At 70.2% G+C, this 115343-nt stretch carries 89 protein-coding genes and 4 pseudogenes (1 of these 93 running past the window's edge); 56 read left to right on the top strand and 37 right to left on the bottom strand.

Annotated features, from left to right (window positions below; genetic code table 11):
- Positions 1 to 923, top strand: the 3' portion of a protein-coding gene (locus AC067Z_RS13180) for an aldo/keto reductase (protein ID WP_478789575.1). It extends 127 nt beyond the left edge of the window; 923 of the gene's 1050 nt are visible here — the last part of the coding sequence; its start codon lies off the left edge, out of view; it ends in the stop codon at positions 921 to 923.
- 119 nt (positions 924 to 1042) lie between these two features.
- Positions 1043 to 1900: a class II glutamine amidotransferase gene (locus AC067Z_RS13175; protein WP_478789574.1), complete on the top strand. Its 858-nt coding sequence runs from the start codon at positions 1043 to 1045 to the stop codon at positions 1898 to 1900.
- A 16-nt stretch (positions 1901 to 1916) separates the two neighbouring features.
- On the opposite strand, the gene AC067Z_RS13170 is transcribed toward AC067Z_RS13175, so the two are convergent.
- Both AC067Z_RS13170 and AC067Z_RS13165 read right to left on the bottom strand, forming a co-directional pair.
- Positions 1917 to 2996, bottom strand: coding sequence for a glutamate--cysteine ligase 2 (locus AC067Z_RS13170; RefSeq protein WP_478789573.1), 1080 nt, complete (start codon positions 2994 to 2996; stop codon positions 1917 to 1919).
- Positions 2997 to 3143: 147 nt separating this feature from the next.
- Positions 3144 to 3572, bottom strand: coding sequence for a Fur family transcriptional regulator (locus AC067Z_RS13165; RefSeq protein WP_478789572.1), 429 nt, complete (start codon positions 3570 to 3572; stop codon positions 3144 to 3146).
- 659 nt (positions 3573 to 4231) lie between these two features.
- Between AC067Z_RS13165 and katG the strand changes: the two genes are divergently transcribed.
- Positions 4232 to 6421 (top strand): catalase/peroxidase HPI, encoded by a 2190-nt coding sequence (gene katG, locus AC067Z_RS13160; protein ID WP_478789571.1) that lies wholly within the window; start codon positions 4232 to 4234, stop codon positions 6419 to 6421.
- A 798-nt stretch (positions 6422 to 7219) separates the two neighbouring features.
- The gene (locus tag AC067Z_RS13155) at positions 7220 to 7900 is read left to right on the top strand and encodes a DUF4230 domain-containing protein (RefSeq protein ID WP_478789570.1); all 681 of its coding nucleotides are present in this window, start codon (positions 7220 to 7222) and stop codon (positions 7898 to 7900) included.
- Positions 7901 to 7927: 27 nt separating this feature from the next.
- Here the strand turns inward: AC067Z_RS13155 and AC067Z_RS13150 are convergent, their stop codons facing one another.
- Complete coding sequence (locus tag AC067Z_RS13150; protein ID WP_478789569.1) at positions 7928 to 9043, bottom strand: AI-2E family transporter; 1116 nt, start codon at positions 9041 to 9043, stop codon at positions 7928 to 7930.
- Positions 9044 to 9527: 484 nt separating this feature from the next.
- Between AC067Z_RS13150 and AC067Z_RS13145 the strand changes: the two genes are divergently transcribed.
- Entirely contained in the window at positions 9528 to 10958 is a 1431-nt protein-coding gene (locus tag AC067Z_RS13145) for a phytoene desaturase family protein (RefSeq protein WP_478789568.1), read from the top strand.
- 179 nt (positions 10959 to 11137) lie between these two features.
- On the opposite strand, the gene AC067Z_RS13140 is transcribed toward AC067Z_RS13145, so the two are convergent.
- Complete coding sequence (locus AC067Z_RS13140) at positions 11138 to 11596, bottom strand: SRPBCC family protein (protein ID WP_478789567.1); 459 nt, start codon at positions 11594 to 11596, stop codon at positions 11138 to 11140.
- Between the two features lie 353 nt (positions 11597 to 11949).
- Between AC067Z_RS13140 and AC067Z_RS13135 the strand changes: the two genes are divergently transcribed.
- Complete coding sequence (locus tag AC067Z_RS13135) at positions 11950 to 12951, top strand: glutathione S-transferase family protein (protein ID WP_478789695.1); 1002 nt, start codon at positions 11950 to 11952, stop codon at positions 12949 to 12951.
- Between the two features lie 471 nt (positions 12952 to 13422).
- The gene (locus tag AC067Z_RS13130) at positions 13423 to 14838 is read left to right on the top strand and encodes a DEAD/DEAH box helicase (protein WP_478789566.1); all 1416 of its coding nucleotides are present in this window, start codon (positions 13423 to 13425) and stop codon (positions 14836 to 14838) included.
- Positions 14839 to 14951: 113 nt separating this feature from the next.
- On the opposite strand, the gene AC067Z_RS13125 is transcribed toward AC067Z_RS13130, so the two are convergent.
- On the bottom strand, positions 14952 to 15398 hold the full coding sequence (locus AC067Z_RS13125) for an SRPBCC family protein (RefSeq protein ID WP_478789565.1): 447 nt from the start codon (positions 15396 to 15398) through the stop codon (positions 14952 to 14954).
- A 755-nt stretch (positions 15399 to 16153) separates the two neighbouring features.
- Between AC067Z_RS13125 and AC067Z_RS13120 the strand changes: the two genes are divergently transcribed.
- The 6 genes from AC067Z_RS13120 (at position 16154) to AC067Z_RS13095 (ending at position 24288) form a co-directional block, all read left to right on the top strand.
- Positions 16154 to 17674 carry a gluconokinase, GntK/IdnK-type gene (locus AC067Z_RS13120; RefSeq protein WP_478789564.1) on the top strand — a complete coding sequence of 507 codons (1521 nt, stop codon included), beginning with the start codon at positions 16154 to 16156 and terminating at the stop codon, positions 17672 to 17674.
- Positions 17671 to 18606, top strand: a complete 936-nt coding sequence (locus AC067Z_RS13115) for a cyclase family protein (protein ID WP_478789563.1) — start codon at positions 17671 to 17673, stop codon at positions 18604 to 18606. The genes AC067Z_RS13120 and AC067Z_RS13115 overlap by 4 nt, the downstream gene beginning before the upstream one ends.
- Before the next feature lie 437 nt (positions 18607 to 19043).
- Positions 19044 to 19883, top strand: a complete 840-nt coding sequence (locus AC067Z_RS13110) for an SDR family oxidoreductase (protein ID WP_478789562.1) — start codon at positions 19044 to 19046, stop codon at positions 19881 to 19883.
- A gap of 35 nt (positions 19884 to 19918) precedes the next feature.
- A complete protein-coding gene (locus AC067Z_RS13105) occupies positions 19919 to 21400 on the top strand; it encodes a cytochrome ubiquinol oxidase subunit I (RefSeq protein WP_478789561.1) in 1482 nt (493 codons plus the stop codon).
- Positions 21397 to 22452, top strand: a complete 1056-nt coding sequence (locus AC067Z_RS13100; protein WP_478789560.1) for a cytochrome d ubiquinol oxidase subunit II — start codon at positions 21397 to 21399, stop codon at positions 22450 to 22452. Before AC067Z_RS13105 ends, AC067Z_RS13100 begins: the two co-directional genes overlap by 4 nt.
- A gap of 66 nt (positions 22453 to 22518) precedes the next feature.
- Positions 22519 to 24288, top strand: a complete 1770-nt coding sequence (locus AC067Z_RS13095; RefSeq protein WP_478789559.1) for a cation:proton antiporter — start codon at positions 22519 to 22521, stop codon at positions 24286 to 24288.
- A gap of 23 nt (positions 24289 to 24311) precedes the next feature.
- On the opposite strand, the pseudogene AC067Z_RS13090 reads toward AC067Z_RS13095, so the two are convergent.
- Positions 24312 to 26161, bottom strand: a pseudogene (locus AC067Z_RS13090) (glycoside hydrolase family 15 protein).
- A 369-nt stretch (positions 26162 to 26530) separates the two neighbouring features.
- Between AC067Z_RS13090 and AC067Z_RS13085 the strand changes: the two are divergent.
- On the top strand, positions 26531 to 27754 hold the full coding sequence (locus AC067Z_RS13085) for a DUF2254 domain-containing protein (RefSeq protein WP_478789558.1): 1224 nt from the start codon (positions 26531 to 26533) through the stop codon (positions 27752 to 27754).
- A gap of 173 nt (positions 27755 to 27927) precedes the next feature.
- Here the strand turns inward: AC067Z_RS13085 and AC067Z_RS13080 are convergent, their stop codons facing one another.
- Complete coding sequence (locus AC067Z_RS13080) at positions 27928 to 29331, bottom strand: chloride channel protein (RefSeq protein ID WP_478789557.1); 1404 nt, start codon at positions 29329 to 29331, stop codon at positions 27928 to 27930.
- 782 nt (positions 29332 to 30113) lie between these two features.
- On the opposite strand from AC067Z_RS13080, the gene AC067Z_RS13075 reads away from it, so the two are divergent.
- Complete coding sequence (locus AC067Z_RS13075; protein ID WP_478789556.1) at positions 30114 to 31460, top strand: hypothetical protein; 1347 nt, start codon at positions 30114 to 30116, stop codon at positions 31458 to 31460.
- Between the two features lie 47 nt (positions 31461 to 31507).
- On the opposite strand, the gene AC067Z_RS13070 is transcribed toward AC067Z_RS13075, so the two are convergent.
- From AC067Z_RS13070 to AC067Z_RS13055, 4 genes are all read right to left on the bottom strand, one after another.
- A complete protein-coding gene (locus AC067Z_RS13070; protein ID WP_478789555.1) occupies positions 31508 to 32938 on the bottom strand; it encodes a DUF2252 domain-containing protein in 1431 nt (476 codons plus the stop codon).
- A 167-nt stretch (positions 32939 to 33105) separates the two neighbouring features.
- Positions 33106 to 33432: a carboxymuconolactone decarboxylase family protein gene (locus AC067Z_RS13065; RefSeq protein ID WP_478789554.1), complete on the bottom strand. Its 327-nt coding sequence runs from the start codon at positions 33430 to 33432 to the stop codon at positions 33106 to 33108.
- Positions 33433 to 34229: 797 nt separating this feature from the next.
- A complete protein-coding gene (locus AC067Z_RS13060; RefSeq protein WP_478789553.1) occupies positions 34230 to 34775 on the bottom strand; it encodes an MOSC domain-containing protein in 546 nt (181 codons plus the stop codon).
- Between the two features lie 120 nt (positions 34776 to 34895).
- A complete protein-coding gene (locus AC067Z_RS13055; protein ID WP_478789552.1) occupies positions 34896 to 35234 on the bottom strand; it encodes a hypothetical protein in 339 nt (112 codons plus the stop codon).
- 223 nt (positions 35235 to 35457) lie between these two features.
- Between AC067Z_RS13055 and AC067Z_RS13050 the strand changes: the two genes are divergently transcribed.
- Both AC067Z_RS13050 and AC067Z_RS13045 read left to right on the top strand, forming a co-directional pair.
- Positions 35458 to 36681, top strand: a complete 1224-nt coding sequence (locus tag AC067Z_RS13050; protein WP_478789551.1) for an MFS transporter — start codon at positions 35458 to 35460, stop codon at positions 36679 to 36681.
- Positions 36682 to 36802: 121 nt separating this feature from the next.
- A complete protein-coding gene (locus AC067Z_RS13045) occupies positions 36803 to 38038 on the top strand; it encodes a PP2C family protein-serine/threonine phosphatase (protein ID WP_478789550.1) in 1236 nt (411 codons plus the stop codon).
- 104 nt (positions 38039 to 38142) lie between these two features.
- Here the strand turns inward: AC067Z_RS13045 and AC067Z_RS13040 are convergent.
- Positions 38143 to 38508 (bottom strand): annotated as a pseudogene (locus tag AC067Z_RS13040) (barstar family protein); the annotation flags it as partial.
- Positions 38509 to 38622: 114 nt separating this feature from the next.
- Positions 38623 to 39042: a VOC family protein gene (locus AC067Z_RS13035; protein ID WP_478789549.1), complete on the bottom strand. Its 420-nt coding sequence runs from the start codon at positions 39040 to 39042 to the stop codon at positions 38623 to 38625.
- A gap of 315 nt (positions 39043 to 39357) precedes the next feature.
- On the opposite strand from AC067Z_RS13035, the pseudogene AC067Z_RS13030 reads away from it, so the two are divergent.
- Positions 39358 to 39924: pseudogene (locus AC067Z_RS13030) on the top strand (IS607 family transposase).
- Positions 39917 to 41536, top strand: a complete 1620-nt coding sequence (locus AC067Z_RS13025) for an IS200/IS605 family accessory protein TnpB-related protein (RefSeq protein WP_478789548.1) — start codon at positions 39917 to 39919, stop codon at positions 41534 to 41536. The pseudogene AC067Z_RS13030 and the gene AC067Z_RS13025 overlap by 8 nt, the downstream one beginning before the upstream one ends.
- Here the strand turns inward: AC067Z_RS13025 and AC067Z_RS13020 are convergent.
- From AC067Z_RS13020 to AC067Z_RS13005, 4 genes are all read right to left on the bottom strand, one after another.
- Positions 41533 to 42291: a DMT family transporter gene (locus AC067Z_RS13020; RefSeq protein WP_478789547.1), complete on the bottom strand. Its 759-nt coding sequence runs from the start codon at positions 42289 to 42291 to the stop codon at positions 41533 to 41535. The genes AC067Z_RS13025 and AC067Z_RS13020 overlap by 4 nt on opposite strands.
- A 215-nt stretch (positions 42292 to 42506) precedes the next feature.
- Entirely contained in the window at positions 42507 to 44597 is a 2091-nt protein-coding gene (gene fusA / locus AC067Z_RS13015) for an elongation factor G (protein ID WP_478789546.1), read from the bottom strand.
- A 581-nt stretch (positions 44598 to 45178) separates the two neighbouring features.
- A complete protein-coding gene (locus AC067Z_RS13010; RefSeq protein ID WP_478789545.1) occupies positions 45179 to 45997 on the bottom strand; it encodes an SGNH/GDSL hydrolase family protein in 819 nt (272 codons plus the stop codon).
- Positions 45984 to 46553: a PadR family transcriptional regulator gene (locus AC067Z_RS13005; protein ID WP_478789544.1), complete on the bottom strand. Its 570-nt coding sequence runs from the start codon at positions 46551 to 46553 to the stop codon at positions 45984 to 45986. The genes AC067Z_RS13010 and AC067Z_RS13005 overlap by 14 nt, the downstream gene beginning before the upstream one ends.
- Before the next feature lie 83 nt (positions 46554 to 46636).
- Between AC067Z_RS13005 and AC067Z_RS13000 the strand changes: the two genes are divergently transcribed.
- Positions 46637 to 47098 carry a nuclear transport factor 2 family protein gene (locus AC067Z_RS13000; RefSeq protein ID WP_478789543.1) on the top strand — a complete coding sequence of 154 codons (462 nt, stop codon included), beginning with the start codon at positions 46637 to 46639 and terminating at the stop codon, positions 47096 to 47098.
- A gap of 117 nt (positions 47099 to 47215) precedes the next feature.
- Here the strand turns inward: AC067Z_RS13000 and AC067Z_RS12995 are convergent, their stop codons facing one another.
- Entirely contained in the window at positions 47216 to 48718 is a 1503-nt protein-coding gene (locus tag AC067Z_RS12995; RefSeq protein WP_478789542.1) for a M20/M25/M40 family metallo-hydrolase, read from the bottom strand.
- 246 nt (positions 48719 to 48964) lie between these two features.
- Here AC067Z_RS12995 and AC067Z_RS12990 point away from each other — a divergent pair, with 246 nt between their 5' ends.
- Both AC067Z_RS12990 and AC067Z_RS12985 read left to right on the top strand, forming a co-directional pair.
- Positions 48965 to 49348, top strand: coding sequence for a VOC family protein (locus AC067Z_RS12990; protein WP_478789541.1), 384 nt, complete (start codon positions 48965 to 48967; stop codon positions 49346 to 49348).
- A 145-nt stretch (positions 49349 to 49493) separates the two neighbouring features.
- Positions 49494 to 50333, top strand: coding sequence for an alpha/beta fold hydrolase (locus tag AC067Z_RS12985; RefSeq protein WP_478789540.1), 840 nt, complete (start codon positions 49494 to 49496; stop codon positions 50331 to 50333).
- 47 nt (positions 50334 to 50380) lie between these two features.
- On the opposite strand, the gene AC067Z_RS12980 is transcribed toward AC067Z_RS12985, so the two are convergent.
- The 3 genes from AC067Z_RS12980 to AC067Z_RS12970 all read right to left on the bottom strand — a co-directional run bounded on the left by AC067Z_RS12980 (position 50381) and on the right by AC067Z_RS12970 (position 55786).
- Positions 50381 to 52450 carry a SpoIIE family protein phosphatase gene (locus tag AC067Z_RS12980; RefSeq protein WP_478789539.1) on the bottom strand — a complete coding sequence of 690 codons (2070 nt, stop codon included), beginning with the start codon at positions 52448 to 52450 and terminating at the stop codon, positions 50381 to 50383.
- 177 nt (positions 52451 to 52627) lie between these two features.
- Positions 52628 to 54280, bottom strand: coding sequence for an amidohydrolase (locus AC067Z_RS12975; RefSeq protein ID WP_478789538.1), 1653 nt, complete (start codon positions 54278 to 54280; stop codon positions 52628 to 52630).
- A 90-nt stretch (positions 54281 to 54370) separates the two neighbouring features.
- Entirely contained in the window at positions 54371 to 55786 is a 1416-nt protein-coding gene (locus AC067Z_RS12970; protein ID WP_478789537.1) for a purine-cytosine permease family protein, read from the bottom strand.
- A 183-nt stretch (positions 55787 to 55969) separates the two neighbouring features.
- On the opposite strand from AC067Z_RS12970, the gene AC067Z_RS12965 reads away from it, so the two are divergent.
- Positions 55970 to 56575 (top strand): TetR/AcrR family transcriptional regulator, encoded by a 606-nt coding sequence (locus tag AC067Z_RS12965; protein ID WP_478789536.1) that lies wholly within the window; start codon positions 55970 to 55972, stop codon positions 56573 to 56575.
- Between the two features lie 25 nt (positions 56576 to 56600).
- Here AC067Z_RS12965 and AC067Z_RS12960 read toward each other — a convergent pair whose 3' ends face one another.
- The 4 genes from AC067Z_RS12960 to AC067Z_RS12945 form a co-directional block, all read right to left on the bottom strand.
- Positions 56601 to 58160 (bottom strand): M81 family metallopeptidase, encoded by a 1560-nt coding sequence (locus AC067Z_RS12960; RefSeq protein WP_478789535.1) that lies wholly within the window; start codon positions 58158 to 58160, stop codon positions 56601 to 56603.
- A gap of 53 nt (positions 58161 to 58213) precedes the next feature.
- On the bottom strand, positions 58214 to 58846 hold the full coding sequence (locus AC067Z_RS12955) for an NADPH-dependent F420 reductase (RefSeq protein WP_478789534.1): 633 nt from the start codon (positions 58844 to 58846) through the stop codon (positions 58214 to 58216).
- A gap of 230 nt (positions 58847 to 59076) precedes the next feature.
- Positions 59077 to 59514 (bottom strand): glutaredoxin domain-containing protein, encoded by a 438-nt coding sequence (locus tag AC067Z_RS12950; RefSeq protein ID WP_478789533.1) that lies wholly within the window; start codon positions 59512 to 59514, stop codon positions 59077 to 59079.
- 307 nt (positions 59515 to 59821) lie between these two features.
- The gene (locus AC067Z_RS12945) at positions 59822 to 60685 is read right to left on the bottom strand and encodes an aldo/keto reductase (RefSeq protein ID WP_478789532.1); all 864 of its coding nucleotides are present in this window, start codon (positions 60683 to 60685) and stop codon (positions 59822 to 59824) included.
- A 215-nt stretch (positions 60686 to 60900) separates the two neighbouring features.
- On the opposite strand from AC067Z_RS12945, the gene AC067Z_RS12940 reads away from it, so the two are divergent.
- Positions 60901 to 61074, top strand: a complete 174-nt coding sequence (locus AC067Z_RS12940) for a hypothetical protein (protein WP_478789531.1) — start codon at positions 60901 to 60903, stop codon at positions 61072 to 61074.
- 387 nt (positions 61075 to 61461) lie between these two features.
- The gene (locus AC067Z_RS12935) at positions 61462 to 62367 is read left to right on the top strand and encodes a carbohydrate kinase family protein (RefSeq protein WP_478789530.1); all 906 of its coding nucleotides are present in this window, start codon (positions 61462 to 61464) and stop codon (positions 62365 to 62367) included.
- A 93-nt stretch (positions 62368 to 62460) separates the two neighbouring features.
- Here the strand turns inward: AC067Z_RS12935 and AC067Z_RS12930 are convergent, their stop codons facing one another.
- The gene (locus tag AC067Z_RS12930; protein ID WP_478789529.1) at positions 62461 to 63207 is read right to left on the bottom strand and encodes a TetR/AcrR family transcriptional regulator; all 747 of its coding nucleotides are present in this window, start codon (positions 63205 to 63207) and stop codon (positions 62461 to 62463) included.
- A gap of 123 nt (positions 63208 to 63330) precedes the next feature.
- On the opposite strand from AC067Z_RS12930, the gene AC067Z_RS12925 reads away from it, so the two are divergent.
- Positions 63331 to 64560, top strand: a complete 1230-nt coding sequence (locus AC067Z_RS12925; protein WP_478789528.1) for a saccharopine dehydrogenase family protein — start codon at positions 63331 to 63333, stop codon at positions 64558 to 64560.
- Between the two features lie 95 nt (positions 64561 to 64655).
- On the opposite strand, the gene AC067Z_RS12920 is transcribed toward AC067Z_RS12925, so the two are convergent.
- A complete protein-coding gene (locus AC067Z_RS12920) occupies positions 64656 to 67919 on the bottom strand; it encodes a LamG-like jellyroll fold domain-containing protein (RefSeq protein WP_478789527.1) in 3264 nt (1087 codons plus the stop codon).
- Positions 67920 to 68455: 536 nt separating this feature from the next.
- Between AC067Z_RS12920 and AC067Z_RS12915 the strand changes: the two genes are divergently transcribed.
- From AC067Z_RS12915 to AC067Z_RS12885, 7 genes are all read left to right on the top strand, one after another.
- Positions 68456 to 69541, top strand: a complete 1086-nt coding sequence (locus AC067Z_RS12915; RefSeq protein WP_478789526.1) for an ABC transporter substrate-binding protein — start codon at positions 68456 to 68458, stop codon at positions 69539 to 69541.
- Positions 69542 to 69624: 83 nt separating this feature from the next.
- Entirely contained in the window at positions 69625 to 71265 is a 1641-nt protein-coding gene (locus tag AC067Z_RS12910; protein ID WP_478789525.1) for a sugar ABC transporter ATP-binding protein, read from the top strand.
- Positions 71262 to 72236 (top strand): ABC transporter permease, encoded by a 975-nt coding sequence (locus tag AC067Z_RS12905; RefSeq protein WP_478789524.1) that lies wholly within the window; start codon positions 71262 to 71264, stop codon positions 72234 to 72236. Before AC067Z_RS12910 ends, AC067Z_RS12905 begins: the two co-directional genes overlap by 4 nt.
- On the top strand, positions 72233 to 73288 hold the full coding sequence (locus AC067Z_RS12900; RefSeq protein ID WP_478789523.1) for an ABC transporter permease: 1056 nt from the start codon (positions 72233 to 72235) through the stop codon (positions 73286 to 73288). The genes AC067Z_RS12905 and AC067Z_RS12900 overlap by 4 nt, the downstream gene beginning before the upstream one ends.
- Positions 73289 to 73412: 124 nt before the next feature.
- Positions 73413 to 74483 (top strand): LacI family DNA-binding transcriptional regulator, encoded by a 1071-nt coding sequence (locus AC067Z_RS12895; RefSeq protein WP_478789522.1) that lies wholly within the window; start codon positions 73413 to 73415, stop codon positions 74481 to 74483.
- 41 nt (positions 74484 to 74524) lie between these two features.
- The gene (locus AC067Z_RS12890; protein ID WP_478789521.1) at positions 74525 to 75595 is read left to right on the top strand and encodes an aldose epimerase family protein; all 1071 of its coding nucleotides are present in this window, start codon (positions 74525 to 74527) and stop codon (positions 75593 to 75595) included.
- A 302-nt stretch (positions 75596 to 75897) separates the two neighbouring features.
- On the top strand, positions 75898 to 78537 hold the full coding sequence (locus AC067Z_RS12885) for a PA14 domain-containing protein (protein ID WP_478789520.1): 2640 nt from the start codon (positions 75898 to 75900) through the stop codon (positions 78535 to 78537).
- A 187-nt stretch (positions 78538 to 78724) separates the two neighbouring features.
- Here the strand turns inward: AC067Z_RS12885 and AC067Z_RS12880 are convergent, their stop codons facing one another.
- A complete protein-coding gene (locus AC067Z_RS12880; RefSeq protein WP_478789519.1) occupies positions 78725 to 78979 on the bottom strand; it encodes a DUF7848 domain-containing protein in 255 nt (84 codons plus the stop codon).
- A 324-nt stretch (positions 78980 to 79303) separates the two neighbouring features.
- Positions 79304 to 80485, bottom strand: a pseudogene (locus AC067Z_RS12875) (helix-turn-helix domain-containing protein).
- 117 nt (positions 80486 to 80602) lie between these two features.
- Between AC067Z_RS12875 and AC067Z_RS12870 the strand changes: the two are divergent.
- Complete coding sequence (locus AC067Z_RS12870) at positions 80603 to 81157, top strand: HFCD family protein (RefSeq protein WP_478789518.1); 555 nt, start codon at positions 80603 to 80605, stop codon at positions 81155 to 81157.
- A gap of 227 nt (positions 81158 to 81384) precedes the next feature.
- Here AC067Z_RS12870 and AC067Z_RS12865 read toward each other — a convergent pair whose 3' ends face one another.
- The 5 genes from AC067Z_RS12865 to AC067Z_RS12845 all read right to left on the bottom strand — a co-directional run bounded on the left by AC067Z_RS12865 (position 81385) and on the right by AC067Z_RS12845 (position 86495).
- Positions 81385 to 81924, bottom strand: coding sequence for a MarR family winged helix-turn-helix transcriptional regulator (locus AC067Z_RS12865; RefSeq protein WP_478789517.1), 540 nt, complete (start codon positions 81922 to 81924; stop codon positions 81385 to 81387).
- A gap of 112 nt (positions 81925 to 82036) precedes the next feature.
- On the bottom strand, positions 82037 to 82648 hold the full coding sequence (locus tag AC067Z_RS12860) for an SRPBCC family protein (protein WP_478789516.1): 612 nt from the start codon (positions 82646 to 82648) through the stop codon (positions 82037 to 82039).
- 36 nt (positions 82649 to 82684) lie between these two features.
- Positions 82685 to 85075, bottom strand: a complete 2391-nt coding sequence (locus tag AC067Z_RS12855; RefSeq protein WP_478789515.1) for a xanthine dehydrogenase family protein molybdopterin-binding subunit — start codon at positions 85073 to 85075, stop codon at positions 82685 to 82687.
- 5 nt (positions 85076 to 85080) lie between these two features.
- On the bottom strand, positions 85081 to 85626 hold the full coding sequence (locus AC067Z_RS12850) for a (2Fe-2S)-binding protein (protein ID WP_478789514.1): 546 nt from the start codon (positions 85624 to 85626) through the stop codon (positions 85081 to 85083).
- Complete coding sequence (locus tag AC067Z_RS12845; protein ID WP_478789513.1) at positions 85623 to 86495, bottom strand: FAD binding domain-containing protein; 873 nt, start codon at positions 86493 to 86495, stop codon at positions 85623 to 85625. The genes AC067Z_RS12850 and AC067Z_RS12845 overlap by 4 nt, the downstream gene beginning before the upstream one ends.
- 142 nt (positions 86496 to 86637) lie before the next feature.
- Between AC067Z_RS12845 and AC067Z_RS12840 the strand changes: the two genes are divergently transcribed.
- Both AC067Z_RS12840 and AC067Z_RS12835 read left to right on the top strand, forming a co-directional pair.
- Positions 86638 to 87732 carry an XdhC family protein gene (locus tag AC067Z_RS12840; protein ID WP_478789512.1) on the top strand — a complete coding sequence of 365 codons (1095 nt, stop codon included), beginning with the start codon at positions 86638 to 86640 and terminating at the stop codon, positions 87730 to 87732.
- A gap of 48 nt (positions 87733 to 87780) precedes the next feature.
- Complete coding sequence (locus tag AC067Z_RS12835) at positions 87781 to 88971, top strand: TetR/AcrR family transcriptional regulator (protein WP_478789511.1); 1191 nt, start codon at positions 87781 to 87783, stop codon at positions 88969 to 88971.
- Between the two features lie 45 nt (positions 88972 to 89016).
- On the opposite strand, the gene AC067Z_RS12830 is transcribed toward AC067Z_RS12835, so the two are convergent.
- The gene (locus AC067Z_RS12830) at positions 89017 to 90384 is read right to left on the bottom strand and encodes an MFS transporter (RefSeq protein ID WP_478789510.1); all 1368 of its coding nucleotides are present in this window, start codon (positions 90382 to 90384) and stop codon (positions 89017 to 89019) included.
- Between the two features lie 304 nt (positions 90385 to 90688).
- On the opposite strand from AC067Z_RS12830, the gene AC067Z_RS12825 reads away from it, so the two are divergent.
- The 12 genes from AC067Z_RS12825 (at position 90689) to AC067Z_RS12770 (ending at position 101601) form a co-directional block, all read left to right on the top strand.
- On the top strand, positions 90689 to 92173 hold the full coding sequence (locus tag AC067Z_RS12825) for an aldehyde dehydrogenase (RefSeq protein ID WP_478789509.1): 1485 nt from the start codon (positions 90689 to 90691) through the stop codon (positions 92171 to 92173).
- A 30-nt stretch (positions 92174 to 92203) separates the two neighbouring features.
- Positions 92204 to 93154: a VOC family protein gene (locus AC067Z_RS12820; RefSeq protein ID WP_478789508.1), complete on the top strand. Its 951-nt coding sequence runs from the start codon at positions 92204 to 92206 to the stop codon at positions 93152 to 93154.
- Complete coding sequence (locus AC067Z_RS12815; RefSeq protein WP_478789507.1) at positions 93151 to 93948, top strand: aspartate dehydrogenase domain-containing protein; 798 nt, start codon at positions 93151 to 93153, stop codon at positions 93946 to 93948. The genes AC067Z_RS12820 and AC067Z_RS12815 overlap by 4 nt, the downstream gene beginning before the upstream one ends.
- Positions 93945 to 94748, top strand: coding sequence for an alpha/beta fold hydrolase (locus AC067Z_RS12810; protein ID WP_478789506.1), 804 nt, complete (start codon positions 93945 to 93947; stop codon positions 94746 to 94748). Before AC067Z_RS12815 ends, AC067Z_RS12810 begins: the two co-directional genes overlap by 4 nt.
- 12 nt (positions 94749 to 94760) lie before the next feature.
- Positions 94761 to 95282 carry a cupin domain-containing protein gene (locus AC067Z_RS12805; RefSeq protein WP_356635127.1) on the top strand — a complete coding sequence of 174 codons (522 nt, stop codon included), beginning with the start codon at positions 94761 to 94763 and terminating at the stop codon, positions 95280 to 95282.
- Positions 95275 to 96015 carry an SDR family oxidoreductase gene (locus tag AC067Z_RS12800; protein WP_478789505.1) on the top strand — a complete coding sequence of 247 codons (741 nt, stop codon included), beginning with the start codon at positions 95275 to 95277 and terminating at the stop codon, positions 96013 to 96015. The genes AC067Z_RS12805 and AC067Z_RS12800 overlap by 8 nt, the downstream gene beginning before the upstream one ends.
- A gap of 19 nt (positions 96016 to 96034) precedes the next feature.
- The gene (locus AC067Z_RS12795; RefSeq protein WP_478789504.1) at positions 96035 to 96823 is read left to right on the top strand and encodes an SDR family oxidoreductase; all 789 of its coding nucleotides are present in this window, start codon (positions 96035 to 96037) and stop codon (positions 96821 to 96823) included.
- A 9-nt stretch (positions 96824 to 96832) separates the two neighbouring features.
- Positions 96833 to 98458 carry a thiamine pyrophosphate-binding protein gene (locus tag AC067Z_RS12790; protein ID WP_478789503.1) on the top strand — a complete coding sequence of 542 codons (1626 nt, stop codon included), beginning with the start codon at positions 96833 to 96835 and terminating at the stop codon, positions 98456 to 98458.
- 45 nt (positions 98459 to 98503) lie between these two features.
- Entirely contained in the window at positions 98504 to 99439 is a 936-nt protein-coding gene (locus AC067Z_RS12785) for a PDR/VanB family oxidoreductase (RefSeq protein ID WP_478789502.1), read from the top strand.
- 28 nt (positions 99440 to 99467) lie between these two features.
- Positions 99468 to 99704, top strand: a complete 237-nt coding sequence (locus tag AC067Z_RS12780) for a recombinase-like helix-turn-helix domain-containing protein (protein WP_478789501.1) — start codon at positions 99468 to 99470, stop codon at positions 99702 to 99704.
- Between the two features lie 2 nt (positions 99705 to 99706).
- Entirely contained in the window at positions 99707 to 100723 is a 1017-nt protein-coding gene (locus AC067Z_RS12775; protein WP_478789500.1) for a Rieske 2Fe-2S domain-containing protein, read from the top strand.
- 215 nt (positions 100724 to 100938) lie between these two features.
- On the top strand, positions 100939 to 101601 hold the full coding sequence (locus AC067Z_RS12770; RefSeq protein ID WP_478789499.1) for an NADPH-dependent F420 reductase: 663 nt from the start codon (positions 100939 to 100941) through the stop codon (positions 101599 to 101601).
- Between the two features lie 48 nt (positions 101602 to 101649).
- Here the strand turns inward: AC067Z_RS12770 and AC067Z_RS12765 are convergent, their stop codons facing one another.
- Positions 101650 to 102732 carry a LacI family DNA-binding transcriptional regulator gene (locus tag AC067Z_RS12765; protein ID WP_478789498.1) on the bottom strand — a complete coding sequence of 361 codons (1083 nt, stop codon included), beginning with the start codon at positions 102730 to 102732 and terminating at the stop codon, positions 101650 to 101652.
- A gap of 418 nt (positions 102733 to 103150) precedes the next feature.
- On the opposite strand from AC067Z_RS12765, the gene AC067Z_RS12760 reads away from it, so the two are divergent.
- From AC067Z_RS12760 to AC067Z_RS12740, 5 genes are all read left to right on the top strand, one after another.
- On the top strand, positions 103151 to 104461 hold the full coding sequence (locus AC067Z_RS12760) for an ABC transporter substrate-binding protein (RefSeq protein WP_478789497.1): 1311 nt from the start codon (positions 103151 to 103153) through the stop codon (positions 104459 to 104461).
- Between the two features lie 11 nt (positions 104462 to 104472).
- Positions 104473 to 105555, top strand: coding sequence for a carbohydrate ABC transporter permease (locus AC067Z_RS12755; RefSeq protein ID WP_478789496.1), 1083 nt, complete (start codon positions 104473 to 104475; stop codon positions 105553 to 105555).
- Complete coding sequence (locus tag AC067Z_RS12750) at positions 105552 to 106391, top strand: carbohydrate ABC transporter permease (RefSeq protein WP_478789495.1); 840 nt, start codon at positions 105552 to 105554, stop codon at positions 106389 to 106391. Before AC067Z_RS12755 ends, AC067Z_RS12750 begins: the two co-directional genes overlap by 4 nt.
- 52 nt (positions 106392 to 106443) lie before the next feature.
- Positions 106444 to 108078 (top strand): glycoside hydrolase family 13 protein, encoded by a 1635-nt coding sequence (locus tag AC067Z_RS12745; RefSeq protein WP_478789494.1) that lies wholly within the window; start codon positions 106444 to 106446, stop codon positions 108076 to 108078.
- A 271-nt stretch (positions 108079 to 108349) separates the two neighbouring features.
- On the top strand, positions 108350 to 110407 hold the full coding sequence (locus tag AC067Z_RS12740; protein ID WP_478789493.1) for a phosphocholine-specific phospholipase C: 2058 nt from the start codon (positions 108350 to 108352) through the stop codon (positions 110405 to 110407).
- 37 nt (positions 110408 to 110444) lie between these two features.
- Here the strand turns inward: AC067Z_RS12740 and AC067Z_RS12735 are convergent, their stop codons facing one another.
- The gene (locus tag AC067Z_RS12735) at positions 110445 to 111914 is read right to left on the bottom strand and encodes a DUF6351 family protein (RefSeq protein WP_478789492.1); all 1470 of its coding nucleotides are present in this window, start codon (positions 111912 to 111914) and stop codon (positions 110445 to 110447) included.
- A gap of 284 nt (positions 111915 to 112198) precedes the next feature.
- On the opposite strand from AC067Z_RS12735, the gene AC067Z_RS12730 reads away from it, so the two are divergent.
- From AC067Z_RS12730 to AC067Z_RS12720, 3 genes are all read left to right on the top strand, one after another.
- A complete protein-coding gene (locus AC067Z_RS12730) occupies positions 112199 to 113509 on the top strand; it encodes an MFS transporter (protein ID WP_478789694.1) in 1311 nt (436 codons plus the stop codon).
- Between the two features lie 299 nt (positions 113510 to 113808).
- Positions 113809 to 114645: an SCO2400 family protein gene (locus tag AC067Z_RS12725; protein ID WP_478789491.1), complete on the top strand. Its 837-nt coding sequence runs from the start codon at positions 113809 to 113811 to the stop codon at positions 114643 to 114645.
- Positions 114646 to 114764: 119 nt separating this feature from the next.
- Positions 114765 to 115103, top strand: a complete 339-nt coding sequence (locus tag AC067Z_RS12720) for a hypothetical protein (RefSeq protein WP_478789490.1) — start codon at positions 114765 to 114767, stop codon at positions 115101 to 115103.
- The last annotated feature ends 240 nt before the right edge of the window (positions 115104 to 115343 follow it).

Genomic DNA, 115343 nt, shown 5'->3' with positions numbered 1-115343 from the left:
ATCAGGGCATCAACTTCGTCGACACCGCCGACATGTACTCCGCGGGCGAGAGCGAGGAGATCGTCGGCAAGGCGCTCAAGGGGCGTCGTGACGACGTCGTGCTCGCCAGCAAGTTCCACTTCCAGATGGGAGAGGGCCGCAACCGGAGCGGCAACTCGCGGCGCTGGATCATCAAGGCGGTGGAAGAGAGCCTGCGGCGTCTGCAGACCGACTGGATCGACCTCTACCAAGTGCACCGCCCCGACGAGACCACCGACATCGAGGAAACGCTGTCCGCGCTGAGCGACCTCGTGCACCAAGGAAAGATCCGCACGTTCGGCTGCTCCTCCTTCCCCGCCGAGGCGATCGTCGAGGCACACCATGCCGCGGAGCGCCGGGGTCTCCTGCGCTTCAGGAGCGAGCAGCCGCCCTACTCGCTGCTGGCCCGCGGAATCGAGGCCTCCGTGCTGCCGGTCTGTCGCCGCTACGACATGGGCGTACTGACCTGGAGCCCGCTCGCCGCGGGGTTCCTCTCCGGCAGGTACCGCAACGAGCGGCCCGCCGACCTGACCACCGGCAGGGCCGCACTGCAGCCGGCCCGCTTCGATCCCGCACTGCCCGGCAATGCCGCGAAGTACCGCGCGGTGGAGGAGTTCGGTGAGCTCGCCTCGGAGGTGGGCTGTTCCCTCCCCGAACTTGCGGTCGCCTTCGCGGCCACACACCCCGCCGTCACCTCGGTGATCATCGGCCCGCGCACGAGCGAACAGCTGGAAGGCCTGCTCAAGGGGGCCTCACTGACACTGGACGACGCGGTTCTGGACCGCATCGACGAGATCGTGCCGCCCGGTACCGATGTCTACCGGGCGGACAGCGCCTGGTCACCGCCGTCCTTGAGCGACCCCGCGCGCCGTCGGCGCCCGCTCGGCGACCGGGCCGCGACCTGACGACCGCATCGAGGGTTCCCCCACAGGGTGGTGGGGGACCCGACGTTGGCGATCACCGATGACGGCACGTGATGATGGAAGTACCCAGGTCTCCGGGGAGGGGGAGAAGGAAGGTCACCATGTGCCGATGGCTCGCCTACGCAGGGACCCCGGTGCTTCTCGACTCCCTGCTGTACCGCCCGGCACACTCACTGATCGATCAGAGTCTGCACTCCCGTATGGGCGTCGAGACGACGAACGGGGACGGCTTCGGGATCGGCTGGTACACCCCCGGCATGGATACGCCGGCCGTGGTTCGCGACATCGGGCCCGCGTGGAGCGACCGCAACCTCCGCGAGATCTCGGCGCATGTCCGGTCGCACCTGTTCTTCGCGCACATCCGGGCGTCGACGGGTTCGGCGATCCAGCAGACCAACTGCCATCCGTTCCGCCACGGGCGCTGGCTGTGGATGCACAACGGTGCGATCACCGACTTCCACCGCCTCCGACGGGATCTCTGCCTGGTCATCGACCCGTCCTTGTTCGCCGACATCGAGGGATCGACGGACTCCGAAGTCATGTTCTTCCTGGCCCTGACCTACGGCCTGGACCAGGATCCGCCCGCCGCGGTGGCCCGGATGGCCGGTCACGTGGAGCAACTGGGCAGGGAACACGGCGTCGAGTTCCCACTCCAGATGACCGTCGCCGTGACCGACGGGGAACGGCTGTGGGTCTTTCGCCACTCCAGCGAGCGCCGGTCCCGCTCCCTGTTCTACAGCGCCGAGGTGGAGACCCTGCGGAGCCTGCACCCCGATCTGTCATTCCTGGAGGGCCTGTCCGACGAGACACGTCTCGTGGTGTCCGAGCCGCTCAGCGGACTGCCCGGCGCCTGGTTCGAGGTCCCCGAGTCCACCTACGGCCTCGTACGAGCGCGGGGGGACTTCCTCCGGCCGTTCGTCCCGCTCACCGAGGACGGCGTGCCGCAACCACGCGCCTAGGCCCTGTCCGCTCGGTTCATCCGCCCGTCCTGCGTACGCACGCCGCGACGGTCTCCCGCAGGCTCCCCGTCCGCTCGAGCAGCTGCCGCTGGATCCGCGCGCCGTTGCCGTCCTTCAGCACGGCGGCCAGTGCGTCCTGCGCGTGGAGCAGGTCGCCGCTCTCCTCCAGTGCGTCCCGTACGTGGTCGAACAGGGCCCGGACGACTGCTTCCGCGGGCGCGGGGGTCATGCCGACGGGGTGGATCAGCTGCCCTTCGAGGCCCGACCGGCCGGCACGCCAGGCGGCCAGTCTCAGCAGGCCCACGCTGTGCCGGGGCGGCGGCATCCCGGCCTGCCACTCGCGGGCGGCCGTCTCCACCAGTCCACGCACCAGGGTCGCCAGGAGCACTGTTGCCGCAGGATCGAGGCAGACGTCCGCGACCCGGATCTCGACCGTGGGGTAGGTGTGCGAGAGCCTCGCGTCGAAGTAGATCATCCCCTCGTCGCGCAGCACGCCCGTGCCGACCATGTCCCGGACCTGCTCGTGGTACCGGTCGGCGGAGCCGAAGACCTCCACCGGACCGGCTGAGGGCCACCGCCCCCACATGCGGCTCCGGTAGCTGCTGTAACGGGTGTCCTGTCCCTGCCAGAACGGGGAGTTGGCGCTCAGGGCGAGCAGTACCGCGAGCCAGGGCCGGATCCGGTCCAGGACGGCGACGCCCTCCTCGTCGGAGTCGACCGACACATGCACATGGCAGCCGCAGGTGAGCTGCTCCTGTGCGGTCAGGCTGTACTCCTCCTCCATCCACCGGTACCGCTCCCCCGCTGCGATGGCCGGACTGACCGGGAGCGGGGACGTGGCGAGCGCGGCGACGCCCGCCCCCAGATCCGCGGCTCGACGCATGGCCTCGGCCCGCCACCGGGTGATCTCCTTCGCGAGGTCGCACATGTTCTTCTGGGGCCGGGTGGCGAATTCCAGCTGCTGGCTCTGGAGCTCCGACTCGAAGGCGTCGGTCTCCCGGGTCGCGGCCGCCAGCACCGCGTGGGACAGCGCACGGGGTTCGCCCGACGTGGCGTCCACGAGGAGGAGTTCCTCTTCCACACCCACACTGCGCACGAACCCCTCCTGGCGTGACCGGCTGCGGTGACAGCCTCCGAGCCGGACCGGCACGGCGCCCGCGACGGCGGCCCGGCCTCGCTCGTGTCTTGCGTCTGCCCGAGAATCCGCGCCTGATGCACGTCACCGGCTGGTGCCAAGAGCCGATCAGACTGACGACGGACCAGGGGCGCAGGACGGGCACAGCCCGCGGTAGATGACCTCGACCTCGGACACCGTGAAGCCGAATCTTTCCTCCGCCGGGAGGTCGGTCAGCGGATTCCCGGTCGGGTGGACGTCCCGGATGGTGCCGCAGCCCGCGCACACCAGGTGGTGGTGCGGGCGGTGCGCGTTGGGGTCGTACCGCTTGGCACGGCCGTCCGTGGAGACCTCGATGACCTCACCGAGGGAGACCAGCTCGCCCAGGGCGTTGTAGACCGTCGCCCGGGAGATCTCGGGCAGCCGCTGCGCCGCGCGCGCGTGCACCTCGTCGGCCGTGAGATGCACGTGGTCACCGTCGAGGACCTCCGCAACGACACGCCGCTGGGAGGTCACCCGCCAACCACGCCCTCGCAGTCGCTCCAGCAGGTCACTCACATCGGTTCACCTGTTCAGGCTCGGTGGGATGCCCGGAGCTTACCGGTAGCTTCCGGGTTCCGACGGGAAGCGGATCAGGCGAGCTTCCAGGCCTGGACCCCGTCCATTGCTTCGAAGACGGCGGGGCCCGACCGGCAGAAACCGACGGCGCCGACGGCCTCGAGGATGCCCCCGCACCCGGGGCACCTCGGTGGGGTACCCGCGCTGTGCGAAGGCGGCAAACAGGAATCCTGGCCACAGGTTCACAGCTCCATTGCGCGCCGGACCAGCATATAATTGTCCGTTTCCGCTTTTCATGTCAGCGGGTGATCATAATGATCGGAAACAAGTCACCCTTTCGTGCAGAGTCCACAAACGACTCCGGACTTCGCGTGCTTGTTACGCGGGGTTGTTCTGCGTGTTCTCGTAGCTGTGCGGTCCGCGGTGCGCGACCATACGGACGCCGACACAGGCTCCGTCATCGGCGTCGTGCGTGAGGACAGACAGTCGCCGGCCGCCGGCCCCGCATTGATTGCCGCGGGTCCGGTCAGGCATTTCCGACCGGCGGGCTCCACGGCGCGCCACGAGCGCGGGTCGCAGTGCTCGACACCAGCAGAGCAACCAACGTCAAGAGCAAGCAGACAGCACCAAGAAGCACCGAGACAGGAAGAAGGACGGACGTGTCCGGCAGCGAAAGCGAGAACCCAGTAATCCCCTCCCCGGCCCCGGCGTCGACCCGCCCCAGGACGAACCGGGACTGGTGGCCGAATCAGCTGGACCTTCAGGTTCTCCACCAGCACTCGCCCCGGTCCAATCCGATGGGTGAGGACTTCAACTACGCGGAAGAGTTCGCGACCCTCGACGTAGACGCGCTGAAGCAGGCCGTCTTCGAGGTGATGACGACGTCGCAGGACTGGTGGCCTGCCGACTACGGGCACTACGGGCCGCTCTTCATCCGCATGAGTTGGCATGCCGCGGGGACGTATCGCATCGCCGACGGCCGGGGTGGTGGCGGCTCCGGCGCTCAGCGCTTTGCCCCCCTCAACAGTTGGCCGGACAACGCGAGCCTCGACAAGGCGCGCCGCTTGCTCTGGCCGGTCAAGCAGAAATTCGGACGGAAAATCTCCTGGGCCGACCTTCTGGTCTTCGCCGGCAACTGCGCCATGGAATCGATGGGATTCAAGACATTCGGGTTCGGCTTCGGGCGGGAGGACATCTGGGAACCCGAGGAAATCTTCTGGGGGCCTGAGGACACATGGCTCGGAGATGAGCGCTACAGCGGCGACAGGGAACTCACCGGTCCTTTCGGCGCCGTGCAGATGGGCCTGATCTACGTGAATCCGGAGGGGCCCAACGGCAACCCGGATCCGCTGGCCGCGGCCAGGGACATTCGCGAGACATTCCGACGCATGGCCATGAATGACGAGGAGACGGCTGCGCTCATCATCGGCGGCCACACGTTCGGGAAGTGCCACGGTGCAGCCGATGCCGAGTACATCGGCCCGGAACCCGAGGGCTGCCCCGTCGACCAGCAGGGCCTCGGCTGGAGAAACACCTTCGGCAGCGGCAAGGGCTCCGACGCGGTCACCAGCGGGCTGGAGGGCGCATGGACCACCGACCCCACGAGGTGGGACAACGGGTACCTGGACAACCTGTTCAAGTACGACTGGGAACTGACGACGAGCCCCGCCGGTGCGAATCAGTGGACTCCCAAGGATCCCTCGGCCCAGGGCACTGTGCCTGATGCTCATGATCCGTCGAAGAGGCACGCCCCCATGATGCTGACGACGGACCTTGCGCTGAAGGTGGATCCGATCTACGGGCCGATCGTGAAGCACTTCCACGAGAATCCGGACAAGCTCGCGGAAGCGTTCGCCAAGGCGTGGTACAAGCTGTTGCACCGCGACATGGGACCCGCCTCGCGCTACCTCGGCCCGTGGGTTCCCGAGCCGCAGCTGTGGCAGGACCCCGTCCCCGCGGCCGATCACCAACTGGTCACGGACGAGGACATCGCTGCCCTCAAGGGCCAGATCCTCGCATCGGGGCTGTCCATCTCCCAGCTGGTCGCCACCGCTTGGGCGTCGGCGGCAAGCTTCCGCGGCACCGACATGCGTGGCGGGGCCAACGGGGCACGGATCCGACTCGCACCGCAAAGGGGCTGGGAGGTCAACGACCTGCCCGGACTGGGCGACGTGTTGCAGACCTTCGAGCAGATCCGGCAGGACTTCGACGGCTCACAGTCCGGCGGGAAGAAGGTTTCGCTCGCCGACCTGATCGTCCTGGGCGGGTGCGCGGCCGTCGAGCAGGCGGCGAAGAACGCCGGGCACGACATCACGGTCCCGTTCGCGCCGGGACGCACGGACGCCTCGCAGGAGCAGACCGACGTGGAGTCGTTCGCCGTGCTCGAACCGAGCGCCGACGGGTTCCGCAACTACCTCCGAGCAGGAGAGAAACTGGCGCCGGAGACTCTCCTGCTGGACCGGGCCAACCTGCTGACGCTGACCGCTCCCGAGATGACGGTTCTCATCGGCGGTATGCGGGCGCTGAACGCCAACGTCGGGCAGTCCCCGCATGGTGTGTTCACCGATCGGCCCGAGACGCTGACCAACGACTACTTCGTCAACCTGCTCGACATGGGCACGGAGTGGAAGGCGTCCGCATCGGACGAGAACGTGTTCGAAGGCCGGGATCGCGCCACGGGCGAGGTCAAGTGGACCGCCACCGCCGTCGACCTCATCTTCGGTTCCCACTCCCAGCTCCGAGCCGTCTCGGAGGTCTACGCGTGCGAGGACGGGAGCGAGAAGCTCGTGCATGACTTCGTGGCCGCGTGGGACAAGGTGATGAACCTCGACCGGTTCGACCTCGCCTGAGCCCGGCTGTCCGGGTCGGCCGCCCCTCGGCCGACCCGGCATCCTCGACCACGCCGGGCAGCACCTGATCCGGACCGCCTGCACCCTCGACCCCTCACTGATCCGCCCGGAGCTCCCGTACAGCTGGGGTCCGGCATTGTGGGTCGCGGTCTTGCGCAGGGCACGCGTGGGCTCCGGTCGAGCCTCGAATCAGGTGGGTTGTCCTCGTCGGCGCATGACCAGGGGGAGGAACAACCGGTCCACGATTTCCTCCAGGTCGTCGTCGGTCGGGGTGCGGCGGGCCATGAAGAGGTCGTGGACGACGAGCACCACCGGCAGCGTGACAAGCCGATCGGGGAAGACCGGACCCCGACCTGGCCTCCTACGGCATCGCCAGCCCTCGAGCAGCAGCACGTCGGCAACAAGCTCCCGCAGTAGCCGGACAGCGCCCGCACACATACCTGGACGAGGCTGCCAAGAGCTGCGGGCACCAGCAGCAGAGCAGCCAGAACCCGGACTCCTCGCGCGTTGGCCGCAGTTGGACCTCCGGTCGCTCCATCGTGTCCGCGTCGGCCACGGCTGAGCGGTTCTTGCCGGTGTGGTGCCGGGCCTCTGTGTCAGCCGAGCCGTGGGCGCCGGCGGGCTGTTGGCGGCTCGCCGCGCCCTGCGCGACCTCGCTCCGGTAGGCCCGGTCGTCCAGCTCGGTTCGTTGTCCGCAGCGCGGCTCGCTGAATCCCTTGAGGATGAGGAGGGATACGACGCGTATCGCATCGGACGTCCGCGGTGCGTGCCCGCGCGCGGCTGGGGCACACGAAGAGGGTGACGAAACCTGCCTCCGATACCGAGCGCCCGCGGGCCGCCCACCGGCTGCCGCTGCCGTGGTGGCTGTCCGTGCCGGTCGCCGCGCTGGTGGTCCTCGTTCTGGTGGTCCTTGCCGGACGCCTCAGTCTGCTGCCCGGATTCGACGATGTCTTCGGCGAGGAGACGAAGGACCGGTCGGGACCTGCCCTGCTCAAGTCCATCAAGGACATGAACCGTTACGAGGGAGCGGCGGGCAACTTCCAGATCGTCGTGGACTTGGAGAAGGACGCGAAGTTCCTCCCCGACGCGATCCGCGGCACCCGCACCCTGTACGTGGGGGCGGGCAGCGTCAGTGCGTACGTGGATCTCGGCGCCATCGGCCCCGACAGCGTCACCGTCGACAAGGACCGCACCGCGGCCACGCTCCGCCTGCCGCACGCGCGTCTCGGTTCCCCTGCCCTGAACCCCGACCGGTCGTACGCGGTGTCCAAGGAGCGCGGGCTCCTCGACCGCCTCGGAGACCTGTTCTCCGACAACCCCGCCGACGAACGCGCGGTGAACCGCCTCGCGGCACAGCGCATCGGCGAAGCGGCCGAGGACAGCGAACTCACCGCGCGGGCGGAGAAGAACACCACATCCATGCTGGAAGGCCTGCTGCACTCCCTCGGATTCCAGCAGGTGACCGTCGTGTACGAGTGAGGGCTCGTGCACGAATGCGGCGAGTTGCTACGACGCGAGGGCGGCACCGGCGTGCGGCTCGTCGGTCTCCGGCTCCAGCGGGGGGTCGATGAGCTGCTCGCGCAGATAGTTCCAGACCACCGCCAGCAGCGCGGCCGCAGGTACCGCGAGCAGGCTGCCCACGACGCCGGCCAGACTGCCGCCCAACGTCACGGCCAGCAGGACCACGGCCGCGTGCAGTCCGAGCCCGCGACTTTGGATCATGGGCTGCAGCACGTTGCCCTCGAGTTGCTGCACTACGACGATGATCGCCAGCACTATCAGCGCGTCCGTCAGGCCGTTCGACACCAACGCAATGAGCACCGCGACCAGACCGGCGAACAGGGCACCCACGATGGGCACGAACGCCGAGACAAACGTCAGCACCGCCAGCGGGAGCACCAGTGGCACCCCCAGGATCCACAGGCCGAGTCCGATGAACACGGCGTCGAGCAGGCCGATGAATGCCTGGGACCGCACGAACGCGCCCAGGGTGTCCCAACCGCGCGCGGCCACGGTCGGGATGTCGGTGGCGAGCCGACCGGGGAGCTGACGGCTGAGCCACGGCAGGAACCGCGGGCCGTCCTTGAGGAAGAAGAACATCAGGAAGAGCGCCAGCACGGCGGTGATCACACCGCTGAACACGGTGCTCACTCCCGTGACGACCGTGGTGACCATGCTGCCGACGCTGTTCTGGATACGGGCGATCCCGGAATCGAAGGCACCCGTGATCTGGTCGTCGCTGATGTTCAGTGGCGGCCCGGCGGCCCACTCGCGCAGCTTCTGGATGCCTTCGACCACACCGTCGGCCAGCTCCCCGGACTGGGACGCCACCGGCACAGCGATCAGTGCCGCAACGCCCGTCGCGGCCACGAGGAACATCACGGTCACCACCGACGCCGCCAGGGCGGGGGGCCACCCGCGTCGGCGCAGGATACGAGTCAGGGGCCAGGTCAACGTGGTGAGGAACAGGGCCACGATGAGCGGCCAGACAACCGACCACATCCGGCCCAGAACCCACAGGGCCACCGCAGCCATCAGGAGAACCAGCAGCAACTCGACGGATACGCGCGCCGATGTCCGGAGCGCGGTGCGGGTTTTCCTGGAACTCAACGTGACAGACATGGGGATCACCTTAGGGGAGGAGCACGTCGCCATCGTGACGACCTCCCTCGCCCCACGGCCCCGGGCACGGGGCTGACCTGCAACCGTCCAACGTGCTTGCAGCGCGCGAGCTTTGTTCAGGTCCTGCCCGCCCCAATGCACGGACTTGCTCCGTGTCGTGCCGGCTGAGCGTCAAGGAGCAGCCGCACCAGGCATTCGGCCGGGGCGGGATGGACGCCTTGAAACGGGCCCATTGCTGTCCCGGCCGCCGACCGCAGCCCTCAACCGTCTGCAAAACCTTGCCTTGTGCGGGCGCGTCCTCGACCCGGGAAGTCCGGCAGTCGTGAGGATCGCTTCTACCACTGCGCGAAGGAGAACGAGATGGCTACCGGCACCAACCGTGTCGAGCAGCAGCCCTTGCTGCCCAACGGCCCGATTCCGCCGGACATGGCATGGGGCGACCTCTGCTGCGTCCGCCCTTCCATGAAGACGCAAGGCTGATCACATGGTCACCGCAGTGGTTGTCGGCAGTGGACCCAACGGACTCGCGGCGGCGGTGCGGCTTGCCCAGGAGGGTGTCCGTGTCACCGTGCTGGAAGGCAGCGGCCGGCCGGGAGGGGGCGCGCGCACATCGCAGCTGACCTTCCCGGGTCTGCTCCACGACGACTGCGCGGCCTTCCACCCCACCGGCGTCGTCTCACCCTTCCTGGCATCCCTCGGCCTGGACCGCTTCGGCCTGGAGTGGCGGTGGCCCGAGGTCGACCTCGCGCACCCGCTCGACGACGGACGGGCGGGCCTCCTCACTCGCGACCTGGGGCGCACCATGGCCTCGATCGGGGTGGATGCGAACGCGTGGCGGCGGCTCTTCGAGCCGCTCGCCGCGGACTTCGACAAGCTGGTCCACGAGATCCTTCAGCCCCTCCCGCATCTCCCCCGTCATCCGTTCGCCCTGACCCGGTTCGGCGTCAACGCGTTGCTCCCCGCGACCTGGACAGCACGCCGATGGAAAGACACCCCGGCGAGGGCCCTGTTCATGGGTGTCGCCGCCCACGCCTTCGGACGCCTCGACACCCCACTCAGCGGATCCATCGGCCTCATGCTCGGTGCCGCCGGCCACGCCGTCGGCTGGCCGGTCGCGGCCGAAGGAACACAGTCGATCACCACCGCGCTGATCCACCTGCTGGAAAGCCTCGGAGGGACCGTCCATACGGACGTCACCATCACGAGCCTCGACCAGGTACGCGATCTCAGCGGGACAGCGCCCGACATCGTGATGCTCGACACCGCACCCGACGCCGCTGTACGCATCGTCGGCGACCGGATGCCCCCACGCGTACGCCGTGCCCTGACGCGTTATCGGTACGGGCCCGCTGCCCACAAGGTCGACTTCGCCATCGAGGGAGACGTCCCCTGGAGGAACGAGGACTGCCGCCGCGCCGGCACCCTCCACCTCGGCGGCACCGCGGAAGAAATCGTGGCCGCCGAGGCTGCGATCGCCCGCGGCATCATGCCGGACCGGCCCTTCGTCCTCGTCGGCCAGCAGTACCTCGCCGACCCGTCACGCTCCGCCGGCTCGAAGAACCCGCTGTGGGCCTACGCCCACGTCCCGCACGGATACACCGGCGATGCCACCACGGCGGTCGTTGAACAGATCGAGCGGTTCGCGCCCGGGTTCCGCGACCGGATCGCTGCCACCCATTCCCGGACGCCCCCACAGATGGCGCTCTACAACCCGAACTACGTCGGCGGCGACATCAGCGCCGGAGCCAATACCGCGCAGCAGATCGCTCTGCGGCCCCGACCCGCGCTCAACCCGTACTGGCTCGGCGTTCCCGGCGTCTACCTCTGCTCATCCGCCACGCCACCGGGAGCCGGCGCCCACGGTATGTGCGGCGCCAACGCGGCGGAGACGGCACTGTCCCGGCTGCGCCGGTAGCCATCGGCGAAGGGTTCGCCGGCCCGAAACCCTTGGCACTGTGACCCACGCGGTCGGCGAGACCACGATTGCTGGGCGCGTTGCGCTGCCGCTGACGGCCGCTCCGATCACGCACGAGTGGCGGAGATCGAAGCGGCCGCACAGATGTCAGGGCCTTCGGTGCTTGTGCCCCCTGGGCCTCACATCGGGCTGATGCGGCCGCGCCATCCTCCGGACTCTTCGCCGCGGTGCTCGATGAACTCCTTGAAGCGGCGCATGTCGCCCTTCACCCGGCGGTCGATCATTCCGGTGACTGCTGCGGTCTTCTCCACGGCCCCGCTCGCTTCGACATCCATCACGAGCTCCACGCGGGTACGGGTGTCGTCCAGGCGCTGGAAGCTGACCATGCCCTTCTGCTTCGTGTCGCCGTTGGTGCTGCGCCACGCGATGCGCTCGTCAGGAAGCTGGTCGACGATCTCGGTGTCGAACTCGCGGCGGACGCCGTCGAACTGGGTGGTCCAGTGGTTGTGGCGATCGTCCAGCTGCCTCACCTCCTGGACGCCCTCCATGAAGTTCGGGAACTCCTCGAATTGCGTCCATTGGTTGTAGGCGGTGCTCACGGGGACGTCGACCTCCACCGCTTCCTTCACCATGCTCATACCTGTGCCTCCTTTCATGACCACCGCGCGAGCAGGAGTTCTGCCGCACGGACGGGCACGGTGGGGCGATTACCCCGTGCCCGGCGGATGACGCCTCTCCGTGCGGGCAGCCCCTGGCGCAGCCCCTCGGGTCGGGCACCATCGTGCGCGGCGAACCCGGTCGGAGCGTCGATGCCGTCGGCCGGTGCGTCCGCTGTCGACGCCTCGGCCACAGTCCGCTAGCCGAAACCCGCGGTGATCCACACCGGCCGGGCCGGGCGATCGATCATTCGGCCCTGACCTACCCGCCACGACGCTGGGCCGCACGGCGTTCGCAGCCGTTGTTCGTGGGTAGGCGCGACCATGTGAGCCATGTGACCCCCGGCGGGGAGTACTCGCGCGACAGTCGGTACATCACCACCCGGATCACCCGCGACGGACGCGACGGCTTCCCGGTCGAGCCCGGCCGCTATCGCCTGGTGGTCAGCCGCGCGTGCCCTTGGGCAAGCAGGGCGGTAGTCGTACGGCGGCTCCTCGGGCTGGAGAGGGCGATACCGATGGCTGTCGCCGGGCCCACGCACGACGAACGCAGCTGGACGTTCGACCTCGACCCGGGCGGCAGGGATCCGGTGCTCGGCATCGAGCGGATCCAGGAGGCGTACCTCGCACGTGACCCCGACTACGACCGGGGCATCACGGTGCCGGTGATCGTCGACGTGCCGACCGGCAAGGTCGTGACCAACGACTTCTCGCAGATCACGATCGACATGTCGCTGGAGTGGGCGCCCTACCATCGTGAGGGAGCCCCGGTGCTCTACCCGCCCGCGCTGCGGCCGGAGATCGACGCGGTGAACGAGGCGGTCTACAAGGACGTCAACAACGGCGTCTACCGTGCCGGGTTCGCAGGGGGGCAGGAATCGTACGCCGCAGCATACGAGCGCCTGTTCGCCCGGCTCGACCGGCTCTCGGAGCGGCTCGAAGGGACGCGGTACCTCGTCGGCGACACGATCACCGAGGCGGATGTGCGACTGTTCACCACGCTCGTCCGCTTCGACGCCGTCTACCACAACCACTTCAAGTGCAATCGGCAGAAGCTCTCCGAGATGCCGGTGCTGTGGGCTTACGCGCGGGACCTGTTCCAGACACCCGGCTTCGGCGACACGGTCGACTTCGACCACATCAAGCAGCACTACTACAAGGTGCACCGCGACATCAATCCGACCGGCATCGTGCCGGACGGCCCGGACCTGTCCAACTGGCTCGAGCCGCACGGCCGCACGGACCTCGGCGGCCGGCCGTTCGGCGACGGTACGCCGCCCGGTCCGGTCTCGCTCGAGGAGGAGGTGCCGGCAGACCACAGGCCGCCCTCCACCTGAGCGGGCCGCGGGTGGCGCGGCCGTCCGTGCGGCTTGAGGCGGCGCGTCGGGGCATGACGCAGCGGCCGCGGTGAGGGTCATGTCTCGTTCGGTGACCGGCCACCACCGGTCAGCGCGGCCACCACACCGGTCATCCACCACCTCGACCGGCTGCGCCGCACCTCACCCACACCACCCTGACCAGCGGATGACGAAGAGCGAATGTCTTCCATGGCGTAGGCATCGGCAGCCGGCCGGCAGTCGCCCATGGCGACGGCGGGCCGTCCGGGCCTCACCGCAGCCCACGCCGTTCAAGGTTTCGATGAGGGCCAGGGTGGGGGCGTGCCCGGGCAGAGCCCGACCGGCGGACGAGTCGGCTGGAGCGGCTGGAGCGCTGGTAAAATGGCGGGACACGCTTCGACGTCGCCGGGGCCCGTACCAAGGGGTACGGGCCCCGGCTCGTTCCGGGCGCCAGACCACGGAAGGGCCCGCATGAACGCGAAGCCGTCAGCTCCTGGGCACTCCGGTGCCGCCAAGCCCCAGCGGGCAACCGCGCCGCAGGGCGAACTCTCCGCGAGAACGCTGACTCCCGGATTGCCGCTCGCCGAGTCCTTCGCCGAGCTGGGGCTGCCGCAGGAAGTCGTAGAGGTGATGGCCGACCGGGCCGTGCAGGAGCCGTTCCCGATCCAGGCGGCCACCCTGCCCGACGCCCTGGCCGGCAGGGACATCCTCGGCCGCGCGCGGACGGGCTCGGGCAAGACCCTCGCCTTCGGGCTCGCCCTGCTCGTCCGTACGGCGGGCCGGCGCGCCGAGTCGAAGAGGCCGCTCGGGCTGGTCCTGGTGCCCACCCGCGAACTCGCGCAGCAGGTGAGCGACGCGCTGACACCGTACGCGCTGGCGCTGAAGCTGCGGCTGGCGACCGTGGTCGGCGGATTGTCGATCGGGCGGCAGGCGGCCTTGCTGCGGGCAGGCACCGACGTGGTCATCGCGACTCCGGGACGGCTGACCGACCTGGTGTCGCGCCGGGGCTGCCACCTGGACCAGGTGCGGATCACAGTGCTGGACGAGGCCGACCAGATGTGCGACATGGGGTTCCTGGCGCAGGTGTCGGACCTGCTGGACCAGGTGCGCCCCGAGGGGCAGCGGATGCTGTTCTCGGCCACACTCGACCGCAACGTCGACCAACTGGTCCAGCGCTACCTCCACGACCCGGTACTCGCGACGGTCGACCGGGCGACGGGCGCGGTCACCACGATGGAGCACCACGTGCTGCACATCCATCCCGCGGACAAGTACGCGACGGCCACGGAGATCGCCGCCCGGGACGGCCGGGTGCTCATGTTCCTGGACACCAAGCTGGGCGTCGACCAGTTCACCCGCCATCTGCGCAGCAGCGGTATCCGCGCCTCCGCCCTGCACAGCGGGAAGTCGCAGCCACAGCGCACGCACACGCTCGCCCAGTTCAAGGACGGTGCCATCAACGTGTTGGTGGCCACCAATGTCGCCGCACGCGGTATCCATGTCGACGCGCTCGACCTCGTCGTCAACGTCGACCCGCCGGCCGACCCGAAGGACTACCTCCACCGCGGCGGCCGCACGGCACGCGCGGGCGAGTCGGGCAGCGTGGTCACCCTCGTCACCCCGAACCAGCGGCGTGACGTGAACCGGATGATGTCCGATGCCGGAATCCGGCCGACGGTCACGCAGGTGCGCTCCGGCGAGGAAAAGTTGACCAGCATCACGGGAGCGAAGCGCCCGCCCGCCGGAGACAAGGCCACCAGCAGCAACGCGCCTTTCCGCGGCCTGGGCACTCGACCGGGCCGCTCCCCGAAGGAGTCCCGTAAGACCGCCGAAGCCCGCAAGACCGCGGAGGCCCGCAAAGCCGCCCGGGTACGCAGAGGCCACTGACAGGCGAGCGGACCCACCCCGGCCCGGGCAACGCGCGGCCGCCCCGCGGCGTTCCCTGGCCCCGACGGTGAGCGTGGCCGAGCACTGGTCTGCCTCAGGTGCTCTGCAAGACCTCAAACACTGCGGCCATGCTCACGCACTGCGATCCGGGCCAGCTTCGTCAGCATCATGCCGTTGCGGACCGCGACGATGTAGTCCACGGGGAGCCCGTGCATCCGGGTGCCGGGGCCCCGGAGCGGGTGCCAGTCGAGGACGAAGAGGGTGTTCTCGCCCCAGGGGATCAAGCGCATCGCGATGCGGGCAGCACCGAATGGATCTGCCTTCGCTTCCAGTTCCAGGCGGTGCTGCGGTTCGCAGATGCGGACGACGCAGGTGTCGTCGAGGGTCAGAGGGCCGGTGCCGACTCGGACTGTCAGGCGGGCGCCTACGTCCGGCCAGTGCGGGTCCGCGGCGAGGACCTGCTGGGTTCCCGTCACCCACTCCCCGTAGCGGTGGCCGTCGCACAGCAGACGCCAGACCTCGGACGGCGAGCTGAGGATCAGACGGCAGTTCCGGGCCACGCTGATCACGCTCCTTCTGGAGGATGGGACATGGGAAGCCGTCGCCCGTCCTGGCGTCCCAGAGCGGTCTCCGGTACGGCAGGCGCCGGACAGCGGTGAAGCGGCGCGAGAGTCCGGCGATGAGTCAGCCGGTGTGCGCGGATCGCACGGCCGGCCGCTTCAGCGCCGTTCGCCGACGGCAACCAGCGCCGAGCGCGCCGCCGTACTGCCGGAAACCCCAATCGGTCACCGCCTCCACCACACCGTGAGCTCCGCTGTCGCACGGCTCGGCGAGTGACGTGCTCGCACGGGTCCGAGCCGTCGAGCCGGCAACGAGGGGCCCTGTCGCCCGACCGCTGCTCCGCCATGGTCGTCCTCGGCTCGAAGGGTGACGCGACCGCGCCGGTTCCCGGCCCGGTCGCCCATGGGCTCGGCCTCCAGCCTCGCGCAGAGCGCACTGCATGCGCAGTACGGCAGGTCCATACGGAGCAGATTCGCCCTACTGTCGGAGCCAAGATCTGCGAGCGTTCCGTGGGGCGGCAGCGACCTGCTCGGCATCGTCAGGCACGCCGTCGCGATCCCTCCCGGCAGCCGAGGTGCGCCCCGTGCCGAGGTGGCCGAGATTGGAGGTATCGATCTGCCTCACGGGACCACCCGGCGGACCGACCGCGCGACACGGAGGCATGCGCCATGACGATTCAGGTGGCAGGCACGGGCAGGGCGTCACACGGTGCGGCCAGGGGCGACTGCGGCAGCGGCCGGCTGCACCCGAGGCGGTGACGCGCGAGTCGGCCGCCGGCGCCCCGACAGAGTTGGTGCTCGTCGTCGGCATATCAGGGTCGGGCAAGACAACGGTGGGGCGGCTCCTCGCAGAGCGGCTCGGCCGGCCGTACCGGGACGCGGACGAGTTCCACTCCGAGGCCAACCGCGCCAAGATGGAGGCCGGTCACGCACTCACGGATACGGATCGGGAGCCATGGCTGGAGGCCATCGGCGCCTGGATGGACCGCGAGATCGCGGCACGGCGACCGGCCGTCATCGGTTGTTCCGCACTCAAGCGCGCCTACCGTGACCAGCTCCTCGCCGGACGCCCCGGCGTCCGTCTGGTGTACCTGCACGGTTCGCGCGAGCTGGTTCGCTCCCGACTGGCCGCCCGGCGCGGCCACTTCTTCCCGTCGGGCCTGCTGGACAGCCAGTTCGCAGACCTTGAGGAACCGGAGCCGGATGAGCATCCGTTGGTGGTGGAGATCGACCAGCCGCCGGAGGCCGTCGTCGATGCCGTGCTGTCGTTGATGCGCAAGGAACCCGCCGAGGACAGTCCGCCGGCCGGAGGTGCCACGGACCGCGCCGTCCCGGCGGAGGTGCGACGAACGTCCCCCAGCCCGACAGGCGAGCAATGGGAGCTGCGGTTCGGCGGGCAGCAGGCCGTCGTGGTCCAGCTGGGTGCAGCCCTGCGTCACTACGAGGCGGACGGCCGACCGCTGCTGGACGGGTTCACCTCCGACTCCCCCATCACCGGTGGGCGGGGGCAACTTCTCGTCCCGTGGCCCAACCGGGTCGACGGTGGCCGTTACCGCTTCGACGGCAGCGATCTGCAACTTCCGCTGACCGAACCGGAGAAGCACAACGCGATCCACGGACTGCTCCGCTGGGTCCCGTGGCGGCTGATCGCCCGCAGTGACGACGCGGTGAGGATCGGCACCACAGTCCATCCGCAACCGGGCTATCCCTTCCTGCTGGAGGTGGTCGCCGAGTACCGGCTGGGGCCCGACGGGCTCGAAGCCGTCATCGCCACCACCAACGTGGGCGACACAGCCGCTCCCTACGGTGTCGGGCAGCATCCCTATCTGACGGTCGGCACCGACCTCGTCGACACCGCGCTGTTGACCGTTGCCGCCCACTACCGGCTGCGAACCGACGACCGGGACCTGCCTGTCGGCCAGGAGCCCGTCGACGGCACGGTGTACGACTTCCGCACCCCGCGTCCCATCGGTGATCTGCAACTGGACACCGCGTTCACCGGGCTCGACCGCGACGCCGAAGGCCGCGCCCTCGTACGACTGGCGCACCCCTCGGGGCGGCGGGGTGTCGACCTGTGGCTGGGCGACGGCGCTCGGTACGTGCAGGTGTACACCGGCGACACGCTGGCCGAGCCCGAACGTCGGCGCCGCGGTGTCGCGGTGGAGGCCATGTCCTGTCCGGCGGACGCGTTTCGCAGCGGCACCGATCTCACCCTCCTGGAGCCGGGCGGCAGCCATGTGCTCCGGTGGGGTCTGACCCCATGGGGTTCCGCATGACACCGCCGGAGGCTTCGGAGCAGGTGACCTCGGACGAGTTCCGGGCGCTCTACCGACGACTGCGCGACACGACGCACACCGACGATCCGCGCGGAGCGCTCCGTCACCTGACGCCCGAGCGCGTCGTGGCAGCCGCCGCGGAGGTGCGGTCCGGGCGGACGGTTTCCCTGGCCTCGCCGGTGGAGACCCGGCCGGGCCCGGACAACCCCGAGCCCGCGGTTCACCGGATGACGGGACCCGCCACCGGCGACATCGGGGCGGACGGGCTGCACTTCGCCGTGGACCACATCGCCATGAACGTGCACGGGGACGCGGACAGCCATCTCGACGCGCTCTGCCACGTGTTGTACAACGGCGAGCTGTACAACGGGGTGCCCGCGAGCAGCGTGACGGCCGAAGGCGCCCGTGCGCTCTCCGTGGACCTGGTCCGGGACGGCATCGTCGGTCGTGGCGTACTGCTGGACATTCCTCGGCTGCGTGGCGTGCCCTGGCTGGAACCCGGCGACCATGTGACAGCGGGCGACCTGACGGCCGCCGAAACCGCGCAAGGGGTCCGGGTCGGCCCCGGGGACATGCTGTTGGTCCGGGTGGGGCATCGCCGCCGCCGCGGAGAGCTCGGCGCGTGGAACGCGGCGAAGGCACGGGCCGGTCTCCACCCGACCGCCCTGGGGTTCCTGGCGGAACGAAAGGTCTCTGTCCTGGGTGGCGACGGCAACAACGACACCGCACCCAGCGCGGTGGCGGACGTCGCCTTCCCCGTACACGTGCTGGCCATGCACGCCATGGGCGTGCACCTGATGGACTATCTGCAGTTCGAGGAACTGGCCCCGGTCTGTGCACAGACGGGCCGCTGGAACTTCCTGTGTGTGATCGCACCGCTGCGGCTGCCCGGCGCCACGGGCTCTCCCGTGAACCCGATCGCTGTGCTGTGACCGCGGGGCGGCCGCGGCCACGCCTCCGGTGCACAGGGACGGCGGATACGTTCGAACGGTTGGGAACGCAGGTCCCGTGGAACACGCGTCACTCATGCAGCAGTTGAGCGACGACCCGCAAAGCGTGGCCTGCACCCCTTCCGTCATGATCGGCGTCACATCTCGGACAGGACGGCGACGCACCCCGGCGTCTGCATCCGGTGCTACCGGGTGGACGGCTTTCCGTCCATGGTGCGTGCGGGTCGGTGACCACCTCGTTGACCGGCTGAACCGGCGGCCGGCACCACTGGGCCGACCAGGTGAAGCTGCTCCGCCCAACAGCCCAACGGCAGCTCGCCGGACTCGCCGCCGCCCTGCGGCCGGTGATTGCGTGACGCCCGTGCCAGGCCGGCTGCGGCCAGGCGGACCGGAGCCGCGCAGCGAGGAGGCAGGGCATCATGAATTCCACCGTGGGCACACCGCAGGGTGTCATTCCGCAACATCTGCTGAAGGGCCAGAAGGCACTGGTCACCGGAGCCAATTCGGGCATCGGCAAGGCCACCGCCATCGGGCTGGGCCGGGCCGGCGCCGACGTGGTCGTGAACTACGTGGCCGACCGTGGCGCCGCCGAGGAAGTGGTGGAGGAGATCGCCTCCTTCGGGGTGCGCGCGGCGGCGTACGAGGCGGACGTGTCCCAGGAGGACCAGGTCACGGCCATGACGGACCGGATGATCCAGGAGTTCGGGACGATCGACATCCTGGTCGCCAACGCGGGCCTGCAGCGTGACGCCCGGTTCACCGAGATGACTCTCGGGCAGTGGCAGAAGGTGATCGACGTCAACCTCACCGGCCAGTTCCTGTGCGCCCGGGAGGCGACCAAGGAGTTCCAGCGCCGCGGGATCGTCCCGGAGGTGTCCCGCTCCGCCGGGAAGATCATCTGCATGAGTTCGGTGCACCAGCTCATCCCCTGGGCGGGCCACGTCAACTACGCCTCGTCCAAGGGCGGCATCCAGATGATGATGGCGACGCTCGCCCAGGAGCTGGCGCCGCACAAGATCCGGGTCAACGCTGTCGCCCCCGGAGCCATCCAGACGCCGATCAACCGCGACGCCTGGGAAACTCCCGAGGCCCGCGAGGAGCTGCTGAAGCTGATCCCCTACAACCGGATCGGAGACCCCCAGGACATCGCGCACGCCGTTGTCGCGCTCGCCTCCGACCTCATGGACTACGTGGTGGGGACGACTCTCTATGTCGACGGCGGGATGACACTGTTCCCCGGCTTCGCCACCGGCGGCTGACCTTCTCCTGTACGTACCGAACAGCGAAGGCGGCTATGCACACCTCGGTCCATCTGCTGGCGGAAACCCCGGCCCAACTGCTGCCGGCCCGGGAGCTCATGGCGTTCACCCTGGCCTCCCACATCATCCTGGTTCCCCTCGGCGTGGCGCTCCCCCTCATCACCCTGGCGATGCACTACATCGGGCTGCGACGGAACGACGCCACCGCCCTTCTGCTGGCCCGGCGCTGGTCGGCAGTCATGGCAGTGCAGTTCGCGGTCGGCGTGGTCACCGGCACAGTGCTCTCCTTCGAGTTCGGCCTGCTCTGGCCGGGACTGATGGGCAGGTGGGGTGATGTCTTCGGGATCGGATTCGGTGTCGAGGCATGGGCGTTCTTCCTCGAAGCGGTGCTCATCGCCATCTATCTGTACGGATGGCGGCAGCTGAAGCCCCGCACGCACTTCCTGCTCGGGCTGCCGCTCCCGGCCACCGCACTGCTCGGCGCGTTCGGCATCCTGGCCGCCAACTCCTGGATGAACACCCCGCACGGGTTCTCTCTCGACTCCGAGGGCAACCCGGTGGACGTGAACGTCTGGAAGGCGATCTTCACCCCGATGTTCGGGCCGCAGTACTGGCACTTCGTCGTCGCGATGCTGCTGACCGCGGGCTACATGGTGGCCGGCGTCTACGCCGTGGGCCTGTTGCGCGGGCGCCGCGACCACTACCACCGGCTCGGATTCGCCGTTCCCTTCACCATCGCGGCGGTGGCCACGCCGGTGCAGTTCATTCTGGGCGACTCCATCGCCCGATCCGTGTTCCACAAACAGCCGGTGAAGTTCGCCGCGCTGGAAATCGTGTGGAAGACCGACACCCGGGTCCCCGAGTACCTGTTCGGACGCCTGAACTCGGACGGATCCGTGTCGGGCGGCATCAAGGTCCCGCTGCTCGACTCCATCCTGGCCGGCTTCAGCCCGAACACGAAGGTGGTGGGACTGACGTCGGTCCCGGCGGACCAACGCCCGACGGCCACTCAGGCGACCATCGCCCACTGGGCCTTCGACCTCATGGTCGTGATCGGGTCCGTACTGGTGCTGCTCGCGCTCTGGTACGGCCTGATCTGGCTGCGACGCCGCCGGCTTCCCGCCTCCAAGTGGTTCTACCGCAGCGCGGCCTGCGCGGGCGTCGCCTCCGTGGTGGCCGTCGAATGCGGCTGGATCGCCACCGAGGTGGGACGCCAGCCCTGGATCGTCTACCAGAACATGAGGGTCGCCGAGGCAGTGACCTCGACCCGCTCCACCACCCTGTGGATCATGCTCGGCATCGTGATCGTGGTGTACGTCTGCGTCTTCGGCTCGCTCCTCGCCGTCCTGCTCAAGATGCGTACCCGCTGGCGGCTCGCCGACGAACAGGAGGCAGCCGGGCACCCCGCCGAAGCGCCGGAGGCGGACAGCCCGTACGGGCCGCGGACACCTGTACCTGTCGGCGACGGTGCCGCCGGCGGCAACGGAGCCGCTCCGTCCGGGGACGGCCGACCATGACCGCCGACCTCATCGCCGTGGTGCTGCTGCTCGCCATGACCGCGTACGCCTGCGCGGGCGGAACCGACTACGGAGCCGGCTTCTGGGACCTGACGGCCGGAGGCGCGGAACGCGGCAAGCGTCCCAGGTGGCTCATCGACCACGCCATGGCCCCCGTCTGGGAGGTCAACAACGTCTGGCTGATCTTCATCTTCGTCATCATGTGGACCGGCTTCCCGACGCTCTTCCAGACGGTGTTCTCCGCGATGTGGCTCCCCTTGGCGCTTGCCGCCGTGGGCATGGTTCTGCGCGGTGCCGGCTTCGCCTTCCGCAAGGCCGCCCGGCGGCTCGTCGGCCGGCGCCTCTACGGAGCCGTCTTCGCCGTCGCCTCGCTCGTGACACCGTTCTTCCTCGGGGCCGCCGTCGGCGGGGTCGCATCGGGCCGGGTGGCGCCCGGAACGGAGGCGTCGGCGGACGCCTGGTCCAACCCCACGTCCCTCCTGTTCGGGTTCCTCGCCATCGCGACCACGGCCCTCCTCGGAGCGGTGTTCCTCGCCGGGGACGCGCGTCGCTTCGACGCACCCGACCTGGTCGCCTACTTCCGGTGGCGGGCGCTGGCCAGTCTTGCCGTGCTCGCCGTGCTCGCCGTCATCACGCTCGTCATCACCCACGGCGACGCCCCCCATGTGTGGCACGGGCTCACCCACGGGGTGGGGCTGTTCTTCGTCATCGTTGCGGCGGTGGCCGCGCTCGCCACCGCGTGGCTGCTCCTGCGGACGCCCGGCAACTGGGCCCGCGTCACAGCCGTCACCGTCGTCGCCTCGGCCGTGATCGCCTGGGGCATGGCCCAGCGGCCCTACCTCATCCCCACCTCGCTGACCGTGGCCGACGGCGCGGGCGCGCCCGCCACGTTGACCTGGCTGGCGGTCGTCACGCTTGTGGCCGTGGTGATCGTCTTCCCGGCCGTCGGCTTGCTGTACTGGCTGGACACCCATGGCGAGCTGGACGAACTCAGCGACGCCGATCTGAGAAGGAGCGGCGCGGAGGGGGACGGTGCGTCCGGGAGCGACTGACCCCCGGCCCTCGGCTTTGGCTGAATCCCCGCCCATCGCGCCAGGACTCCGACGAAGGGAGCCGCTGTGACCGACGACGAGATTCTTCTCGGGATCGCCTTGACGGTGATCCTCGCGACCGGGTCGCAGATCCTGGCGAGCAAGCTCCGTGTGCCCGCCCTCATCCTGCTGCTTCCCGCCGGGTTCGCCGCGGGTGCGATGACGGACGTCATCCACCCGGACAAGCTGATGGGTCAGAACTTCTCCGTCATTGTGTCGCTGTCCGTCGCGGTGATCCTCTACGACGCCGGCCTGGGCCTCAACCTGCGCAAACTCAGGGGTCATACGCGGTGGATCGTGGGGAGGCTGCTGCTGCTCGGCGTCCTGATCACGTTCTTCGTCACCGCCGGGGTGGCGCCTGCGATGTTCGACATGCCCCTCAGAGTGGCCGCGATGCTCGGCGTGATCCTCGTGGTCTCCGGGCCCACCGTGGTGGGCCCGCTGCTCGATTTCGTCCGGCCGACCGACAGGGTGCGCCGCATCCTCATCTGGGAGGGGACGCTGACCGACCCGATCGGCGGCATCCTCGGCGCGCTCGTGTTCCACGCCATCGCGACCACGCAGCAGGTCGACATCGGACGTGGCTACCAGCTGGGCCAGTTCGCCATCAGCATGGCCGTGGGGCTGGTCGGCGGGGCGGTGGGAACCGCGCTGCTGTGGCTGACGCTGCGCACCCTGCGGCTCGGCGAGACGCTCGGCACGCTGGCGCAACTGGCCACGGTGATCACCGTCTCCGCGGGCTGCGACATCGTTCGGGACGACACCGGACTCATCGCCGCCATCGTCACCGGACTCGCCGTCACCAACATCCGCGGCTTCGACATGCCCGCCCGGCGCCCCTTCTTCGAGACCCTGGCCCAGCTGATCATCGGTCTGCTGTTCGTCTCCATCTCCTCCACCGTGACCCCGGCGTCGCTGGTGCCCGTACTGCTTCCCGGACTGGTTCTCATCGCGATCCTCGTCCTTGTGGTGCGTCCGCTGGTGGCCTTCGCCTCGACAACGGGCGCGGGCATGTCCAGAGGGGAACGGGCCTTCATCGGCTGGATGGCCCCCCGCGGCATCGTCGCGGCTGCCACGGCATCGGCATTCGCATCCAGCCTCGTCGACCGGGGGGTGGACGGAGCGTCCAGGATCCTTCCGGTCACGTTCCTGGTGATCGTGGGCACCGTCCTGCTGTACGCCCTGACCGCGGCGCCGGTCGCCCGACGGCTGGGCATCGTCAAACCGGCAGGTACGCGAATCCTTCTGGTGGGCGGCGAACCGTGGGTCGTCGAGCTGGGGAGGACCCTGCGGTCCGCCGGCCTGGACGTGCTGATGTGGGCCGGCCTCGACGAGGAGCGGCAGCGGATCAAGGACGGGGGAATCGCACTGGCCACTGGCGATCTGCTGGCCACCGCCACCAACCCCGGGGCGCGGCTGGAGGGAGTGACAGCCGTGTTCCTTGCCACCGATGACGACGATTTCAACGCGCTCGCCTCAGTCGTGATGCAGGACAACGTCGAGGGCCCCGTCTACCGGGTCGGGCCCCCGCACGAGAGCCACGGTGTGGTCGCTCCCTACACCGGCGGGGACATCCTCTTCGGCCGTTCCCTGGTCCGTCACATCCTGGCGGCCCGCTACGAGCAGGGCGCCCGATTCCTGGTGCAGCCCGCCTCGTCCCCCGTGCCGCCGGGGCACGACACCCTGTTCGTGGTGCGGGCCGACCACACGTTGGATCCGGTGACCGAGAAGCAGCAGGTCACGCCGCAGGAAGGCGACAGCGTCGTGCTGCTCGGCCCTGCCGGCTCCGCGCAGTGAGCCTTGCACGCCCACCGCCCGGGCTACCTCCCGCCTTCGCGTGACCCGTTGAGGTGTGCGTCCAAGGTGATGGCCGCATCGATCAACGCAAGGTGGGTGAAGGCCTGGGGGAAGTTCCCCAGCTGTCGCCCCGTCAGGTCGATCTCCTCGGAGTACAGGCCCAGGTGGTTGGCGTAGGTGAGCATCTTTTCCAGCACAAGCCTGGCCTGATCGGTACGCCCGGCCCGTGCCAGGGCGTCGACGTACATGAACGTGCACAGGGAGAAGGTCCCTTCGGAGCCGCATAGTCCGTCGGGCGATGCCTCGGGGTTGTAGCGGTAGACAAGGCTGTCGCTGACGAGCTCGCGGTCCATCGCCTCCAGGCTGGACTTCCACATCGGGTCGTCCGGGGTGATGAAACCCACCGTCGGCAACCGCAACAACGACGAGTCCAGCACATTGCTGCCGTAGTGCTGCACGAAGGCCCCGCGCTCCGGGTCCCATCCCCGGGTCAGAACCTGTTCGTAAATGCTGTCGCGCTCGGCCGCCCAGCGTCCGCGGGCTGCTGGACGGCCGCTCGCGGACGAAAGCCGCAGGGCGCGGTCGAAGGCGCCCAGGACATCACCCTTCCGTATGTGAAGTCCTTCCGGCCGCCGCGGGTCTCCCACAGTCCCTCACCGGGCTGATCCCAGTGGTCGACCAGCCAGTTGAGGAGTGTGTGCAGTGACGACCAGCCCCTGGTGTCGAGCTGGATACCGCGCTGGTGCGCGAAGTAGATGCTGTCCAGCGCCTCGCCGTAGATGTCCAACTGCAGCTGGCTCGCAGCTCCGTTGCCGATGCGCACGGGGGCGGATCCTTCGTAGCCTTCCCAGTGCTCCAGAATCTCCTCGACCAAGTCGGACGAGCCGTCGACCCGGTACATGATGTTCAGTGGTCCCGTGTCAGTGTCGCCGGCGGCCGCCTCTTCCTTCACGCGGTCGCGCAGCCAGCCGATGAACGCCGTCGCCTCTTCCTTGAAGCCCAGCCCCAAGAGGGCGTACACCGAGAACGAGGCATCGCGGATCCACGTGAACCGGTAGTCCCAGTTGCGCTCGCCGCCCAGCTGCTCCGGCAGGCCGGCCGTAGGAGCAGCGACGAGCGCCCCGCTGGGGGCGTACGTCATCAGCTTCAGTGTCACGGCCGAGCGTTCCACCGCCTCACGCCAGCGCCCCGAGTAATGGGACTGGCCCAGCCATGACCGCCAGAAGTGGATGGTTTCCTCGAAGAGCTGCTGGAACTCCTCGACACGGATTTCATGGGGTGGCCCGTCGGGCGACGACTCCAGGATCACACCGCGCTGCTGGCCGGCCCGCAGAGTCAGGGAGACATGCAGGTCGCTGTCCCCCGACAGCAGGTTCATCAACCGCTCGTCCTCCGGCTCACGAACGGCGTGCACGGCCAGTTGCAGTCCCTCCGAGGTGAACACCGCTCCGTGCTCGGTGATGTGCAGCTCGTGAGGCTTGCGGCCGTAGTCGAACCGGGGGGCGATTTCCCCCTCGAACGTCATGCTGCCTCGTACACAGCGGAGCATGCGGACCAAGCGGTGGCGGTCGGTTGCCTCCGTCCCGGTCACCGGCATGAAGTCGACCACTTCGCCCGTGCCGGACTCGGTCATGAAGCGCGTCACCAAAATGGCAGTGTCGGGAAAGTACAACTGTTTGGTCGCGTACGTCTCGTCGGCCGGCCTGACACTGAAGTGCCCGCCCTTTTCCCTGTCCAACAGAGCACCGAACACACTGGGCGAATCGAAGCGCGGACAACAGAACCAGTCGATGGTCCCGTCTGTCGTAATCAGGGCAGCCGTCTGCAGATCACCGATCAGACCGTGATTCTCGATCAGCGGGTACGCGTCCATAAAGCGCCCCTTTCACCCATGGCCGATCCAACGGACGTCGTGTCCCGGACGTCTCGGATGCCTCGGACGGACAGCCGAAGTGCATCACGAGTGACGCCGCGGCAGAGTCGACCTCACCCGATCAGCTTACGTGGACGACCCTTGTCGGTCCTGCTGAGAGAATTCGACGGAAGAGGGACTACGGCGTGCCAATGCAGGCGTCCCCCCCGTGGCCTTACCGTGGAATGAAGACCGTCCCGAGCCGGCAGCGGAACTGCGCGCACCCCGGAGCTCCGGATGCCGCGAGGGAAGGGGCAAGGCGTGCGAATGACGGTGTCCTGGTCCTCAGTGTTCCGACTGCGGCAGTACGTAAAAGCAAGTTTGTGGATCATGCCGCTCTTCGGGATCGTGCTGGGCGTCATTCTTGCCGAATGCGCCATCACCGCCGATGCGGCGGACTGGCCGCCGAGCGGCTGGCGTTACTCCGCGACCACAGCAAGCAGCGTGCTCAGTTCCATTGTCGGGGCGATGGTGGCACTGCTGGGATTTGTCGTGACGATCGGCGTCCTCGTCATTCAGCAGGCAACCGGGACGCTGTCCCCGAGGTATATGCGCCTGTGGTACAGGGACCGGCTGCAGAAATCCGTACTGGCCACCTTCACCGGAACGTTCGCGTTCGCCTTCTCCCTGTTGCGCAGCATCGAATCGAACTCGGTGCCGGACCTCGGGGTCTCCCTCGCCGGCGGGGCCGTTGCCGTGAGCCTTCTGCTCCTGCTCATCTACCTCAACCGTTTCACGCACAACCTCAGACCGGTGGCCATCGCCGATCTCGTCGGGCGCATGGGAGAGAACATCTTTGTCCGCGCGACCACGAAGGTCCACGATTCCGCGCCGCACAACAGTGAAACCGTACCGACGCGCGGCCCGATGACCCCCGTCCGCTCGCCTCGCGGCGGGGCCATCCAGGCATTCCACACAGCTGGATTGGTGGCCGCCGCGGCGCGCCACGACTGCACCTTCGTCGTGCCTCACCTCATCGGGGATTTCGTGCCCCCCGGTGCCGTCCTCGTCGAGGTCCACGGCGGTGCGTCCGCGCCCGATGCCGAGCATGTGGCCGGTCTCGTCGCCCTGGGCGCCGAACGAACCATTGAGCAGGACCCCGCTTTCGCCCTGCGGATTCTCGTCGACATCGCCATCCGTGCCCTCTCCCCCGCGGTCAACGACCCCACGACCGCGGTTCAGGTGCTCAACCACATCGAGTCGTTCCTCACCAAGGTCGGCAGCAAGCAGCTGCCGGGCCGCTACGTGATGGCCGACGACCAGGGCCGGCCACGGCTCGTGCTGCAGGGACGTGACTGGGAGGACTACCTCCAACTCGCCGTTTCCGAGATCCGCGACTACGGGGCAACGTCCCTGCAGATCTGCCGGCGGCTGCGCGCCGTGCTCGACAGCCTTCTCGACAGCCTGCCGCCGGCGCATCTTCCGGCGGTGCGAGCCGAGTTGGACCTGCTGCGCGAGTCCGTGGAGCGGGCGTTCACCGACCCGGCTCGCCGGGCGATGGCACAGACGGCCGACCGTCAGGGCATCGGCGGCCGGTCCCTGCCCCCTCGGTAGAGGACCGTGTCGTGGTCGAGTCACGAAAGGCGTTGAGGTCCTCGGCCTGTCACCGGGGGCGCGCTCACGGGACGAGGCAGTCTTCTCAGCGTGGCGCGCGATGCCTGCCTGGCGACAGCACGGACGCCGCGTCGCCACTCCTCGGCGACCGGGCAAGGGAGTTACGGCAGCTCTCAGGCGGAGCCGGAACCGGTCGTGTCATCGTCCGGAGACCGGGCGGCCGGCGCTTCTGCGGGTATACCCAACTCCGGCACGGTGCGTCCGGCCGGAAGCAGCTGCGTGGTCACGAAGGCCACTACGGCCGCCAGAATGACCACGGGGATCATCGCTGTACTGCCGAGCAGCAGGACGACGAGCACCACGCTGCTGACCGGCAGTCGCAGGGCACTGGTCACGGCGGCAGCCATGCCCGCTGCCATACCGGGTACGACCCCCAGGCCCGGCAGCGGCGCGAGCAGCACGCCCACGGCACCGCCCAGGAGCAGCGACGGAAAGATGGGGCCGCCTCTCAGACTGCCCAGGCACAGGGTGTAGGCGACACCCGTGCAGAGCAGAACGGCGATCAGGGCGCCGACCCCCCAGGCATGCGGATCGGCGGCCAGGCGGCTCAGCGTGGCCTCGCCCGACGAGGCAACGTCCCCGGGTGACCGGCCGGTGGCGAGCGCGTACACGGCGGCGCAGGCGCCGGCGGCCACCGCGCAGAGGACCGTATGGATGAGCGGGCGCTTCGCCACGAACGCCACGGTCAATCGGCCGCCCTGAATGATGGCGTGCACGGCGACACCGATCGCCACTGCCATGAGGACCGACCAGAACACGTCCCCCGCGTCGAGACGCGGGAAGGGCACGCCCAGCTTCATGGTGAGGCTGTCCGTCTCGAGGCCGGTCCAGCGGCCGAAGCCGGTGAACACGAGCGAGCCCACTCCGCTGGACAACAGTGCGGGCAGCATCACGGCGAAGAGCTGCGGGCCCCCCACTCCGGCGACCTCGATCAACATCACCGCGGCGATCAGCGGGTTCCCGAAGATCACCGAGATGGCCGCGGCGGCTCCGGCCGTGCCCAACAGAATCGTGCCTTGGGTGGTTGCGGGCACGCGGGCCAGATCTCTGAAGACCAGTGCCAAGCCACCGCCGAGGGCGATCAGCGGGGCCTCAGGTCCGAGGGTGGCGCCGAGGGGGAGACTGGCCAGCGCGGCGAGCATCGCACCGGGAAGGGCTCTTGCCGAGCCACCGCCCGCATGCAGTCCCGCGGCGGGGATGTGGCCGCCGGCACCGGGCAGGTGGGCGACCACGAGGCCGACGGCGATGCCGGCCGCGAGCAGCAGCGGCAGCGGCCACCACCACGGCGGGGCGTCCCACCCCAGAGCGTCCGGCAGATCGGACCACATCAGATGCTCCAGCTCGTGGAGCACGACCAGGAAGAAGAACGCCACCAACGACACCGGAATCCCGATGAGGGCGCAGAACACGAGCGCCTTGAGGTAGCCGGGACTGCGCAGCAGTTCACGCAGCCGGTCCGCCTCCTCGGGCTGCGTCCTGCCGCCGGATGCGGCGGGCTGCGGATCCGGTTCCTTCATGGGGCCGTCCCTTCCCGGGTTCCGCGAAGCCCTGAGCTGACGATCCTGGCCTTCTGTTCCGCGAATTCCTCTTCCGTCAGCCCCCTTGGGCCTTTGGGCTTTCGGGTCGTCGCCCAGTTGCCTGAGCTGGTCGATCTTGCTGCTCATGTCGTCGTCGGGGATCCGGGGGCGGTGGCGAGGCGGCATCGGCGCCACGGGCTGCTGCTGATACGCCAGTTGCCGTTCGTCCGGCTGCGCCCAGCGGCCCGTCTGCCACCGCTCATGGCCACTCACTCGCGAGCGGATCGCAGTCCGGGCCTTGCCCTGCCGCTCGTGTCGGCGGCGCTCGCCGCGACATACGGCGACGGGCAGCCCTCCAGCGCCATTGCATCATTGGACCGAACGCCCCGCACTTTCGGATCACGAACGCGGGCTGGTGGTCGTCTCCTTCCGGCCTTGCGGCCCGAGGCCACACGCAGGGGCCTGGGGCCGCAACAAGGTCGAGGCAACGCCGGAAAAGTGGTGCACACATCCCGAGATGCGCAGGGTGAACGGGGTTATCAGACATGACGTGAAACCCGCCGCCGGCCCGTGACACAGCCGATCAGTGCACCATCCCGTGATCCTTCACGCGCGAGACATCGCCGCGCAACAGCAGACGTGGGTGACAGTGCCGGCGTCGGGTCGGTACACCCTGCATCGGATCACTCACTCCTTCACTCCAACGGTCGCCCAACGCTCGCCCGTCACTGCGCTCCAAGGTCTGCTGGCACCCAACGGACGCGCATACGGAAGGTCGAGCCATGCCGGATGTCGGACCGACAGGCAGTGAGCCACACCGCGATGCCACGAGCGGCAGCGGCGAAAGCTCCGAGCTGGAACGACTGCGGAATCGCGTCTCCGCGCTCGAGACCGGCAGCGCAGCCCGGGCGCCCCATCACCGGTGGCGGTCGTTCTTCTCCGCGCTGCTCATCGTCATCGGTTGCATTCTCGCTCCGCTTGCCGCCGTTGCCTCCTGGACGGCGGACGTGGTGGGCGACACGGACCGCTACGTCGACACGGTCACGCCACTTGCTTCGGACCCCGACATCCAGAATGCCGCGGCGAACAGGGTCACCAATGCGGTGATGGAGCACATCGACCTGCCGACCCTGCTCGAAGGCGTGGCGCCAGCGGACCGGCCGCTGGCCCAGAAGGCGCTCGGTAAACTCGGCGACTCGCTGGAGAACGCCGTCCGCAGCTTCGTCCACGACAAGTCGGAGGAGGTCATCGCCTCCGACACCTTCGAGAACATCTGGATCCAGGCCAACCGACGGATCCACGCGTCCGTCGAGAAGGCCCTGACCGGCTCCGGCGACGGCGCGGTGAAAATCAACAACGACTCGGTCACCGTCGACCTCGGACCGGTCGTCGACCAGGTCAAACAACGCCTCGTCGACGAAGGCATGACGGCGGCTTCGAAGATCCCCGAAGTGCACACCGACTTCACGGTGCTGCGCGCCGACAACATCGGCAAGGTCAAGACGTACTTCCGGCTCCTGCAGATCGCCGGGTTCTGGCTGCCCGTGCTCTCGGTGGTGCTCATCGCGGCCGGAGTCCTGCTGTCCAGGCACCGCAGGCGCGTTCTTGTGGCCGCAGCGCTCGGCTTCGCATTCGCCGTACTGGTGCTCGGTCTGGGCCTGACCGTCTTCCGCGTGGTCTACCTGAACGCGCTGCCCGACAGCGTCTCGCAGGGCGCCGCCGAGTCCGTCTACGACACGCTCACGCGCTACCTGCGCAGCACGGTCCGCATGGCGGCAACGCTCGGCGTGGTGGTCGCCCTGGCCGCCTGGCTGAGCGGCCCGGGCCGATCGGCGAACTTCGTACGGCAGTCGTGGCACTCCGGCATCGGGGCGGTCCGCTCCACCGCCGACCGCATGGGCATGCGCACGGGCCCGGTCGGACCGTTCCTCCGGCGCCACCGCACGTGGATCACCTGGGTCCTGGTAGGCCTGGCGGTCCTGACGTACATCCTGTGGAGCTTCCCGACGGCGTTGGTCGTCCTCACCATCACGCTGGTCTGGCTCTTCGCCATGGCTCTCGTGGAGTTCCTGGCCGGCGCCAGGGAGGACACACCCACGCCCACGGGCGATGCCGTGTCCGGGTCGTGAGACCGTAGGGCTCGTGTGCCTCGTGTGCGCAAGGCAAGCGCCCACGGTCAGCCGGTGGGCAGCTCCTCCGCGGGCAGCCGGCCCGCGCGCACCGCGTCGACCAGGGCCTGGTGGTCGCGCTCGTTCTGGTCGGCGTATGCCTCCGCGAACGTCGCGAGGGCGCGGTCGAAGGAGTCGCCGTTGCCCAGGTAGGCGGCGATCGCGATCCGGTCGCCGGACCGTGCGTGCGCGCGGGCCAGGGTGAATCCGCACAGTTCGCCGAACGCCGCCAGCTGCCTGGTCGACATCGTCTCCGGCATCGCGATGCCCTTCCAGTCGCGCAGCTGGCGGACGTAGAAGTCGCGCCGCTTGCCGTCGATCCCCTCCACCCGTTCCCAGCCGAGGAAGATGTCGCTCGTGGCCTGCATCAACCGCTGGCCCGAGACCACCCGCTCGCCCTGGTTGCGGTACTTGCTCGCGCCGACATGATCGGCCAGCACGGAGGTGTCGGCCTCCTTGGCCTGGAGGAACAGCGGGTCCCCGCCGTCCCGGCCCAGCAGCAGGAAGATCCAGCAGCGGGTGCCGACACTGCCGACACCGACCACCTTGCGGGCGACATCCGCCAGCCGGTAGTCCTCCAGGAGCGTGCGCCGGTCGGAAACCAGAGTGCGGCCGTACCGCTCGATCAGGCCTCGGAACTGGCGCTCGAGCGCACTGCGCTCGACGTCCGGCAGCAGGTCGCTCATCGGCATCAGAAGCGGGGGATCAGCCGCGATCCTCGGTCGGCCGTCGACCAGCTCCGTGAGCTTTTCGAAGACCTGCAGGCTGTCGCGGGTGCGGGCCTTCGCCATGGCGCGGGCCAGCTTCTTCTGTCCGCGCTTGTGGAGCCGGCCCGTGGTCAGCTCCTCGAGACGGTCCGCGTCGACCTTCGCGTACCAGACGTCGAGGTTGCGCATCCCTGCGAAGCGGATCATCGCCTCGCGGTACGAGCACACGGTGCGGCTCACGATGCGGGCGCGCTCGGCCTCGTCGAAGCCGTTTGCCCGGCCTGCGATGGCGAAACTTGCCGACAGCCGCTTCACGTCCCACTCCCACGGGCCCGGCAGTGTCTCGTCGAAGTCGTTGATGTCGAACATCAGCTGCCGCTCGGGGGAGGCAAGCAGACGGAAGTTCAGCAGGTGCGCATCCCCGCAGAGCTGGGCCGTAATACCCGAGTCCGGACTGCCGGCGAGGTCGGACGCCATGATCGCTGCGGCGCCCCGGTAGAAGCGGAACGGGGACTCCGTCATCCGGCCGTAGCGGATCGGCACCAGCTCCGGCACCCGGGTCGCGGACTGCGCCTCCAGGATCGCCAACGGGTCAGGCCTGTCCGGAGAGGGCTTGTAGACAGCGTGTCCCGACCGGGGCGACTGGCGCCGGGCGGCCTTCCCCCGGGCGGCACGTTCCTCGGGGGTGTAGTGCGGCGCCATGCGCATCGCCGCGGTGGGATTCTCGGACATCGGTAGGCCTCCTGCCTGGCCCGGCGGCCACGTGCACCCGGTGCGGCGCGCACGACGGAGCGGGGCCGTTTCCTGCTCGGCGGTACGCCGAGGCCCAGCGCAGTGCCCTTCACGTATCCCGTATTCGACGTTCAAGGCACCGCGTTGCGTACGGTGTCGCCCCCGGCTCAGCCCTGGAACTCGTCGTCGGACTCGGCGACAGCGATGGCGATGCCGAGCGCTGCGGTGATGTTCCCGGCCGCCGTCATGACGCGCGCCGTGCCCACGATGGGGGCGACAGCGACCAGGACGTCCTGCACCTGGGCGGCCGTCACACCGGACTCGAGCGCGGGCCCGATGTGGGCGGCGTACGAGATCGGCGGAGCGTCCGAGGCTGCGAGAGCCGCGATACGCGTGAGCATGAGCATGTCCGGGGGCAGCCCGCACCGCTCGACGGAATCGACCGTCATGGCGGCGAGAGTGTCCAGGACTGGTGTTTCCGATGCAGTGGACATGACATGCCCTCCTGGTCTGTGACCCACGCCGCACTGGGGCTGGAGGCGGAAGCAACGGGGATCCGCGGGCGTCGGGCTCCCTTTCACCATAGGACCCGACCAGGTCGGACGCATGGGGCTGCAGCGGCCCGCCGGGCCCGGCCGGACCTTGAACGACAATGCCTGGTCCACGATGGCCCGGGCACCCACCGTGCCCAGGCGACAACGGCCGCCGGTACGGCGACCGCCACCGAGCCGAGAGCAACGCCTGCCCGTGCGCGCGTCGGTGCCTGCGCCGGGTGGCCGGAGGTGCAGGCCGAGGTGCTCCCGGCAACCGGCGGCCCTGCAGAAGCCGTGCGCTGCCCGGCCTGTAGGGAGCGAGCGAATCAGCCGCAGCGGCGATCCGCGTCAACTCCCGCACGCTGGGCCCCGTTGGTCGGTCACGCCTGGCAACACAACGGTCGGTCCGCACCACGAGACTCAGAGGCATCACATTCTCGTAAGCCCGAGCCGGCAGGCTCGGATACCCCGGAGGACAGCGACGCGAGGCCCCTCTCGTGCGCACCGAGCCATGAAGTGGCGTCCGGCGGACGCTCGCCGTCGCGATCGGCAGGACGCGACCTGGGCTCTGACGGTGAACAGCCTGCACCACCAAGAGGATCCCGCCATGTCCATGCACCGCCCGGGCGTGCCCGAGGACCTGCCACCCGCCGAACTGCTGCGGGCGCGCTGGGCTCTGGTCGCCGTGCTGGAGGCGACCACCGAGGCGGAGAGCGACGGCGTCCACCGCACCGGCCACTGGGTCGACGAGGCCGGGCTCAGACGCGTTCCAGCGGACGGTGCGGGCCGACGGGAAGTTCGACGCGAATGGTGTCGTCGGGGCGGACCTCGCCGCCCTGCCGGACCACGCTCATGATTCCCGACTTGAACGTGAAGTCCCCGGTGTCCGCGTCCAGTTCGAGGACCTCCTTCAGGAGCCCCTTGCGGAAGGAGTCGATCTGCGCGCATGGATTACGCAGGCCGGTGACCTCCACGATCGCGTCGGCACCGAGGTGCAGGAGCGCACCGGTGGGCAGGCCGAGCAGGTCGATCCCGCGCGTGGAGATGTTCTCGCCGAGCTCGCCCGCGGCAACGGCGAAGCCCTTCATGGCGAGCTCGTCGAAGAGTTCCTCGTGCATGAGGTGCACCTGGCGCAGATTGGGCCGGCTCGGATCCTGCCGCATGCGGAACCGGTGCTTGACGGTCTCCCCCGCATGGACGTCGCCCTCGACACCAAGGCCGGCGAGCAGAGTGATGCTCGTACGGTTCGGTTTGGTGAAGGAGTACGTCCCGTTGCTGCTGACAGCCGTGACCCGTGCCCCCATGATGCCCGTTCTCCTTGCCTGTGCGTCTCGTACCGGGCGAGAGTAACCGGCCACGGCCGACGGGCGACCAGGGGGGCGACGACTGCGAGACCGGCGTACATGACTGCCGGACCGAACGGGTCAAGGGGTGCCGGTGATCCACCGCTGGAGTGCGCTGTGGGTGGCGTCGTCCAGCCTGCACAGCTCTTCGATGGCGGCGAGGTCACCGGGCAGCGGCGCGATGCCGGCGGTGGTGAGAGCGGCGTGCAGATCCAGGCGACGGCGGTCCGTCGGATCCAGCGGCATGGGCACGCGGTGGGTCGGGTCGGGCGCCGGCAGGTGGTAGTCGCCGGACTCTGCGATGCCGTCGGCGTCGTGCGGCGCCGCCGGGCAGTCGTCGACGAAGGCGCCGGGGAAGCGATAGGGGTCGAACGTCGTCAGCTCAGCCGAGTCGATGGTGGAAGCCTGCCAACCAGTCATGAGTGCCTCCTTGTTGTCGTGCAACTGGGCAGAAGGAGTGCACGGGCGCCAAGGGCAGTTCCAGTACGCAGGGAATGCCACCTGAATGTCCCCTATGGCATCTGGTCACATATGAGATGAAACGATACGTCCGGGGGCCGACAGGTGGCCGTTCAGGGCCCGTTGCTAGAATGTGCACGTCGGCCTTCGGCGCGCCCTGTGCATGCGTCCGGAGGCTTTTTTCATGCCTTCCGACACCTCCGCGCCCTCGGCGCCCACCACCACCGGCTATCGCGATCTGCTCCGCAACAGCGAGTTCGCCGGCCTGTACGCAGGCTTCACACTGGCGACCGGCGCGAGCACCTTGTCGGGCTTCGCGCTCGGCACCATGGTCAGCCGCCAGACCAACTCACCGTTCCTGACGGCCGTGAGCATGTACGGTGCCACCTTCGCGACGGTGCTCGGAGCACTCACGCTGATGTCGGTCGCCGACGGAAAACGTCCTCGCCGGACGATCGTCGCGCTCCAGTTCGTCTCGCTGCTGGGTGTGGCCGCGCAGGCCATCCCGGGGCTGCCGTTGGCCGCCCGGTTCGGGTTGCTGCTCGTGCTGGGGTTCTTCCAGTCCTTGGGGACCGGCACGCGGATGGGACTGCTCGCCGAGATCGTGACCTCTTCTGCCTATGCGACGGCACGTTCGCTGATGAACATCACCGCGGGCAGCACGGCCATCCTCGGCTTCGCCGTCGGCGCCGTACTGCTGCGGCACCTGACAGCGCACGGGGTCTTCGTCGTCGCGGCCGTACTCACCGCACTCGGCCTGGCCGTGGTGGCGACGACCGTTCGGGAACGCTCGATCCGGCTCACCCGTCGCCCCGGACTGCGCCGGACCTGGACGACGAACGTCGAGCTGTTCTCCCATTCGGGGCGGCGGGCGCTCCTTCTGAACCTGTGGGTCCCCAACGGGCTCATTGTCGGCTGCGAAGCCCTGTTCATCTCCTACGACCCGGGCAACGCCGGCGTACTCCTGGCCGCCGGATCGGCGGGGATGCTGCTCGGGGACCTGACCGTCGGCCGACTGCTCACCGCCGACCAGCGGCGCCGCTGCGCGTTCGCCCTGCGGCTGCTGCTGGCCGCCCCCTTCCTGATGTTCGCGTCCCATCCGCCGGTCCTGGTCACGGCTGCCGCTGTACTCCTTGCGAGTGCCGGATTCGCCGCAACCCTGCCCCTGCAGGAGCTGCTTCTCGCGCTCGCACCCGATCCTGTCCGCGGCCAGGTCCAGGGCGTCGACTCCGCGGGCCGGATGACCTGGCAGGGCATCGGTGCCGCGATGGCCGGCGGCGTCGCCCAGTACCTCACCCCCGGCTTCGCGATCACGGCCGTCGCCGCGGTTTCCCTCGCCGTCACCGTGGTTTCCCGGCCGTTCGTGCTCCGCGCCGGCACCGTCGGTGCCGAGAGGGCAGACGTATGAGCCATGCTCCGGCAGGCGCCCTCCCCGCGCCCGGTCGTACCTGCGACCGGGCCCGTGCCGCTGAACCTGCCTATCGTGGGAGGACCACGAGGTCGAAGCGGTGTCGGCTGGCAGGTGGATCGTGAACGGACCCGAAATCGACTACCAGGCGGTCTTCCACGCCCTGCCGGGCGCCGTGGCGCTGCTGACCACGGACCTGGTGTACGCGGATGCCAACGCGTCGTACCTGTCCACGTCGGGGCGAAGGCGCGAGCAGGTGGTGGGCCACTACCTGTTCGATGTCTTCCCCGACAATCCGGCCGACTCGTCCGCCACCGGCACGCGCAACCTCCGGGCGTCCTTGCTGCGGGTAGCGGCCACCGGGGAGCCGGACACCATGGCCCTGCAGCGCTACGACGTGGAACATCGGGACCGACCGGGGATGTGGGAGGAGCGGTACTGGAGCCCGGTCAACGTCCCCGTGTTCGACGCCGACGGCACGCTGGTGCTGCTGCTGCACCGGGTGGAGGAAGTCACCGAGCTCATCCGCTCCCGCGGCCGGCACGGCACAGACGGCGGGGAGCAGGCGCAGATCCTGGAGGCCGAGCTCTACACACGTGCCCGCGAACTCCAGGACGTCAACGAACGACTGCGCCGTGCCCACGCCCGGGAACGAGAGGTCGCCCTCCACCTCCAGGCGGCGATGCTGCCCGCACGCCGGCTCGACCACCACCGAGCCTCGGTGCGCTACCAGCCCGCCACCGGCGCCCTGAACGTATGCGGGGACTGGTACGACCTGGCCGACCGGCCCCGGGGCGACGGCACCGTCGTCGCCGTCGGCGACGTCGTGGGCCATGGACTACGGGCGGCCGGCGTCATGGGACAGCTGCGCAGCGCCCTCAGCGCCGCTTCCCTCGTCGCCGACGGTCCCGCCCAGGCCCTGGAGGTCCTCGACCTCTACGCCCGCTCCGTCGACGGCGCGGAATCCGCCACTGCTGTGGCAGCCTTCATCGACTGGGTCGGCCACACCCTCTCGTACAGCAGTGCCGGGCACCCTCCACCCGCCCTGCTCCACCCCGACGGCACCGTCACCTTCCTCGACCAGGCCACCGACCCCCCGCTCGGCGCCCTGCCCGAACACTTGCCCCGTCCTCAGGCCGAGTGCACCTTCATCGATGGTGCCACCCTCGTCCTCTACACGGACGGACTCGTCGAGCGCCGCCGCGAGGACATCGACACCGGCCTGGCCCGCCTCGCCGATTCCCTCGCCCGTCACCGCACCGCCGACCCCGACACCCTCGCCGACGCCCTCCTGACGGACCTGCTGCCGCCCGCCGGCGTCACCGACGACACCGCCCTGGTGATCCTCCGCCTGTGACCCCGGCGTGCCGGCCAACGCGCGGGCCCCGGAGTCCGTACGTCCCAACAACGCGTTTGCGCACCGCGCTCGGCGTGGATGTGGGCGCTATCGGAGGCGCAGGCCCCCGGCAGTTCATCCTCGATGATTTCGACCAGCCAGTCGAAGGCGGTCGGGCCGCGTCCCGCACGTGCGTCCGCGAGGCGGGCGTTCATGTCTGCTCTGTTCGTCGGGTGGCAGTTCACACTCCACAGCTCGAGCTGACGCGCAGCCTCTGCGTGCCCGAGATTCCGGCGGGACGATTCATGGTCACGCCACTCGATCACGAAGTCACCGTCTTCCGGTGTCCCGAAACCGCCCCGGAGGCAGTCTGCGAAGGCATCGAGACTCCGGCCGAAGTAACCGCCGCAACCGATGCTGTCGCCGACGACCTGCCAGAAGTCCGTCAGCGTCCTGATTCTGATGCCGTCCAGCACGTATATCTCCGTCACAAGCGGAAAGATACGTCCGGACCGGTGGCCCACCCGGCGTATGGATGCCCCATGGCCGGCGCCGTCACCCTCGACGGCCGGGCCAACTCGAGCGAGATCATGCAGCGGTTGCCCTCACAGCAGACCCTGGGCAGGCTTCTCGAGTTGGGCAGGGGCGGGAGCCACCGCCATCGAGAAGGAGTGGCCGGCCGGGTCGGAGAAGACCCGCTCCTCGTGGGGACCGCGCCGGTTGCTGGTGTCCACCGGCCGGGCGCCGAGCCCGATCGCCTCGCGCTCCGCCTCGTCGAGGTCGTCACGGGCCACCAGGATGCGCAGATGCGACTGCTGGGAGTCCTCCGGGCGCGGCCAGCTGGGCGGCGCATAGCCGTGGTCGCGCCGCATGGCCAGATGCACACCGCCTTCACGGACAACCTCCACGAAGTCGGGGTCGCTGCCGACACGTATGTCCGCGCCGAGCAACCCGGCGTAGAACTCGGCCAGTTCCATGGGCTGCGCGGCGTCGAGGACGAGAACGCTGGTCTTCTCCACTGTCATGAAACGCGGTTACCCCCGGCTGCTCCGCGCACACAGAGCGCTGCGGCGCGCAGCACGATCGGATGATGGTGGATCAGGAGACCGCGCCCGCGGCGTCGGCGCCCGGCTTCCGCCGAGGAGCAGCCCTGCTGAGTCTGCCGTGCGCAGCCAGGATCCCGACGATCACCAGGCCGGCGCCGACGGGCTGGTTCCACGTCAGAGGCTCGTGATGACGAGGATGCCCATGACCACTCCGACAACAGGGGTGCAGAACTGCTGTCGATCAAGTGCGTATGACATGACTCTAGTTGCGCTACGATCTTCGGGTGAAGCTGACTGAGTGGGCGGGAGCGCAGGGGATTCAGTCCTCATACGGCGTATCGCTGGTTTTGTGACGGGTCGCTTCCCGTGCCCGCTCAGCGTGTTCGGGCCGTGCACGATCCTGGTGAACATCGACGCGGCCGCCATTCCCAATGCCATCGGTGGCTTGGGCCGGTATGCCCGTGTCTCCTCCCACGACCAGAAGGCCAACCTGGAGCGCCAGGTCGCACGCCTGTCGGAGTGGGCGGCCAAAGCCGGTCACCGCGTGGTGCGCATGGAGACGGAGATCTGCTCCGGGATGAACGGCTGCCGGTCGAAGGCGAAGCGCCTGCTGGCCGACCTCAGGTGACCACAGTGCTGGTGGCGCACAAAGACCGGCTCGGCCATATGAACGTCGAGCTGGTTGAGGCGGCCCCGTCCGCGCATGGCCGACGCCTCGTCGTCTTGGATGATGGAGAGGTCGAGGATGATCTGGTGCGCAATGTCGTCGAGGTACTGGCCTCCTTCTGCGCCCGCCTGTACGGACGCCGCTCCGCGAAGAACCGTGCCCGCAAGGCGCTGGAGGCCGCCCGGCATGGCTGACACCAAACTGCGGCCGATTGATCCGCCGTTCGTCGCCCTGGGTCCATCCGGCGTCGCCATCCGCACCCGCCTCAAGGACCTCACGCCAGAGGACGACAGGGTGCTGCGGGCCGTGGGGGCTCACCTCGACACGCTCGCCTCGAAGGACCTCAAGCGGCGCTGCGCTGACGGTCTGGCGCACTGCGCGGACAGGTGGGCCGAGCGCAAGCGCGCCCTGACCGAGGAGTCCTCCTCCCGCTGGGCCGGATCGATCACCAAGGCCACCCACGACCAGTGGGCGCTGTCCCGGCGTGCCCAGCTCGCCCACATGCAGGGGCTTGAGGACAGTATCCGGACGATCGCGCACCGGCTGTCCCTGCCGGTCGGTGAGAAGGGCACCAAGCGTGCTCCGGGCGGTTACCGGACTCGGCAGGAGTGGTTCACCAAGACACGTCGCCTGCACCTGTTGGAGGAGCGGCTGGCCTGCGAGCGGGCCGACCGCGAGGCCGGACGCGTCCGCGTCGTGCGCGGCGGCAAAAAGCTGGCTCGCAACCGTCACCACCTTGCGGTCGCTCAGCTCACCGAAGAGCAGTGGCGGGAGCGCTGGGAGGCGGAGCGCTGGTTCCTCGCTGCTGACGGGGAGTCGGGGAAGAGGTTCGGCAACGAGACCATCCGCGTCACACCGGACGGCGAAGTGTCACTCAAGCTCCCCGCCTCACTCACCCACTTAGCGAACACGGCGCATGGCCGGTACGTCCTCGGCTGCACCGTGATGTTCCCTCACCGGGGCGCCGAGTGGACCGACCGCGTCACGGCGAACCGGGCCGTGGCCTACCGCATCCACCTGGACGTGGGCCGGGGCCGCTGGTATCTCACTGCCTCCTGGACGATCCCGCCGGTCAGGACCGTTCCCCTCGCCGAAGCCCGCAGGAGCGGCCTGATCGGCGTGGACACCAACGCCGACCACCTCGCGGCCTGGATGCTGGACGAGCACGGAAACCCGTGCGGCGAACCGCGCCGGTTCTTCTACGACCTGTCCGGCAACGCCCAACACCGCGACGCCCAGGTACGGCACGCCCTCACCCGCCTCCTACACTGGGCCAACCGGCACGGCCTGTCCATCGCGATCGAAGACCTCGACTTCGCAGCGGAGAAGACCCGCGAGAAGCACGGCCGCCGCAAGCGGTTCCGCAAGCTCATCAGCGGTATGCCCGTGAGCAAGCTGAGGGCCCGGCTGGTCAGCATGGCCGCTGAGTTGGGCATCACGATCGTCGCGGTCGACCCCGCCTACACCTCCAAGTGGGGCGCCGAGCACTGGCAGAAGCCCCTCACCAGCAAGAAGAGGGCCACTACGCGGCATGACGCCGCCTCGGTGGCCATCGGACGACGCGCCCTCGGGCGCCGGATTCGGCGACGCACGGCACCGCCCCCACACGACCAGAGCGATCGTATGGGGCATCGGACCGCCCAGGCCGGACGAGGCACCCAGAGGCGTGAGGGAGCCCGCCCCCGCATTCCCGGACCACGGACACGATCCGCCGGCTCTGGATGCGGTGCGAACGCGGGGGACCAGGACGCTCAACACCGTTCGGAGCGTCCGGCTGAGCCTGTGCAACTCATGCTCAGTCTTTAGGAACGGTCAGATAGGTGACCGCGGCGGCGTTGGTGGCTCCCCAGGCTGCTACGACGTTCGTGTTCCATATGTGCGCCGAGCGCCACCATGCTCAGGACCACGGGGGTCGTGAGTCGTACGGGGGTGATGGCCATCACTGGCGTGAGGATCACCATGATGCCGGCGCCGGCGGTGACCTGGATGAACGCCACCGTCACGGCCGGGACGCCGCTACCGGCCACGTACCTGCGCAGATGGATGAATGCCAGGCCGTAGCTGATCGTCGCGGCAAGGCAGGCCAGTTGTGGCAACAGGCCGCTACCGGAGCTGACGGCCCACGGTCCGACGATCACCAACACGCCCCCGAACCCGAACCCCAGTCCGATCGACCGCTCACGGGTCAGGCGCTCGGCCCTCAGCAGCACCACGGCGAATGCCATCGTGGTCAAGGGAGTAACCGCGTTGTAGATGCTCGCGAGTCCGGACGACATCCCTTGCTCTGCCCATGCGAACAAGGTGAAGGGCAGGACGCACAGCACGAGCGCAACAACGGTGAGATGACCCCACAGAGACGGATTCCGCGGAATCGACTTCCGGGTCACCAGCATGATCAATCCCAAGGTCGCCCAACCGAACACCATCCGTGCCGTCACGATCTGCACCGGTGACAGACCGTCCAGACCGACCTTGATGAACAGGAAGCTGGCTCCCCATGCCAAGGCCAGGAGGCCGAACTGGATGATGACCCTGCCGACGGGATGCCTGCCGCTACCCATGACGCTCCTCCGCGTTTCCGAGGCCTTGCGTCGCCAGTCAAACGACTGTGCACGTCAAACGCTGGCTGGATTCCGACGCGACGTTCTGCGCCCGAACGCGGCGCCGACCGGCGAAGTCCAGGTCCTCGAGTTGCTGCCGAGGACCTGGACTCCGTCCGCCCGGCGGACTCAGGCAGGCGAGGGACCCCACCGACCTGGGCCTGTCCGGACAGGACCTAGCCGGACAGCACCTGCGCGGACACCGCTGTCGGCACGGCGGCGTAGCCCGTGGTGCGGGTGGTGAACGTCCCGCGGCCCTGGGTGCGGCTGCGCAGGCGGGACGCGTAGCCGAACAGTTCGGCGAGCGGCACCGTCGCGGTGAGCACGGCCGTGCCGGCCCGAGCGGTCTGGCCTGTGACGCGGCCGCGTCGTGCCGCCAGGTCGCCGAGCACACCGCCCACGGCATCTGCCGGCACCGTGGCCGTGACCTCGACCACCGGCTCCAGAAGAGTCATCATGCTCGCGCGCAGTGCCTCCCGCAGCCCCAGCCGGCCCGCGGTCCGGAACGCCGTTTCCGACGAGTCGTTGGTGTGCGTCGCCCCGTCGGTCAGGGTGACCCGCAGACCGGTCACCGGATGACCGCCGAGCGGGCCGCCGGCCAGGGCGTCCCGACAGCCGGCCTCCACCGCGCGGATGTACTCCTGCGGCACCCGCCCGCCGGTGACCGTCGACCGGAACACGAACTCCGCCGCGGCGTCGTCCGACGGCGACTCCAGTGCGTCCACGTCGAGCACGATGTGCGCGAACTGGCCGGCGCCGCCGTCCTGTTTGACGTGCCGGTACACAAGACCGGACACGCCGCGGGCGACCGTCTCCCGGTAGGCCACCTGCGGTCGGCCCACGCCGACGTCCAGCCCGTGGGCGCGACGGATCTTCTCCACCGCAACCTCCAGATGCAGCTCTCCTCTTCCGGACAGCACCCGCTGGCCGGTCTCGGCATCCACCCGCACCGCCAGGGACGGGTCCTCCTCGACCAGCTGAGCCAGCGCCGACGCAAGTCGGCCGCTGTCCAGACTGCGGCGCGCCTCGACCGCCACCGTGACGACCGGGTCGGCCACCGCCGGTGGTTCGAGGACCAGCGGCGCCGTGGGGGCGCACAGGGTGGCCCCGGCTCGGGCGTGTTTCAGCCCGACCACGGCGACGATGTCCCCGGCCACCGCTTGCTCCACTTCAGCGTGCCGGTCGGCCTGCACCCGCAGGATACGGCCGATCCGCTCGCCGCGGCCGGCGCCTGTGTCGAGCACGGTGTCCCCCTTCCGGATCGTCCCCGCATACACCCGCAGACAGGTCAGACGGCCTGTGGCGGTCGCGTTCACCTTGAAGACCAGACCGGCGAACGGTGCGGCCGGGTCGGCTGCCCGCTCCTGGACGGTGTCGCCGTCGAAGCCACGCACCGCAGGCACGTCCGCAGGCGAGGGAAGGTATGCCACCGCTGCCTCCAGCAGTGGCTCGATCCCGCAGTTGCGGTAGGCCGATCCGCACAGCACCACCAGTCCCTCCCCGCTGAGAGTCAGGTCCCGCAGTGCGGCACGAAGAGTCCCGTCGGAGAGTGCCGCGTCGGCGCAGAACTCCTCCAGCGCGGCCGGATGGAGCTCGGCAACCGTCTCTTCCAGCCGCCGGCGGCGACGCAGCGCCTCCTCGCGCAGTGCGGTGGGAACCGGCCCCTCCTGGAAGCCGTCACGGCCTGCGGCCCACTCCAGGGCGCGCATCCGGACGAGGTCGACAACACCGCTGAACGTACTCTCGCAGCCGATCGGCAGCTGTACCACGAGCGGTACCGGATGCAGCCGTTCGCGAAGGGAGCGGACCGCGGTGTCGAGATCGGCGCCCGCGCGGTCCAGTTTGTTCACGAAAGCGATCCGCGGCACCGCGTACCGGTCGGCCTGCCGCCACACCGACTCGCTCTGCGGTTCGACCCCGGCGACCGCGTCGAACACCGCGACCGCGCCGTCGAGCACTCGTAGCGAGCGCTCCACCTCGTCGGAGAAGTCGACGTGTCCCGGTGTGTCGATGAGGTTGATCCGGTGACCGTCCCAGACGCAGCTGACTGCGGCGGCGAAGATCGTGATGCCACGATCGCGTTCCTGCGGGTCGAAGTCGGTGACGGTGTTTCCGTCATGCACCTCGCCCCGTTTGTGGGTCGCGCCGGTGAGGTACAGCATCCGTTCTGTGACGGTGGTCTTCCCGGCGTCGACGTGGGCAAGGATGCCCAGATTCCGGACGCTGGTCAGGGGGTTGCTCGCGTGGTGTTGCAAGGTGGTACGCACGGCCCGAGGCCTTTCGTGTGATCGAGTGATCCGAAGCAGAGCAGCGCGATCACCGGACGACGAAGGCTCCTGTCGGCAGACCCGTGGACGGTGCTCCTGGATGCGGCGCACGCTGTATCGGCGCACGCCGTGCCGGCCGCCGCACCAGGCAGAACCAGGCAGGCAGGACGGGCGAAGAGGGGTCCGGAGCAGAGCAGGGGTCAGGAGTTCGTCGACCCGGACATCCGGTGACGGCCGCGCAGCCGGCACCGGGCGCACGAGGACACCAGGATCACGTCGTACCGCGACCGGGGGATCGCCACAGCGGTGAAGTCACACACGGCCGGGCTCCCCTCATTCGTCCCACACGTCTCGTAGGTCAGCAACGCCCGCTGCGGTGTGGTGTGTTGGCAGCGTGCTCCGCGAGTCTATGGAGCCGCACCCGACCCAGGCACCCGAATATTCGCCGCCGGCCCAGCGCCACGAAGCCCGCGCCACGAACTTCGCGCCCCGTGATCAGCGGCTCTCCTTGCGATCATCAGGCATGCCCAGGCGGGCACTGCCCGTGCGGCACAGCCACCCGCCCGCGCCGAAGAGCCTTGCTACGCCGTCTCCCCGTCACCTGTTTCCGCGGGGGAGCCGGGTGCGGCGCCGAGAGGAAGAAGCCGGGGGCGTTTGGCGGCGCGGCCGTCGCCGGAGGACCGGCCGCGCAGGCGGCGTACCAGCCAGGGGCCGAGGAACGCGGCCGCCCAGCGCAGTTCGGCTGCCGCGGCTTTCGCGCCGACCGCGACCGGCCCGGCCGGCAGCGGGAGCGTCCAGGCGTCGCTGCTGCCGGGCAACTGCAGTGCGTGGGCCACGGCCGCGGCGATCCGCTCGTGTCCGAGGGGGCCGGCGTGGAGCCGGTCCGCGCTCCACAGCCGCGGGTCGGTGGTGACGTCGTGCCGGGCCGCATCGACGACCGTGACCTGGTGACGGGCGGCCGCCGCGCGGATACGTGCGTTGAGGTCCCACACACGGGACCTCAGCGGCCGGGCGAGGGGGGCGATCCTCCCGACGTCGGGGAAGGTGAAGGTGACCGTGCGGGCGCCGGTGGCCGTGAACGCGGCGAACATCTCCTCGAGGTGTCCGGCCACCTCTGCCGCGTCGTACCGCGGCCGGAGCAGGTCGTTCACTCCGGCGACGACGGTGACCAGGTCGGGGCGGAGGGCCAGCGCGGGCTCCAGCTGTTCGGCGCGGACCTGGCCGGCGACGCGTCCTCGTACGGCCAGATTGGCGTACTGCAGCGAGGGATTGAGGACCGTGAGGTGCTCGGCGAGCCGATCGGCCCAGCCACGCAGGCCGGATGCGTCGTCGCCGTCGCCGACTCCTTCGGTCTGGCTGTCGCCGAGTGCGACGTAGCGCAGGTATTCACTTCCGGGCACGGGACGCCTGCCTCTCCCGCAGAACACCCGCGACCCGTCGGCACCAGTCACGGTGGTCCTCTTCCAGCGCCAGCCCGCGCAGGCAGGTCAGGTACGGACCGATCCGTTCGCCCCGGCGCAGGAACTCCTCCTCGTCCGTATCGCCCCGCATCCGACGCAGCAGGCCGCCGAAGAGTTCGATCCTGGCTTCGGCCGCGGACGCCCGCTCCTCGAGTTGTTCGATCACCGGTCCGGTGTCGATGCCGTCGACGGCCTGGACCTTGACGAGCAGGTCGTCACGGATGAACGAGGGCTTCGGCACCGCCGCCGCGAACTGTTCGAGCTCGGCGAGGCCCGCGTCCGTGACGTGGAAGAGGCGCTTGTTGGGACGGGTCTCCTGCACCACTTGCCGGCCGGCGACCATCCCTTCCGCCTCCAGCTTGGCAAGCTCGGCGTACAGCTGCTGGGGCAGTGCGTGCCAGAAGTTCGCCACGCCGACGTCGAACGCCTTGGCCAGCTGGTATCCGCTGTACTCGCCGTCGAGCAGTGCCGCCAGCACCGCATGTCTCAAGGCCATCGGCAACCCCTTCCTTTTTCCGATCCGCCCGTGCAGCATACTCAAAAACAAGAGTAGTCATATTCTTGAGCATGAGGAGAGTCATGGAGAAGACTGCCGCACGCTTCCGCGCCGCCGTCGAGGCCCGCGACCAGGCCGCGCTGGAAGACCTGTTCGCCGAGGACATCCGCCTCTACAGCCCGGTGAAGTTCGTCCCCTTCGAGGGCAGGCCGATGGTGCTGGGACTCTTCAACGTCCTGCTGCGGGTCTTCGAGGACCTCCGCTACATCGGGCACCTCGACGGCTCGGTCGAGACCACCGCCGACGGGGTGGAGGCTCCGTCGACGATCCTCCCCTTCCGGGCCACCGTGCAGGGCAAGCAGATCCACGGCATCGACCTGCTCCAGTTCGACGAGACGGGCAGGGTCAAGGAGTTCACCGTGATGGTCCGCCCGCAGTCGGCGGTGCACGCGCTGGGCGAGGCGGTCCTCGCGGGCCTGGTCGCCGACGGTCTCGTGCCCCCGCTCCCGGCCGGCCCGAAGGCCGCCGAGCCCGACGCCCACTGAGCCCGGCAGCGGCCGGTCCGAAGGCCACTCAGCCCGGCAGCCGCCGGCCCGGCTGCGCCGCGGCAGCCGGGCCGGCGGAGGCCAGGGCGTGTCCGGCCCTGATCCGCCGGCCACGCCCTAGCGCTGCGGAGCCGGGAACGCCACCGGGCTGCGGTGTCCGGAGCGATTCACCGCGCGGACACCGAAGAAGACGTTGTCCTTGGACAGGTCCACCGTGTGCCGTGTCACGTCGCCGACGTCGAGAACATGGGTCCATTCAGGGGCTGTCGTCTCGCGCCGGACGACCTCGTAACCGGCGAGGTCCGGTTCCGCGCCGCGGTCCCACACGATCTCGGTGGAGTTGGTCAGGGCACTGGTGAGGATCTTCGCGTTCCGCGGCGCGCCGGGGGCCTGTGCGAGCGTCCACAGCGCGGCGCCGTTCACCCGCGCCACGCGCGCGATGTAGGCGAAGTCGCAGAACTCGGGCAGGTCGCCGTACTGCTTGCCGTCCTCCACCCGCACGTCCTGGTGCTGGTGTGCGAAGTCCTCTGCGGGCTCGGTGAACCGGGCGGCCGGATAACCGCGTTCGAGGAAGGGGATGTGGTCGCCGCCGCGCAGGTAGCGGTCGCGGCGGTAGACCACGCGGACCCGCATGCCGGTGGCGTCGTTCTCGGCGGTGTCGCGTACGAAGCGGGCCAGCTGGCGGGACGGGGAGTCGTTCTCGCCGCCCACCGAGCGACGGGTCGCTGCCTGCTCCGGGGTTTCGGAGGTGGGCACGCCCTCTGCGAAGAGGCGGATCGTGTACGGGTCGACCGTGCCGTCGTCGGCCGTGGGGCTGCCGACGATGTCGTTGGTGAACATGGCCTGGACGTCGGCGTCCGCCGCCTTGAACCGGCCGGCCATGTGAGCGGCGCCGAACAGGCCCTGCTCCTCCCCCGCGACGGCCGCGAACACGATCGACGCAGCCGGGCGCCGCGTCGCCATCACGCGGGCCAGCTCCATGGCCACCGCGACGCCGGACGCGTCGTCATCGGCCCCGGGCGCGTCGGCGGCGGCGTCCATCACGTCGGTGGCGCGCGAGTCGTAGTGGCCGGAGACGACGTGGACGCGCTCGGGTGCGACGGTGCCGCGGAGGGTCGCCACCACGTTGGTGATGCGGGTGGCGACCGGGATGCGGGGGCCGGGTTCCTGGACGTACGACTGCAGCTCGACACTCATGCGACCGCCGCTCCGCGCGGCGTACGTGCGCAGCTCGGCGAGGATCCAGTCCCGGGCGGCGCCGATACCGCGCTGCGGGTCGTCCTGGCTGGAGAGCGTGTGGCGGGTGCCGAAGGAGGCGAGCTTGCGTACGGTCGCCTCGATGCGGTCGCGGTCGATCTCCCGCAGGAGTCGGCGGAGTTCGCGGGACGGCGGCTGCGCCGTGGCGGGCAGGTCACTGCCCGCGCCACCCGGCCCCGGGGCCCCGGCCGCGGCCGGCGCCGCGCCGAGAGCGCTGCCGCCGACGACCGCAGTGCCGGCAGCCGCCAGGACGGCTCGCCGGGCGACCCCTGCGGCGTACGGTGGGCGGTTTCCGGGGGCGGTGCTGCCGGTGTTGTCGTTGTCGTTCGCGCTTCCTGCGGTTTCAGGCATCTGCTGCGACATGAAGCGATTGTGGTTGAGCCGTCAACTCATGGCAATGACAGTGCAGTTGGCGCACGACTCGACCTTGGCGACCGTGTGGAGCTCCGGACCGGGCCCGCGCCGTGCGCCGCGCGCCGCCAGTGGTCCCGGGAGGGTGATCCCTGGCGTCCATCCAGACGCTTCCGCGTGGCGCACCGGCGGAGCAAGGGCGGGGGTGGGATGACCTGGCACGGGACAGGACACCAGCCCGGCGAAAGAGAAACGATCATGTTCAGAAACACCACGGCGTTCAGCGGCTTCTCGGTGAACGACCTCGGCAAGGCGAGGCAGTTCTACGGGGAGACCCTCGGCCTGAAGGTCGAGGAGACCGGCGGCGAGGACATGAGCCTGCTCTTCCTCACCCTCGGCGGCGGAGCACGTGTGCTGGTCTACCCCAAGGACGACCACATCCCGGCCACCTTCACGGTCCTCAACTTCGAGGTCGACGACATCGATGCCGCCGTCGACCAACTCGGACAGCGCGGCGTGACGTTCGAGCAGTACCCGGAGTTCAAGACGGACGACAAGGGCATCATGCGGGAGGGTGGCCCGTACATCGCCTGGTTCAAGGATCCTGCCGGGAACGTCCTCTCCGTACTCCAATCACGCTGATCCGCACTGCGATCGCCCTGATCAGGCCGCCGACGCGCCGCCCGCCCGCCCGCCCGCCGAAGGACGCGCGGCGGCTTCTCCCCCACGCGTCGAGCGACCCAGAAGTCGGTTGCTCCGCCCCGGCGCCCCTGACATGGTCTCGGCCATGCCTGCCTTCTCCGCTCATGACAAAACCACGCTCGCCTACCACGTGTTCGGCGAGGGCCCCCCGGTGGTCTGCCTGCCCGGGGGGCCGATGCAGGCCTCGGCCTACCTCGGTGACCTCGGCGGGTTGTCCGAGCACCGGCAGTTGATCATGTTGGACCTTCGGGGCACCGGTGGGTCCGCAGTCCCGGAGGACACCTCCTCGTACCGCTGCGACCGTCTGGTCGGCGACGTGGAAGCCCTGCGTGAGCACCTCGGCCTGGACCGGATGGACCTGCTCGCGCATTCCGGCGGCGCGAACCTCGCGGCGCTGTATGCGGGCCGCCATCCGGAACGCGTCGGCAGGCTCGCCCTGATCACGCCGGGCGTCGCGGCCGTCGGACTCACGATCGGCGGAGAAACCCGGCGCGAGGCTGCGCAGGTCCGCCGGGACGAGCCGTGGTTCGCCGAAGCGTTCGCGGCGCTGGGGAACATCGTGGCCGGAAGGGCGACGGACGCCGAATGGGAGGCCATCGTGCCGTTCTCCTACGGCCGGTGGGACGAGACGGCTCGAGCACATCACGCGGCGGAGGAGGGGCAGAGGAACGACGAGGCCGCGACCACCTTCGGCGCCGAGGGCGCTTTCGACCCGGACGCCACCCGTGCGGCGCTCGCGCAGTTCGCCGCACCGGTTCTCGTGCTCGCAGGGGAGGGTGATCTGAACTCCCCTCCCTCCGCGATGGCCGAGTACGCCGGACTGTTCCCGAAGGCCGAACTTGTCGTTCAGCCCGGATCCGGACACTTCCCCTGGCTCCACGACGCCGATCGGTTCACCGCGACCACTGCGGCGTTCCTGGGATGAACCGCCCTTCGGCCTCGACCGGCTGCGGGTCGGCGCCGCCCGGGTCATCACCTCGAGCGGCGGACGCGAGCGAGGACCAGAACCGTGTCGTCGGGGGGCGGGTCGGGCAGCAGGTTCGAGATGATTCGCTCCACCGCATCGTCCAACCCGCCTGACACCAGGCCGAGTTCGGCGCGCAAGGCGGCCAGGCCCGCTTCGACGTCATGGCCGCGTTTTTCGATCAGACCGTCGGTGCAGAGGGCGAGAACGGCGCCTTCCGGGAGGGTGATGTCGATGGTCTCGAACGCGTGCCCGCCCACGCCGAGTGGTACTCCGAGGACGTCGTCGATGGTCTCGACCGTGCCGTCCGGGTGGCGTACGAGGGGTGGCGGGTGGCCGGCGCTGGCGATGCGGGCGCGCCCCGTCGCGGGGTCGTAGAGGATGTAGAGGCAGGTGGCCAGCTCGATCCCCGCCTCCTGGGCACAGGCGTCGAGTTCGACGAGCAGCTCGTCCGGTTCCTGGTTGTGCCTGGCGAGCGCCTTGGCGGTGATGCGCAGTCTTCCCATGGCCGCTGCCGCCGGCACCCCGTGTCCCATGACGTCGCCGACGACCAGTGCGACCCGGTCCCCGGGCAGGTTGATCACGTCGTACCAGTCGCCGCCGACCTCGGTGATGCGGCTGCCGGGCAGGTAGCGGTGGGCGACCTGTACGTAGGGGCTGGTCGCCAGAGCGGTGGGGAGCAGCGCGCGCTGGAGGGTGAGGGCGATGTCCTGCACGCGGCTGTACAGGCGTGCGTTGTCCAGGCAGAGCGCGGCGCGGGAGGCCAGCTCGCCCGCGAGGCTGAGGTCCTCCTCCGTGAAGGCGGGCCTGGCCGCCGATCGTCCGAACATGGCGAGGCCCTGGACCGTGCCCCGGGCGATGAGCGGGGCGATGACGATACCGGTCAGGCCGCTGTCCCTCAGGATCTTGACGCGGGCCTGGTGCATGACGGTGCGGGTCATGAAGTCGTCGTTCACGAGGACGAAGACGGGGCGGCCCGTCTGCAGCATGCGATGGATGGCGGAGCCCGGCGGGTAGGTCACGCGCTCCAGTCCGCTCACGAGTTCGGTGGCGGGTGGGGGAAGGATCGTCCCGGAGGCGATGCGGCGGGTGAACAGCGGAAGCTCCGGATCGAACGCCTCGGTTTCGTCGATCCACTGCACGATCTCCACGACGGAGGCGTCCGAGAACTCGGGTACCGCGGCGTCGACGAGCTCCTGGGCGGTGACGTCCACGTCCAGGGTGGTCCCGATGGAAGCCGTGGCCCGGTCCAGCAGAGCCAGCCGCATGCGGCCGGCGGTCGCCTCCGTGATCGCCTCCTCCCGGTCGGTCACGTCCACCACCAGTCCGCCCACCCCTGAGCGGGAGCCGACCGCGCCGCTGAGGGGGAAGAAGCTCACCGAGCGCACCTGCTCCCGGTCCGGCCTGCCCGGTGTACGCACACCGATCAGGGCGCCCACGACGGGCCGTCCGAGTGCGGCGACGGCGCGCAGCATCCGTTCGTACTCACCACTGTCGGAAGTGATCATCACCTCTGGCATGGGCCGTCCGAGGTGCTCCTCGACAGGGAGGCCGTCCATGTCGGCGAGCGCCTGGTTGAGGTGGACGTAGCGCAGCTCGTCGTCGAGCATGACCAGGCCGATCGGGCAGGTCTCGAAGAGGGCGTCGAGGAAGGCCAGGTTGGTCTTCACGCGATCGAGCTCGTCGCTGCGGCTCGCCAGGGCCATCACGACGGAGTGGCCCTCGGCGCCGGTGACGGGGAAGACCCGGAATCCGCAGTCGAAGACTGCGCCGTCCTGATGACGGGCCGGCAGTCTGCCGCGCCAGTACCCGAGGGTGCGGCCCCGCTCCGCCAGCCGGACCGACGCCCCGGGGTCACCCCGGGGCGGTTCCGCGAACAGGAGGCCGGAAGGTCTGCCCAGCGCTGCTGCCGGGTCGTATCCGAAGAGGTCCTGCGCGCCGGGCCCCCAGTAGCAGATCCGGTTGTCGTCATCGATGCCCAGGACGGCGACGGGCACGTGCTCCAGCAGCGTCCCGGGCTCGGACCGGAGCGAGCCGGGATCCTTCTCGTCCCCCGGCCGGTCTGACGGCACGACCATCGCCTTCCATCCGTGGCACACATCGTCTCGCCCCACCCGGCGACGCCTGCCGAATGCCGACGCAGGACATGGAACGCCCGATAGGCCCTCTTCATCACCATTGTGCAGATACCCGGGCGACTTCGTAGGCCGGGCGCCACGGCCGGCGGCCTTCTCGGGCGCACCGGCGCCCGGGGATCACCCTCCGTGTTCGACGCGGCCTCCGACCACGACCGTCTCGGTGACGGTGCCGGGGATGTCCTCGGGTGCCGCGGACAGGATGTCCCGGGAGAGGACCACGAAGTCGGCGGCCTTGCCGACCGTCAGCGAGCCGCGATCGTGGTCGAGGAAGTTGGCGTACGCGGAACCCATCGTGTAGCCGTGGACCGCGGCTTCGACGTCGATGGTCTCCTGCGGCATCCAGGGCTCGCCGCCGCCGAGTGGACGCCGGGTGACGGCGGTGTAGATGCCGATCATGGGGTCCATCTCGGCCACGTTCCAGTCACTGGAGAACGCGAGCACGGCCCCTGCCCTGTGCAGACTGCGCATCGGCCAGGCCTTGTGCCAGCGCTCGGTGCCGACGTTCTCGGCCCAGTCCTTGCCGGGGCCGGCGACCTCCGGGGCGCAGTGGCGCGGCTGCATGCAGGCGACCACGCCCAGCGCGGCGAAGCGTGGGGTGTCGTCGTGGTCGAGGCACTCGACATGGACGACCTGGTGGCGGGCGTCGCGCGGACCGTTGACCGCGCGGGCGTGCTCGACGGCATCGAGTACGGTACGAATGCCACGGTCGCCGGTCGCGTGGACGAAGCACTGGAAGCCTCGGGCGTCCAGCTTGGCGAGCAGGTCCGCGAACTCCTCGGGCGGGTAGAAGGTGTCGCCGCGGTGGTGGCCGCAGCCGGCATACGGCTCGAGGAGTGCCGCCGTACGGGGCTCGACGACGTCGTCGATGTAGAGCTTGAGCGGTCCCACCCGCAGCCTGTCGTCGGCGTACCGGCGGGATGCGTCGGCGAAGTCGTCGAGGTCGGCGTCGGTGGTGCCGCGCGGGTGGAAGAGGGCCGCGACGATCCGGGACCTGAGCCGGCCCTCGGCGCGGGCGCGTGCGAGCAGGGCGAGGTCGTCGAGGGAGTTCTGCGGTTCGACCACCGTCGTGATGCCGAAGCGGATGGCATCGTCCAGGGAGGTGGCGAGCCGGCCGTACTGCCGGTCCGGCGAGGCCCACGGCACACCCAGCCGCTGCAGGGCCCGGTGACCGTCACGGGAGAGTCCTTTGACGGCGAAGTCCCGGATGAATCCGGTGGGTTCGCCGGTGGCGGGGTCGGTGGCGGCCTCGCCGAAGGGCAGGCGGATGTGATCGCGGTCGATGCCGAGGCGGCGCATGGCCGCGGTGTTCACCCAGGCGGTGTGCACGTCGTAGCTCAGGACGAAGGCGGGCACGCCGCCCGTGACCGGGTCGAGGTCGGCGGCGGTGGGCATGCGTCCGCCCGGGATCGCCGAGTAGTCGAAGGCTTCCGCCTCGATCCATTCGGCGTCGGGGTGGGCCGTGTGCCAGGCGCGGATGCGGGCGTGGACGTCGTCGAGCGTGCGGGCGCCCGCCAGCTGTACGCAGGCGCCGTCGGAGCCGAGCCGGACGTGGTTGTGGGCGTCGATGAATCCGGGGAGGACCAGTTTCCCGGCGGCGTCGATCACTCGGGTGTCGGGCCCCGTCCACGATGCCGCATCGTCGTCGGAACCGAGCCGGGCGATGCGGCCGTCGATCACTGCCATGGCCTGCGCCTCGGGAAACGCGGGGTCGACGGTGTGGATGCGGGCGTTGCGCAGGACGAGGTCGGCAGGGCGGGCGGCGAGTGCCATATGAGGGAACTCCTGTGGCGGTGCGGGTGGTTCGGATCGGTCGGTGCCGTGCGGCTCCCGCGCGGTGCTGCTGTGCCCGCGCGGGAGTCGTCACGAGGGCCGGATGTGGGGTGCGACGGTGCGCCGGGCGAGCGTGAAGTAGACGAGGCCCGAGACGAGTGAGCCGAGCAGGGTCAGGTCTGCCCCGCCGAGCGGGGCCACCAGTGGACCTGTCCACAGCTCGGAGTCGCAGGTGAGCGCGGCGAAGGCCATTCCGGCGAGCAGAGCGGCCATGCCGGCGGGGTGGTGGCCGGAGCGGTACCAGTAGCCGCCGTCCCGTCCGGCGTGCAGGGCCGGCGCGTCGTAGCGGCACCGGCGCATCAGCATGTCGGTGAGGAAGACTCCGCCCCACGGTGCGAACACGATGATCAGCAGGGAGAGGAACGACAGCAGCGAGGTGGTGAAGTCCGTCAGGAACAGCGCGCAGAGCGATCCCGCCGCAGTGACGGCCGCGCTGATCACGATGGCCTTGGAGCGGTTCCATGGGACGCCGAGCACCTGGAGGTTCAGGCTCGACGAGTAGAGCGTGATGATCGAGTTGGTGACCGAGCCGCCGAGGACGAGGGCGAGGAAGACCGGCTGGAACCAGCCCGGCAGCAGCTGCTCCGCCCCCGCGACGGCGTCGGTCATGTCGGTCTGTGTCGCCGCGGCCACGCCCGCCACGCCCAGGGCGACCGACGAGAGGAAGCCGCCCAGCGCGCCGTACCAGGTGAGCGAACGCATCGAGGTCGTCCTCGGGAGGTAGCGCGTGTAGTCGGCGGGCATCGGGACGTAGCTGAACGGCCCGGCCAGCATCACGACGAACGCCAGGCTCCAGCCGGACGCGCCGGGGGCGGCGGCCGCGCCGCCCGTGTCGGCGCCCGGCAGCAGGAACGCGAGGAGCGCGGCGAACCCGACGGCGAGGACGTACGCGATCCAGCGTTCGGCGAACTGGACGGTGGCATGGCCCCACAGTGCGACGGCAAAGGTCAGGGCCAGTGTGACGAGCAGCGCGAGGGCCCGTCCGCTGTCGCCCGACAACCATCCCAGGTCGGCGAAGAAGGCTTCGAGGGCGAGCGTGCCGACGACCGTGTTGACGATGGTGTAGCCGATGCTGACCACCCAGTTGAGCATCCCGGCGGGCCAGTTTCCGCGCGTTCCGAAGGGGGCGCGGGAGATCACCAGGGTGGCGGTGCCGGTGCGGACGCCACCGAGTCCGGCGGCGCTGATGGCGAAGAACGACAGGCCGCCGAGGACCACGACGCCGGTCGCCTGCCAGAAGGACAGGCCGAAGGCCACGGCCAGGGCACCGTTGATGACGTAGGTGAAGGTGAGGTTGGAGCCGAACCAGAGCCAGAACAGATCCTTCGCGCTGCCATGGCGTTCCTCGTCGGGGATGGGGTCGATGCCGTGCGTCTCGACCTGGAAGACACGGTCCGCTGCGGCCGTCCCGCCGGGTGCCCCCGCGGTCGTCTCCTGTTGAGTCATGCGACCCGCCCCTCATCGATGTGCGTGCGTGCCCGTGCCTGTTCCGGGAACCCTGATACTTTGAATGCCGTTCTAGAAGTTAGAACGGCATTCAAGATGCGCCTCGGCGGCGCGGCCGTCAAGACCCCGGCGGAAATCGGGCCGCTAAGGTCGTCACCAGGCACGTGGAGGAGGAGACGCGGCGTGACAGCGACGGCTCGGAGGCGGGACGGGCACCTCGCCCGGGAACGGATGCTGGAGGAGGCGATGGCAGCCATCGCCGAGGACGGCCTGGCCACGCTGACGATGTCGGCCCTCGCCAAGCGCCTCGGCACCAGCGGCGGCCACATCCTCTACTACTTCGGCAGCAAGGACCTGCTGCTCCTGGAGGCGCTGCGCTGGAGCGAGAGCACGCTCGCCGACGAGCGCCGCGCGCTGCTCGCCCGCCGGGTCACCGCCGAACGCAAACTCGGCCTGTTCCTCGAGCTGTACCTCCCCCGCGGGCCACGCGATCCGCGCTGGACGCTGTGGATCGAACTGTGGGCGCGTACGGCATCGAACGAGCCGCTGCGCGAGGCGCAGGCGGAGATCGACCAGGGCTGGCAGGAGGACCTCGCGTCGCTCCTCGCCAAGGGAGTGCGGCAGGGCCGCTTCGCCGACGGCCTCGACCCGACGGCACGGGCGTCCGAACTCCTGGCCCTGCTCGACGGGTTGAGCATCCGCGTCGTGCTCGGCCAGCGCGGCGCGGACCGCGCCGGTGCGCTGGGCATGGCACGGTCCGCGGCCGCCCGGCTGGTGGAGCGCGGGTGAGCCGACTCTGTCCGACGACGGACGGTTACAGCAGCACTGGCGTGAGGTCGGGGCCCTCTCCGTCGCCGTAGGCGTCCTCGTCGAACGGGTACAGCGGGCGCTCGACGTGGTGGTGACCGAGCCGCAGGAGGTCCTGGTCCACCCCACCGGGCGTGAGCGCGAGGAGCCAGTCGGCGGCCATGTCGTGGAGCTCGGGCTCCAGGTAACCGATCTTGACGACCACAAGGTCGAAGGTGCGGGGATCGATACCGAGGCCGGTACCGGCCGGTCCCATGAAGTCGGCGAGCGTGTGGAACGGTTTGCGGCGGTCCACGAGGATCACGGTGAGGCCGCCGGTGGTCACTGCGGCCATGTCCGCACCCCGGTCATAGGCCCCTCCCTCCGCCCGGTCCCGGCGGTCCTCGGCGCGCTGCAACGCAGTGACGGTGCCGGTGAGTTCGCAGGGGCCGCCGTGGTTCGCGTCCACCTTGCCGCCGACGGAGAGGCTCACTTCGGCGCCCACCCCGGCCTCGAAGCAGTGGGCAACGGCGACCGGGTCGGTGATGCCCGGATGGACGGCGGTGACCCGGCCCTCGCGTATCGCGTCGGCCTTCAGCAGCAGGCTCAGCATGAAGGCGAGGTCACCGGCACCGCCCGCGGTCGGGTTGTCGCCACAGTCGCTGATGAAGAAGGGCCGCTCGGGCGAGGCCACGGCCCGTTCGATGCAGTCCTCGGCACTTCCTGTCGGGCCGACGAAGGCAAAGTCACGGCGGGCGTCCCAGTAGCGGCGGGCAAGCTTTCCGGCCTCGTCGGCGGCGAGTGCCGCGTCGTCGCCGATGACGACGACGGCGGCCCGGCAGCGTGGTTCGTCGGCCCAGGCGTAGCCGACCCACATCGCGGCGTCGAGGATGCCCGGCAGTTGCTCGATCTCCGCGAGGGAGGCGTACAGGGACCTGGCCGGCTCCAGACGGGTGCTGGTCTTCTCACCGGGCAGGAGTACGGGGACCGGGACCCAGGCGCGGTGCGGGCGTCTGCCGTCGCGCAGACAGCGCACGAGATTGCGTGCGGCACGCTCGCGGGTGTCCCAGGCGTCCTCGTGCGGGGCGAGGCGATGGGCCGTGAGAAGGTCGACGGGTTCGGCGAAGCGACGGGACACATTGCCGTGCAGATCCATGGCGGCCGAGATCATGGGCCTGCCCCCGTCGGGGGTTCCCACGTGGTCGAGAGCCGCCCGGACTGCCTCCGTCAGGTCGGCCTCGGCGTCAGTGAGGCCGAAGACGCTCATGGCGCCGTGGATGTCGTACACGAGGCCGTCGAGCGGGCCGGCCTCCCGTAAGCGGGTGACGAGCTCCTCCTTGAGAACGAGGTACGACTCGGCCTCCACCGGGCCGCCGGGCAGCGCGGACGCGTGAAGCAGGGGCACCCAGTCGACCCGCTCGGCGATGCCGGATCCGGGCCGGGTCCAGGTGTAGCGGTCGAGGAGCTCCTGTCCGCGGGCCAGGCGGAAGTCGTCGACGGTCGAGCGGTGCGGGCAGAAGGTGGAGCACTCGATCCCAATGCCGCCGATTCCGATGCGCAGGCGGCGGGACAGGGGGGTGACGGTCATGCGGACGCTCGCTTTCCTGGCGTGCCGTTGAGGTCGAGGCGTGGCGGAGCACGTCACTTCGAGGGCGGGAGGGTCACGACGCCGATGTTGAAGGTGTGGCTCCCCAGGCCGTTGGCGATGCCGGTGAAGAGCAGGGCGAAATGCTCCTGCCCACGGGCGCTGGTGATGCCGCCGATGTCCAGCTGGGAGGACCGGGGCCAGCCGAGGTCGTCGAGCAGCCGGGCCGTGGTCTCCTTGGCGGCCCTGCTGTCGCCGGACAGGAAGACGGTACCGGGGCCGCCGTCCAGGCCACCCGGATCCGTCATCACGGAGGCGTCCATGGTGCACAGTGTCTTGACGACGGAGATGTCGGGGAACGCCGCCTGGATCTGCTCGCCCAGACTGCTGTTGGGGTGGGAGAGCTCCGTGAAGTCGTCGGAGAGGCCGACGCCGATGTCGACGAGCGTCTTCCCCGCCAGCGCCGGGGCGTCGATCGCGTGCAGCACCTCCAGGGACACGGTGCCCGGGGTCGCGTTGACCACCACCTCCCCATGTGCTGCCGCGTCGCCGAGTGCTGCGACGGCGAAGCCCGTACCTGCTCGGTCCTTCGGCTGTCGCGACCCGAGCACGACGTCGTGCCCCGCGGTGCTCCAGCCGGCTGCCAGTGCTCGGGCGACGTTGCCCGTACCAAGAATTCCTATACGCATGGTGCGACGCTAACCGCGTCCGCCCCGGGACGGATCCGGCTGAGGACGGAGCCGGGACCACCACCAATGACGTAGGTCGTCGAACGCTCCCGCCGAAGCAGCACGGGGTCTCGGCGTGCCTCCCGAACTCCGTCTGCCTCATACGGCGCAGACAGAAGGTTCGGACGATGTCGAACCGGCTGACGATCCTTCAGGACCTGCGGACGCCGGTCCGCCATGGCACCTCCCGATCAAGCGGAAGGGCCGAGCTGTTCGCGCACCCATTCAGGATCGGGGTTGACATGCGGCCGGCCCGCCACGACGACTGTCGGCACGGTCTCATTGCCCTCGTTGGCCGCCCTCACCGCAGCCGCTCCAGCCGGGTCACGCCAGATGTCGACCCAATGCAACCGGCGGGCGCTACGGCCCAACCGGATGCGCAGTCGCAGGCAGTACGTGCAGCCCGACCGCCAGAAGACCACCGGCCGGCCGTCGACCGCGCTGCGGCGTTGCGCCTCCAGCGCACCGATCGACCTCGGGAACATCAGCGGCGAGTTCACACCTGCGAGCAGCACGAACACCAGAAGGAGTGCTGCGGCTGCGCCGGGGTTCCCTCTGAAGATCAGCCCCGTCGTAACGACTGAGCCGCCGAGGACGAACAGCATCGGCAGAATCCACGCGCGCGTCATGAGGACGCAGGCTATCGATGAGTCGAAATACTCCTCGCACCAGGCCGCTCACCTCGGCGTTCGCCGGACGCCGGAGCGGCCTGTGTCTGATCATGCGCTCCGACCAAGGATGCACCTGACCACGAGGAAGGCCGTGAGGGTGCGTCTGCTGCCTGCTGCTGTTCGGGGGCGTTCGCGGTGGCGTCACCCTTCCAGGACGACGAGGTGGGCGCTGAGCCCGCCACCGGCCACGGCGGCCACGAGGTCACCCTGTGCGACACCGTCCTCCGCGTCCGCAAGCGTCCGTGACCTCACCTCGGCGGAGGCCTCAGGCCGGCGCGGCCGGCCGGTCGAGGCGCGCGCGGTGCTCCGGGCCGAGCCGGAGCTGTGCCGCGGCGAGATTCTCCTCCAGGTGGTCGATCCGGGCGGTGCCCGGGATCGGGAGGACGACCGGCGAGTGGTCGAGGAGCCAGGCGAGCGCGACCTGCGCGGGGGTGGCGTCGAGCTCGGCAGCCACAGCGGCGATCTCGGCCCTCACGCCCGACGCCGCTCCGGCGACAGGCCGCCACGGAAGGAACGCGATCCCCGCCGCCTCGCAGGCCGCGAGCACCGGCTCGTGCTCCCGGTCGACCAGGCTGTACCGGTTCTGCACGCTCGCGACGTCGATGATCGCCCGTGCCTCGTCGAGTTCGGTGACAGTGATCTCGGACAGCCCGATCCGGCCGACCTTGCCGGCCACCTGGAGATCCCGCAGCGCACCGAGTTGGTCGGCGAGAGACACCTCCGGGTCGATGCGGTGCAGCTGAAGCAGCTCGAGCCGATCGACGCGGAGTCGGCGCAGGGCGTGTTCGACCTGATCACGCAGGACGTCGGGCCGCCCGTCGAGCCGCCACTCGCCCGCAGGGCCCGTGCGCGCGACGCCGACCTTGGTCGTGACGAGCAGCCCGTCCGGATACGGGTACAGGGCCTCGGCGAGGAGCTCCTCATTGGCACCACCGCCGTACAGGTGGGCGGTGTCGATCAAGGTGACGCCGAGGTCGACGGCCCTCCGTGCGACGGCGAGCGAGGCCTCGCGGGCGGGCCCCGGTTCGGTCGGCAGCTGCATGGCTCCGAACCCGAGCCGCCCCACGCGCAGGTCCCCACCGATGGGGAACGTGTCCGATGTCTTCAGTGTCTCCGCCTCCTCGCTCAAGGGCCCACGCTAACAGGGCAGTTGGCCTCATTCGGCGGCTTGTCACGCCGTTCCGGGCGGCGCGGCGCGCGCCGGCGCTCACCTGGGGCGATCTCGCCGACACCGGCCTGGGCGCCGCCGGGGACCGACCGCCGGCCAGGGGCTCGGGGGACGGCGGTTTTGGCCCCGGGCGCAGGGGCAGGTGAATCACAGAGCTTTCAGGAAAGGAAACCGACATGAGTGCCGGAGAGAAGGCCAAGGCCAAGGGCGAGCAGGTTGTCGGAAAGGCCGTGCGGAAGGCGGCCCACGCCCTCGGCAACGAGACCGTCGCCGCGAAGGGTGCTGCGCTGGAGGCCCGGGGCAAGGCGCGTGACACCAAGGAGAAGGCGAAGGGCGCTTTCGGGCATTGACGCGCCCGACGTCCGAATGAGCAGCGCCTGCGGGGCGCTGCAGGAGCGGGACCGTCCGGGTCTGCCCGGCCCGGACGGTCCCGCTTCGACGTGGACGGCCGCGAGTCCGGAGCCTGACACGTGACGGTTGAGCCGCCCCAGTACGTATCAGGAAACCCCGGAAGTGATTCGTTCCGGCATGATGAGCCAGGCGCCGAGCACAGAGGCAGCAACACCCACGACGCCCCGGAGCCGATGCGCCACGCTCCGGGCCGACGCGCGGAACACTGCCCGCTCGGGAGCCGGAGCCCGTCCACGAGCCGGTCACGGTCCGACCGTCTCCTGTCCACGGCGGCCAGGACCCGTTCGCATCCAGCCGCCGACAGCACCCCGCGAAAGGAACAATCCGTGATCGTCGTCGCCGGTGAGGCTCTTATCGACCTGGTGCCGCAGCCCGGCGGTGACCTGCCGACGCCGCTGCTGCCCGCGCGCGGCGGCGGCCCGTACAACACCGCCATCGCGCTCGGGCGTCTCGGTGCGAAGGTCTCGTTCTGTTCGCGGATCTCCACCGACGCCTTCGGCGAGTCGCTGATCGAGGGGCTGCGCGAGGAGAGCGTCGACGTCTCGCTCGTGCAGCGCGGTCCGGAGCCCACCACGCTCGCCGTCGCGTCGATCGGCACAGGCGGCTCGGCGGCGTACAGCTTCTACGTCGAGGGCACTGCCGACCGGCTGTTCGGGGTGCCGGGCGAACTGCCCGCCGCCACCCGGGCGCTGTCGCTCGGCACTTGCTCGCTGGTCCTCGAACCGGGAGCCGGCGCGTACGAGGAGCTGATGCGACGGGAGGCCGGTCGCGGTGTCTTCGTCACGCTCGACCCCAACATCCGGGCCGGGCTGATCCCGGACGCGGACGTCTACCGGGAACGGTTCAGGAGCTGGCTCCCCCATGTCTCGCTGCTCAAGCTCAGCGAGGAGGACGCGCAGTGGCTCGGACACGATGTGGAGGGCTGGGTGAAGGCGGGGCCGGCGGCAGTCGTCGTCACGCGTGGCGGCGACGGGCTCACGGTCTTCACGCGGGGCGGGAAGGAGTTCTCCGTGCCGGGCCAGCGGATCGAGGTCGTGGACACGATCGGCGCCGGTGACACGGTGAACGCGGCGCTGCTGCACGCCCTCGCCGAACGGGACCTGCTGTCTCCGGACGCACTCCAGGGGCTGCCGCGCCGGGAGTGGAACGAGGTGCTCGGCTTCGCCGCCCGGGCCGCGGCGCTGACCTGCTCGAAGGCGGGGGCGGAGCCTCCGTACGCAGCGGAACTGTAGGAGCGGAACGCCGAGGGCTCCTGCGCGCCGGACGCCCGGAAAGCGGCGGCTCAGGCCGGGCTGTGGCGGTCAGGTCAGGCCGGGCTGTGGCGGTCAGGTCCGGCCGTCACTGCCGCGAGCGGGCGGGGGCGGCGCGATGGCCTGGGCGTCGAGGCGGGCGGCGGCGCTCTCGATCAGCATGTCGAGCGCCGCCGGGTAGGCGCTGATGTTCATCTCCGCGACGAGGTAGGGCGCGGAGAGGGCGATCCGCGGGTGGGTGTCCGCGGGCAGTTTCGCGTAGGTCGCCTGCCACACGGCTTCGTCCGCGCGGCGGGCCGCTTCCGGTAGCGCGAGGGACGCCGCGTCGAGCGCGGCGAAGGCAAGTGCCTGGTCGATGAAGCAGTGGTAGATACGGACGGCGGGGGCCACCGGGAAGCCGGCCCGGTACAGGACGTCCAGGATCGTCTCGTCCGAGGCGATCTCATGGGCACGCCCCGACACCCGGGACGCCGTCAGCACGGCCGCCTGCGGGTGGGCGAGGTACGCGCGGTGGATCCGCAGCCCGAGTTCCCGCAGGTCGCCCTGCCAGTCGTCGGTCGACGTCCAGCCCTGCAACGCCCGGCCGACGAGTTCGTCGCCGATCGCGAGGGTGAGCTCGTCCATGCCGCGGAAGTAGCGGTACAGGGAGCTGGGGTCGGCACCGAGAGCCAGCCCCAGCCGCCGCACCGTGAGTCCTTCGCCTCCGTGCTCGCGCAGCATGCGCAGCGCGGTCAGCACGATCAGCCGTTCGGAGAGCACAGCCCCCTGCTTGGTCGGCCGACGCCGTCTCCGGTCGCCTTCGGCAACCACTTTCTTGGGCATCACTCCGCCCTCCCGCCTCGTCCGGGGGACCTTATGCCAACAGCATTGACCATGACAACGGGCACTGCGTTTGATCGGCAGTGCCCGGGGCGAACGTCCCGGAACTGAGCGAAAGGACGTGTCATGCGCATCCTGCTGATCGGTGCGGGTGGTGTGGGAACGGCCATCACCCGCATCGCCGCCCGCCGGGACTTCTTCGAGAAGATGGTCGTCGCCGACTACGACCGGGCGAGGGCCGATGCGGCCGTGGCCGCGCTGTCCACGGCCGGGGCGGAGCAGCGGTTCACCGCCGCCCGGGTCGATGCCTCCGACGAGGGCGCGGTCGCGGCTCTGCTGGCGAGCGAGCGCTGTGACGTCCTGCTCAACGCGACGGATCCCCGGTTCGTGATGCCGCTGTTCCGCGCCGCTCTCGCCGCGGGGGCCCACTACCTCGACATGGCGATGTCCCTGTCCCGCCCGCATCCCGAGCTGCCGTACGAGAAGACCGGGGTGAAGCTCGGGGACGAGCAGTTCGAGCTGGCCGGGGAGTGGGAGAAGTCGGGCCGGCTGGCACTGGTCGGCATGGGTGTCGAGCCCGGTCTCTCCGACGTCTTCGCCCGCTACGCGGCCGATGAACTCTTCGACACCATCGAGGAGATCGGAGTTCGCGACGGCGCCGACCTCACGGTGGACGGGTACGACTTCGCTCCGTCCTTCAACATCTGGACGACGATCGAGGAGTGTCTGAATCCGCCGGTGGTGTACGAGTCGGGCCGCGGCTGGTTCACCACTCCCCCGTTCAGCGAGCCCGAGGTCTTCGACTTCCCGGGCGGTATCGGTCCGGTGGAGTGCGTCAACGTCGAGCACGAGGAGGTGCTGCTGATCCCTCGCTGGGTGGGTGCCGAGCGGGTCACCTTCAAGTACGGGCTGGGTGCGGACTTCATCAACGTGCTGCGCGTCCTGCACCAGATCGGCCTGGACCGCACCGAGCCGGTCACCGTCACGGCCAAGGACGGACAGCGGGTCGAGGTCTCGCCCCGGGACGTAGTGGCGGCGTGCCTCCCGGACCCGGCGGCGCTCGGCGACCGGATGCATGGCAGCACGTGTGCGGGCACGTGGGTGAAGGGGAGCCGCGACGGGCAGCCGCGTGAGGTCTACCTCCACCATGTCGTGGACAACGCGTGGTCGATGAAGGAGTACGGCAGCCAGGCCGTTGTCTGGCAGACGGCGATCAACCCCGTCGTCGCCCTGGAGCTCGTGGCGAACGGCATCTGGTCGGGCGCCGGGGTTCTCGGTCCGGAGTCCTTCCCACCGCGGCCGTTCCTCGACCTCCTGACCGAGTACGGATCGCCGTGGGGGCTGAGCGAGCAGTAGGCCCCGGCGGACCAGGTCGTGGCGGCAGCCGTACGGCGCGCGGTCCCGGCGCGGGTCGTGACCCGCGCCGGGAGGGCCGGATGCCGCTGCGGGGACTACGGCTTCTCCTGGGCGTGAAGCGCGCTCACCTCCTCGGCGGTGAGCGCCTTGTCGTAGGCGTGCACCTGGTCGATCGCGCCGTGCCAGAAGTCGCCGTTGCGACCGTCCCACTTGGCGCGTCCGACGGACAGCGGACCGGTGCTGACGTCGATCGGGCCGGCCGCGGCGGTCGCCGCCGGTTCCCCGTCGAGGTACAGGGTGATGTCGTTGCTCGAGGCGTCGCGCACGCCGACGAGGTGGTACCAGCGGCCCGGTTCGGGCCGGGTCTCCACGCGGGCGCGGTGGCCGCCAGGCAGGCTGAAGGCGAACGCGCCCTGTCCGTACTGGAGGTAGAACGGGTTCTCGGTGCGCCGGCCGTCCTGGCTGACGGCGGTCGCATAGTTTCCGGGAAGCGAGTCGAGCGTGACCCAGGCGGAGACCGAGTAGCTCTTGGTCGTGTCGAGCACCGGGCCCTCGGTCTGGGCGTACTGGCCATGGCCGTCGAACCTCAGCGCGCTGCCGCTGACGCCGGGGGCCCAGGTCGTGCCCTCGGTGAGGTGCAGCGGCTTGTCGTTGGGGCCGTCGTCCTTCGCGGTCGCCCCCTTGCCCTCGTCGAGGGCCCAGGAACCGCCGCCGTTCACCTCGTCCCGGTCGCCCGCGGCGGCGCCGGCCGCGATGACCTTGCGGTTGATCTCACGCACCCGGACCGGGTCGATCTTGATCTCCCGGCGGTCGTACGTGTAGAGGCCGTTGAGTTCGTTCTCCAGGTCGGAGATCTGGGTGTACACCGATCCGGAGAGCTCGGCGCCCGCCGCCTCCAGGTAGAACTTCTCGGTGTTCTCGACGTACTTGCGGGTCAGGGCCTCCTTGTCGGCGACACCGCTGTAGATCACCGTCGGGGCGCCCGGCCACATGTGCCCGGGGGTGCGGAGAGTGAATCCGCCGTGCTCGCCGTCCATGGCGGCCCGGTGGTCGGGGAACGGCGGGTCCTCGTTGTTGTAGTCGTGGTGGTCGAGGATGTCGCCCTTGCCCGAGTCGCCCTTGGAATTGCAGCAGTTGACGCCGCTGTGGGCGTTGACGACACGGGACGGGTCGGCGGCCTTGACGGCCTCGGCGATGCGGCCGCTCTCCTCGCGGTCCCACTCGCCCCAGCCCTCGTTGAACACGATCCAGCCGATGACCGAGGGCGAGTTGTGATGCTGGCGCATCATCTCCCGGCCCTGGTCGACGAACGCCTTGCGGCCCGTTTCGTTGGTGAGGTTCCCGGAGACGAAGTCCTGCCAGACCAGCAGGCCGAGCCGGTCGGCGTGGTAGAACCAGCGCGGCGACTCCACCTTGATGTGCTTGCGCACGGCGTTGAACCCGAGCTTCTTGTGCGCCTCGAGGTCGAAGGCGAGCGCCGCGTCGCTGGGCTGGGTGTAGAGGCCGTCGGGCCAGAAGCCCTGGTCGAGCGTGGCGAGTGAGAAGACTGGCTTTCCGTTGAGCACCAGCTTGGGGAAGCCGCCGATCTTCTCGATCCCGATCTTCCGCATGCCGAAGTAGGAGTCGATCCTGTCGGTCGACCTGCCGTCGGTGAGCGTGACGTCGAGGTCGTAGAGGTAGGGGTCGTCCGGGGTCCACAGGTGCTGCCGGGCCACGGGCAGGCGCAGCGCCGTGCCCGCCGGTCCGGTGATCCGGCCGACGACCTTGCCGCGGGCGTCGCGGGCGACCGCTTCGACGCGCGCCTTCGGGGAGGCGTCGTGGGACTCGACGGTGACGGCCAGGGTGCTGGTGTCGATGTCCGGGGTGGTGACGACGGTGTCGATGGAGGTGGCGGCGACGGGTTCCATCCACACGGTCTGCCAGATGCCGGACGACTGGGTGTAGAAGATGCCGCCAGGGCGGGTGGACTGCTTGCCCGTCGGCTGGTCGACGCCGCCGGTGTCGGTGACCGCGACCACGATCTCCTGTGGTCCCTTGCCCTTGAGCGCGTCGGTGACGTCGGCGCTGAACGCGTTGTATCCGCCGACGTGTTCGGCGACCTTCCGCCCGTTGACCCAGACCCGGGCCCGGTAGTCGACGGCGCCGAAGTTGAGCTTCAGCCGGTTGCCCTTGCCGACCTTCCAGCCGCCGGGCACGTTCACGAGTTTCCGGTAGAACATGTGGTCCTCGTGCCGCTCGATCCCGGAGAGTTGCGACTCGACCGGGAAGGGCACGACGAGCCGCTCGTCGAGGTCCTTGCCGAACACCGGTTCCTCGCCCTCGTCGGCACCGGTGAACTGCCAGGGCCCGTTGAGGTTCCTCCACTTGTCGCGCACCTGCTGCGGGCGGGGGTACTCCGGCAGCGGGTTCGTCGTGTCGAGCTTGTCGCCCCACGCAGTGGTGAGGCGGTGCGTGGAGGCGTTCCGCGCCGACCGCATGATCTGCGGGACGCTTTCGGTGCCGACCCTGAGACCGCCCTCACCGTCGTAGGCGACACGGACCTGCTGGTTCTTCTGGATCGGTGCCGTCAGGCCGACGATCAGGGAGTGGGGGTCGTCGGAGGCGACGGCGACCGAACGGACCGGCATCGCCGTCGTGTCGGCCTCGATCTCCAGATGGTCCTTGACCGCTCCGATGCCGCTGACCTCGTCCTCGAACGTCGCCTGCAGACGCCGTCCGTCCTCGGCCACGGACAGGGAGACGGGGTAGACCTCGAAGTCGGAGGGCGGGGTGAACGCCGACTCCGACACGAGCTGCTTCGGCATCGTGGTGCTCGACCAGCGAAGGAACATGTTCGCGCCGCCCGTGTCCTGGAACATCTCCAGCCGGAAGTCGTGCGGTTCACCCGCGGACAGCGTCACGGGCTCACTGTTCTGCTCCCTGTCCCAGTCGGGCACCCAGTGGTCGATGACCGGCTTGCCGTCGATGAACAGCCGGAAGCCGTTGTCGCCGATGCCGTGGAAGGTGTATTCGCCGGTGGCCGGTGCCTCGATCCGGCCGGTCCAGCGCGCCGTGGTGTGCTCCTCGCGCCCGTTCATCGACGCGAAACTGGTGGTCAGGCCAGGAAAGTTGATCTGCGGGTCGAGCGATACGCCGCCGAGGTCGGCGAAGTCGCGGGCGCCCGGCGCGGACATGCTGAAGTACTCGCCCTTCAGCCCGTGCACCTGGGCGGAGGGATTCTCGTCCGCGAACGTGGCTACGCGGGCGGTCGGTTCGGCGGCCGAGGCGGTGGGCGCCAGGCCGTTCGTCGGCAGCGTCAGCGCTGCGGCGGCGAGCAGCGCCCACAGGCCGAGCCGTGGGCGGGTGTGCTGTCGTGTCATCGAATTCTTCCTCGCGCAGAGGGATCGGAGCGGCCCGGTGAGGGGCGAACGCGGCTGACGGGACCCGGTGGTTGTGCGGCGCGGGCCTCGGCAGGAGTGACGTGGTGCGGGGCTCAGCCCGTCGGCTCATGGGTGGCGGCACAGGGCGCGGACAGTGGCGGGCAGCAGCGCCCCCCAACTCCTGTTCCATCGTTGGAAATTTGTGTGCAGCGGAATGAGAGCACGCCGCCCAGCGGCTGTCCAGACCCCGCGCAGCGCGCGAAACGCCGCGCCGCCGCCACCGCCCCGACCGCGCGGCCGGCGCTTTTCACAAACGTCGCGCACCACTCTTGCCGTGCGCGCTCCGGCGGCTATATAACGTTGTAAACCCAGAGCCGCCACAAGCAGACAGAGACTCTCCGGGTCGCATTTCCCCAGGTCAGAGCCCACTTCTGGCCGAGCCTGCCGCATCCCGGAACAGGCCGGCTCTTCATGCCCCCGTCTCCCGACCGCACGCCGCTCGGCGGTGCTGTCACCCCGCCAAGGAGTGTCCTGAGATGACCATTCCGCAGAGGTCTCGCACGCTCGCCGTCGCCTGCCTGCTCGCCACCACCGCCGCACTCACCGCCTCGGGCTGCGCGAAGTCGGAAACCCCGAGCAATGCCGGCGGCGACAGCAACCAGGCCGCACAGGCGGCGAAGACGCCCGCGGGCAGCAGCGGTCCCGGCTGTTCGCTCGAGACCTACGGCGCTCCGAAACTGGACCTGAAGAACGCGGTCGTCGGCTTCTCCCAGTCGGAGAAGGAGGCCAACCCCTTCCGTATCGCGGAGACGCAGTCCATCAAGGACGAGGCCGCGAGGATCGGCGTGAAGAAGCTGCTCACCACCAACGCCCAGTCCCAGCTGTCCAAGCAGATCAGCGACATCCAGGACATGGTCGCGCAGGGCGCCCAGTTCCTGATCGTCGCGCCGCTCAACTCCGACGGCCTGGAACCGGCCTTCAAGGCGGCAGCGGCGAAGAAGGTCCCCGTCCTGACCATCGACCGCAAGGTCAACTCCACCGTCTGCAAGGATTACCTGGCCTTCCTGGGCTCGGACTTCGTGGAGCAGGGCAAGCGTGCGGCGGACGCGATGATCAAGGTCACAGGAGGCAAGGGCAAGGTCGCCATCCTCCTCGGCGCCTCCGGCAACAGCGTCACCACCGACCGCACCAAGGGCTTCGTCGACCAGGTCGCCGCAAAGGCGCCCGGACTGGAGATCGTCGCCCAGCAGACCGGCGAATTCGCCCGCGACAAGGGCCAGCAGGTCATGGAGCAACTCATCCAGTCCAAGCCGGACATCACCGCGGTGTACGCCGAGAACGACGAGATGGCACTCGGAGCCGTCACCGCGCTGAAGGCCGCGGGCAAGAAGCCCGGCGACGACGTCAAGGTCGTCTCCATCGACGGCACCCGCAACGCCGTCCAGGCCCTGGTCAACGGCGAGGTCAACGCGGTCATCGAGTCCAACCCCCGCTTCGGGCCGCTCGCCTTCTCCACCGCGCAGAAGTTCTACGCCGGCGAGGAGATCCCGGAGAACGTCATCATCTCCGACCGTGCCTACGACAAGGCCAACGCCGAGGCGTCGCTCGGCGGAGCGTACTGACCCCGCCCGCTCCGGGCCGCCACGGCGCACACCGCCCGTCGCGGCCCGGACCTCACCCACACGATCTCCGGAAGGCCAGGTTCATGGCACCCCCCGAATCGGCGCCGTCCCCGGCAGCCGCAGCCGGCACGCAGACGCCGGCCGCGCCGACGGTGCTTCAGGCTCGCGGCGTCAGCAAGCGGTTCCCCGGCGTGGTCGCACTCGACGATGTGTCGTTCACCCTGCGCGCGGGCGAGACCCACGCCCTTGTCGGCGAGAACGGTGCCGGCAAGTCCACCCTGATCAAGGTGCTCACCGGCGTGCACCGCCCCGACGGGGGCGAACTGCGGCTGTCCGGACAACCGGTGCACTTCGCCCGGCCCTTCGAGGCGCAGCAGGCCGGCATCTCCACGATCTACCAGGAGGTGAACCTCGTCCCGCTGATGAGCGTGGCGCGGAACATCTTCCTCGGCCGCGAGCCCAAGACCCGGCTCGGACTGATCGACTTCGCCCGGATGCACGGCGAAGCGGCCACGCTGCTGGGAGGGTTCGGCATCACCGTGGACCCCCGCAGGCCCCTGCACACCCTGGGCGTCGGCACCCAGCAGATGGTCGCGCTGGCCCGCGCGGTGTCCGTGCAGGCGCAGGTGGTCGTCATGGACGAACCCACCTCCTCGCTGGAGCCGCGCGAGGTGGAGACGCTCTTCCGGGTCATCGAAGACCTCCGGCAGCGGGGCATCGCGGTGGTCTACGTCAGCCACCGCATGGAGGAGCTGTACCGCATCTGCGACCGGGTCACCGTGCTCCGCGACGGCCGGCACATCCACACGGGCGACCTGGCCGACGTGGACCGCATGCAGCTGGTCTCCATGATGCTCGGCCGGGAGATCACCGAGGTCCGGCGGCACGGCGTGACGAGTTTCGGCGAGGAGGGACACGAGGTCGCGCGGCGACCCGTCCTGACGGCCACCGGTCTGACCCGCAGGCATCAACTGGACGGCATCACCCTCGATCTCCATCCCGGTGAAGTGCTCGGGCTCGGGGGCCTGTTGGGGTCCGGCCGAAGCGAGACCGCCAAGGCGCTCGCCGGTGCGCTGGCCCTCGACGCGGGCGAGATCAGCGTCGACGGTCGCGTGCTGCGCAGGGGCTCGTCCGCGAGTGCCGTCCGCGCCGGAATCAGTCTGCTGCCGGAGGACCGCAAGGCGGACGGCATCGTGCCTGGCCTGTCCGTGCGCGAGAACATCGTGCTCGCCTCGCTGCCCCGGCTGTCCCGCGCGGGCATCGTCTCGCGCGCGCGGCAGGACCGCGTCGTGGACATTTTCATGAAGCGTCTGCGCATCAAGGCGTCGAGCCCGGAGCAGAAGGTCGGCGAACTCTCGGGCGGCAACCAGCAGAAGGTGCTGCTCGCCCGGTGGCTGTGTCTGGAGCCCAAGGTGCTGCTGCTCGACGAGCCCACCCGGGGCATCGATGTCGGCACGAAGGCGGAGGTGCAGTCGCTCGTCGACGAGCTCGCCCAGGAGGGGCTCGCCGTGCTGCTGATCTCCTCCGACATCGAGGAACTCATCGAGGGCTCCGACCGGATCGTGGTGCTGCGCGGCGGGGCCGCAGCGGGCGAGCTGACCGGCGATCAGGTCACGGAGAGTGCCCTGCTCGCGGTCCTCGCCGACCACTCCCCCGCCGCCGTCCCGGCGCCGCAGGAAGCTGCCGCGTCTCCCGCTCCGGCCGGCAAGGAGGATTCCCGATGACCACCACCCAGGCCACCGCAGCACCGGGGCGCGAGCGGACCCGACTGCGCGGCCCCGCATGGTTCCAGGAGTACGGTGTGTACGCGGCGGTGGCCGCGCTCCTGGTCTTCAACACCCTGTTCACCGAGCACTTTCTCACCGTCGACAATCTCCGCACCCAGCTGATCCAGGTCGCCCCGATCGTCATCGTGGCCCTGGGCATGGCCTTGGTGATCGGCACCGAGGGCGTGGACCTGTCGGTGGGTTCGGCGATGGCGCTGGCGGCAGCCCTGCTGCCGCTCTACCTCGGTTACGGGCTCGTGCCCGCCCTGCTCGTCGCGCTCCTGGCCGGTGCCGTGGTCGGCGCGGTGAACGGCACCCTGGTGTCGGTGGTGGGTCTGCAACCCATCGTCGCCACCCTCGCTTTGTTCGTCGGTGGCCGTGGGATCGCCCTGGTCATGGCGGACGGACAACTGAAGCAGATCACCAACCCGGACCTGCTCGCGCTCGGCACCGGCAGCTTCCTCGGCGTTCCGCCGGTCGTTCTTATCGCGGGGGTGCTGGCGCTCGCCGTGGCCCTTCTCGTCCACCGCACCACGTTCGGCCGGCAGGTCGTCGCCATCGGCGGCAACCGTTCCGCAGCCGCGCTCGCCGGGCTCCCCGTCAAACGTGTCCTCACCGGTGTCTACGTCCTGTGCGGTGTGCTGGCTGCGCTCGCCGGAATCCTCGCCACGGCCCGTCTCACCGCCAGCGATCCGTCCTCTCTGGGCAACCTGATGGAGCTGTCCGCGATCACCGCGGTGGTCGTGGGCGGGACCCCGCTCAGCGGCGGATCGATCCGGGTGCTGGGCACCGTCGCGGGCGCCGTGCTGATGCAGTTGCTGCGCGCCACGCTCGTCAAGCACGACCTGCCGGACTCCACCGCCCAGATAGCCCAGGCGGCCATCATCCTCGCCGCCGTCTACGTTGCCCGGGAGCGCCGATCCCGATGAAACTCCTCTCAACACCCGGTTCGCCCGCGGCCGGTACCCAGGCTTCCTCTCTCGGGGACAGCACCGGCCGCGATCCCGTGGCGGCCGCCCAACCGTCCGGCAGGGAGCGCGTCGCCTCGCTCGTCCAGCGTCAGGGCGTGCTCGCCGTCCTGTTCCTCGTCGTGCTCATCGCCTCGTTCGTCTACCCCACGTTCGCCACGCTCGACAACGCCCGCGGCGTGACGGTCCAGGCATCGTTCCTCGCCATGGTGGCGCTGGGCATGACGCTGGTGATCCTCACCGGCGGCATCGACCTGTCGGTCGGTTCGGTGTTCGCCCTCGGCGGTGTACTCGCCGCCTGGGCATCACAATGGGGCCTCGTTCCGGCGCTGTTGGTGCCCCTTGCGGTGTGCGGAGCGATCGGCGCGCTGAACGGACTGCTCATCGCACGGGCGGGCATAGCACCCTTCATCGTCACACTCGCCTCCCTGCTGGGCGCCCGCGGACTGCTGCTCGCGATCACCGACGAGGGCGCCACCACGTATCTGGTCCCCAAGGACTCGGCGTTCGCCGCGCTCGGCCAGGGCAGCATCTGGGGCTTCGGTCATCCGATCCTGATCGCCCTCGTGCTCTTCGGGGCGGGCGGGCTGGTGCTGCAGCGCACGTCGTTCGGCCAGACCCTGTTCGCCGTCGGAGGCAGCAGTGACGCGGCCACCCTCATGGGGCTTCCGGTCGCTCGCGCCAGAGTGACGGTGTATCTCCTCAGCGGGCTCCTGGCCGGCCTCGCCGGTGCCGTCAACGCAGCCCGGCTGTCCTCCGGCGTCACCATCATCGGTGCCGGCATGGAGCTCGACGCGATCGCCGCCGTCGTCATCGGTGGCACCCTCCTCGTGGGCGGAGCCGGATCCGTCAGCGGAACGCTGTGGGGCGTGCTTCTCCTCGCCGTGATCCAGAACCTCATCAACCAGATCGGCTCGCTCAACTCCTCGTACCAGTCCGTGGTCAGCGGCGGCTTCCTCATTCTCGTCGTCGTCGCGCAGCGGTACCTGGGGCGCCGTCGCCGAACAGCCTGAATCCGGCCGGGTCCTGTGCGGGCGCACGTCCGCCGGGGCCCGGCGCACCATCCGGAGTCCGCACGCCACCGGGCCCCGGCCGCAGTCGACCCCATGTCGAACAGTGCCTAACACGAGGAGTGCCGTGGGCGTCAGCCTCAAGGACGTCGCGCAGCGGGCAGGCGTGTCGATCAAGACCGTGTCGAACGTGGTGAACAACTATCCCCACGTCACGCCGCACATGCGTGCCAAGGTGCAGCAGGCCATCGACGAACTCGGTTACCGTCCCAACCTCACCGCGCGCCATCTGCGCAAGGGCCGCACCGGCATCATCGCCTTCGCGGTGCCCGAACTCGGCAACCCCTACTTCGCCGAACTGGCCGGGGCCGTGATCGACGCCGCCGCCCGGCACGACTACACCGTCCTGGTCGACCACACCGCCGGCCTGCGGGAGCGGGAACTCCTGGTCAGCCAGGAGTTCCGGTCCCATGTCATCGACGGCCTGATCCTCAGCCCCATCCACCTGGAGACCGAGGACCTGATCGCCAGACAGGAGACCTCCCCGCTGGTGCTGCTCGGCGAGCGGGAGTACGAGGCGCCCTACGACCAGATCGCCATCGACAACGTGGCCGCGGCACGGACGGCGGTACGCCACCTCCTGGACCTCGGCCGCCGGCGGATCGCCTTCCTCGGCTCACGTACCAGCCGCGAGCGCAGGCCCGCCCATCTCCGCCTGCGGGGCTGGCGCGAGGAACTCGTCGCCGCCGGGCTGGAGCCGGACGAGAGCCTGGTCGTCGCCACCGACGGCTACGGGCGCACCGACGGCGCCGCGGCGATGGCCGCGCTGCTGGAGCGCGGTGAACGGCCCGACGCCGTCTTCGCCTACAACGACCTGATCGCCATCGGAGCGATGCGCACCCTCACCGAACGGGGTCTCACGGTCCCGGGCGACGTCGCCGTCGTCGGCTTCGACGACATCGAGGAGAGCCGCTTCGGCAGCGTCACCCTCACCACCGTCTCCCCGGACAAGCAGGCCATCGCCCGCCTGTCGGTCGCCAGCCTCGTCGAACGGCTCGCAGGAGAGCCGGTGGCCGAACCCCGAAGGCTCAGGCCCGGGTACCGGCTCATCGTCCGGGAATCGACCGGCGCCGCACCTACCGGCGAGCGAAGCGCCGGGGCCGGGCGGGGAACCACCGGCGACCGATCACACGGCTGAGACCACACGTCATCCGCTCACGCCTGCCACGAGGACTGGACATGCCCCGACCCACCGTGCACCACAGGCCGTTCGGCACCGCCCCGAGCGGGGAGGACGTGGGGCTCTGGCGACTGGAGTCCGGCACCGGTGTTCACGCCGAGATCCTCACCTACGGCGGCATACTGCATCGCCTCGGCGTCCCGGACACAGCGGGCAACGTCGCCTCGGTGGTCCTGTCGCTGCCGTCCGTCGACCACTACGCGGAGAAGAACCCCTACGTGGGCGCCCTCATCGGCCGTTACGCCAACCGCATCGCCGACGGACGCTTCACGCTCGACGGCACGACGTACCGGATCCCCACCAACGACCGCGGCCACGCCCTGCACGGCGGCCCGGAAGGCTTCGACACCAAGGTGTGGCAGGCGGATGCCCAGTCGGACGACGAGACGGCCGCGGTACGGCTCTCGCTGCACAGCCCGGACGGCGACATGGGATTCCCCGGCGCCCTCGACATCACCGTCACCTGCACCCTCGACGCCTCGGGCACCCTGCGTCTCGACTACACGGCGGTGACCGACCGCCCCACCGTGGTCAGTCCCACCCATCACGCGTACTTCAACCTCGCGGGAACCGGGGACGTCCTGGGACACACCCTGCAGGTCGATGCCTCCGCCTATCTCCCGGTCACCGTGGACGGAATCCCGCACGGTGCCGCCGCCGACGTGACAGGCACCGCCTTCGACCTGACGTCACCTCAACTGGTCCGAGACCGCCTGCTGATGGCCGACGACCAGGTCCGTCAGGCCGGCGGCTTCGACCACTGCTGGATTCTGCCCGGTTCCGGCGACGGAGTGCTGCGCCGCGCGGCCCGGCTCGTCGCTCCGGCCGCCACGCGTGTCATGGAGGTGTGGACCACGGAACCGGGCGTGCAGGTCTACACCGCCAACCAGCTCGACGGCTCGCTCGTGGACGGCTCCGGCCGGAGCCTCGATCGCCACTGTGCCGTCTGCCTGGAGACGCAGCACTTCCCCGACTCCCCCAATCGTCCCGACTATCCGAGCACTGTGCTGCGCCCCGGTACGACCGGCCGCAGCCGTACCGAATTCCGCTTCCCGCACCTCTCGGCCTGACGATCCGTGCCCCGCCGCAGGATGGACATCGTCATCGGCGCGACGGTCGAGGAAGTTGCGAGAGCAGGGTGGACAGGGCCCCACGCCCGTGCTGTCATGCTCCACGGCGCAAATTTCCAACGTAGTACACGACGTGCGCCGACGGCCGCCCCGCCCTCTCGGGGCTCGACTTCGCGTGCCCCGAACCGGGTCCGGGCCCCATGGGTGCGCGGACCACCTCGGCCTGCCCTGCGGGCACCCCTGACCCACGCGCACATCCCCAACAGCCCAGGTACATACGTGAGTTCTACCGGGAGGTTCTGTTGCGTTTCCCCGATCCGAGTGCGCACAGGCGCACACGCGTCCGGCCGCTGTCGGCACTGGTCGCTGCCGCGGCCCTCGCTGTCGCCGGTACCGCCGTCACGCCCGGGGCCGGCGCCTCGGCGGCGGAGGCGTCCGGCGTGGCGCACGGCTTGAAGGGTGAGTACTTCACCCATTCCGCCCCGGGCGCCTTCGACTTCGACGAGCTGAAGGCCACCACGGTCGACCCCAACCTCGACTTCGGCTCACTCGAGGAACGGCTGCAGGCACGTACCGGCCGGGCCGACGACGCCTCGGTCCGCTGGACCGGGAAGATCACCCCCGAGAAGTCCGGCGACCACCTGTTCTCGATGACCGGAGACAACGGATTCCGGCTCTGGATCGACGGCCGTCCGGTCATCGACCACTGGGTCGACGACTGGGACCGGGAGCAGAACTCGGAGCCCCTGCCCCTCGAGGCCGGCCGCGCCTACGACATCAAGGTGGAGTACTTCGAGCACTTCGGCGGCTCCAATCTGCATCTGCGCTGGACGCCACCCGGCGGCGAGAAGACCGCAGTTCCCCAGTCCGCCTTCACACTCCCCGAGGGCATGGACTACAACGGGCCGACCGCTGTGACCGTCCAGCCTTCCGGCCGCACCCTGAGCCTGGACTTCCCCGAGGCTCTTGCCGCTCCCCCCGCCGGTTTCCTGACGCACGTCCACGCGGTCATCGGCGGCGCCGAGTGGCCGATGGACACGGCGCGACTGGACGCCGGCGACCCGACACGACTGCTGGTCACGCTCGACGAACCGGTCGTGGGACAGGGCGGTGTCGCAGATGTCCGCTACGACGGCACGGGCGGCCTCACCAGTGCCGACGGTGATGCCGTCGACGACTTCTGGACCTCCGGACCGAACGGCTCCGAATACCAGCTGCGGACCCGGTGGGCCGACGACGTCGGACCGGACAACGCCCTCCCGGAGTACCCCCGGCCCCAGTTGACCCGCGACGGGTGGAAGAACCTCAACGGCACATGGCAGTTCGCCGGGGCACGGGCGGGTGAGCAACCACCGTTCGGCAAGGACCTCGCCGAGCGGATCCTGGTGCCCTACCCGGTCGAATCGCAGCTGTCCGGCATCGAGCGCCACGAGGAACGCATGTGGTACCGGCGCACCTTCACTGTCCCCAAGGGCTGGAAGGTCGGCGACGGCAAGCGGCTGAACCTGAACTTCGACGCCGTGGACTGGCAGGCCGAGGTCTACGTCAACGGCAGGAAGGTCACCGAACACAAGGGCGGCTACGACCGGTTCAGCGCCGACGTCACCGACGCCCTGAAGTCCGGCGGGCCGCAGGAACTGATCGTCGGCGTGTACGACCCGACCGACTCGCCCGACGGGGAGAACCCGCCCGTGGGAAAGCAGCGCCTCGACCCGGAGGGCATCTGGTACACACCGTCCTCCGGCATCTGGCAGACGGTGTGGATGGAGCCGGTGGCCGCCGACCATGCAACGGACTTGCGGACGACCCCTGATGTGGCGGGCGAGAAGGTGGCGGTCCAGGTGCGCGGAGTGCGCGACGGCGTCCCCGTCACGGCAATCGCGTACGACGGGAAACGGGAGGTCGGCAGGGCGCGTGGCACCACCGGGTCCCCTCTCTCCGTACCCGTTCCCGATCCGCGTCTGTGGTCACCGGACGACCCGCACCTCTATCAGCTCCGGGTGACGGTCGGCGAAGGCACATCGGCGGACCGGGTGGGCAGCTACTTCGGTATGCGCAGCATCGGGGTCGAGACTGTCGACGGCAGGCAGCGCACCGTGCTGAACGGCAAGCCGGTGTTCGCCATGGCCACGCTCGACCAGGGCTTCTGGCCGGACGGACTGCACACGGCGCCGACCGACGAAGCTCTGGCGTACGACCTGGTGATGCACAAGAGGCTCGGCTACAACTCGGTGCGCAAGCACATCAAGGTCGAGCCCGACCGCTGGTTCTATCACGCGGACAGGCTCGGGCTCCTGGTCTGGCAGGACATGCCGTCCATGCGCTCGGACCGGTCGCCCGACGCGGCTGCACGCAAGCAGTTCGAGGCCGAAATGAAGGAGATGATCCAGCAGCACGACAGCCACCCGTCGGTGATCATGTGGGTCACCTTCAACGAGGGCTGGGGTCAGTACGACCAGGCACGGATCGCGGACTACGCCAAGGGCCTCGACCCGACCCGGCTGGTCAACAACATGAGCGGTCACAACTGCTGCGGTGCGGTGGACGGCGGGAACGGCGACATCTCCGACGCCCACGGCTACCCCGGTGCCCAGTTGCCCGCGGCGGACGGCAGGCGCGCGCTGGTCAGCGGCGAGTACGGCGGCCTCGGCCTGGCGATTCCGGGGCACGCGTGGCCCGTGCGGCACACGTATGTCGGCGTCGAACGGGACAAGTTCACCGAGCAGTATCTGAGCCGGCTGGCGGAGGTCGGACAGCTGGCCGCCTGCCGCGGCAGCAACGGCGCGGTCTACACCCAGATCACCGATCTGGAGGGCGAGTTGAACGGCCTGCTCACCTACGACCGCAAGGTGATCAAGGCTGATGTGAAACGGCTCAGGACCGCCCACGACGCCCTCATCAGGGGCGCGTCCGAGGGCACGCTGCCCTGCGACGCATCCTGACCCACCGAGGGTTCGGCAGTGTCCCTCCCCCGTCGGGGGGACACTGCGGTGCGCCGCGTACCGGTGCCCAGGTCGTCGGCAACGCGGCGCTCGGCCCGTCGCCCGCTACCGGCGCGCGTACAGGGCTCCTCGCGGAGCCCGTCCGCCCCGGCCGCGGTCCTGCCAGGGAATTCGGCCGGGGTGGAACTCATGTCGCGCCGAGGGACGATTGCGCATCCGGATGAAGCGGGTTGCCGGGGGCCGGAGCCGTGCGCCAGAAGCTGATCGCACTCGCGCGGAACGAGCGGTGCCCCGGTCGCCGGCCCGTGCGCATCAGAGCCCACGTCTCGGCGGGCAGCCGTCGGCCTTCCGTGGATCCGGACTTCTCGCCGCACGTGGTGCACTCCACCTCGTGCAACGTTCCTGCGGGGCGCCTTCTTCGGTATCGAGACCGAGGGTCCACTCAGCCGCTTTGATGATCAGGCGTGGCGTCATGCCGACCGCCTGGCCGTGATGATGACGCGATAGAGCACAGGGACGCGGCGCTGCTCAGCACACGCCCGGTGCGCGTACACCAACGTGCGCGAGCCGCCCGACACGGAAGCGTGGACGCGAATGCAGCAGTCCGCCCCGCCCTCCGGGCAGTACGCACAGTGCCGTTCCGGCCTGCTGCCGCCCTTACGGTCTTCCACGGCTACCCCCACTCGTCCGCTGATCAGGCATGGGGCCAGCGTGGCGGCCGGGGAAGGCCGGAACGCTCACAGTTCTGTGAGCGTAGGCGCGTGGCCTACAGGCCGATCCAGGCGGCCATGTGGTTGAGCGAATCGGGAGTGCGGCGGACTGTGTGGAGAAGGCCGGTGATCGCTACACGCGTGCCCGGGTGGTAGCGGGTCTGCTCGGGAGCAGTTCGCCGGGCTTCGACCAGATGCTGCAGCGCCGTTCCAGTGTGCCCCGTCTCCATCTCCACCACGGCCCGGTCCACGAGGAAGCGGGCGCGGCGGGAGGTGAGCGTCGACGGTGGCAGCTTCAGCTGGCGTGCCTGCTTCAAGGCCTCGTCGAACTCCTTCATGGTGACGGAGGCACCCATCTCGTGCAGCGCGACGTTGATGTGCCCGAACGACAGCCAGTGCACCTCACGGGCTTCGCCCCCGATACGGCCCGCCAGCTCGCGCGCCGCAGCGATGTGCGCCGTAACGGCAGTCCGGTCGCCGGCTCGAGCAGCAACGGCCGACGCGCCGAGGTGCAACTGCCCGGCAACGGCGAGCGCTTCCCTCGATGTCCGACCGGCGAGGAGGTCGTGGCCGACCTGGACCAGGCGGCGGCCGAGGTCGCCCTCGGTCTGCTTGTGACCGAGCGCCCGCTTGTACTGGCGGATGGCGCCTAGGCACGGATCAGAGGCGCGCTGCGAGGCCCAGCCCATGCGGTCCAGGGCAATCGGTCGCAAGGTCCGGGTAGCCGACCTTGAGGGCGACATCGTGCGCGGTGCGGTAGGTGGACGCGAGTGCCTGTCACGCGGCGGTCGTCGGGGTCGTCTGTGCGGCATACGTGAGGTCGCCGATGAGGCCAGGGAGGGCGTGCGCTGCCTTGCGGAGATGCGTGGCCCGGACCTCCTGGCATACGTGGTCCGCGGACGCGATGAGCTCGGCGAGCGGAGCCCCAGGGCGGGCCGACACCGGCTCGAGGTCGAAGAGATCCAGGGCCTCACGGATCGGGCGTACCAGGGCGGCGAGGCGGCCGTGTTGGATCTCGGTCACGGCGGCGGATCCTGTGAGAACGATGGCGTCGACACCAAGAGCGGATGCCACGGCGGCCACGAAAGTGTCGGTGGCCGGTCTGGCGCCGCACTCCACCTGATTGAGCAGGCTGTAGGAGTACGGGAGCCGCTCCGCGAGTGCGCGCTGAGTCAGGCAGGCCAACTTCCGCTGCTCCCTGATGCGGGCACCCTGTGGTCGTCCTCCAGCGCGGGCATACTGGTCTCCGTTCCTGACTCGTCACCTGGGACGGTACCCGCGCATCAGGGTGCTGGACCCTTGACCGCCCCAATCCCACTCGGGATGGGGGCGGTTGCATGTGATCGGATGGGGCCATGACGAGGACGCTGTATCTGTTCTGCTCAGCCGCGCCGCCTGTGTTCGATGTCGCCAAGGTCATCGAGGACGCACAGGCTCGCGGATGGGACGTATGCCTTGGCCTGTCGCCGACCGCGTCCCGCTGGCTGCAGCCGAGCCTCGAGGGCCTGGCGGCGCTCACCGGCCATCCGGTGCGGTCCGAGTACAAGCTGCCGGGTGAGCCTGATGTGTGGCCAAAGGCAAACGTGATTCTGTTCGCACCGGCGACCTTCAACTCGGTGAACGAGTGGGCCCTTGGGTTGACGAGCAAGTTCGTCGTCGGAGTCGTGGCCGAAGGCATCGGGAAGGGTATTCCGACGGTCGCGATGCCGTGCGTCAACGCCGCCTACGTCCGGCACCCTGCGTTCGAGGGGTCGGTGGAAACACTGCGGACGGCCGGCGTGACCGTCCTGTACGGCGAAGGTGGCTTCGTTCCCAATGAGCCGGGACAGGGGGGCCCGAACGCGTACCCGTGGGGATTGGCCCTGGATGCTGTGGCCGACATCGGACACGGCCTGGAGGCCGGCACCTGACGGCGGACGTACACATGTCGGCCCCGGTGGTGGGACGGGCATGGTGGTCCCCGCATCCGGCGTGCACTCGTAGTGCGACGCCGCAGTGCGTGCACGTCGAAACCCGCAGGCGGCGGCCCTGGTACGCGGATGTCTCCAGCCGGGGTGCCGACTGCGGTGCCCCGCAGGTCGGGCCCGTTGCGCCTGAGCCGGTGCCACTCGATCTTCAACCTGGTGCCGAACGGGCGCTACGGCGTCGCGCCGGACGGCTCCTCGTCCGACGCGAGGATCGAGTCCTCCAGCTTGCGCAGGAGCCGCGCGAGCTGGCGGCGCTCGGCCGGTGACAGGCCTGCGAGCATGCGGCTCTCGTTGTCCAGATGCTCGGCGAACACGGTGTCCACCGTCGCCAGGCCCTTGTCCGTGAGGCGTGAGTAGACGACCCTGCGGTCGTCGGCGTCCCGTTCACGGACGATCAGGCCGTCCTTCTCCAGGCGGTCGATTCGCAGTGTCACCCCCGCGGACGACACGAGTCCGGAGTCGGCGAGCTGCCCCGCGGTCAGCCGGTACGGCTCCCCCGACCGGCGCAGCGCCGTCAGCACGTCGAAGCCCGCCACGGACAGGCCATGACGCTCGACCGACGCGGTGAGCCTGGTGCTGTAGCGCAGGTAGGAGCGGTGGAGCCGGGCGAGGACCTCCAGCGGGCTCGTGTCGAGCTCCGGCCGCTCGCGCGCCCAGTCCTCGATCACCTTCGCCACGGCGTCCCGGTCCGCCGGTTTCGACGCTGCCATGCTCATCCCCTCGTACGCCGCCCGCCGGCACCCTCCGGCTTCTCACGGCACTGAGAATCTTACCGCTGAGGCGACGGCAGGGCCGGGGCGTATCCGGGCGGCGCCGCCGGGATCAGTTGCGAGTGCGCCGCCGCAGCGCCCTGACGAGAACGACGGCGACGATCACGGCTGCCGCGGGTGCCGCCGCCTTCCTGAGGAGCACGGGCAGTGCCGCCGCTCCGAGGTCCACGGCCTCCGGCTCGGATGCGGGCAGAGCGTGGGACCTTCCCGCTCCGTCCGGCCCGCCGTCCCGGAGCAGGTCCTCGAGGCGGGTGGCGAACTGCTGCACGATGCGGTCGCCGACCTCGGTCATGATGCCGCGGCCGAACTGGGCGGGGCGGCCGGTGATGGCGAGATCGGTGTATACGCGCACCCGGGTGCCGTCCGGGTCTGCGGTCAGTGTCGCGGTGACCGTGGCCGATGCGGTGCCCGCTCCGCGGGTCTCGCTCCCGCTGAGGTCGAGCAGCATCGAGCGGGTGGCCTCGTCGCGGGTGACGGTGCCCTCGCCGCGGTAACTCATCTGTACGGCACCGACCTTGACCTTGACGCGGCCGGTGAAGAAGTCGCCGTCGAGGGAGTCCAGCACGGCGCCGGGCATGCAGGGCGCGACCCGGCGGAGGTCGTGGAAGAGCTTCCACGCGTCATCGGGACCGGCCGGAACGGTGAAGGAGTGGTCGAGCTGCATGGGTGTGTCCAATCGTGGTGGCGCGGGGAGGGCGGCTCAGGCGCGGGGGGTCGCCGAGCGGATCAGTTCACGGACCCGGCTCGGTGAGAGCGGGCCGCGGCGTACGACGACGCCGAAGGGACTCAGGGCGTCCTCGACGGCGCCGGTGAGCACCGCCTGGGGCGCGATGGCGCCGCCTTCGCCGAGTCCCTTGACGCCGAGGTCGTTCATGGGGCTCGGGGAGAAGATCTCGTCCATGTCGAGGTCGGGGATCTCCGAGGACGTGGGCACCAGGTAGTCCATGTAGGTACCGGTGCGGGGCTGGCCGTCGGGGCCGTAGACCATCTCCTCGTAGAGTGCGCCGCCGATGCCCTGAGCGATGCCGCCGGTGACCTGTCCTTCCGCGATCATCGGGTTGACGATGGTGCCCGCGTCGTGGACGACGACGTAGTGCAGGATCTCGATCTCGCCGGTGTGCTCGTCGACCTCGACGACGGCGGCGTGCGCGCCGCTCGCGACCGCGAAGCCGGGTGGGCGGAAGTGCACCGTCTCGCTGAGTTCGGTGCCGTGCCGGCCGTCGGTCGGTTCGGGGGTGCCGGGCAGCGGGGCCCGTCCGGCGAGTTCGGCCAGCCCGATCGACGGACCGCCCGGCTCCTTGGCCGACACGACGCCGTCGCTCAGATCGAGGCCGTCCGCCGGGGCGCCCAGGCGTCGGGCTGCCGCCTCGACGATCTTCTCCCGGACGAGCCGGCCGGCGCGGTGGGTGGCGTTGCCGGCGTTGACGAGAGCGCGGCTGGCGATGGTGCCCACACCGAACGGGGTGGCGTCGGTGTCGCCCCCGACCACGTCGATGGCGTCGAGCGGTACGCCGATGGCGTCGGCGGCGATCTGTGCCATGGATGTGCGGTGCCCCTGCCCCTGCGAGGGGGCACCGATGGCAAGACGCACCCGCCCGCTGGGGGCGATGTCGATGCGCGCGGTCTCGAACGGCCCGAGGCCGGTCGCCTCGATGTACATGGCGAACCCGATGCCTATGTGTCTGCCGTCGCGGGCTCCTCGGCGCTGCCGGGCGCGTACCCGCTCGACGTCGGCCTTGGCGACGGCGCGGCGCAGGAGTTCGGGGTAGTCCCCGGAGTCGTAGGACTGCGGTTTGCCGGAGCGGTCCACGAGGCCGGTGGCGTACGGCATCTCCTCGGGCCGCACCAGATTGCGTGCCCGCAGCTCCTCGGGTGCGATGCCGAGTTCCGCGGCCAGCCGGTCCATCGCCCGTTCCATGGCGAACACCGTCTCGGGGCGGCCGGCTCCCCGGTAGGGCGTGGCGAAGGTGGTGTTGGTGAGGACACCGGTGACGTCGATGTCCACGTTCGGGACACGGTAGGGGCCGAGCAGATGGCACAGGGAGTTGTAGGGCACGACGAGCCCGGTCATGTTGTACGCGCCGAAGTTGACGGTGATCCGGTCGCGTACGGCGATGAGGCGGCCTTCGGCGTCCGCGGCGAGTTCGATGCGGTGGATCTGCTCGCGGGCGTGCGAGGAGGCGGTGAGGTTCTCGTTGCGGTCCTCGCGCCACAGCACAGGGCGGCCGAGGATGCGGGCCGCATGCGGGATCAGGAGTTCCTCGACGTAGAGGATGCCCTTCTGTCCGAATCCGCCGCCGACGTCGGCGGCGATGACGCGGACCGCGGCCGGGTCGAGCTGGAGGGTGTGGGCGACTGCCTCCCGCAGCCGGTGCGGGGTCTGGGTGCCCGACCAGACGGTCAGCCGACCGCTGTACGGATCGACCTGGGCCGAGATCGCGCGGGTCTCGATCGGCGAGGCGACGTAGCGGTGGGCCTCGAACTGCTCGCTCACCACGGCGTGCGCGCCGGCGAACGCGGCGTCCGGGTCGCCGACGCGGGTGGCCACGGCGACGGCGGTGTTGTCCGGCAGATCGTCGTGCAGCAGCGGCGCATCCGCCGCCAGCGCACGGTCGGGGTCGACGAGCACCGGCAGCGGGGTGTAGCGGACATGGACCAGTTCGAGGGCGTCCTCGGCCAGGTAGCGGTTGTCTGCCAGGACGACGGCGACGGGCTGGCCGACGTAGAGCACCTTGTCCCGGGCAAGCAGCGGCATGGGCGTCATGCGGACCACCGGGTCGAGGAGTTCGGCGAGACCCGGCGGGGTACGCAGCTCCTCCTTGTTGAGCATGGCCGGCAGATCGGCCACGTCGTCACCGGTCCACACGGCGACGACACCGGGTGCGGTCAGCGCCGCGCTCACATCGACCGACTCGATGCGGGCGTGGGCGTGCGGGCTGCGCAGGAAGGCGGCCTCGACGGCGCCGGGCAGGTCCATGTCGTCGACGTAGCGGCCGTTGCCGCGCAGCAGCCGGTCGTCCTCGACGCGCGGGACACGGCGGCCGATCCAGCTGCCGCCTTCCGGCGTGGACCGTTCGAAGTCGTGGGACATGCGGGTCACTTCCCGAATCGCTCGTCGAGTGCCTGGCACACGGCACGGCGGATGTTGCGGTAGCCGGTGCACCGGCACAGGTGCCCGCTCAACGCGTCGGCGACCTGCTCCTCGTCGGGGCGTTCGGACTGCTCCGTCAGGGCGGTCGCGGTCATGACGAACCCGGGGGTGCAGAAGCCGCACTGCATGCCATGGCACTCGTGGAATGCGCGCTGGACGGGGGTGAGCGGGGCTCCGTCGGGGGCGAGGCTCTCGACGGTGCGGATCTCGGCGCCGTCGCACTGCACGGCCAGGGTCAGGCAGGTGCGCACCGGTTCGTCGTCGACGAGGACGGTGCAGGCGCCGCAGACTCCGTGCTCGCAGCCGACGTGGGTGCCGGTGCGGCGGAGCCGGTCACGCAGGAAGTCGCTGAGCAGCAGCCGGGACTCGACCTCGGCGGTGAGCTGTTCGCCGTTGACGGTGAGGGTGATCCGGTGCCAGGCGGAGGGCTCGGCGAGCGGCGGGGTGCGGGCGGCGAGCGGACCGGACGGGGAGGGGACGGCGGGGGTCATGAACAGCGCTCCCAGGCGGTGGTGCAGGCTCGGACGAGGAGATGGGCGGCGCTCTCGCGCCGGTAGGCGGCGGTGGCGTGGACGTCGTCGGAAGGTGTGAGGCGGGCGAGCGCGGCACCGGCCGCGGCGGCGAGGGCCTGTTCGCCGGCGTCGGTGCCGACGAGTGCCTCCTCGGCCGAGGGCAGGTGTACGGGGACGGGACCGGCGCCGCAGAAGACCACACGGGCGGTGCGGACGGTGCCCGTCCCGGCGTTCCGTTCCAGCAGTACGGCGACGCCGACGGTGGCGAAGTCGCCGTGTCTGCGGGTGAGTTCCTCGAAGGCCCAGCCGTGGTTCGCCGGGAGCTGCGGGAACACGACCTCGGTGAGGAGTTCGTCCGGTTCGACCGCGGTGGAGAAGGTGGCGACGAAGAAGTCCTCGGCGGCGACCGTGCGGGGGCCGCGCGGCCCGGTGATCACGAAGCGGGCGTCCAGGGCCAGTGCCGCGGTGGGCAGCTCGGCGGCCGGGTCGTGGTGGGCGAGGCTCCCGCAGACGGTGCCGCGCCCGCGTATCTGCGGGTGTCCGATGTGCCGGATCGCGGCGGCGAGCAGCGGCCATCCGTCGCGTACCGCGGTCTCGGCGGCGGCGCGGGACTGTCGTACGGCGGCGCCGATCCGCAGGGCGCCCGACTCGTCGACGTGGAGACGGCCGAGCTCGGGGATGCGGGTGATGTCCACGAGCACCTCGGGCCTGGCAAGGCGCATGTTCAGCATCGGGATCAGGGACTGGCCGCCCGCGAGGACCTTGGCCTCCCGCGTCTCGTCGGCGAGGAGGGAGAGCGCCTCACCGACGGTGCGGGGGGCGGTGTAGTCGAAGGGTGTGGGTTTCAACCTGCTGCCACCGGACCTCTCGGGTCGTCGTCGCGCCGTGGCATTCGACACGCACAGATCTATCTAGTACCTAAAATGATTTACACTAAAGTTTCTTCTTGGCAAGAGGCTGCCACAGATTTCCCGGCCCGAGGTGAGCGATATGCGACACGTCATCGACCAGGCAGCCGCCTGGCAGCGCTCCGGAACCCGCTTCGCCATGGCGACCGTCGTACGGACCTGGGGCTCGGCGCCGCACGGGCCCGGCGCTTCGATGCTCGTCGCCGAGGACGGCAGCATCGTCGGCAGCGTCTCCGGCGGCTGCGTCGAGGCCGCCGTCTGCGCGGCCGCGGAGGACGTCCTCGCAGGCGCCGCCCCGACCGTGGAGCGTTGGGGGGTGGGCGACGAGGACGCGTTCGCGGTGGGCCTGACCTGCGGTGGCACGATCGAGGTGCTGATCCGCGAGGTGGGCCCGGAGGTACCGCTCGGCCGGGTCGCCGCCGACCTCGCGGCCGGCGTCCCGGTGGCGCTGGTGACCCCGCTCGACGGGGCCGGGGCGCTTGCCGCGGGCGGCGGGAAAGTGACCGGTTCGCTGGGCGGGACGGCCGTGGACCGGGCCGCCGCCCTCGCCGCCGAAGGCATGCTGGGCCGGGGCGCGAGCGGGGCGGTGACCAGCGGGGACGCCGGAGCAGTCGATGCGACGTGCCCGCCGGGGCGCGAACTGCTGGTGCAGTCCTTCGCTTCCCCACCACGGCTGCTGATCTTCGGGGCGGCCGAGTTCGCCCGGCCGCTGGCTCAGATCGGCGCGGCGCTCGGCCACCGGGTGACGGTCTGCGACGCCAGGCCCGCCTTCGCGGTGGCCGAGCGCTTCCCGGGCGCCGACGAGGTCGTTTCCGACCGGCCCGACCGCTGGTTCCGCGCCCACCAGGACCTTGTCGACCGGTCGACCGCGGTGTGCGTGCTGACCCACGACCTCCGTTTCGACGTACCGCTGCTCACTCTCGCGCTGCGCAGCAGGGCCGGGTTCGTGGGGGCCATGGGCAGTCGCCGTACACACGAGGACAGGCTGGACCGGTTGCGCGCAGCGGGCACGACCGAGGCCGAACTGGCGCGCCTGCGCTCGCCGATCGGATTGGACCTCGGCGGGCGGGGGCCCGAGGAGACCGCCGTCTCGGTCGTTGCCGAGATCATCGCGGTGCGGCGCGGCGGCAGCGGTCTGCCGCTCACCCTGCGAACGGGCCGCGTGCACATGCTGTGACCATTTTTGAACGACTGTTTTTATGAACACTCGTTTAATCTGAGGCACGTGGATCCACAGAACAAGAGGCAACCGGGCACACGCAGCACATCACACGAGCCGACCGGTGGCGACCACCCCCGGCCCGGCCGGCGCCGCCCCGGCTCCCACGACCCGGAAGGCAACCGCCGAGCGGTGCTCGACGCGGCCCGGCGCCTGTTCGGCGCGCACGGTTACCAGGGCGCGGGCGTCCGTGCCATCGCGGCGGAGGCGGGGGTGACACCCGGTCTGGTGATGGCGTACTTCGGCTCGAAGGACGGGCTGTTCCGCGAGGTCGTCGGCAGCGGAACGGGAGTGCCGCAGAATGTGCTCGCGGCCGCGGACAGCGACCCGGGCGATGTGCCGACGGCCCTCGCGCACGCCTATCTCGACCGCTGGGACCGGCTGCCCGCCCACGATCCCTGGCCGGCGCTGATCCGCTCCGCCGTCAGCCACCCGCCGAGCGCGGAACTGCTGCGCACGATCCTCGAGCAGCAGGTCGGCGAACCCCTCACCGAGCTGCTCGGCGACTCGCCCGAGGCCGATGTGCAAGCCGCCGTGATCCGCAGCATCCTCTTCGGCGTGATCATGGAGCGCTACCTCTTCGCGCACGAACCGGCGGCGTCCGTCCCGACGGCGGAGCTGGCTCCGGCACTGACGGACGTACTCGTCACGGCGTTCGGCGGCGTACCGCACACCGCGTCCCCGGCTGAAGCCGGGCCCGCTGCCACGCGCCCCGAGTCCGGGACCCCGGTGCACGTACGCTCCGGCACGGACGACTCCCCCGCGTCCCTGTTCGCCCGGCTGGGAGACTGCGCGCTGCGGCATCAGGTGCTGATCGGCAGGACCGTCCGCGCGTACGGCATCAGCCTGCCCGCGTACGACGTGCTCGCCGCGCTCCGTGACGCCGGTGAGCCCTACCGGCGGACGGTGGGCGAGGTCGCGGCGGCCGGGACGGTCCGCGCCGGCGGTCTCACCCAGCACGCCGACCGGCTGGAGGCGGCCGGACTGATCCTGCGGGAGCGCGACGCCGACGACCGCAGGATCGTCCACCTCTGCCTCACCCCCGAGGGCGTCGAGCTCGCCGACCGGGTTCGCGCTGTGCGCGACGCCCAGGAGCAGGAGCTGCTGGCCGGGATGAGCCCCGCCGACCGGCGCCGGCTCGCCGCGCTCCTCGGCGCGCTGGGACAGACGCTCGGGGCCGGTGGCCCGGAGCAGTGATCACTGCTCCGGGCCACCGGCCCCTTGCCGGAAGGTCCGACCGAGTCAGGAGTTGAGCTCCTCCAGCGTCCTGCCCTTGGTCTCCACGGCGAACCAGGCGATCACGGCGCCCACCGCGGCCACCACGGCGAGCTGCGCGAAGACGAGGGCGAGGCTGCCGCCCGCTCCGAGGATCGCACCGACGGTGACCGGGCCGATGATGACGCCGAGCCGGTTCCACAGCCCGCCGAACGCGGCGCCCTTGGCCCGGTTGGACGTGGGGTACAGCTCGGGCGAGTAGAGGTAGAGCCCCGCGTTGATCGCGTAGAGGAAGAAGGTCGTGCAGGAGGCGAAGACGGCGACCTGGGCGCCCGACGTCGCACCCGCCAGGGCGAGCACACCCAGGGAGAGCATGGCGCCGCCGAGCGCGGCCACCAGCGCGGGCCGGCGGCCGATGCGGTCGATCAGCAGGGCGACGAGCAGCGTGCCGAGCAGACCCGTGACGTTGCTGAGCAGGGTGTAGACGAGCGCAGTGGTCAGATCGAGACCGAACTGCTTGGTGTAGAGGGACGGCAGCCAGGTCGAGATGCCGTGGTTGACGTAGTAGGCGACGAACCAGAGACCGGACACGACCGCCGTACGCCGCAGATAGCGTCCGCGGAACAGATCGCCCAGCCGGCCCTGGGAGATGCGCTCCTCGGGCGTGTCCGCGGCGGGCAGGGGCAGCGGTTCGGCGGTGGCGAGGGCGACCTCCGCCTCGATGCGGGCGATGGCCTGCTCGGCCTCCTCGGTACGTCCGCGGGCCAGGAGCCAGCGCGGGGACTCGGCGACGTGACGAGGCAGCATGGCGGCGATCAGGACCGGGAGGGTACCGATGACGAACATCGCACGCCAGCCGAGGTTGGGCACCACCCAGACGGCGACCAGCGTGGCCGCGGCCAGTCCGGCCGGGAAGATCATCTCGTAGAGGAGGACGAAGCGGCCGCGCTTGTCGGACCGGGCGATCTCGTTGATGTAGGTGGCGGCGACGGGTACGACTCCGCCGATGCCGAGGCCCTGGACGAACCGGAAGAGCGAGAAGGTCTCGATGCTGCCGGAGAAGGCGACGGCGAGGCTGGCGAGACCGGTGATGGCGACGCCGAGGGCGACCGTGCGCACCCGGCCGATCCGGTCGCCCATCCAGCCGGCGGCCAGGGCGCCGAGCAGCATGCCGATGGAGGCGGAGGTCACGGCGAAGGTGGCCTGGCCGGTGGTCAGGTGCCATTCCTTCATCAGGACGGGCAGTGCGGAGGCGGCCAGCAGTTGATCGAACGCCTCGAAGAAGGTGACGGCGCCGATGAGGAAGCGAACCTTGACGTGCCAGCGCGAGTGCGGCAGTCGTTCAAGTCTCGCGGCTATGGAGCCAAGGGCTGGCTTGCCGGCCACAGTCGTCATGGAGGGTGTCCTTCCGCGAACAGAGGAGTTGCGGAGACAGTAGGTTGCTATATCTAAGCGGTCAATGGTCAAGAGCTTAGGAACTTCAATGTCATCCGACCGCAGACCATCCTCGACGCAGCAGACCCCGCGCTCAAGACCTCCCCGACAACGATTTCGCCTCAGGGACTTGCGCGGAGAAACTTAAGCACTTAGATTTCTAGCACTTCGACAGTGCGAGTGAGGGACCGCGACAGGCCCCGTGCCGACCGCCTTCCGCACCCGAAGCCCACCCCGTCCCGCCGCCTCGCCCGGAGGTTTAGCCGTGCCGCACTTCCCCACCGACATCCTGATAGCGGGCCAGTGGCGGCGCGGCGCGGGCGAGCCCCTCGACACCGTCGACCCGGCGACCGGCCGCGTGCTCGCCACCATCCGTTCCGCATCCGCCGACGAGGTCGCCGAAGCCGCCGAGGCCGCGGCCGAGGCGGCGGCCGACCCGGCCTGGCGGGACCTGCTCCCCCACGACCGCGCCCGGCTGCTGCACCGGATCGCCGAACTGACCGAAGAGGCCGCAGGCGAACTCTCCGCGCTGCAGACCGCCGACACCGGCAAGACGCTCGCCGAGACCCGCGCCCTCGCCCTCAGCGCCGCAGGCACCTTCCGCTACATGGCGGCCGCCCTGGAGACGGCCGAGGACACGCTCACCCCGCCGCGCGGTCCGTACGTCACGATGAGCGTGCACGAATCGATCGGCGTCGTCGGGGCGATCAACCCCTGGAACTCCCCCGTCGCCAGCGACGCGCAGAAGATCGCACCCGCGCTCGCCGCCGGAAACGCGGTCCTGCTCAAGCCCGCAGCCTGGACGCCGCTGGTCTCCCTCGCCCTCGGCCGGCTGATCACCCGGGCACTCGACGAGTTCCGGCTGCCCACGGCCCTGCTGTCGGTGCTCCCGGGCAGCGGCCGCGTGGTCGGTGACGCCCTCGTACGTCACCCGCTCGTCGCCCGTATCGGATTCACCGGCGGCACGGAGACCGGCCGGTCGATCGCCACGATCGCCGCCCAGAAACTGATCCCCGCCTCACTGGAGCTGGGCGGCAAGTCGCCGACGATCGTGCGCGCCGACGCCGACGTCGAGCAGGCCCTGGCGGGCGTGCTGTTCGGGATCTTCTCGTCCAGCGGCCAGTCCTGTATCGCCGGTTCACGGCTCTTCGTGGCGCGCGAGCTCTACGACTCCTTCGTCGGTGAACTCGTCGAGCGGGTCCGCAAGCTGCGCGTCGGGCCCGGCACCGACCCCGCCACCCAGGTCGGCCCGCTCGTGCACCACCGGCACCGCGACGCCGTCGCCGCCTACGTGGACCTCGCACGCTCCGAGGGCGCCCGGGTGCTGTGCGGCGGGTCCGCGCCCGAGGGCGAGCAGTACCAGGACGGGGCCTACTACCTGCCGACCGTCCTCGACGGACTGCCGAACACCTCCCGCACATGCCAGGAGGAGATCTTCGGCCCGGTCCTGGTGGCGCTGCCCTACGACGACGAGGACGACCTGGTCCGCCAGGCCAACGACTCCGTCTACGGGCTGGCCTGCGGCATCTGGACCCGTGACGCGCGGTCCGCCTGGCGGCTCGCCCGCCGCATCGACGCGGGCACCGTCTGGATCAACACGTACAAGCAGTTCAGCACCTCCACCCCGTTCAGCGGCTGGAAGGACAGCGGCCTCGGGACGGAGAAGGGCCGCGACGCGATCCGCGCCTACCAGCGCCAGAAGTCCCTGTACTGGGGCACCTCCGACTCCCCGCTCCCCTGGGCCAACTGACCCGGCACGCCTGCCCGTCTGGAGAGACTCATGCACCAACCACCGCCCGGTCCGATCGCCCGGCTCCGCTCGCTGCGCTACGTCGAGCTGCACACCCCCGCCTTCACCGAGGCCGCCGACTTCTACCAGGAGGTCTGGGGGCTCGAAACCGTCGAGTCCGACACCGGCGCGCGGTGGCTGCGCGGCACGGGCGACGAGCACCACGTCCTGCACCTCACCGAGCGGGACCGGGTCGGTCTCGGCCGCATCGCCTTCGCCGTCGCCACACCCGCCGAGGTCGACGCGGCCGCCCGGCGCCTCGAAGCACGCGGCATCGTGCCCGTCTTCGGCCCCGGACCACTGGAGCAGGCGGGCGGTGGCTACGGGCTGCGGTTCACCGACCCCGAGCAGCGCCTGATCGAGATCAGCGCACAGGTCGAGGCGGTCGTCCCGCGCGGCCGGGACGGCGCCGTGCCCGTCGGCGTCACGCACGCCGTGCTCAACACCACCGACATCGACGCCGCAGTCGCCTTCTACTCCGACGTGCTGGGACTACGCGTCTCCGACTGGTCCGAGCACCAGATGGCGTTCCTGCGCTGCAACGCCGACCACCACTGCATCGCCTTCAACCAGGCCGAGTGGACCTCGCTCAACCACGTGGCGTACGAGATGAACTCGGTCGACCACTTCATGCGGGGACTCGGCCGGCTGCGCCACCACGGCATCGCCCCGAAGTGGGGCCCCGGGCGCCACGGCCCCGGCAACAACACCTTCTCCTACTTCACCGACCCGTCCGGTCTCGTCTGCGAGTACACCTCCGAGGTCGCGCAGATCGTCGAGGACGCCTGGATCGCCCGGGTGTGGCGCCGCGTGCCGGAGCTGTCCGACCTGTGGGGGACGGCCGGTCCGCCGTCGAAGGAGATCCGCTGCCACATGGCCGGTACGCCGGACCCCGGCCCGCTCGCCCCCGTCGACGCCGCAACCCAGGAGGACGCCGCATGAGCACCGTACGCAAAGTGGGCCTCGTCGGCTGGGGCGCGATCGGCCGGGTCGTCGGCACTGCACTCGCCGAAGGCGAGGTGGGCGGCGCCGAGCTGGTGTGCGTCGTCGACAACCGTCCGCTCGGCGAGGCGGCACCTGCGGAGCAGGTCACCTTCGAGGAGGCGCTGGAGCGCTGCGACCTGATCGTGGAGGCCGCCGGCCAGGGCGTCGTACGGGAATGGGGCGAGCGGGTGCTGGCCTCCGGCACCGATCTGCTGATCGCCTCCTCCGGCGCGCTGACCGACGACGAGCTCGCGAAGCGGCTGCTCGCGGCAGGTCCCGGCCGGGTCTACTTCACGGGCGGCGCGGTCGGCGGTCTCGACCTGCTCCAGGCCGCGCGCTCACTGGGCCCGCTGGACGAGGTCCGCCTCACCACCACCAAGCTGCCCTCGACGCTCGAACAGCCGTGGATGGACGAGGAGTTGCTGCACCGGATGCGGACGGCGACCGGACCGGTCGAGGTCATGTCCGGCACCGCGCGCGAGATTCCGGTGAAGTTCCCCAAGTCGACGAACGTGGCCGCCTCGGTCGCGCTGGCCGTCGGCGACCTGGACACTGTGCGGGTCCAGGTCGTCGCCGACCCGGCGGCACACCGCACCCGGCACGTGGTCGAGGCGTCCGGCCGGCACGGCGCGTACCGCTTCGAGGTCTCCCATCTGCCCGACCCGGGCAACCCGGCGACCAGCCAGATCGTGCCGTACGCGGTGCTGCGCAGCCTCGCCGCACTCGCCGGGCGGACGGGACAGATCCTGTGAGCGCCCACGCCGACCGCTCCGTCGCCGAGGTCCATGTCGAGGAGGCCGGGGACCGGGGTCCGCTGCTGCTGTGCCTGCACGGCATCGGCTCCTCGTCGGCGGCGTTCGCGCCGCAGCTCGCCGAACTCTCCTCGTACGCAAGGGTCGTGGCCTGGGACGCCCCCGGATACGCCAAGTCCCCCGATCCCGAGGCCCCGCTCACCCTCGACGACTTCGCGGACACGGCGGCCGGGCTCATCCGTGAGCGCGGCGCGAGCGCCCATGTCCTCGGCGTCTCCTGGGGCGGCGTGATCGCGCTGCGGCTCGCCGCCCGCCACCCGGACCTCGTCGCCTCGCTGATCGTCGCCGACTCCAGCCCCGGATCGGGCACGGACGAGGCGAAGGCCAAGGGCATGCGGGCACGGGCCACCGAGCTGGCCGAGTTCGGACCGCACGCCTTCGCCGAGGCGCGCGGACCGCACCTGGTGTCACCGGGCGCACCCGACGAACTGGTCCGGCGCGTCGTCGACACCATGGCCGCATCGGTACGGCTGCCGGGCTACGCCTACGCGGCCGAATCCATGGCCGCAGCCGATCTGCGCGCCGAACTCCCCTCGATCACCGCACCGGCACTCGTGCTCTGCGGCGACCAGGACACCGTCACCGGCACCGAGGCGAGCCAGGCCATCGCCGGTGCCATCCACAAGAGTGCCTACGTGATCGTCAAGGACGCCGGTCACCTGGCCAACCAGGAGCAACCCGGGCACTTCAACGCCTGGGTCCTCTCCCACCTCCGCATCACCGCACGCATCCCCGAGTAGGAGCTGTTCCTCATGCCTCTGACCACCACCGCGTACGACAACGGCAGCGACCTCGCCGCGTACACCGACTCCCTCATCGCCACCAAGGACTCCCGGGTGGCCGACTTCGACACCCTCTCGTTCCAGGAGAAGGCCGGCCCGCAGTTCCGCCGCGGCCAGATCCGTTACGTCGGCTCCGGCGCCACCGGCAACCACGAGGGCGACAGCCGCATCATCCCGTCCGGCGGATTCACCTTCTCCAACATGCTGCTGCCGCCCGGTGCCGAGGGCCCGGCCCACACCCACCACGATGTCGAAGAGGCCTTCTTCGTCCTGGAGGGCGAGGTCAAGGTCGGTATCCACCGCGGCCCCGACGAGGTCGAGTACCGCACCCTCGGCTACCGCGACATGATCGTCGTCCCGGCCGGTGTGACCCGCTCGCTGAAGAACGAGGGCGACACCGACGCCCTGTTCTGCGTCGTCATCGGCACGCAGAAGCCGCAGGTGCCGTCGTACCCCGAGTACTCGCCGATGCACGGTGTCACCCGTGACTGACCCGCGGGTCGTCGTCGTCACCGGCGCCGGCCGTGGCCTGGGACTGGCCATGGCCCGCCGGGCCGGCGCCGACGGCTTCCGCGTCGTCGTCGCCGAGCTGGAGCCGGAGCGCGGCGAGCGTGCCGTCGCGGAGCTGTGCGCCGAGGGCATCGACGCCCACTTCGTACGCTGCGACGTCGCCGACCCCGCCTCGGTGGACGCGCTGGCCGGCGCCGTGGCGGACCTCGGCCCGCTGTACGGGCTGGTCAACAACGCGGCGCTGGCCAACGGGGTCGGCGGCAAGGAGTTCTGGGACATCGACGCCGAGGTGTGGGACCGGCTGATGACGGTCAACGCCCGCAGCCCCTGGCTGGTGTCGAAGGCCCTGTACCCGCTCTTCGGCTCCCCGGGCCGGATCGTCAACATCGCCTCGGACGCCGCCCTGTACGGCTCCCCGCGCCTCGCCCACTACATCGCCTCCAAGGGGGCGGTCATCGCGCTCACCCGGGCGATGGCCCGTGAGCTCGGCGACAAGGGGATCACCGTGAACGCGGTCGCCCCCGGGCTCACCGAGTGCGAGGCCACCGAGACCGTGCCCACCGAGCGGCACGACCTCTACCGCATGAACCGGGCCATCTCCCGGCCGCAGCAGCCGGACGACCTCACCGGGATCGTCTCCTACCTGCTCGGCGAGGAGTCCCGCTATCTGACCGGACAGGTGATCGCCGTCAACGGCGGCTTCACCATGAACTGATCTGCAGGAGTACCGAGTTATGGATCTGGGCCTCGCCGACCGCACCATCGTGGTCACCGGCGGCAGCTCGGGCGTCGGCCTGGCCACGGTCCGCGCCCTGCTCGACGAGGGCGCCCGCGTCGCCACCTGCGGCCGCGACGCCGACCGGCTCGCCAAGGTGACCGCCCGGCTCGGTGCCGGACGCGACCGGCTGCTGACCGGAGTGTGCGACGTACGGGACGCCGACGCGGTGCACGGCTTCGTACGCCGCACCGCCGAGGAGTTCGGCGGTGTCGACGGACTCGTCAACAACGCGGGACAGTCCCGGATGAAGGGGCTGGACGACTCGACCGCCGAGGACTGGCGCGACGAGCTGGAGCTCAAGTTCGCCGGGGTGCTCAACCCGCTGCACGCCGCCCGCCCGTATCTCGCCGCGTCCGAAGCGGCGAGCATCGTCAACGTCAACGCGGTCCTCGCCAAGCAGCCCGAGCCCCGCCTGATCACCACCAGCGCCGCCCGCGCCGGAATCCTCAACCTCTCCAAGTCCCTGTCCGCCGAACTGGCCGGCGACGGCATCCGGGTCAACTCCGTGTGCCTGGGTCTCATCGACACCGGCCAGTGGACCCGCCGCCACGCCGCCGCCGGCACCGGCACGAGCTACGAGGACTGGCAGGCGGAGCTCGCGTCCGACCGGGGTGTCGCGCTGGGGCGCCTCGGCCGTGCCGAGGAGGTCGCGTACGCGATCGTCACCCTGCTCTCGCCCCGCGCCTCGTACATCACCGGCACCAGCATCGACGTCTGCGGCGGAGTCGGCCGCTCCATCCTCTGAGGAGACACCATGCGTTACGACAACGGAGGCGATCTCCTCGTCGCCGTCCTGCGAGAACTCGGCATCGACACCGTCTTCGGCATCGTGAGTGTGCACAACCTGCCGCTCGTCGAGGCCGTCGACCGTGAACTGCGTTTCGTCCCCGTGCGGCACGAGGCGTCCGCCGTGAATGCCGCCGACGCGTACGGGCGGGCTCGTGGCGGCCTCGGCTGCGCGCTGACCTCGACCGGCACGGGCGCGGGCAACGCGGCCGGTTCCCTGATCGAGTCGCTGAGCGCGGGCAGTTCCGTCCTGCACATCACCGGACAGGTGGAGAGCGAATACCTGGGCAGCGGACGGGGGTTCATCCACGAGACGAAGGACCAGCTCGGCATGCTCACCGCCGTTTCGGCGTACGCGGCGAGTGTGCCGGACGCCGACCGCGCGGGCCGGATCCTGCGCGAGGCGGCGCACGCGGCGCTCGCCGCGCCGGGCGGCCCGGCGAGCGTGGAATGGCCCATCGACCTCCAGTACGCGGAGCAGACCGACGCGCCCGCGGAGCTTCCCGCGCAGGTCCGCCCCGCCCCGACCGACGGTGAACTGGCCGCCGCCGGTGCCCTCCTGGCCTCGGCACGGCGCCCGCTGATCTGGGCGGGCGGTGGCGCCGCGACCGCACGCGGCGAACTCGCCCGGCTGCTGGAGGCGACCGGAGCGGGGCTGATCACCTCCAACTCCGGGCGCGGCGCGGTGCCCGAGGACCACGAGCAGGTCATCGGCAACTTCGCCACCACTCCTGCCGTGCGTGCCCTGCTCGCCGACGCGGACGTGCTGCTCACGGTCGGCACCCACTTCCGTTCCAACGAGACCGCCGACTACACGCTCACGATCCCCGCGGCGCATATCCAGATCGACGTCGACGCGGCCGCGCTCGGCCGGGTGTACCCGCTCGCGCACGCCCTGCACGGCGACGCCGCGGCCACCCTGGCCGGCCTGCTGCCGCACGCACGGCCCGCCGAGGCCGGCTGGAGCGAACGCCTCGCCGCCGTGCGCACCGAGGTGCGGTCCACGCTGCACGACAACATCGGCCCGCAGGCCGCGATCTGCGACGTGATACGCGCCGCCCTCCCGCGTGAGGCGGTCGTCGCCCGCGACGTCACCATCCCCTCCAGCAGCTGGGGCAACCGCCTGCTGGAGATGTACGACCCCCGGGACAACGTCTTCCCGCGCGGCGGCGGCATCGGCCAGGGGCTCGGCATGGGCATCGGCGCGGCGCTCGCCCGGCCCGACGCGCCGACCGTCGTGATCGCCGGTGACGGCGGGCTCGCCGTCCACCTCGGCGAACTGCTCACCCTCGCCCAGGAACGGCCGCGGCTCACGCTGATCGTCTTCAACGACGGCGGCTACGGCGTGCTGCGCAACATGCAGGACCGCTACAGCGAGCGGCGTTCCGGCGTCGACCTCGCCACGCCCGACTTCGAACTGCTGGCACGTGCCTGCGGACTGCCGTACCTGCGGATCGCCGCCGAGGAGCACGCGGCGCCGGTCATCGGCGAGGCCGTGGCCTCGGACGGGCCGACGCTCGTCGAGGTCGATCTGACGGCTCTGGGCCCGATGAAGAACCCGTTCACCCCGCCCGTGAGGATCCCGGGCCAGTAACCCGGCCCCGTAACTGCCCTATTGCCGGTAAGGAGGCACCAGGCCATGAGCGAGAACCCGCTGCAGCTGATCGTCCGCCGTATGACATGGGAGGCCGAGGGCGTCCTGTCCGTCGAGCTTGCCCACCCCGAGGCCAAGCCGCTGCCCGCCTGGACGCCCGGCGCGCATCTCGATGTCCACGTCGGCGGCCAGGTCCGCCAGTACAGCCTGTGCGGCGAACCGCACGACACGGACACGTACCGCATCGGAGTGCTCAACGAGCCCTCGTCGCGCGGTGGTTCGCGTTTCGTGCACACGCAGCTGCGCCCCGGTCAGTCCGTCACGGTCTCCGAGCCGCGCAACCACTTCGCGCTGGAGGACGCCGACGCGTATGTGTTCGTCGCCGGCGGCATCGGGATCACGCCGCTGCTGGCGATGGCCCGCGAGGCCGCCCGCCGGGGCGATGCGTGGCGGATGGTCTACGGCGGCCGGGGCCGGGCCTCGATGGCCTTCACCGCCGAACTCGCCGCGCTCGGCGGCGATGTGACGCTCGTCCCGCAGGACGAGCTGGGCCACATCGATCTGGACACGGTGCTGGCGGAGGTGTCCGAGGGGACGCTGGTGTACTCCTGCGGCCCCGAACCACTGCTCGCCGCCGTGGAGGAGCGCTGCCCCGACGGCCGGCTGCGACTGGAGCGGTTCGCCGCCCCCGTCGTGGAACGCGCCGGGGACGACGAGGCGTTCGAGGTCGAGTGCCGCACCTCGGGGGTGACCCTCACCGTCGCCGCGGACACCTCGATCCTCGACGCCGCGGAGAGCGCCGGGCTCAGTGTGAACAGCTCCTGCCGCGACGGCATCTGCGGGTCCTGCGAGACCCGCGTGCTCGACGGCACCCCCGAACACCGCGACTTCCTGCTCAGCGAGGCGGAGCACGCCGCCGGCGCCACGATGATGATCTGCGTCTCGCGGTGCGCCTCCGGGCGGCTCGTCCTCGACCTGTGACCCCTTCCCCGCATTCTCAGGAGACACCGTGACCGACACCGTGACCGGCGCCTGGCCGTACCTGGACATCCACCAGTCCCGTACGCACGAGCCCACGCCGTACGAGTACAAGCTCGCCGCGACCCTCGAAGAGGTCTTCACCATGGAGGGCCACGACCTGGCCGACGTCGTGCGCGGGCTCAACGCCCGTCAGGTCCACGCCGCCGACGGCTCGTCGTGGACCGAGGAATCCTTCCGCGCCGAGATGAACCGACTGGGAGCCTGACCATGACGCTGTCGTCCTCCGCCACCGCGGACCACATCTACGCCACCGGTCTGCGCAACCAGTGGCACCCCGTCGTCCCCTCGCACTTCGTCGCCCCTGGCGCGATGCGCAAGGTGACCGCGCTCGGCGAGCAGTGGCTGCTGTTCCGCCGCTCCGACGGCGCCCTGTCGATGCTCGCCGACCGCTGCCCGCACCGCGGCGCACCCCTGTCGCTCGGCAAGCACCTCGGCGACCGGGTCGCCTGCTGGTATCACGGCGTCGAGGTCGAGACCGACGGCACGGTCTCCTCGGTCCCCGGGCTGCCCGGCTGCAACCTGGAGGGCAAGAAGCTGGTCACCTCGCTGCCCGTGCGCGAGGTCGGCGGCGTGATTCTTGCCTACTTCGGCGACGAGGAGCATCCGGAACCGGCACCGCTCACACTGCCCGAGCCGCTGACGGACCCCGACGTGGACGCGTTCCTGTGCTACGCCGAGTGGAACGTGCCGTGGCGGTACGCCGTGGAGAACCTGCTCGACCCGATGCACGGCGCCTTCCTGCACCACGACTCGCACACGATGTTCGACGGTGACACGACGGCCAAGTTCCGTATCCGGGAGACCGACCGGGGTTACTTCTTCGAGAAGACCGACCAGCGGGGCGTCAACTTCGACTGGGTGGAGCTGTGCCGTACCGGTGTGGACTGGGTCGACCTGTCCATCCCCTACCCGCCGTCGGCGGGTCCCGGCGGACCGTTCGGGATCGTGGGCATGGTGTGCCCGGTGGACGAGCAGCGCAGCGGGGTCTTCTTCTGGCGCTACCGCCGCGTCGAGGACTGGCAGCGCGCGTCGTGGCGGTTCCTGTACAAGACGCTGATCGAGAAGCGCCATTGGGAGGTGCTGGAGCAGGACCGCGTGATGCTGGAGGCCATGCCGGCGGACGCGGACCAGCGGGAGAACCTGTACCAGCACGACCTGGGCGTGGTGCGGCTGCGCCGTCTGTACCGGGCGGCGGCCGAGGAGCAGTCGTCGGCGGGCGCCTGATCGGGGCCGCCGTGCCGTGACGACGCGGGGCGTCCGGTGTCCGTGAGGACACCGGACGCCCCGACGTGTTGCCGATGCCACCGCCCGGCCACGAAGGCCGACGCCCGCTCAGGTGCCCGGAGAGCGAACGCCGGGCGGGAAATAGGACGGCGCTGTCGGGGGTTGGACGCTGACGGAGCGCACGAAGTCTGCGGTACGAACGGAAGGACGACTCGATGAAGATCGGCATCATCGGTGCGGGCAACATCGGCGGAAACCTCACTCGCCGGCTCACCGCCCTCGGACACCAGGTGTCCGTGGCCAACTCGCGTGGCCCGCACACGCTGACCGCACTCGCCGAGGAGACGGGCGCCACGGCCGTCACCGCGGCCGAGGCCGCGCGTGGCGCGGAGGTCGTCGTGGTGACGGTCCCGCTCAAGAACGTCCCGGACCTGCCGCCCCGTCTGTTCGAAGGGGCGGCCGAGGGCTTTGCGGTGATCGACACGGGCAACTACTACCCCAGGGAGCGGGACGGCAGGATCGCCGCCATCGAGGAGGGGCTGACCGAGAGCCGCTGGACCGAGCAGCACCTCGGCCACCCGGTCATCAAGGCGTTCAACGGCACCTACGCCTCCGACCTCCTGGACAAGCCGCGCCCGCAGGGCGCCCGGGACCGCCTCGCGCTCCCGGTGGCGGGGGACGACGAGTCCGCGAAGAAGACCGTGCGCGCCCTGATCGACGAGTTCGGGTTCGACACCGTGGACGCCGGTGGTCTCGACGACTCGTGGCGCCAGCAGCCCGACACGCCCGTCTACGGTCTGCGTGCGGGCGTCGACGAGGTCACCGAGGCCCTCGCCACGGCGTCCCCGGAGCGGCCCGCGGGGTTCCGCGCGTCATAGCCCGCCGCCGTACGGCACCGGCCAGCGGCACTGAGGCACCCCGCCGGATCAGGAGCGGCGGTCCGCGACGCGCTCCTGCGCACCGCCCGGCGCGGCGGGAGCGTCGTCGCTTCGCGGGGGAGCCGTACTGGACCGCGGGATCAGGGCGGTGGGCAGCACGATGTGCTGCCCACGGTCCGCGTCGGGATCGTTGATGAGCGAGAGCGTCAGCCGGCCTGCCTCGCGTCCGAGGTCCGACGGCGACTGGGCGATGGTGGACAGGTCCGACCACTGCGCCAGTTGGTGATCGTCGAAGCCGAGCACCGACACGCGACCCGGCACGTCGATATGACTGTTGCGCAGGGTCCAGAGGACGGAGATGGCCAGCTCGTCCTGTTCGGCGAAGACGGCCGTCGGCGGCTCGCGCAGGCTGAGCAGCCGCCCGACCGCCTCCGCGGTACTGCGCCTGTCGCCGACCGTCGTGGCGACGACGAGGTCGTCGTCCGCAGGGATACCCGCCTCGGCGAGCGCCTGCTGATGGCCGAGCAGACGTTCGTGCGAGCTGAAGATGAATCCGCTGGCGCCGACCGTCTGCACGAACGCGATGCGGCGGTGGCCGAGGTTGAGCAGATGACGGGTGCCTGCGCGCGCCCCTGCCACGTCGTCGACGTAGACACTCGGCCGGCCGTCGACGTGCTGGCTGACGTAGACGACGGGCATCTGCAGCTCGTCGAGACGGGCGCTCTCCTGCGGCGTGAGGTCGAAGGAGAAGACCAGCAGGGCGTCTGCGTTGCGACGGGCCGGGAGACGGTCGAAGAAGGCTTCCCGCTCGGCCATGTCCGGGGTGACGTAGACGACCAACTCCATGCCGGCGGCGCGCAGTACGGGCCCGAGAGCCGACAACGCCGAGCCGACGAACCATGAGTTGAGGGTGGGCGCGAGCACCGCCACGACGCCGGTCTTCCCCGTGACGAGACTCGCGGCCTGACGGGACACGGCGAAGTTCAGTTCGCGGGCGGCCTGTTCGACGCGGGTGCGTACCTCGGGCGAGACGGTCGAGAAGCCGCGCAGAGTGCGCGAGACGGTGGAAGCGGAGACCCCGGCCCGTTCGGCGACGTCAGCCATCGTGGGGTGCCGTTGATCTGCTGGCATGAACCGGACGTTAGCACAGCGGGCACTTCTCAGCCGTCCCTCGTGACAGCGCTGTCACGCCACAGTCGGACATGCTCACAGGGCGCAGGACAGCGGTAGAGCTTGCACAGTACAGCCGTTTGGCCATCGCATTACCGGCACGTAACGCATTGACTTCACCTGAGGGCACTCCTAGCGTGCAAGCGTTGTCACGACGAGACGCCCAGTGCCCCACCAAGGCGACCCCTACGGGTACTGACCTGCTCATACGGCATGCACACACCGGATGACATCGCATTCATCCACGGCATCGCGGGTGCCCCACGCCCCGCGACGCACCGGAGCCCCACTTCCCCGCCCGCAACGGGCGAACGCCTGCGCACCGAACCCCGCGCACCAGGTGGCCCCACGGCCCGGTTCCGCACGACCAGGAGAGACAGTGAAGACCACGACGACCAGAGCCCTGCGGCGCTCGGGGACGGCAGCCGCGGCGCTCGCCACCCTCGCGGCCTGCGGCGCACACGCCGGCAGGGTGACCCCCGCCGGGCAGCTCCCCGCCTTCGAGGGGCGCGGCCCCATCACGTACGCCGCCGGAAAGGACGCCACCGGCACGGTCCAGGCCGTGCTCGACCGCTGGAACGCGCGGCACCCGCAGGAGAAGGTCACCTTCATCGAACTGCCCACGGACCCGGACGCCCAGCGTCAGCAGATGATCCAGAACGCGGCGACGAAGTCCGATGCCTACACGGTGCTGTCCCTCGACGCCGTGTGGACCTCGGAGTTCGCGGCGCACCGCTGGGTGGACCGGCTGCCCGAGGACGAGTTCCCCGTGCGGCGGATGCTGAAGCCGATCGTGGAGACCGGCACGTACCGCGGCGGCCTGTACGCCCTGCCCGCGAGCTCGGACGGCGGCATGCTCTACTACCGCACCGATCTGCTCGCAAAGGCCGGTATCACCGAACCGCCCGGCACCTGGGCGGAGATGAAGGCCGACTGCGCCAGGGTGAAGAAGCTGCCCGAGGCCAGGGGCATGTCCTGCTACGCCGGACAGTTCCAGAAGTACGAGGGACTGACGGTCAACTTCGCCGAGGCCGTGAACTCGGCCGGCGGCGTGATCACCGACGCCGCCGGCCGGACGCACGTGGACAGCCCGCAGGCCGAGCGGGGACTCGACTTCCTCGTCGGCTCGCTCGAGGACGGCACGATCCCCGACGAGGCCGTCACCTACCAGGAGGAGGACGGCCGCCGGGCCTTCCAGGCAGGCGAGTTGATCTTCGAGCGGCAGTGGGCGTACATGTATCCCCTCGCGGCCAGGAAGGACGGATCCAGCAAGGTCGCCGGCAAGTTCGGTGTCGCGCCCCTGCCCGGACTCGACGGCCCGGGCGCCTCCAGCCTCGGCGGCCACAATCTCGCGCTGTCCGCCTCGGCCCGGAACAAGGCCACGGCCGTCGACTTCATGAAGTTCTTCGCCGGTGAGGAGATGCAGCGCTTCACGCTGGCCAGTGCGCCCGCGGCACCGACGTACGAGGCGCTCTACAAGGACCCGGAACTGGTCGAGAAGTACCCGTACCTCCCCACCCTCAAGCAGTCGATCCTGCACGCCGTTCCGCGCCCCCGCGTCATCAGGTACGGCGATGTCACCGCGGCGATCCAGCGGGAGGCCTATGCCGCCATGACCGGGGCCAAAACCAGCGGGCAGGCGCTGAAGGACCTGCAGAGAGCACTTCAGCGGCAGCCGGCGGCGGAGTGAGAAGAGAGGTCATGGTGAAGACGCACAACGCGACCGGCTCCGTCGAGGACCGGCACACCGACACCCCGGGCCGCGTGCCCGGGGCCCGGCACGGCGGCTCGTCCGACCGGCAGGCCGCACCGGCCGGGCGCCGCCGCAAGCAGCCCCTCGCGACCTCCGGCTCGGCCCGGCTCGCGGCCCTCCTGGTCTCGCCGACGCTGCTGGTGCTCTCGGTCGTGGTGCTCTATCCGACGATCGTGGCGCTGAAGGACTCGCTGTACGGGGCGCCGGGCATCGACCCGAGGACGGGATTCGTCCGCGACGGCGAACCGTTCGTCGGCGCCGACAACTACTCCGCGATCTTCGACGAAGCGGGCGACCGGTTCTGGAACGCCTTCTGGAACACCACCTTCTTCACCGTCACCACGGTCCTGCTGGAAACAGTGATCGGCGTGGCGATGGCACTGATCATGCATCGCGCCTTCCGAGGCCGGGCCCTGGTGCGCGCGAGCATCCTGGTGCCCTGGGCCATCCCGACCGCGGTGACCGGTCTGCTGTGGCGCTGGATCTTCAACAGCGACGGCGTGGCCAACGCCCTCATCGGGCAGCAGGTGCTGTGGACCACCGAAGGCTTCCACGCCAAGGTCGCCGTCATCGTCACCGACGTGTGGAAGACGGCACCGTTCATCGGCCTGCTCGTCCTCGCAGGGCTCCAAGTGATCAACAAGGAGGTGTACGAAGCCGCCAGGATCGACGGGGCCGGAGCAGTGCGCCAGTTCCGGAGCATCACACTGCCGCTGGTGAAGCCGGCCCTGCTGGTGGCCGTGCTGTTCCGCACGCTCGACGCCCTGCGCATGTTCGACCTGCCGTACATCCTCGTCGGAGCCCAGAAGACGTCGGTGGAGACGCTGTCCATGCTCGCCCAGGACCAGGCCGCGAACGTGCGGTTCGGCCCGGCCGCCGCCTACGCCGTCATCCTCTTCGTCTATGTCTTCCTCATCGCGCTGGCCTTCGTGCGGCTGCTGGGAGCCGATGTCGTCGGTGACGACGGCACGGCCGGCAGGAAGCGGCGGCGCAGCCGGCCGATGCGCCGTCCGACGGGGGTGGCGGCATGACGCTCCAGGTCCCCGTCCGGGCACGCAGGTGGGCGCTGTACGCGGGAATCGCGGCGGTCGTCGCGTACTGCCTTGCCCCGTTCTACTGGATGCTGGTCTCCAGCCTCCGCCGCACCTCGGACATCTTCGACAACTCGCCGTTCCCCGCCAGGATCTCCCTAGAGAACTTTGCGGCGGTCCTCGACCCGTCCCGGCAGTTCGGCAGGGCGCTGCTCAACAGCGTCGTCGTGGCCGGCATCACCACCGCACTCGCCCTGGTGCTCGCCACCTTCACCGCGTACGCGATGGCACGCCTGGAGTTCCGGCTGAAGCGGCTGGTGCTCACCCTGATCATCGCGACCTCGATGTTCCCCGTGGTCTCGATCGTCGTCCCCCTGCTGAAGATGTTCGTCGGGTTCGGCTGGATCAACACCTACCAGGCGATGATCGTGCCCAGCATGTCCTTCACCCTGCCGCTCGCGGTCTGGAACCTCACCGCGTTCTTCCGGCAGATGCCGCAGGAACTGGAACACGCGGCCATGGTCGACGGCTGTACCCGGGGCCAGGCGTTCCGCAGGATCATCGTCCCGCTCGCCGCGCCCGGCATGTTCACCACCGCGATCATCACGTTCATCGCGGCATGGAACGAATTCCTCATCGCCCTGTCGATGACGAACAAGCCCGATATGCAGACCGCGCCCGTGGCGATCTCGAAGTTCTCCGGGGCGAGCCAGTTCGAGACGCCGTTCGGCAGCCAGATGGCGGCCGGAGTACTGGTCACCGTCCCGCTCGTGATCCTGGTGCTGTTCTTCCAGCGCCGGATCGTCGCCGGCCTGACCGCCGGTGCGGCCAAGTAGCCCCGCCCACCGCCCGTTGTTGTCCCCTTTGCCACAAAGGAGCATGTGAACCATGTCCCGCACCGCGCCGTGGTGGCGCAGCGCAGTCATCTACCAGGTCTACATCCGCAGCTTCGCCGACGCGAACGGCGACGGAGTCGGTGACATCGCCGGCATCCGCTCCCGGTTGCCCCATCTGAAGGCACTGGGCGTCGACGCCGTCTGGATCAACCCGTGGTACAAGTCGCCCATGGCCGACCACGGTTACGACGTGGCGGACTTCCGCGAGATCGATCCGCTGTTCGGCACCGTCGCCGAGGCCGAGGCCCTGATCGAGGAAGCGCACCAGCACGGCATCCGCGTCATCGCCGACATCGTGCCCAACCATCTCTCCGACCAGCATGCGTGGTTCCGGGCGGCGCTGGCCGCCGGGCCCGGCAGCCCGGAGCGGCAGCGCTTCGTCTTCCGCGAGGGGCGCGGCCCCGAAGGTGCCGAGCCGCCCAACGACTGGCAGTCCTGCTTCGGCGGCCCCGCCTGGACCAGGCTGCCCGACGGGCAGTGGTACCTGCACCTGTTCGCACCCGAGCAGCCCGACCTCAACTGGGAACACCCCGAGGTCCGGGCGGAGTTCGAGGACGTCCTGCGGTTCTGGTTCGGCCGCGGGGTGGACGGCTTCCGCATCGACGTGGCGCACGGCCTGATCAAGCATCCCGAGCTGCCCGACCTGCCGCCCCGCAGGGACCCCGACGCGCCCCCGGAGCATGTCGACCATCCTCACTGGGACCGTGACGAGGTGCATGACATCTATCGTGCGTGGCGCAGGGTCGCCGAGGAGTTCGACGGCGACCGCTCGTTCGTGGCCGAGGCGTGGGCGGACGCGCCGGACAGGCTCGCCGCGTACGTGCGCGAGGACGTCCTGCACACCGCGTTCAACTTCGATTTCCTCATGTCCACCTGGGACGCGAACGCGCTGCGTGAGGTCATCGACGGCTCACTGGCCACGCTCGGCGCGGTCGGCGCACCGGCCACATGGGTGCTGTCCAACCACGACGTCGTACGCCACCCCAGCCGGTTCGGCCGCAGGTCTGCCAGGAAGTGGCGGGCCAACGAGCCCTACCGGCCCGAAGGGCCGCTCGATCTCGAACTCGGGACACGGCGGGCCCGCGCCGCGGCGCTCTTGATGCTGGCGCTGCCGGGCGGCGCGTACATCTACCAGGGCGAGGAGCTCGGACTGCCCGAGGTGGAGGACCTGCCGGATGGGGTGCTGCAGGACCCGTGCTGGGAACGGTCCGGGCACACGGACCGCGGCCGTGACGGCTGCCGCGTCCCCATACCGTGGTCGGGGCGGAGCGCACCGTTCGGCTTCAGTCCCGAGGGGGCCGCCGGTGAGCCCTGGCTGCCGCAGCCGGCGCTGTGGAAGGACTACAGCGTCGAGGCACAGACCGGCGACGACTCGTCCATGCTGGAGCTCTACCGCCGTGCCCTGCGGCTGCGGCGCGAGCACCCCGCACTCGGCGAGGGCGATCTGACCTGGCTGGACGCCCCCGCCGGCGTCCTCGCGTTCACCCGCACCCCCGGCTTCGCCTGCGTCGTGAACCTGTCCCCCCGCCCGTACCGACTGCCCTACCACTCCTCGGTGCTGCTGGCCGGCGGACTGATCGAGAACGGCCTCCTCGAGCCGGACGCCGCCGTGTGGCTCGCACTCTGACGGCCGCGCACGCGGCCGGAAGCCGTGAGCGCACGAACGCTTCGCGAGGGGCGGACTTGGACAAAAGAATCTGACTTGTTGGACGCCCCGGCACCGTCCGGCCTGCGCACGGCGCCCCTGGCACGGCGCTCAGCAGGCCGGACCGTCCGCTGTTGGCGACATGTACCGCGACCCTTCACCCAGAGGGCACGTACCTCCTCTTCCGTTCCGCCCGTCGCTCGTTGATGATTCCGGTCGCTTCTGTTTCCTCACCCCAAGAGGCCCCACACTCATGCCTGACATCAACCGGCGCCGCTTCCTCCAGATCGCGGGCGCATCCGCGGGGTTCGCTGCCCTGTCGAACAGCATCGACCGTGCCGCGGCCATCCCCGCGGCACGCCGCACCGGGACCATCCAGGATGTCGAGCACATCGTCGTGCTGATGCAGGAGAACCGTTCGTTCGACCACTATTTCGGCATGCTCAAGGGCGTACGGGGTTTCGGCGATCCGCGCCCGGTGACGCTGCCCAGCGGCAAGCCGGTCTGGCACCAGGCCGACGGCAAGAAGGAGACGCTTCCGTTCCACCCGACGGCCGACGATCTGGGGATGCAGTTCCTCCAGGGCCTCAATCACGACTGGGCGGGCGGCCACAAGGCGTTCAACAACGGCAGGTACGACCAGTGGGTGCCCGCCAAGACGCCGACGACGATGGCGTATCTCGACCGCGAAGACATCCCCTTCCACTACGCCCTCGCCGACAAGTTCACCGTCTGCGACGCGTACCACTGCTCGTTCATCGGAGCCACCGACCCGAACCGCTACTACATGTGGACCGGGCACACGGGCAACGACGGCACGGGCGGCGGGCCCGTCCTCGGCAACGAGGAGGCGGGATACGGCTGGAAGACCTACCCCGAACGTCTCGAGCAGGCCGGCATCTCCTGGAAGATCTACCAGGACATCGGCGACGGTCTGGACGCCGCCGGCCACTGGGGGTGGATCAACGACGCCTACCGCGGGAACTACGGCGACAACTCCCTCCTCTACTTCGACCAGTACCGCAACGCCAAGCCCGGCGAGCCGCTCTACGACAAGGCCCGTACCGGCACCGACGTGAAGAACGGCGGCGGCTACTTCGACCGGCTCAAGGCCGACGTGCAGGGCGGAACGCTCCCCCAGGTCTCCTGGATCGCCGCCCCCGAGGCCTTCACCGAGCACTCCAACTTCCCCTCGAACTACGGCGCCTGGTACATCGCGCAGATGCTGGACGCGCTGACGTCCGACCCCGAGGTGTGGAGCAGGACGGCCCTGTTCATCACCTACGACGAGAACGACGGCTTCTTCGACCACGTCGTGCCCCCCTACCCGCCGGCCTCGGCCGCGCAGGGCCGGTCCACGGCGGACACCACCACCGAGCACTACGCCGGTGGCTCGTCGTACGCCGCGGGCAACTACGGCCTCGGCCCGCGCGTGCCGATGCTCGTCGTCTCCCCCTGGAGCACCGGTGGCTACGTCTGCTCCGAGGTGTTCGACCACACGTCGATCCTGCGCTTCATGGAGCGCCGCTTCGGTGTGAGCGAGCCCAACATCTCCCCGTGGCGGCGCGCGATCTGCGGCGACCTCACCTCGGCCTTCGACTTCGGCACCGCGAACACGGCCCCCGTCGCCCTGCCCGACACCGCGGCCTACGAGCCGCCGGACCACGAGCGGCACCCGGACTACCGGCCCACCCCGCCGGCCGTCGGCAGCCTCCCCGCCCAGGAGCGCGGCTCCCGTCCCACCCGCCCGCTGCCGTACGCCCCCTACGTGGACGGCGCGGTCAACACGGCCGACGGCCGCATCGCTCTCACCTTCAGCCCGGGCACAGCGGCCGGCGCCCAGTTCTACGTCACGTCGGCGAACCGCACCGACGCCCCGTGGACGTACACGGCCGAAGCCGGCAAGAAGGTCACCGACACCTGGAACTCGGCCTACTCCAAGGGCACGCACCACCTCACGGTGCACGGCCCGAACGGCTTCCTGCGCACCTTCCGGAGCCCGGCGAAGACCGTTGCTCCCGAGGCGACGGCCCGCCACAACGCGGGCACGGGCAACGTGGAGCTGACGCTGGTCAACCCGGGCTCCGGTGCGGCGCGGCTCACCGTCACGAACGCCTACGACGGCCGGTCCCGCACGGTCACGGTGTCCGCCGGCGCCACGGTGAAGCACACCGTCGACCTGGCCGCGACTTCCCGCTGGTACGACGTGACGGTGCTCTGGGACGGGAACACCACGTTCCTGCGCCGGTTCGCCGGTCATGTGGAGACCGGCGCCTCGGGAGTGAGCGATCCGGCGATCCGCACCAGTTGAGGCACCGGACCGGGACCGCACATACGCAGCCGCACCATCAGGGCTCGATACCCACGTCGTCACGGTGGCTCCAGGCTTCCTCCTGGGCGGCGGTCATGGCCGGCCAGTGGTGGTCGCCGCGACGTGGGTACACCCGGGCCGCGTACGTGTCCGGCCGGTAGGCGGGATCGAAGAAGCAGCCCGTGCCGTACTCGCGGTCAGCGGCTGGGCATGCGGCCGCCACAGTGGCGGGGGCCGGCTTACGGCCGGTCCCTGCCCAGGCCGCCAGCGTCCGGAGCGCCGCCGCGTAGCCGGAGTCGCTGAGCGCGCTGTGCTCGCTCTCGCGGGTGAACGTCTGCACCAGGTTCCGGGCGTTGCCGGCTCCCGCGAGCGTGGCCCGGTAGGCAGACTCGTGCTCCACGAAGGCGGTCGGGTCGTCGATCGCGTGCAGGGTGAGGACGGGGACGGAGACCTCGCCGGTCAGGTCACTGTCGTAGGAGAGGTCGCGGACGGCGGACGGGTCCGCGGTGAAGCGCTGGACACCCTTGTTCAGGGCGCGGTCGTCGTGCGAACCGGTGTAACGGACACCGCGGTTGTCGAAGGGGTTGCGGCCGCCGAGCCGGTTCTCGACGATGTCGCGGAAGGTGAACGTCGCGAACTTGAGATGCGACAACAGCGTGCGTTCGGGGATCCTCACGACGGACAGGATGTCGTCGAGGTTCTGCTGCTGGGCCGCTGTCCGGTCCTGCGGATCGGATGCGTAGCCGGTGCACTCCTGGAGGCGCGCCTCCAGGTCGCGGCCGGTCATGTCGGATCCGGCCGGCAGGCCCTTCCACAGCGGGTACTGCTCCTCCGGGGGCCGCGGATGGTTGCCGCAGTAGTACTGGTGGACCACCCGCAGATCGACCCGGTAGTTGTAGCCGCGCGAGCCGCCCCCCAGAACCCCGTTGGTGAGCAGGACGCCGTCGTACGCGGAGCGGTACGTCTCGGCTGCCTTGGCGGCGACGTTGCCTCCCCAGGACTGGCCGTGCAGGAGGGTCTGCCGAGGTGGGCCGAAGGCCCGGGTGAACAGGCGGCGCAGGTTCTCGGAGTCGGCAGCCGCCATCCGTGTTCCGTAACCGCCGCGGCGGTAGGAGGACCCCGCCCAGGCGTAGCCCTCCTTGACCATGACCGACCAGCGCTCCAGGTCTTCGGCACTGCGCTGCGGTGTGGGGGCGCCCAGGTCCGGCCCGCCGTGTGCGTGCAGCACGAGGCTGCCGTTCCAATTGTCAGGAACGGCAAGGGAGAAGTGGGCGCCTTTCTCGTCCTGCCCGGCGTAACAAGTGGCCCGGTCCTTCAGGTCCTTCGGGCACACCACCCGCTGTGGCGCAAGTGCCGCGTCCGCCGCGGCCGGTACGGGGGAGAGCCCCGCGGCCAGGCTCAGTCCGGCGGCGCCGGCCACCGCAATCGTGGCCGCCCGCTTCGGGCGACGACGGGCTCCGGGCGAAAGGCGGGTGGAGCGGGACGACGGTGGTGGGCTCGAGTGCACGGGACTCTCCTCGCTCGGCGGCTTCGGCGTAGCGCTGCCGCGTGACGCTAGTAACACCCCCTCCCACGGCCGAGCTTGCGTTCATAAAGTACGCAGCCCGCCGTGCACCGGGCCTGTCGGCAGCCATGCGCCGACTGACGGACGTCCGCGTCGTTCCGCCGGGAGGACATCACGGCGATGTAGCGTCCGGCTCGGCACTTTGAACAGGGAAGTTGCTGTTTGTCTCGTGCGTGCCGAGTATCCGACGCTGCAACGAGCGGCACACCCACGAACTGGAGGCCGCCTTGCCGGGACGCGCTGCGGACAAGTCACTGCTCGACCGGTGGGGGCTGCCGAGGCCGCTCCTGCTCGGATACGCCGGAGTCCTGCTGTTCATGGTCGGCGACGGGGTGGAGATCGGATTCCTCGCCCCGTACATGGCCGACCACGGTGCCGGGACGGACGTGCGAGCGGGGTACGTGTTCACCGCCTACGGCATCGCCGTGATGCTCGCGTCCTGGTTCTCCGGTGCGCTGGCCGAGATCTGGGGCCCACGCCGGGTGATGTGGATCGGCGGCGCCGTCTGGGTCGTCTTCCATGCGTTGTTCCTGGTGGCGGCGCTGGGCACCGAGAACTATCCACTGATGCTGGTGCTCTACGGGCTGCGCGGCTTCGGCTATCCGCTCTTCGCGTTCGGATTCCTGGTGTGGATCACGGCGACCGCGCCGAAGGCACGGTTGGGCGCGGCTGTCGGCTGGTTCTACTTCGCGTTCACCGGCGGTCTGCCCACCCTCGGTTCGCTCTGGGCAAGCGCGAGCATCCCCGCACTCGGGGAGATGGGCACCCTCTGGTCGGCGCTCGCCCTCGTCACCGCGGGTGGGCTGCTCGCACTGGTCGGCGCCCGCTCCCGGGCGGGCGGCGACCGGCTGGCCCCGCCGGGGATGTCGGCGCGGCAGAGCCTGTTGACGAGTGTCTCCGTCGCCTGGACGCATCCCCGCGTTCTCGTCGGCTGCCTGGTGCGCGTCATCAACACCGCGCCGGTGTTCGGCATGCTGGTCTATCTGCCGCGCATCTTCTCCGACGACGTCGGGTTCGGCAGCACCCGCTGGCTCCAGCTGCTGGCGATCATCTTCGGCACCAACATCTTCTTCAACCTCTTCTTCGGGACCCTCTCCGACAGGATCGGCTGGCGCACCACGATCGCCACCTTCGGCGCCTTGGGCTGCGCGGTCAGCATCTGCCTCCTGCACTTCCTTCCGGCCTGGCTCGGCGCCGACCACTACGGGGTCGCCGTCCTCGCCGGGATGCTCTACGGCGCGACCCTCGCCGGGTTCGTACCGATCTCGGCACTCGTCCCTTCCATGGCCCCGGAGAACAAGGGTGGCGCGGTGGCACTGCTCAACCTCGGAGCAGGCGGTGCGGCATTCGCCGGACCGGCTCTGGCCAGCCTCCTTCTTCCGCTCGCCGGTGCGGCAGGAGTGACGGTCGTCTTCGCCGGGCTCTACGTCGTGGCCGCGCTCCTCACCCTGACCCTGAAGCTTCCGGAGGAGCGGCGCCGGAAGGGCGGGCCGACTGACACCCAGGCGGACCCGGAGCCGGTGGCCGGGCTTCACTGAGCCGTTTGGCGCACCGCCCTGCGCCTGCACAGCCACGGCGCGTCGGCCCTCGGAGCCACGCGCTCCTGGACCAGGTCGGCCTCGGCAGGCGGAAGGCCGGTGCCCGCCCGCACCAGTGCCGCGGCTTCGCCGTACGGTCACGGCCGGTGGGCAATCTTTCCAAAAGCGCCACAGGGGCTGCGCATCGCCTGCGGCACCTGCCGTTAGCGTGACTGGCCGACCGATCCGGCGCGCGACAGTGCGCCCGGTGCCGTTGTTCCGGCGCCTCCGGCAGATCAGGCCGCACAGAAAGTTTGCAGATGGACTACTGCTCGTCATGTCGTCGGCACCTCAACGGCGCGCTGGTGTGCCCCGGGTGCGGCGCGTACGCGCCGGACATCGCACCGCCTGCCCACATCGCGGACGGCGCGCAGGCGGCCATGACCCCGTGGGATCCGTTCCGTGCGTCGCAGCCGTCGCCTGCGCGGGAGTCCGTCTCCGACGAGCCCGGCACCGCTCGGCGTGGTGACGCCACCGGGGCATTTACGCCCGGTGGCCGCGGCCCGGCGAACGATGCGGTGGACGAGGACGAGACCCCGCCCGGGCCCGCAGCGCCGGCCGGCCGGGCCGCCCGGCGGCGACAACTGGCCCGCTGGAAGAAGAATCGGCGCCGTGCTGTGGCCGGGACGGCCATAGCCCTCGTCGGCGGCGGTCTGACCATCGCCGCGCTGCCGTCGGACTCGTCGCGCGGCGGGCCGGCCGCGGTCTCGGCACCCGACCCGATCAGCTCGCACCCGGCTGCGATGAGCAGGCCCTCCTCGCCGACTGCGGAGCCGCACGAGCGGGCGTCACAGCCTCCCCGCACTCGCCCCACCGCCACCGAGGCCACGACCAGGCCCGCCGCCCCGAGTCGTCCGACGGCGGCGCCCACGCCGGCGGCCACGCGCTCGGCCACGGTGTCCTCCGCGCCGCGGTCGCCCTCGGCCGACCTGCCCATTGTCCCGGCGACCCCACGGCCGACCGCTTCCGCCTCCACCGGCACAGGCGCGGCGACGAATCCGGCGCCTGAGGCCACCACAGCTCCGGCAGCACCCGCACCCACGAGGTCGCCCGCGGATCCGCCCCGGGTGTGCCTGCTCGTCGTGTGCATCGGCTGACGAGGAATCCGGGCGCAGGATGGCCGCCTCCACCGTGTGTGGTGTGCCGCGCGTGAGCTGACCGCCGTCCGAGCCGAGTTCCTGCCGCGCAACGGCCGGGGCGGGCGCACACTGGATCCATGGGCATGTTCCAGGGCGACGTGACGGTGATCGCCGACGGCGTCGAGTACGCGGCGAGCGCAGATCTGCGTTCGTGGGCCGAGAAGCACGAAACCGCCCCGCCCGGCCCGTCCGAGCCGGTCGGGGCGATCGAGGCCGTGGAGGCGGCCGGGGGCCTCGCCGACTGGAACGGCACGATCGAGATCTCCGCCGGTGAGGATGCCGCCTGGGCCGTGATGGACGCCGAGGCGCACCAGGTACGGATGCCCGACGGCGGCGTCTGCGGGTTCGTGGTGAGCCGTCGCTACTTCGGCACCGGCCTTCTGCTGATCACCGGCAGCGGAGAACCGCCGTTCTGACGCGCGTCCTCCCCCGGTCACAGGCCTCAAGGGCATTCTCGGCCACGCCCTCGGTGCGGCCATCGAAGCGGTCTGTGCCGTTCTGACACAGCAGCAGCAGACGACCCCGCCGACCGTGAACTGTCGAGAGCCCGGACGCCGATCTCGACATCGTGACCGAAGTGCCCCGCCACCTCCCCGTGGAGGCGGCGGTCAGCAACTCCTTCGGCTTCGGCGGTCAGAACGCCTGCCTCGTCTTCC

This window comes from Streptomyces sp. NPDC043812 (assembly GCF_056436245.1).
The sequence above is the reverse complement of the archived record's forward strand: the minus strand, read 5'-3'. Positions and strand labels throughout refer to the sequence as shown.

Bases quoted from the DNA above. Each gene is read 5' to 3' on its own strand.
- AC067Z_RS13075 (WP_478789556.1), top strand. From the start codon at position 30,114: ATGCCGGATGTCGGACCGACAGGCAGTGAGCCACACCGCGATGCCACG.
- AC067Z_RS13080 (WP_478789557.1), bottom strand. From the start codon at position 29,331: ATGAAGGAACCGGATCCGCAGCCCGCCGCATCCGGCGGCAGGACGCAG.
- AC067Z_RS12755 (WP_478789496.1), top strand. From the start codon at position 104,473: ATGGTGAAGACGCACAACGCGACCGGCTCCGTCGAGGACCGGCACACC.
- AC067Z_RS12840 (WP_478789512.1), top strand. From the start codon at position 86,638: ATGCGACACGTCATCGACCAGGCAGCCGCCTGGCAGCGCTCCGGAACC.
- AC067Z_RS12900 (WP_478789523.1), top strand. From the start codon at position 72,233: ATGAAACTCCTCTCAACACCCGGTTCGCCCGCGGCCGGTACCCAGGCT.
- AC067Z_RS12940 (WP_478789531.1), top strand. From the start codon at position 60,901: ATGAGTGCCGGAGAGAAGGCCAAGGCCAAGGGCGAGCAGGTTGTCGGA.
- AC067Z_RS13065 (WP_478789554.1), bottom strand. From the start codon at position 33,432: ATGTCCACTGCATCGGAAACACCAGTCCTGGACACTCTCGCCGCCATG.
- AC067Z_RS12920 (WP_478789527.1), bottom strand. From the start codon at position 67,919: ATGACACGACAGCACACCCGCCCACGGCTCGGCCTGTGGGCGCTGCTC.
- AC067Z_RS12815 (WP_478789507.1), top strand. From the start codon at position 93,151: ATGAGCACCGTACGCAAAGTGGGCCTCGTCGGCTGGGGCGCGATCGGC.
- AC067Z_RS12850 (WP_478789514.1), bottom strand. From the start codon at position 85,626: ATGACCCCCGCCGTCCCCTCCCCGTCCGGTCCGCTCGCCGCCCGCACC.
- AC067Z_RS13100 (WP_478789560.1), top strand. From the start codon at position 21,397: ATGACCGCCGACCTCATCGCCGTGGTGCTGCTGCTCGCCATGACCGCG.
- AC067Z_RS12955 (WP_478789534.1), bottom strand. From the start codon at position 58,846: ATGCGTATAGGAATTCTTGGTACGGGCAACGTCGCCCGAGCACTGGCA.
- AC067Z_RS12725 (WP_478789491.1), top strand. From the start codon at position 113,809: ATGGACTACTGCTCGTCATGTCGTCGGCACCTCAACGGCGCGCTGGTG.
- AC067Z_RS12930 (WP_478789529.1), bottom strand. From the start codon at position 63,207: ATGCCCAAGAAAGTGGTTGCCGAAGGCGACCGGAGACGGCGTCGGCCG.
- AC067Z_RS12890 (WP_478789521.1), top strand. From the start codon at position 74,525: ATGCCCCGACCCACCGTGCACCACAGGCCGTTCGGCACCGCCCCGAGC.
- AC067Z_RS12995 (WP_478789542.1), bottom strand. From the start codon at position 48,718: ATGTCGCAGCAGATGCCTGAAACCGCAGGAAGCGCGAACGACAACGAC.
- AC067Z_RS13105 (WP_478789561.1), top strand. From the start codon at position 19,919: ATGCACACCTCGGTCCATCTGCTGGCGGAAACCCCGGCCCAACTGCTG.
- AC067Z_RS13070 (WP_478789555.1), bottom strand. From the start codon at position 32,938: ATGTCCGAGAATCCCACCGCGGCGATGCGCATGGCGCCGCACTACACC.
- AC067Z_RS12950 (WP_478789533.1), bottom strand. From the start codon at position 59,514: ATGACGCGCGCGTGGATTCTGCCGATGCTGTTCGTCCTCGGCGGCTCA.
- AC067Z_RS13175 (WP_478789574.1), top strand. From the start codon at position 1,043: ATGTGCCGATGGCTCGCCTACGCAGGGACCCCGGTGCTTCTCGACTCC.
- AC067Z_RS12745 (WP_478789494.1), top strand. From the start codon at position 106,444: ATGTCCCGCACCGCGCCGTGGTGGCGCAGCGCAGTCATCTACCAGGTC.
- AC067Z_RS12805 (WP_356635127.1), top strand. From the start codon at position 94,761: ATGCCTCTGACCACCACCGCGTACGACAACGGCAGCGACCTCGCCGCG.
- AC067Z_RS13140 (WP_478789567.1), bottom strand. From the start codon at position 11,596: ATGAGCATGGTGAAGGAAGCGGTGGAGGTCGACGTCCCCGTGAGCACC.
- AC067Z_RS12925 (WP_478789528.1), top strand. From the start codon at position 63,331: ATGCGCATCCTGCTGATCGGTGCGGGTGGTGTGGGAACGGCCATCACC.
- AC067Z_RS13020 (WP_478789547.1), bottom strand. From the start codon at position 42,291: ATGGGTAGCGGCAGGCATCCCGTCGGCAGGGTCATCATCCAGTTCGGC.
- AC067Z_RS13130 (WP_478789566.1), top strand. From the start codon at position 13,423: ATGAACGCGAAGCCGTCAGCTCCTGGGCACTCCGGTGCCGCCAAGCCC.
- AC067Z_RS13110 (WP_478789562.1), top strand. From the start codon at position 19,044: ATGAATTCCACCGTGGGCACACCGCAGGGTGTCATTCCGCAACATCTG.
- AC067Z_RS12820 (WP_478789508.1), top strand. From the start codon at position 92,204: ATGCACCAACCACCGCCCGGTCCGATCGCCCGGCTCCGCTCGCTGCGC.
- AC067Z_RS12985 (WP_478789540.1), top strand. From the start codon at position 49,494: ATGCCTGCCTTCTCCGCTCATGACAAAACCACGCTCGCCTACCACGTG.
- AC067Z_RS12740 (WP_478789493.1), top strand. From the start codon at position 108,350: ATGCCTGACATCAACCGGCGCCGCTTCCTCCAGATCGCGGGCGCATCC.
- AC067Z_RS12770 (WP_478789499.1), top strand. From the start codon at position 100,939: ATGAAGATCGGCATCATCGGTGCGGGCAACATCGGCGGAAACCTCACT.
- AC067Z_RS12765 (WP_478789498.1), bottom strand. From the start codon at position 102,732: ATGCCAGCAGATCAACGGCACCCCACGATGGCTGACGTCGCCGAACGG.
- AC067Z_RS13145 (WP_478789568.1), top strand. From the start codon at position 9,528: ATGGTCACCGCAGTGGTTGTCGGCAGTGGACCCAACGGACTCGCGGCG.
- AC067Z_RS13085 (WP_478789558.1), top strand. From the start codon at position 26,531: ATGCCGCTCTTCGGGATCGTGCTGGGCGTCATTCTTGCCGAATGCGCC.
- AC067Z_RS12775 (WP_478789500.1), top strand. From the start codon at position 99,707: ATGACGCTGTCGTCCTCCGCCACCGCGGACCACATCTACGCCACCGGT.
- AC067Z_RS12750 (WP_478789495.1), top strand. From the start codon at position 105,552: ATGACGCTCCAGGTCCCCGTCCGGGCACGCAGGTGGGCGCTGTACGCG.
- AC067Z_RS13000 (WP_478789543.1), top strand. From the start codon at position 46,637: ATGGAGAAGACTGCCGCACGCTTCCGCGCCGCCGTCGAGGCCCGCGAC.
- AC067Z_RS13005 (WP_478789544.1), bottom strand. From the start codon at position 46,553: ATGGCCTTGAGACATGCGGTGCTGGCGGCACTGCTCGACGGCGAGTAC.
- AC067Z_RS12970 (WP_478789537.1), bottom strand. From the start codon at position 55,786: ATGACTCAACAGGAGACGACCGCGGGGGCACCCGGCGGGACGGCCGCA.
- AC067Z_RS12960 (WP_478789535.1), bottom strand. From the start codon at position 58,160: ATGACCGTCACCCCCCTGTCCCGCCGCCTGCGCATCGGAATCGGCGGC.
- AC067Z_RS12720 (WP_478789490.1), top strand. From the start codon at position 114,765: ATGGGCATGTTCCAGGGCGACGTGACGGTGATCGCCGACGGCGTCGAG.
- AC067Z_RS13055 (WP_478789552.1), bottom strand. From the start codon at position 35,234: ATGACTGGTTGGCAGGCTTCCACCATCGACTCGGCTGAGCTGACGACG.
- AC067Z_RS12990 (WP_478789541.1), top strand. From the start codon at position 48,965: ATGTTCAGAAACACCACGGCGTTCAGCGGCTTCTCGGTGAACGACCTC.
- AC067Z_RS12870 (WP_478789518.1), top strand. From the start codon at position 80,603: ATGACGAGGACGCTGTATCTGTTCTGCTCAGCCGCGCCGCCTGTGTTC.
- AC067Z_RS12915 (WP_478789526.1), top strand. From the start codon at position 68,456: ATGACCATTCCGCAGAGGTCTCGCACGCTCGCCGTCGCCTGCCTGCTC.
- AC067Z_RS13060 (WP_478789553.1), bottom strand. From the start codon at position 34,775: ATGGGGGCACGGGTCACGGCTGTCAGCAGCAACGGGACGTACTCCTTC.
- AC067Z_RS13050 (WP_478789551.1), top strand. From the start codon at position 35,458: ATGCCTTCCGACACCTCCGCGCCCTCGGCGCCCACCACCACCGGCTAT.
- AC067Z_RS12790 (WP_478789503.1), top strand. From the start codon at position 96,833: ATGCGTTACGACAACGGAGGCGATCTCCTCGTCGCCGTCCTGCGAGAA.
- AC067Z_RS12910 (WP_478789525.1), top strand. From the start codon at position 69,625: ATGGCACCCCCCGAATCGGCGCCGTCCCCGGCAGCCGCAGCCGGCACG.
- AC067Z_RS12975 (WP_478789538.1), bottom strand. From the start codon at position 54,280: ATGGCACTCGCCGCCCGCCCTGCCGACCTCGTCCTGCGCAACGCCCGC.
- AC067Z_RS12980 (WP_478789539.1), bottom strand. From the start codon at position 52,450: ATGGTCGTGCCGTCAGACCGGCCGGGGGACGAGAAGGATCCCGGCTCG.
- AC067Z_RS12860 (WP_478789516.1), bottom strand. From the start codon at position 82,648: ATGCAGCTCGACCACTCCTTCACCGTTCCGGCCGGTCCCGATGACGCG.
- AC067Z_RS12795 (WP_478789504.1), top strand. From the start codon at position 96,035: ATGGATCTGGGCCTCGCCGACCGCACCATCGTGGTCACCGGCGGCAGC.
- AC067Z_RS12785 (WP_478789502.1), top strand. From the start codon at position 98,504: ATGAGCGAGAACCCGCTGCAGCTGATCGTCCGCCGTATGACATGGGAG.
- AC067Z_RS13115 (WP_478789563.1), top strand. From the start codon at position 17,671: ATGACACCGCCGGAGGCTTCGGAGCAGGTGACCTCGGACGAGTTCCGG.
- AC067Z_RS12855 (WP_478789515.1), bottom strand. From the start codon at position 85,075: ATGTCCCACGACTTCGAACGGTCCACGCCGGAAGGCGGCAGCTGGATC.
- AC067Z_RS13025 (WP_478789548.1), top strand. From the start codon at position 39,917: ATGGCTGACACCAAACTGCGGCCGATTGATCCGCCGTTCGTCGCCCTG.
- AC067Z_RS12865 (WP_478789517.1), bottom strand. From the start codon at position 81,924: ATGGCAGCGTCGAAACCGGCGGACCGGGACGCCGTGGCGAAGGTGATC.
- AC067Z_RS13150 (WP_478789569.1), bottom strand. From the start codon at position 9,043: ATGTCTGTCACGTTGAGTTCCAGGAAAACCCGCACCGCGCTCCGGACA.
- AC067Z_RS13035 (WP_478789549.1), bottom strand. From the start codon at position 39,042: ATGACAGTGGAGAAGACCAGCGTTCTCGTCCTCGACGCCGCGCAGCCC.
- AC067Z_RS12905 (WP_478789524.1), top strand. From the start codon at position 71,262: ATGACCACCACCCAGGCCACCGCAGCACCGGGGCGCGAGCGGACCCGA.
- AC067Z_RS12830 (WP_478789510.1), bottom strand. From the start codon at position 90,384: ATGACGACTGTGGCCGGCAAGCCAGCCCTTGGCTCCATAGCCGCGAGA.